The organism is Cohnella sp. 56, from assembly GCF_037963805.1.
In the GTDB taxonomy this organism is placed as follows: Bacteria; Bacillota; Bacilli; order Paenibacillales; family Paenibacillaceae; genus Cohnella.
In genome coordinates this window covers 1-115,343 of sequence record NZ_JAZDQE010000007.1, presented here as the reverse complement: position 1 = coordinate 115,343, position 115,343 = coordinate 1, and the positions used below count along the sequence as shown (strand labels likewise).

At 60.3% G+C, this 115,343-nt stretch carries 92 protein-coding genes and 4 pseudogenes (1 of these 96 running past the window's edge); 71 read left to right on the top strand and 25 right to left on the bottom strand.

The window, feature by feature from the left end; genetic code table 11:
* Both VQ071_RS14275 and VQ071_RS14270 read left to right on the top strand, forming a co-directional pair.
* Nucleotides 1–1,107: the 3' portion of a LuxR C-terminal-related transcriptional regulator gene (locus tag VQ071_RS14275; protein WP_340514714.1), read on the top strand. It extends 1,404 nt beyond the left edge of the window; the window shows 1,107 of its 2,511 coding nt (coding positions 1,405–2,511); its start codon lies beyond the left edge, outside the window; its stop codon occupies nucleotides 1,105–1,107.
* A 203-nt stretch (nucleotides 1,108–1,310) separates the two neighbouring features.
* Complete coding sequence (locus tag VQ071_RS14270) at nucleotides 1,311–5,912, top strand: S-layer homology domain-containing protein (protein ID WP_340514713.1); 4,602 nt, start codon at nucleotides 1,311–1,313, stop codon at nucleotides 5,910–5,912.
* Between the two features lie 101 nt (nucleotides 5,913–6,013).
* On the opposite strand, the pseudogene VQ071_RS14265 reads toward VQ071_RS14270, so the two are convergent.
* Nucleotides 6,014–6,217: pseudogene (locus VQ071_RS14265) on the bottom strand (SDR family oxidoreductase); the annotation flags it as partial.
* Between VQ071_RS14265 and VQ071_RS14260 the strand changes: the two are divergent.
* Nucleotides 6,144–6,671, top strand: a complete 528-nt coding sequence (locus VQ071_RS14260) for a substrate-binding domain-containing protein (RefSeq protein WP_340514712.1) — start codon at nucleotides 6,144–6,146, stop codon at nucleotides 6,669–6,671. The pseudogene VQ071_RS14265 and the gene VQ071_RS14260 sit on opposite strands and share 74 nt — an antisense overlap.
* Nucleotides 6,672–6,688: 17 nt before the next feature.
* On the opposite strand, the gene VQ071_RS14255 is transcribed toward VQ071_RS14260, so the two are convergent.
* On the bottom strand, nucleotides 6,689–7,162 hold the full coding sequence (locus VQ071_RS14255) for an SRPBCC family protein (protein ID WP_340514711.1): 474 nt from the start codon (nucleotides 7,160–7,162) through the stop codon (nucleotides 6,689–6,691).
* A 111-nt stretch (nucleotides 7,163–7,273) separates the two neighbouring features.
* Between VQ071_RS14255 and VQ071_RS14250 the strand changes: the two genes are divergently transcribed.
* From VQ071_RS14250 to VQ071_RS14240, 3 genes are all read left to right on the top strand, one after another.
* On the top strand, nucleotides 7,274–7,687 hold the full coding sequence (locus VQ071_RS14250; RefSeq protein WP_340514710.1) for a winged helix-turn-helix transcriptional regulator: 414 nt from the start codon (nucleotides 7,274–7,276) through the stop codon (nucleotides 7,685–7,687).
* Between the two features lie 227 nt (nucleotides 7,688–7,914).
* Complete coding sequence (locus VQ071_RS14245; protein WP_340514709.1) at nucleotides 7,915–8,106, top strand: hypothetical protein; 192 nt, start codon at nucleotides 7,915–7,917, stop codon at nucleotides 8,104–8,106.
* A gap of 166 nt (nucleotides 8,107–8,272) precedes the next feature.
* On the top strand, nucleotides 8,273–8,596 hold the full coding sequence (locus VQ071_RS14240) for a hypothetical protein (protein WP_340514708.1): 324 nt from the start codon (nucleotides 8,273–8,275) through the stop codon (nucleotides 8,594–8,596).
* Between the two features lie 171 nt (nucleotides 8,597–8,767).
* Here VQ071_RS14240 and VQ071_RS14235 read toward each other — a convergent pair whose 3' ends face one another.
* Nucleotides 8,768–9,490 carry a YheC/YheD family protein gene (locus VQ071_RS14235; protein ID WP_340514707.1) on the bottom strand — a complete coding sequence of 241 codons (723 nt, stop codon included), beginning with the start codon at nucleotides 9,488–9,490 and terminating at the stop codon, nucleotides 8,768–8,770.
* Nucleotides 9,491–9,707: 217 nt separating this feature from the next.
* On the opposite strand from VQ071_RS14235, the gene VQ071_RS14230 reads away from it, so the two are divergent.
* The 3 genes from VQ071_RS14230 to cydD all read left to right on the top strand — a co-directional run bounded on the left by VQ071_RS14230 (nucleotide 9,708) and on the right by cydD (nucleotide 16,101).
* Complete coding sequence (locus tag VQ071_RS14230; protein ID WP_340514706.1) at nucleotides 9,708–11,096, top strand: cytochrome ubiquinol oxidase subunit I; 1,389 nt, start codon at nucleotides 9,708–9,710, stop codon at nucleotides 11,094–11,096.
* A 63-nt stretch (nucleotides 11,097–11,159) separates the two neighbouring features.
* Nucleotides 11,160–12,170, top strand: a complete 1,011-nt coding sequence (gene cydB / locus VQ071_RS14225; RefSeq protein ID WP_340514705.1) for a cytochrome d ubiquinol oxidase subunit II — start codon at nucleotides 11,160–11,162, stop codon at nucleotides 12,168–12,170.
* Nucleotide 12,171: 1 nt separating this feature from the next.
* Nucleotides 12,172–16,101: a thiol reductant ABC exporter subunit CydD gene (cydD, locus tag VQ071_RS14220; RefSeq protein ID WP_340514704.1), complete on the top strand. Its 3,930-nt coding sequence runs from the start codon at nucleotides 12,172–12,174 to the stop codon at nucleotides 16,099–16,101.
* A 133-nt stretch (nucleotides 16,102–16,234) separates the two neighbouring features.
* Here cydD and VQ071_RS14215 read toward each other — a convergent pair whose 3' ends face one another.
* Nucleotides 16,235–17,041 (bottom strand): LuxR C-terminal-related transcriptional regulator, encoded by an 807-nt coding sequence (locus VQ071_RS14215; RefSeq protein ID WP_340514703.1) that lies wholly within the window; start codon nucleotides 17,039–17,041, stop codon nucleotides 16,235–16,237.
* Between the two features lie 429 nt (nucleotides 17,042–17,470).
* Here VQ071_RS14215 and VQ071_RS14210 point away from each other — a divergent pair, with 429 nt between their 5' ends.
* From VQ071_RS14210 to VQ071_RS14200, 3 genes are all read left to right on the top strand, one after another.
* Nucleotides 17,471–18,664, top strand: coding sequence for a copper amine oxidase N-terminal domain-containing protein (locus VQ071_RS14210; RefSeq protein WP_340514701.1), 1,194 nt, complete (start codon nucleotides 17,471–17,473; stop codon nucleotides 18,662–18,664).
* A gap of 175 nt (nucleotides 18,665–18,839) precedes the next feature.
* Nucleotides 18,840–19,187: a YciI family protein gene (locus VQ071_RS14205; protein ID WP_340514699.1), complete on the top strand. Its 348-nt coding sequence runs from the start codon at nucleotides 18,840–18,842 to the stop codon at nucleotides 19,185–19,187.
* A 7-nt stretch (nucleotides 19,188–19,194) separates the two neighbouring features.
* Nucleotides 19,195–20,424 (top strand): RNA polymerase sigma factor, encoded by a 1,230-nt coding sequence (locus tag VQ071_RS14200; RefSeq protein WP_340514698.1) that lies wholly within the window; start codon nucleotides 19,195–19,197, stop codon nucleotides 20,422–20,424.
* A gap of 57 nt (nucleotides 20,425–20,481) precedes the next feature.
* On the opposite strand, the gene VQ071_RS14195 is transcribed toward VQ071_RS14200, so the two are convergent.
* Nucleotides 20,482–21,459 carry an arsenic resistance protein gene (locus tag VQ071_RS14195; protein WP_340514696.1) on the bottom strand — a complete coding sequence of 326 codons (978 nt, stop codon included), beginning with the start codon at nucleotides 21,457–21,459 and terminating at the stop codon, nucleotides 20,482–20,484.
* Nucleotides 21,460–21,548: 89 nt separating this feature from the next.
* Nucleotides 21,549–21,917 carry a winged helix-turn-helix transcriptional regulator gene (locus tag VQ071_RS14190; RefSeq protein ID WP_340514694.1) on the bottom strand — a complete coding sequence of 123 codons (369 nt, stop codon included), beginning with the start codon at nucleotides 21,915–21,917 and terminating at the stop codon, nucleotides 21,549–21,551.
* A 124-nt stretch (nucleotides 21,918–22,041) separates the two neighbouring features.
* Here VQ071_RS14190 and VQ071_RS14185 point away from each other — a divergent pair, with 124 nt between their 5' ends.
* The 7 genes from VQ071_RS14185 (at nucleotide 22,042) to VQ071_RS14155 (ending at nucleotide 26,246) form a co-directional block, all read left to right on the top strand.
* Nucleotides 22,042–22,764, top strand: a complete 723-nt coding sequence (locus VQ071_RS14185; RefSeq protein WP_340514693.1) for an NAD(P)-dependent oxidoreductase — start codon at nucleotides 22,042–22,044, stop codon at nucleotides 22,762–22,764.
* Nucleotides 22,765–22,791: 27 nt separating this feature from the next.
* Nucleotides 22,792–23,238, top strand: a complete 447-nt coding sequence (locus tag VQ071_RS14180) for a DUF2269 family protein (RefSeq protein ID WP_340514692.1) — start codon at nucleotides 22,792–22,794, stop codon at nucleotides 23,236–23,238.
* Between the two features lie 80 nt (nucleotides 23,239–23,318).
* Nucleotides 23,319–23,711: a hypothetical protein gene (locus tag VQ071_RS14175; RefSeq protein ID WP_340514690.1), complete on the top strand. Its 393-nt coding sequence runs from the start codon at nucleotides 23,319–23,321 to the stop codon at nucleotides 23,709–23,711.
* Nucleotides 23,712–23,726: 15 nt separating this feature from the next.
* Nucleotides 23,727–24,065, top strand: a complete 339-nt coding sequence (locus VQ071_RS14170; protein ID WP_340514689.1) for a DUF1801 domain-containing protein — start codon at nucleotides 23,727–23,729, stop codon at nucleotides 24,063–24,065.
* A 312-nt stretch (nucleotides 24,066–24,377) separates the two neighbouring features.
* On the top strand, nucleotides 24,378–25,232 hold the full coding sequence (locus tag VQ071_RS14165; protein WP_340514688.1) for an ABC transporter ATP-binding protein: 855 nt from the start codon (nucleotides 24,378–24,380) through the stop codon (nucleotides 25,230–25,232).
* The gene (locus VQ071_RS14160; RefSeq protein WP_340514687.1) at nucleotides 25,225–25,881 is read left to right on the top strand and encodes an ABC-2 transporter permease; all 657 of its coding nucleotides are present in this window, start codon (nucleotides 25,225–25,227) and stop codon (nucleotides 25,879–25,881) included. Before VQ071_RS14165 ends, VQ071_RS14160 begins: the two co-directional genes overlap by 8 nt.
* Nucleotides 25,878–26,246 carry a GntR family transcriptional regulator gene (locus VQ071_RS14155; RefSeq protein WP_340514686.1) on the top strand — a complete coding sequence of 123 codons (369 nt, stop codon included), beginning with the start codon at nucleotides 25,878–25,880 and terminating at the stop codon, nucleotides 26,244–26,246. Before VQ071_RS14160 ends, VQ071_RS14155 begins: the two co-directional genes overlap by 4 nt.
* A gap of 12 nt (nucleotides 26,247–26,258) precedes the next feature.
* Here the strand turns inward: VQ071_RS14155 and VQ071_RS14150 are convergent, their stop codons facing one another.
* Nucleotides 26,259–27,623: an aminotransferase-like domain-containing protein gene (locus VQ071_RS14150; protein WP_340514685.1), complete on the bottom strand. Its 1,365-nt coding sequence runs from the start codon at nucleotides 27,621–27,623 to the stop codon at nucleotides 26,259–26,261.
* Nucleotides 27,624–27,751: 128 nt separating this feature from the next.
* Here VQ071_RS14150 and VQ071_RS14145 point away from each other — a divergent pair, with 128 nt between their 5' ends.
* The 3 genes from VQ071_RS14145 to VQ071_RS14135 all read left to right on the top strand — a co-directional run bounded on the left by VQ071_RS14145 (nucleotide 27,752) and on the right by VQ071_RS14135 (nucleotide 29,811).
* Nucleotides 27,752–28,168, top strand: coding sequence for a GNAT family N-acetyltransferase (locus VQ071_RS14145; protein ID WP_340514684.1), 417 nt, complete (start codon nucleotides 27,752–27,754; stop codon nucleotides 28,166–28,168).
* A gap of 219 nt (nucleotides 28,169–28,387) precedes the next feature.
* Entirely contained in the window at nucleotides 28,388–28,711 is a 324-nt protein-coding gene (locus VQ071_RS14140) for an ArsR/SmtB family transcription factor (RefSeq protein ID WP_340514683.1), read from the top strand.
* 98 nt (nucleotides 28,712–28,809) lie between these two features.
* Entirely contained in the window at nucleotides 28,810–29,811 is a 1,002-nt protein-coding gene (locus tag VQ071_RS14135) for an NADP-dependent oxidoreductase (protein WP_340514682.1), read from the top strand.
* Between the two features lie 88 nt (nucleotides 29,812–29,899).
* On the opposite strand, the gene VQ071_RS14130 is transcribed toward VQ071_RS14135, so the two are convergent.
* The gene (locus VQ071_RS14130) at nucleotides 29,900–31,009 is read right to left on the bottom strand and encodes a hypothetical protein (RefSeq protein ID WP_340514681.1); all 1,110 of its coding nucleotides are present in this window, start codon (nucleotides 31,007–31,009) and stop codon (nucleotides 29,900–29,902) included.
* 194 nt (nucleotides 31,010–31,203) lie between these two features.
* A complete protein-coding gene (locus tag VQ071_RS14125) occupies nucleotides 31,204–32,127 on the bottom strand; it encodes a phytanoyl-CoA dioxygenase family protein (RefSeq protein ID WP_340514680.1) in 924 nt (307 codons plus the stop codon).
* A 138-nt stretch (nucleotides 32,128–32,265) separates the two neighbouring features.
* Between VQ071_RS14125 and VQ071_RS14120 the strand changes: the two genes are divergently transcribed.
* The 3 genes and pseudogenes from VQ071_RS14120 to tnpA form a co-directional block, all read left to right on the top strand.
* Complete coding sequence (locus VQ071_RS14120; protein ID WP_340514679.1) at nucleotides 32,266–33,144, top strand: helix-turn-helix domain-containing protein; 879 nt, start codon at nucleotides 32,266–32,268, stop codon at nucleotides 33,142–33,144.
* Nucleotides 33,145–33,182: 38 nt separating this feature from the next.
* Complete coding sequence (locus VQ071_RS14115; protein ID WP_340514899.1) at nucleotides 33,183–34,031, top strand: MBL fold metallo-hydrolase; 849 nt, start codon at nucleotides 33,183–33,185, stop codon at nucleotides 34,029–34,031.
* An 858-nt stretch (nucleotides 34,032–34,889) separates the two neighbouring features.
* Nucleotides 34,890–35,144 (top strand): annotated as a pseudogene (tnpA, locus tag VQ071_RS14110) (IS200/IS605 family transposase); the annotation flags it as partial.
* Between the two features lie 247 nt (nucleotides 35,145–35,391).
* Here tnpA and VQ071_RS14105 read toward each other — a convergent pair.
* Nucleotides 35,392–36,744 (bottom strand): MATE family efflux transporter, encoded by a 1,353-nt coding sequence (locus VQ071_RS14105; RefSeq protein WP_340514678.1) that lies wholly within the window; start codon nucleotides 36,742–36,744, stop codon nucleotides 35,392–35,394.
* 137 nt (nucleotides 36,745–36,881) lie between these two features.
* On the opposite strand from VQ071_RS14105, the gene VQ071_RS14100 reads away from it, so the two are divergent.
* On the top strand, nucleotides 36,882–37,562 hold the full coding sequence (locus VQ071_RS14100; RefSeq protein WP_340514677.1) for a TetR/AcrR family transcriptional regulator: 681 nt from the start codon (nucleotides 36,882–36,884) through the stop codon (nucleotides 37,560–37,562).
* Nucleotides 37,563–37,621: 59 nt separating this feature from the next.
* Here VQ071_RS14100 and VQ071_RS14095 read toward each other — a convergent pair whose 3' ends face one another.
* A complete protein-coding gene (locus VQ071_RS14095; protein WP_340514676.1) occupies nucleotides 37,622–38,026 on the bottom strand; it encodes a MerR family transcriptional regulator in 405 nt (134 codons plus the stop codon).
* Between the two features lie 97 nt (nucleotides 38,027–38,123).
* Between VQ071_RS14095 and VQ071_RS14090 the strand changes: the two genes are divergently transcribed.
* The gene (locus VQ071_RS14090; protein WP_340514675.1) at nucleotides 38,124–38,954 is read left to right on the top strand and encodes an SDR family oxidoreductase; all 831 of its coding nucleotides are present in this window, start codon (nucleotides 38,124–38,126) and stop codon (nucleotides 38,952–38,954) included.
* A 34-nt stretch (nucleotides 38,955–38,988) separates the two neighbouring features.
* Here the strand turns inward: VQ071_RS14090 and VQ071_RS14085 are convergent, their stop codons facing one another.
* On the bottom strand, nucleotides 38,989–39,630 hold the full coding sequence (locus VQ071_RS14085) for a TetR/AcrR family transcriptional regulator (RefSeq protein ID WP_340514674.1): 642 nt from the start codon (nucleotides 39,628–39,630) through the stop codon (nucleotides 38,989–38,991).
* Nucleotides 39,631–39,778: 148 nt separating this feature from the next.
* Between VQ071_RS14085 and VQ071_RS14080 the strand changes: the two genes are divergently transcribed.
* From VQ071_RS14080 to VQ071_RS14035, 10 genes and pseudogenes are all read left to right on the top strand, one after another.
* A complete protein-coding gene (locus VQ071_RS14080; RefSeq protein WP_340514673.1) occupies nucleotides 39,779–41,218 on the top strand; it encodes an MDR family MFS transporter in 1,440 nt (479 codons plus the stop codon).
* Between the two features lie 79 nt (nucleotides 41,219–41,297).
* Nucleotides 41,298–42,335, top strand: coding sequence for a GNAT family N-acetyltransferase (locus VQ071_RS14075; protein ID WP_340514672.1), 1,038 nt, complete (start codon nucleotides 41,298–41,300; stop codon nucleotides 42,333–42,335).
* A gap of 229 nt (nucleotides 42,336–42,564) precedes the next feature.
* On the top strand, nucleotides 42,565–43,443 hold the full coding sequence (locus VQ071_RS14070) for an NAD-dependent epimerase/dehydratase family protein (protein ID WP_340514671.1): 879 nt from the start codon (nucleotides 42,565–42,567) through the stop codon (nucleotides 43,441–43,443).
* A gap of 145 nt (nucleotides 43,444–43,588) precedes the next feature.
* A complete protein-coding gene (locus VQ071_RS14065; RefSeq protein ID WP_340514670.1) occupies nucleotides 43,589–44,437 on the top strand; it encodes a GNAT family N-acetyltransferase in 849 nt (282 codons plus the stop codon).
* A 24-nt stretch (nucleotides 44,438–44,461) separates the two neighbouring features.
* Nucleotides 44,462–45,403, top strand: coding sequence for a DUF1835 domain-containing protein (locus VQ071_RS14060; protein ID WP_340514669.1), 942 nt, complete (start codon nucleotides 44,462–44,464; stop codon nucleotides 45,401–45,403).
* Between the two features lie 557 nt (nucleotides 45,404–45,960).
* Nucleotides 45,961–46,830, top strand: a complete 870-nt coding sequence (locus VQ071_RS14055) for a YitT family protein (RefSeq protein WP_340514668.1) — start codon at nucleotides 45,961–45,963, stop codon at nucleotides 46,828–46,830.
* Nucleotides 46,831–46,950: 120 nt separating this feature from the next.
* Complete coding sequence (locus VQ071_RS14050) at nucleotides 46,951–48,882, top strand: AraC family transcriptional regulator (RefSeq protein WP_340514667.1); 1,932 nt, start codon at nucleotides 46,951–46,953, stop codon at nucleotides 48,880–48,882.
* A 171-nt stretch (nucleotides 48,883–49,053) separates the two neighbouring features.
* Nucleotides 49,054–51,504: a heavy metal translocating P-type ATPase gene (locus tag VQ071_RS14045; RefSeq protein WP_340514666.1), complete on the top strand. Its 2,451-nt coding sequence runs from the start codon at nucleotides 49,054–49,056 to the stop codon at nucleotides 51,502–51,504.
* Nucleotides 51,505–51,519: 15 nt separating this feature from the next.
* Nucleotides 51,520–51,780 (top strand): annotated as a pseudogene (locus VQ071_RS14040) (carbohydrate ABC transporter permease); the annotation flags it as partial.
* Nucleotides 51,781–52,070: 290 nt separating this feature from the next.
* On the top strand, nucleotides 52,071–52,862 hold the full coding sequence (locus tag VQ071_RS14035; protein WP_340514665.1) for an endonuclease/exonuclease/phosphatase family protein: 792 nt from the start codon (nucleotides 52,071–52,073) through the stop codon (nucleotides 52,860–52,862).
* A 163-nt stretch (nucleotides 52,863–53,025) separates the two neighbouring features.
* Here VQ071_RS14035 and VQ071_RS14030 read toward each other — a convergent pair whose 3' ends face one another.
* Both VQ071_RS14030 and VQ071_RS14025 read right to left on the bottom strand, forming a co-directional pair.
* Complete coding sequence (locus VQ071_RS14030; RefSeq protein WP_340514664.1) at nucleotides 53,026–57,354, bottom strand: S-layer homology domain-containing protein; 4,329 nt, start codon at nucleotides 57,352–57,354, stop codon at nucleotides 53,026–53,028.
* A gap of 259 nt (nucleotides 57,355–57,613) precedes the next feature.
* Nucleotides 57,614–59,323, bottom strand: coding sequence for an ABC transporter substrate-binding protein (locus VQ071_RS14025; RefSeq protein WP_340514662.1), 1,710 nt, complete (start codon nucleotides 59,321–59,323; stop codon nucleotides 57,614–57,616).
* A 357-nt stretch (nucleotides 59,324–59,680) separates the two neighbouring features.
* Here VQ071_RS14025 and VQ071_RS14020 point away from each other — a divergent pair, with 357 nt between their 5' ends.
* Nucleotides 59,681–60,196 (top strand): hypothetical protein, encoded by a 516-nt coding sequence (locus VQ071_RS14020; protein ID WP_340514661.1) that lies wholly within the window; start codon nucleotides 59,681–59,683, stop codon nucleotides 60,194–60,196.
* Nucleotides 60,196–60,504, top strand: a complete 309-nt coding sequence (locus VQ071_RS14015) for a helix-turn-helix domain-containing protein (protein WP_340514660.1) — start codon at nucleotides 60,196–60,198, stop codon at nucleotides 60,502–60,504. Before VQ071_RS14020 ends, VQ071_RS14015 begins: the two co-directional genes overlap by 1 nt.
* Before the next feature lie 29 nt (nucleotides 60,505–60,533).
* Here the strand turns inward: VQ071_RS14015 and VQ071_RS14010 are convergent, their stop codons facing one another.
* A complete protein-coding gene (locus VQ071_RS14010) occupies nucleotides 60,534–62,144 on the bottom strand; it encodes a response regulator (protein WP_340514659.1) in 1,611 nt (536 codons plus the stop codon).
* Nucleotides 62,145–62,178: 34 nt separating this feature from the next.
* Complete coding sequence (locus VQ071_RS14005; protein ID WP_340514658.1) at nucleotides 62,179–63,969, bottom strand: sensor histidine kinase; 1,791 nt, start codon at nucleotides 63,967–63,969, stop codon at nucleotides 62,179–62,181.
* Between the two features lie 152 nt (nucleotides 63,970–64,121).
* Here VQ071_RS14005 and VQ071_RS14000 point away from each other — a divergent pair, with 152 nt between their 5' ends.
* The gene (locus tag VQ071_RS14000; protein WP_340514657.1) at nucleotides 64,122–65,063 is read left to right on the top strand and encodes an ABC transporter permease; all 942 of its coding nucleotides are present in this window, start codon (nucleotides 64,122–64,124) and stop codon (nucleotides 65,061–65,063) included.
* Nucleotides 65,064–65,078: 15 nt separating this feature from the next.
* Nucleotides 65,079–65,951, top strand: coding sequence for a carbohydrate ABC transporter permease (locus VQ071_RS13995; RefSeq protein WP_340514656.1), 873 nt, complete (start codon nucleotides 65,079–65,081; stop codon nucleotides 65,949–65,951).
* Between the two features lie 672 nt (nucleotides 65,952–66,623).
* On the opposite strand, the gene VQ071_RS13990 is transcribed toward VQ071_RS13995, so the two are convergent.
* Complete coding sequence (locus VQ071_RS13990) at nucleotides 66,624–68,828, bottom strand: glycoside hydrolase family 3 N-terminal domain-containing protein (RefSeq protein WP_340514655.1); 2,205 nt, start codon at nucleotides 68,826–68,828, stop codon at nucleotides 66,624–66,626.
* Between the two features lie 280 nt (nucleotides 68,829–69,108).
* Between VQ071_RS13990 and VQ071_RS13985 the strand changes: the two genes are divergently transcribed.
* The 10 genes from VQ071_RS13985 to lepB all read left to right on the top strand — a co-directional run bounded on the left by VQ071_RS13985 (nucleotide 69,109) and on the right by lepB (nucleotide 80,208).
* Nucleotides 69,109–71,910, top strand: a complete 2,802-nt coding sequence (locus tag VQ071_RS13985; RefSeq protein ID WP_340514654.1) for a glycoside hydrolase family 3 protein — start codon at nucleotides 69,109–69,111, stop codon at nucleotides 71,908–71,910.
* A gap of 166 nt (nucleotides 71,911–72,076) precedes the next feature.
* Nucleotides 72,077–73,477, top strand: coding sequence for a spore germination protein (locus VQ071_RS13980; RefSeq protein WP_340514652.1), 1,401 nt, complete (start codon nucleotides 72,077–72,079; stop codon nucleotides 73,475–73,477).
* A complete protein-coding gene (locus tag VQ071_RS13975) occupies nucleotides 73,474–74,757 on the top strand; it encodes a Ger(x)C family spore germination protein (RefSeq protein ID WP_340514651.1) in 1,284 nt (427 codons plus the stop codon). The genes VQ071_RS13980 and VQ071_RS13975 overlap by 4 nt, the downstream gene beginning before the upstream one ends.
* On the top strand, nucleotides 74,754–74,978 hold the full coding sequence (locus VQ071_RS13970) for a hypothetical protein (protein ID WP_340514650.1): 225 nt from the start codon (nucleotides 74,754–74,756) through the stop codon (nucleotides 74,976–74,978). Before VQ071_RS13975 ends, VQ071_RS13970 begins: the two co-directional genes overlap by 4 nt.
* Nucleotides 74,979–74,993: 15 nt before the next feature.
* Nucleotides 74,994–76,103 carry a GerAB/ArcD/ProY family transporter gene (locus tag VQ071_RS13965; protein WP_340514648.1) on the top strand — a complete coding sequence of 370 codons (1,110 nt, stop codon included), beginning with the start codon at nucleotides 74,994–74,996 and terminating at the stop codon, nucleotides 76,101–76,103.
* A 70-nt stretch (nucleotides 76,104–76,173) separates the two neighbouring features.
* Nucleotides 76,174–77,007 (top strand): DUF2935 domain-containing protein, encoded by an 834-nt coding sequence (locus VQ071_RS13960; RefSeq protein ID WP_340514647.1) that lies wholly within the window; start codon nucleotides 76,174–76,176, stop codon nucleotides 77,005–77,007.
* Between the two features lie 612 nt (nucleotides 77,008–77,619).
* Nucleotides 77,620–78,096, top strand: a complete 477-nt coding sequence (locus tag VQ071_RS13955) for a hypothetical protein (protein ID WP_340514646.1) — start codon at nucleotides 77,620–77,622, stop codon at nucleotides 78,094–78,096.
* 49 nt (nucleotides 78,097–78,145) lie between these two features.
* Nucleotides 78,146–78,919, top strand: a complete 774-nt coding sequence (locus VQ071_RS13950; protein ID WP_340514644.1) for a hypothetical protein — start codon at nucleotides 78,146–78,148, stop codon at nucleotides 78,917–78,919.
* 89 nt (nucleotides 78,920–79,008) lie between these two features.
* Nucleotides 79,009–79,626 (top strand): hypothetical protein, encoded by a 618-nt coding sequence (locus VQ071_RS13945; protein ID WP_340514643.1) that lies wholly within the window; start codon nucleotides 79,009–79,011, stop codon nucleotides 79,624–79,626.
* Between the two features lie 15 nt (nucleotides 79,627–79,641).
* Nucleotides 79,642–80,208 (top strand): signal peptidase I, encoded by a 567-nt coding sequence (gene lepB, locus VQ071_RS13940; protein WP_340514642.1) that lies wholly within the window; start codon nucleotides 79,642–79,644, stop codon nucleotides 80,206–80,208.
* Between the two features lie 63 nt (nucleotides 80,209–80,271).
* Here the strand turns inward: lepB and VQ071_RS13935 are convergent, their stop codons facing one another.
* The gene (locus tag VQ071_RS13935; protein WP_340514641.1) at nucleotides 80,272–80,919 is read right to left on the bottom strand and encodes a response regulator transcription factor; all 648 of its coding nucleotides are present in this window, start codon (nucleotides 80,917–80,919) and stop codon (nucleotides 80,272–80,274) included.
* 139 nt (nucleotides 80,920–81,058) lie between these two features.
* Here VQ071_RS13935 and VQ071_RS13930 point away from each other — a divergent pair, with 139 nt between their 5' ends.
* The 3 genes from VQ071_RS13930 to VQ071_RS13920 are packed head-to-tail and all read left to right on the top strand — an operon-like array spanning nucleotide 81,059 to nucleotide 84,159.
* On the top strand, nucleotides 81,059–82,618 hold the full coding sequence (locus VQ071_RS13930) for a sensor histidine kinase (RefSeq protein WP_340514897.1): 1,560 nt from the start codon (nucleotides 81,059–81,061) through the stop codon (nucleotides 82,616–82,618).
* Entirely contained in the window at nucleotides 82,611–83,036 is a 426-nt protein-coding gene (locus VQ071_RS13925; RefSeq protein WP_340514640.1) for a response regulator, read from the top strand. Before VQ071_RS13930 ends, VQ071_RS13925 begins: the two co-directional genes overlap by 8 nt.
* Nucleotides 83,023–84,159 (top strand): HD-GYP domain-containing protein, encoded by a 1,137-nt coding sequence (locus VQ071_RS13920; protein WP_340514638.1) that lies wholly within the window; start codon nucleotides 83,023–83,025, stop codon nucleotides 84,157–84,159. Before VQ071_RS13925 ends, VQ071_RS13920 begins: the two co-directional genes overlap by 14 nt.
* A gap of 354 nt (nucleotides 84,160–84,513) precedes the next feature.
* Here VQ071_RS13920 and VQ071_RS13915 read toward each other — a convergent pair whose 3' ends face one another.
* On the bottom strand, nucleotides 84,514–86,358 hold the full coding sequence (locus tag VQ071_RS13915; RefSeq protein WP_340514636.1) for a chitobiase/beta-hexosaminidase C-terminal domain-containing protein: 1,845 nt from the start codon (nucleotides 86,356–86,358) through the stop codon (nucleotides 84,514–84,516).
* A 648-nt stretch (nucleotides 86,359–87,006) separates the two neighbouring features.
* The gene (locus VQ071_RS13910; protein WP_340514896.1) at nucleotides 87,007–87,450 is read right to left on the bottom strand and encodes a MarR family winged helix-turn-helix transcriptional regulator; all 444 of its coding nucleotides are present in this window, start codon (nucleotides 87,448–87,450) and stop codon (nucleotides 87,007–87,009) included.
* Nucleotides 87,451–87,660: 210 nt separating this feature from the next.
* Here VQ071_RS13910 and VQ071_RS13905 point away from each other — a divergent pair, with 210 nt between their 5' ends.
* The gene (locus VQ071_RS13905) at nucleotides 87,661–90,225 is read left to right on the top strand and encodes an excinuclease ABC subunit UvrA (RefSeq protein ID WP_340514635.1); all 2,565 of its coding nucleotides are present in this window, start codon (nucleotides 87,661–87,663) and stop codon (nucleotides 90,223–90,225) included.
* A gap of 46 nt (nucleotides 90,226–90,271) precedes the next feature.
* Complete coding sequence (locus tag VQ071_RS13900) at nucleotides 90,272–91,792, top strand: MDR family MFS transporter (protein ID WP_340514633.1); 1,521 nt, start codon at nucleotides 90,272–90,274, stop codon at nucleotides 91,790–91,792.
* A 57-nt stretch (nucleotides 91,793–91,849) separates the two neighbouring features.
* Here VQ071_RS13900 and VQ071_RS13895 read toward each other — a convergent pair whose 3' ends face one another.
* Complete coding sequence (locus tag VQ071_RS13895) at nucleotides 91,850–92,554, bottom strand: glycosyltransferase (RefSeq protein WP_340514632.1); 705 nt, start codon at nucleotides 92,552–92,554, stop codon at nucleotides 91,850–91,852.
* Nucleotides 92,555–92,773: 219 nt separating this feature from the next.
* Here VQ071_RS13895 and VQ071_RS13890 point away from each other — a divergent pair, with 219 nt between their 5' ends.
* Nucleotides 92,774–95,023, top strand: a complete 2,250-nt coding sequence (locus tag VQ071_RS13890; protein WP_340514631.1) for a putative bifunctional diguanylate cyclase/phosphodiesterase — start codon at nucleotides 92,774–92,776, stop codon at nucleotides 95,021–95,023.
* Between the two features lie 219 nt (nucleotides 95,024–95,242).
* Here VQ071_RS13890 and VQ071_RS13885 read toward each other — a convergent pair whose 3' ends face one another.
* The gene (locus tag VQ071_RS13885; RefSeq protein ID WP_340514630.1) at nucleotides 95,243–95,599 is read right to left on the bottom strand and encodes a hypothetical protein; all 357 of its coding nucleotides are present in this window, start codon (nucleotides 95,597–95,599) and stop codon (nucleotides 95,243–95,245) included.
* 186 nt (nucleotides 95,600–95,785) lie between these two features.
* On the opposite strand from VQ071_RS13885, the gene VQ071_RS13880 reads away from it, so the two are divergent.
* The 3 genes from VQ071_RS13880 to hmpA all read left to right on the top strand — a co-directional run bounded on the left by VQ071_RS13880 (nucleotide 95,786) and on the right by hmpA (nucleotide 99,417).
* Nucleotides 95,786–96,814 (top strand): ROK family transcriptional regulator, encoded by a 1,029-nt coding sequence (locus VQ071_RS13880; RefSeq protein WP_340514629.1) that lies wholly within the window; start codon nucleotides 95,786–95,788, stop codon nucleotides 96,812–96,814.
* A gap of 28 nt (nucleotides 96,815–96,842) precedes the next feature.
* A complete protein-coding gene (locus VQ071_RS13875) occupies nucleotides 96,843–98,042 on the top strand; it encodes an MFS transporter (protein WP_340514628.1) in 1,200 nt (399 codons plus the stop codon).
* 136 nt (nucleotides 98,043–98,178) lie between these two features.
* Complete coding sequence (gene hmpA, locus VQ071_RS13870) at nucleotides 98,179–99,417, top strand: NO-inducible flavohemoprotein (protein WP_340514627.1); 1,239 nt, start codon at nucleotides 98,179–98,181, stop codon at nucleotides 99,415–99,417.
* A 306-nt stretch (nucleotides 99,418–99,723) separates the two neighbouring features.
* Here hmpA and VQ071_RS13865 read toward each other — a convergent pair whose 3' ends face one another.
* A complete protein-coding gene (locus VQ071_RS13865) occupies nucleotides 99,724–100,230 on the bottom strand; it encodes a Crp/Fnr family transcriptional regulator (protein ID WP_340514626.1) in 507 nt (168 codons plus the stop codon).
* Entirely contained in the window at nucleotides 100,227–100,697 is a 471-nt protein-coding gene (locus tag VQ071_RS13860; RefSeq protein WP_340514625.1) for a hypothetical protein, read from the bottom strand. Before VQ071_RS13860 ends, VQ071_RS13865 begins: the two co-directional genes overlap by 4 nt.
* 201 nt (nucleotides 100,698–100,898) lie before the next feature.
* On the opposite strand from VQ071_RS13860, the gene VQ071_RS13855 reads away from it, so the two are divergent.
* From VQ071_RS13855 to VQ071_RS13805, 11 genes are all read left to right on the top strand, one after another.
* A complete protein-coding gene (locus VQ071_RS13855; RefSeq protein WP_340514624.1) occupies nucleotides 100,899–101,390 on the top strand; it encodes a pyridoxamine 5'-phosphate oxidase family protein in 492 nt (163 codons plus the stop codon).
* An 842-nt stretch (nucleotides 101,391–102,232) separates the two neighbouring features.
* On the top strand, nucleotides 102,233–103,000 hold the full coding sequence (locus VQ071_RS13850; RefSeq protein ID WP_340514623.1) for a DeoR/GlpR family DNA-binding transcription regulator: 768 nt from the start codon (nucleotides 102,233–102,235) through the stop codon (nucleotides 102,998–103,000).
* A 310-nt stretch (nucleotides 103,001–103,310) separates the two neighbouring features.
* Nucleotides 103,311–104,282 (top strand): ABC transporter permease, encoded by a 972-nt coding sequence (locus tag VQ071_RS13845; RefSeq protein ID WP_340514622.1) that lies wholly within the window; start codon nucleotides 103,311–103,313, stop codon nucleotides 104,280–104,282.
* Between the two features lie 11 nt (nucleotides 104,283–104,293).
* On the top strand, nucleotides 104,294–105,190 hold the full coding sequence (locus tag VQ071_RS13840) for a carbohydrate ABC transporter permease (protein WP_340514621.1): 897 nt from the start codon (nucleotides 104,294–104,296) through the stop codon (nucleotides 105,188–105,190).
* An 83-nt stretch (nucleotides 105,191–105,273) separates the two neighbouring features.
* Nucleotides 105,274–106,941 carry an extracellular solute-binding protein gene (locus VQ071_RS13835; RefSeq protein WP_340514619.1) on the top strand — a complete coding sequence of 556 codons (1,668 nt, stop codon included), beginning with the start codon at nucleotides 105,274–105,276 and terminating at the stop codon, nucleotides 106,939–106,941.
* Between the two features lie 69 nt (nucleotides 106,942–107,010).
* Nucleotides 107,011–108,789, top strand: a complete 1,779-nt coding sequence (locus VQ071_RS13830; RefSeq protein WP_340514617.1) for a sensor histidine kinase — start codon at nucleotides 107,011–107,013, stop codon at nucleotides 108,787–108,789.
* On the top strand, nucleotides 108,789–110,387 hold the full coding sequence (locus VQ071_RS13825) for a response regulator transcription factor (RefSeq protein WP_340514616.1): 1,599 nt from the start codon (nucleotides 108,789–108,791) through the stop codon (nucleotides 110,385–110,387). Before VQ071_RS13830 ends, VQ071_RS13825 begins: the two co-directional genes overlap by 1 nt.
* Nucleotides 110,380–111,639, top strand: coding sequence for an alpha-L-fucosidase (locus VQ071_RS13820; RefSeq protein ID WP_340514615.1), 1,260 nt, complete (start codon nucleotides 110,380–110,382; stop codon nucleotides 111,637–111,639). Before VQ071_RS13825 ends, VQ071_RS13820 begins: the two co-directional genes overlap by 8 nt.
* A gap of 1 nt (nucleotide 111,640) precedes the next feature.
* Nucleotides 111,641–112,969, top strand: a complete 1,329-nt coding sequence (locus VQ071_RS13815) for an alpha-L-fucosidase (RefSeq protein ID WP_340514614.1) — start codon at nucleotides 111,641–111,643, stop codon at nucleotides 112,967–112,969.
* Between the two features lie 19 nt (nucleotides 112,970–112,988).
* Nucleotides 112,989–113,948 carry a metallophosphoesterase family protein gene (locus tag VQ071_RS13810; protein ID WP_340514613.1) on the top strand — a complete coding sequence of 320 codons (960 nt, stop codon included), beginning with the start codon at nucleotides 112,989–112,991 and terminating at the stop codon, nucleotides 113,946–113,948.
* A 149-nt stretch (nucleotides 113,949–114,097) separates the two neighbouring features.
* Nucleotides 114,098–114,949 carry a DMT family transporter gene (locus VQ071_RS13805; protein ID WP_340514612.1) on the top strand — a complete coding sequence of 284 codons (852 nt, stop codon included), beginning with the start codon at nucleotides 114,098–114,100 and terminating at the stop codon, nucleotides 114,947–114,949.
* Between the two features lie 142 nt (nucleotides 114,950–115,091).
* On the opposite strand, the pseudogene VQ071_RS13800 reads toward VQ071_RS13805, so the two are convergent.
* Nucleotides 115,092–115,343, bottom strand: a pseudogene (locus VQ071_RS13800) (IS110 family transposase); the annotation flags it as partial.

The following is a 115,343-nucleotide window of genomic DNA, read 5'->3' as shown; positions in this document are numbered from 1 at the left end:
GAGATGTTTGACCGGCATATGCCGGAAGGCAGCTACATTCAGATGATCGAAGGGAATTCATATTCAATCAATTTCGATACGCAACTGAGCTTTATCAACGATTTGCACGAGGCGGAGCGATACTTTTCGAAGTGGGTCAAGAGATGGGAGACCAGAGAAAATTACCCCTTTGTCGGCTTCTACTACGTGACGTACAGCCTGCTGTTATACGAGCAGAATCGATTGGAAGAGGCCGAAATGTATGCGGAGAGGGCGCTGCAGACAAAGTGTATACAGCCCTATGGCCTTATTTTGTTCGGCGCCGCGGCGGTTGCTGTGCGGATATATCAGGCCAGGGGAGCTTCGGCCAGCGCATTTGAACTGCTGGAGCGGCTCAAATCGAAAATCCATTCACCGGACAAAAGTATTTTCATAAGGAAGATCGAAGCAGAGAAAGCTTATTTATCGCTTGTGAACGGTTCTTTTGATGAGGGTTGGCTGCAAGCATGCGGCATCCAATATACGGATACGGCTCCGTTTGCATCGATCAGAGAATATCTTCACTTGGCACGGGCATGTATGGAATGCGGCAGGGAGAGCGATGCCTTGCAGCTGCTTGAGCAGATGTACGGCTTTGTCGCTGAGGAAGATCGGACCTGGGACAAGGTAAAGGTGACGATCCTGCAGAGCCTGGCATTGGATCTGATAGGAGATAGAGCAAACGCCGTAATGAAGCTGGAGGAGGCACTCCGGTTGGCGGAGCCGGGGAGATACACCCGCAGCTTCCTGGATGAAGGGGCCAAGATGGCCGAGCTGCTGCGTGAATATACCGGGCACAGGCCGGTCAACGCTAACCTGATGTCTGCGAGCATGCGCTACGCCAGGGAATTGCTGCTGCTGATGGCGAACCCTGCGAATGAGACGGCAAGTGCGGGCGCTCTTATTACGAAGCAGGAACTAAAAATATTGCGGATGATCGACATGGGGCTGTCGAACAAGCAGATCGCCGAACAGCTGGAGATCACGGCCGAAACGGTGAAGAGCCATCTGAAAAGCATGTACAGAAAGCTTCAGGTGAACAGCAGAGAACAGGCGCTGGAGCAGGGGAAACAATTCAAATGGTTGTAATGGACATAACGTTATCCCCCATAATTTCACCGCGTCTCCCCCTTGAATGGGGGATTTTTTTTGCGCTGAAATCATCTTATATTAGGACAAAAGTAACAATATTCGACGTTTTTCAATCCCATTACAAGCCAAGAGGTGTTCACGAATTTATGAAAAAGTCTGCATCAAAAATGAAGATATGGTCTTCCCGGGCAGGGAAAATCGTGCTGGCATGCTTGCTCGCCTTGATGTTCATCCCGTTCACAGGCGCAGGCAAGACAGTCCATGCGGCTTCTCCGACTTGGGCAACGGTGGGACAGACCGAACAACCGTCGAAGGTGCAAACCTTTCTCAAAGCGGGCGGCACTTTGTATGCGGGGACGGGGAGCTTCACCAATAACGACGTATGGGCGAACAGCGACGGCACCTGGACGCGAATGAGCGGCTCGCCGTCTTATGTGCGAACTTTGCTGATGGATGCGGCGGGTACGTTGTATGCGGGAGCCTGGGGTGACGGCAACAACGTATCGACGTATACGGCCGGCGGCGGCTGGCAGCAGATGATCGGCTCGCCGGGCAATGTGTATTCGTTGATTGACTTCAATGGCACGATTTATGCGGGAGCTTCCAATGGGCCGAGCAACGACGTATGGACGTACACGGCTGGCGGCGGCTGGTCGCAGATGAGCGGTTCGCCGGGCGATGTACAAAGTTTAACGGATATCAATGGCACGCTGTATGCGCTGACTTTAAACAACGGCGCATGGGCGTACAGCAACGGTGCATGGGAGAAGATAACCGGCTTGCCCAAATTTGTAGTTTCGTTGGTGGATGTCGACGGCACGCTGTATGCGGGGGCTTCAGCATCAGGAATCAACAGAGTTTGGACATACAATAACGGAACATGGACGCAAATGGGCGACTCGCCGGGCAGAGTGCAAACCTTGCTTAATGTGGACGGCACGTTGTACGTAGGGACGACCAACTGGGCCGACGACGTATGGACATACACCGTCAGTGGCGGTTGGAAGCATATTTACGGATCGCCTGCTATGGTATATGCCTTGTTCGATGACAACGGGACGTTGTACGCAGGGACGCAGACCGGAGACAAAGACATATGGACGTACAGCAACGGCACGTGGGCGCAGATGGGCATTGTGCCGGGCAATACCAACACCTTGTTCAGTGCCGGTGGCACGCTGTATGCCGGGACAGACGACGACACGAATGGCGTGTGGGCGTATACGGCCAGCGGCGGATGGACACGGATGAGCGGCTCGCCGGGTTATGTGTATGCCTTCATCGAAGTCGACGGCACGCTGTATGCGGGAGCTTGCAATGACGACAATGACATATGGACGTATGACACGACCGCGGCTGCGCCCGTATGGACACAGATGACGACAAGCCATGCGCCGAGCAATGTGTATGCCTTTCTCAATATCGACGGTACGCTGTATGCGGGTACCAATAACGGCGACCATGACATATGGACGTATGATACGACCGCGGATGCACCCGAATGGACGCAGATGACGGACGGCAATGTGCCGAGTTATGTGAATGCCTTGATTAATGTGAACGGCACGCTGTATGCGGGGACAGGCAGCGGCATGGGTGACTTATGGACGTATGATACGACCGAGGCAGCGCCCGAATGGACGCAGATGACGGACGGCGTCGCGTCTACTCCCGTGTATGCCTTGATCAATGTGAACGGTACGCTGTATGCCGGCACTGCCGCCTACGACAATGACGTATGGACGTATGATACGACTGCGGCGACGCCCGAATGGATACAGATGAGCGATTCGCCGGGCGGCGTGGGCGCATTGCTCTATATGAACGGTACGTTGTATGCGGGTACTGACAACAGCAGCGACGACTTATGGTCGTATAGCAACGATACATGGACGCAGGTAAGCGGTTCGCCGAGCCAACTGCATGCCCTGCTGGGAGACAATGGCAACCTGTATGCGGCAGGAACGTACGGCGTAGAGCAGCTGATCGCTCCCGGGACGCCTGCGAATCTGCAATTCGACAGCACCACGACTGAATCGACTACGCTGACCTGGGATGCGGTAGCGGGAGCGACCGGCTACTATATCTACGAGAATGGCGGCTTCACGGCGATTGACACGGTGACCGAACCGGCCTATACGGTGAGCGATCTGACGCCGAACACATCTTATACGTTTGCGGTGAGCGCGTTCAATGCAGCCGGCGAATCGGCGCAGAGCGGGGCGATCCCTGTTCGGACGCTGAGCGCGGTGAGCACGGACGCTACGTTGACCTCGACGATCGGCACGGTGAGCGCAGACGGCACTGCGGACGAGAGCATCACGGACGTTCCATACGGCACGACGTTGGACGAGCTTAAGGCAGCGATCACGCCGGCGGCGGATGCCACGTTCGAAGTGTACGATGCGGACGGGACGACCGTAGCTACCACCCTGGCGACCGGTACGAAGGTGATCGTCACTGCGCAGGATGAGACCACGCAGGTAACGTATACGGTAACGGTAAATTTGAACAAGGACGCTACGTTGACCTCGACGATCGGCACGGTGAGCGCGGGCGGCACTGCGGACGAGAGCATCACGGACGTTCCATACGGCACGACGTTGGACGAGCTTAAGGCAGCGATCACGCCGGCGGCGAATGCCACGTTCGAAGTGTACAATGCGGACGGAACGACCGTAGCTACCACCCTGGCGACCGGTACGAAGGTGATTGTCACCGCGCAGGATGAGACTACGAAGGTAACGTATACGGTAACGGTGAACTTAAGCACAGCCGCAACGTTGACCTCGACGATCGGCACGGTGAGCGCGGACGGTACTGCGGACGAGAGCATCACGGACGTTCCATACGGCACGACGTTGGACGAGCTTAAGGCAGCGATCACGCCGGCGGCGGATGCCACGTTCGAAGTGTACGATGCAGACGGGACAACCGTAGCTACAGCCCTGGCGACCGGCAAGAAAGTAATTGTCACCGCGCAGGACGGCACCACGCAGGTGACGTACACGGTAACGGTAAATTTGAACACGGACGCTACGTTGACCTCGACGATCGGCACGGTGAGCGCAGGCGGCACTGCGGACGAGAGCATCACGGGCATTCCGTACGGAACAACACTGGACGAGCTTAAGGCAGCGATCACGCCGGCAGCGGATGCCACGTTCGAAGTGTACAATGCAGACGGGACAACCGTAGCTACAGCCCTGGCGACCGGCAAGAAAGTAATTGTCACCGCGCAGGACGGCACCACGCAGGTGACGTACACGGTCACGGTAATTCCGGCGCCGACCTATACGGTGACGTATAGCGGCAACGGGGCCGCATCCGGCAGCGCACCGACCGACAGCGGTTCCTATGCGCAAGGCGCTGCCGTCTCTGTGAACGGGAACACCGGGAATCTGACGAAGACGGGTTATACGTTCGCGGGCTGGAATACGGCGGCGGACGGCGGAGGCACGAGTTATGCCGCAGGCTCGACTTACATCATGGGCACGTCCAACGTGACGTTGTATGCGATGTGGACGATCGACACGTATACGGTCAGCTTCAACAGCAACGGCGGCTCGGCGGTTGGCAGCCAGTCCGTGAATTACAATCTGTTGGTCACAAAACCGGCTGATCCGACGAGAAGCGGGTATACGTTCGGCGGATGGTACAGCGACGGAGGGTGGACGGCACAGTTCAACTTCGCCACTCCGATCACGGCAAATACGATCCTGTATGCAAAGTGGACGGCCAACGAGACGGGCGGCCCTTCCGGTGACGGTGACACTCCGTCAGTACCGCCGGCTGGCAACAACACAGTACCGCCGACCAGCAACACAGTGATCTCGACCAACGGCACGCTAACGCTGCCCATCGGTCGATCGGGAGAGGTCAGCCTGGGCGATGAAGTCAAAATTATAATTCCTGCCGATGCGTCGGCCAAAGAACTGAAAATAACGATAGAAAAATTGGCAGACACTCAAAAGCTGCTCACAAGCAAGAATGTCCCGGTCAGTTCGATATTCGAAATACTGAAAAACTTTACGGAAAACTTCAATAAAGAGATCACCATGACCTTTACCTTCGATCCGCAAAAGTTAAAGGGCGCTCAGAAGCCTTCTGTATTTTTCTACGACGAAATCAAGAAGGTATGGGTGGAAGTCGGCGGCGAGGTAAAAGGCAGCACCATCACTATCAAGGTTAACCACTTCACGAAGTATGCGGTATTCGCAGCAGGTCAAGGCGCAGACGCACCGACCGATCCGGGTCGGCCGATCAGCTTCAGCGATATTGCCGGGCACTGGGCAGAGGCGAGCATCAAGCAAGCAGTCAGCCTTGGCATCGTCAGCGGCTATCCGGACGGCACGTTTAATCCGAACCGTATCGTGACCCGCGCTGAATTTGCGGTGATGCTGATGAATGCGCTCAATCCGCAAGGGGACGGAGCCGCACTGACATTTGCCGATAAAGAAAAAATCGGCGCGTGGGCGCAGACATCGGTCGCGTTAGCGGTGCAAGCGGGCATCCTCGCAGGTTACGAGGACGGCACCTTCCGCCCGAATGCCCGAATCACGCGTTCGGAGATGGCGGTGATGATCGCCAAAGCGCTGGGACGGCCAGTTGAAGCCGCAACGGCAACAGGCTTCGCGGACGACAAGGACATTCCGGGCTGGGCGAGAGGCGCAGTCGAGGCGACAAGAAAGCTGGGCATTATCGAAGGCAAAGGCGCGAATGCATTTGCGCCGGGCGATAGAGCGACCAGAGCGGAGTCAGTCACCGTGCTGCTGAAGCTGTTGGCGCAAAAGGACAAGTAAACAAGCAAGGCTGCTTTGCATTCAATGGCAAAGCAGCCTTGTTTTTGTTCCGTGGCGCTGCATGCCTATTAAAACGATGAATGAGAGGCATTCCGCCATGCTTACAGCGCCTGTCCGCTGTCGACCATGATGATCTGGCCGGTCATCGCCTCCTGCTCCAGGGCCGCACAGATCATGGATGCGATATCTTCGGGTGTCGAGATGCGCTTCAGGAGCAGGCGGGGTGCAAGCTTGTTCATTTGCGCTTCTCTACCGTCCCACCACCTTGTAGCGACGGCGCCCGGCACGACGCAGTTCACCCGAACGGCGCCGAGCATCGGGTCGGAGTTCTACTTCGAGCCCTTGTTCAAGGAGAAGTTCGTGGTCCTGTTGCCCGAGGATCATCCGCTTGCGCGGCAAGCCGTCATTGAACCGGAGGATTTGCAGGCGTATCGTCTCCTCGTCACGGCGGCGACTTGCCCGTATCGCAGGAAGTTGGAGATGACGATGCAGGAGAAGGGCAATGTGACGCTTGATATGATGGAGATCGGGAGCATGACGGCGTTGAAGCATTATGTCGAGAACGGGCTGGGGATCGCCCTTGTCCCTGGCGTGATGGTGGAATCCGGTCTAAAAGGGACAACGGTCAGGGCGATCACCGGGAGCCTCATCGATATGACATTCGGAATGTTGTGCAAGGAATCGGCATACCCGTTCCAGCTGGCGAGTCAGCAGCTTTATCGGCATCTGAAGCAAGCCTTCGCAGTCAGCAGGATATAGGCTGCTCCGACAGGGGGCTAAGCGTTCTGGATGCCGTGCTTGCTGGCAATTTGCTCGCCCTGGTTGGGCTGACCCTTGCCTTGGACGATCAGGTCGCGGAGACTGCCTCTGATGTAGATGCCCCAGGAGTCCGTACAGACGTCGTAGCACTCGTATGCGGGAACGAGGCCGACATGGGTGAATCGAACCTCGGTCTGGCCGTCCTTCTCGGCGATCTCGAACACAATGTCGGTCCCCGTCCACTCGCTCTTGTCCTGAACGAAGTTGAAGTAGTTGTCCGCAATATGCCACACCACCTTATGACCCGGAACAAGCTCGGTAATATGGAGGGTGCAGCGGTGAATGTCTTGATGGCGGTACTTGAATTCGCCGAGCTCGTCGGTTCTGCCTTCAATTTCTTCCGACCACCACCCGCGGACATGGTTGATGGCAGTGTAGACCTGTTCAGGGCTCTGATCGACCGTAAAAGAAATACTGTAACCTTGATCCATGTGTGTAATCTCCCTTGGTTTATTGTTGACTACACACCGAGTATAAGGATTGTACTTGCAAAACACAAGTACAAACTTGCAAAATGCAAGCGCGATTTATATAATGATCTCATGAAAAAGCGATCTTCTACCGTTTGCCCAATCGTATATGCGCTCGATATATGGGGCGATCCCTGGAGCCTGATCGTCCTGCGGGACGTCCTGATTCATAACAAGCGGCATTACCGCGAATTTCTCGCTTCACGCGAACGCATCTCCACCAACATATTGAGCGCACGGCTCCAATCGCTCGTCGAGGCCGGCCTGCTCGTCAAGACCGAAGGCGATTCGAACCGCGCACAGACCATGTACCGGCCGACACAGCAGGCGCTCGATCTGTTTCCGGTCATTTTTGCCATCATGCATTGGGGTTTGAAATACAATCCGAATACCGATATGACGATTCCGATCATGCAAGAGCTGGTGACCAACGAAAAAGGGCTGGAGCAGCGGCTGCTGCAAAACTTCGGCGATGTTACCTCATAAAATAATGCGGCCAAGTACGAAAGCCGACTCTGCGGGCTGTGTCGGCTTGTTTGCTGTGCCACGACTTGCTCGCCTGGCCGTCTCGGCGATTCCGAATCCAAAGGCTCACCCAATCTCGGGGTAAATACAGGGGTACGGTGTGTGTCATTGAAGAGGGGAGAACGAGCATATGAAGCAGGCGATCCTGATTGTGAATCCTACGCCTCATCCGCACCTTTACGGCGGGCATGTCGCTGCTGCTGGGCCAATTGCACAATCACAAGGACGTCATCTACTTCACCGCCCGCAGCGTGTCGGTGAGCTCCCCGAACCCCGTCGGCACGAGTGTGGACGGCGAGGCAGGGCCGCCCTTGCCGCTTGAGCTCGACATCTTGCCGCGTTATATCGAAGTGCTCGTGCCGGAGCCTTCGGCCGTATAGCGTCACATCGCCCCACCCGCATGCAGCGTGCAGCTGCTGCGGTTTTTTTGCGATCCTGCACAACCACCGGACGAACGCACTTTTTTTTCTTGTCCACATTTATACCTTACCGTATCGATTCGGCGTGCATGTACTGAACGATACCAATGACAAGGAGGTTTTGGATGTGGGGAGCAGAAGACCGCAAGGCTACGACCCCGTTCAGATCCATAACTCAACTTCGTTTAATGCGTTCGGGAGAGTCGAATATGCCTCTCTCTTTTGCAGCGACGACAACTATTCGGTTCAGCGCGACGATACGTGGAGAGCCTCCAGTCGCGGCGCCTGCCTGCTGACCCGAATCACCGCCACGGTCCGCACGCCGAGCGGCAATATCGAAGCGACGCCCTATACGTCTTCCGGCACCTCTTACAGCAACTTCGCCATCATCCAGACAGGCGTCAATCAGTTCCAAGTGACGCGCGTCGTGAGCGGCAAAAAGCGCAGGTAAAGCCCCGAGCGGGGCACGATCAGCCTAAAGCCCCGAGCGGGGCACGATCAGCCATCGCGCAATCAGGAAAAGACGGCAGGCCTGAAGTCAAAGGCCGGCCGTCTATTTTGGCGTTGCGCGAAGGCCCCGGTTCTCGCAATTCGGCGAACGGCGGCGCCGCTCCCTGCAGACCTAATGCTGCTTATACCGCAATATTTTGCGATACATCGAGGTGTCCTGCAGACGGCGGAAAGGGCGCAAGTCCGGCTTGTAATTGCCCTCGATGATCCAGATCCGGCGGCGACTGTCGATGCCGATATCGAATCCGACCTGCCTCAGCTCGGGGTAGCGCATCCCCAGCCGTTCGGCAGCCGACAGTGCGAGCCGTTCCGCTCGGGCGAGCAGGCCGCGATCCCCGATTCGGGCCAGTCGCAGCGCCTCCGGCGCCGGAACGGTGCGGCCGGTCACATTGGTGACGAGATATCCCGGCGCCGCCACCTTCGCGTACGAGCCTGTCGCTACCCAAGTGGACGCAGCGTCTTTTTTTCTCTGTGCCATGATCCGAATATCGAACGGCTTGCGCCCGATTCGGGCGAGCTGCAGACGCCTTTGGACAATGTAGCCGCGGCCGTTGTTTTGTTTGCGGAGCCATGCGAGCAGCTTGTCGGTGTCACTGATGGCGACCGCCATGTTCTCATTCTGAATCCAATAGGCGTGCGCGCCGTTCCGGCTGATGAAGACGATGCCCCTGCCATAGCTGCCATCGCGAGGCTTCAGTACGACGCTTCGGTATTGAAGCAGCATTCTCGACAAAGCGTTCCTGCGAAGCAGCCGCGTATCCGGCAGCCGGCCGGCGAGAGCGGACGCATCGCGCAGGATGCGATATTGCAGCCATTTGTCTCTTGGGATCGACATCGGGATCACATGCCTTCTGTTGAATCGTCTACGGTAACTCTAAGCCAGATTTGCGATCGGCATAAGCGGCGATCCGCCCATATTTGGAGTCAAGCCGGGACGTCCGGGGAAAATCATTACATATAATTACAGTATTTTGCCCGATTGTGACATTGCTCACATGCTCGATTCACAGGCGTCTCTATAATGATTTTGAAGTAAGAGAGGAGGCCTATTTGTGGACGCATTGGAGCTGGCGCGATGGCAATTCGGCATTACGACGATTTATCATTTTTTGTTTGTGCCTCTATCGATCGGACTCGCGTATCTGATCGCTTTCATGAACACGCTGTACGTGGTCAAAAACGATGAAAAGTACAAGCGGCTCACGCAATTCTGGGGCAAGCTGTTCCTGCTGAACTTCGCGGTGGGGGTCGTGACGGGCATCATGCAGGAGTTTCAGTTCGGGATGAACTGGGCGGACTATTCGCGTTATGTGGGGGCCGTGTTCGGCGGTCCGCTGGCGGTGGAAGCGCTCGTGAGCTTTTTTCTGGAGTCGACGTTCCTCGGCATCTGGATATTCGGCTGGGATAAGCTGCCCAAGAAGGTGCATCTGCTGTCGATCTGGCTCGTCGCGATCGGCGCGACGCTGTCGGCGCTGTGGATTTTGGCGGCCAACTCGTTTATGCAGGAGCCGGTCGGCTATGTCATCAACAACGGGCGGGCGGAGATGTCGAACTTCTTTGCGCTGCTCGGCAACAAGCAGCTATGGGTCGAATTCCCGCATGTCATCTACGGTGCGCTGTGCACGGGCGGACTGTTCGTCGTCGGCATCAGCGCCTACAAAATATTGCGCGGGCATCAGGCCGAGGCGTTCAAGGCTTCCTTTTCGATCGGCATGGTCGTCACGCTCGTCGGCAGTATTCTGACCGCGTTCGCGGGGCATGAGCAGGCGCAGCATCTGATGGAGACGCAGCCGATGAAGATGGCGGCGGCCGAGGCGCTCTGGGAGACGACGGGCGAGCATGCGCCGTGGACGGTCGTGGCCGCGATCGATCCGGAGGCGAAGGACAACCCGGCCAAGCTGGAGGTGCCCTACCTGCTGAGCGTGCTGTCCTACAACAAGCTGAGCGGGGCTGTGCCGGGCATGAACGAGCTTCAGGCGCAGTACGAGCAGCAGTACGGACCGGGCGACTATATCCCGCCGGTGCGCACGACATTCTGGAGCTTCCGCGTCATGCTGGCGTCGGGACTGCTGATGATCGGGGTCGGCTTGCTCGGCATCTGGAAAATGTATCGGGGCAAGGTGCTGCAAAGCCGGCGCTTCCTCTGGTGGATGATGCCCGCGATGGCGCTGCCGTGGCTCGGCAATCTGTCCGGCTGGGTGATGACCGAGGTCGGGCGTCAGCCGTGGCTCGTGTTCGGCTTGCAGAAGACGGCGGACGGCGTGTCTCCGCTCGTGTCGAGCGGCATGGTGCTGACCTCGCTCATCGGCTTCACCGTCGTATACGGACTGCTGGCCGCAGCGCTCGTGTATCTGATGCTGCACTTCGTCCGCCAGGACGACATCGCGGCGGAGCAGCCGCACAAGGCGAGTGCGGGCAAGCCGGCGCTGCCGATGCTGTGACGGGCAGGCTGCGGGCGTGACGGATTTGATATCGATATCGGAAAGAGAGGCGAAAATACCGCTATGCTGGAGACGTTATGGTTTGTGCTGGTGACCGTGCTGTTCATCGGCTTCTTCTTCCTTGAGGGCTTCGACTTCGGCGTCGGCATGCTGACGAAGATTCTCGGGCGCAGCGACACGGACCGCCGGGTGATGATCAATACGATCGGGCCGGTATGGGACGGCAACGAGGTATGGCTGATTACGGCGGGCGGGGCGATCTTCGCCGCCTTCCCCAACTGGTACGCGACGCTGTTCAGCGGCTTCTATATGGCGCTGTTCCTGATGCTGATCGCGCTTATCGGACGCGGGGTGGCGTTCGAGTTCCGCAGCAAGCTGGAGAGCGCCCGCTGGCGGGCGACCTGGGACTGGATCATCTTCTTCGGCAGTCTGCTGCCGCCGCTGCTGTGGGGCGTGGCGCTGGCCAACCTGATGCGCGGCGTGCCGATCGACCAGACGACGAACTATGTCGGCTCCTTCTGGGATCTGATCTCCGTCTACTCGGTGCTGGCTGGACTGTCGATCGTGCTGCTGTTCCTGCTGCACGGCTCGCTGTTCCTGTCGCTGAAGACGACGGGCGAGCTGCGCGAGCGGGCGATTTCCTTTGCCAAAAAAATCGGCGCCTGGACGAGCGGCGCGCTGCTGCTGTTTGTCGTGCTCAGCTACTTTGAGACGGATATGTTCACGCGCCACGGGATCTTCCCCGGCATGGTGCCGATCTCCGCGGGCTTTGCGCTGCTGGCGGTGCCGCTGCTCATCAAGGCGGGCCGCGAAGGCTGGGCGTTCATCATGACGGGGCTGACGATCGTGCTGTCGACGGTGACGGTGTTCATGTCGCTGTTCCCGCGCGTCATGATCTCGTCGCTGAATCCCGACTGGTCGCTGACGATTCACAACGCTTCGTCCAACGAATATACGCTCAAGGTGATGACGATCGTCGCCTGCAGCGTACTGCCGTTCGTGCTGGCCTATCAGATCTGGACGTACTGGGTGTTCCGCAAGCGCGTGACCCCGGCCGACCACCTGGACTACTGATATGATGCGGGAACTGTTCCGTCAGGTGGCCGGCGTGCGCCGATTGTTCGCGATCAGCATCGGCCTCGGTCTCGGCGCGGGCATGCTGCTCATCCTGGAGGCGGCCTGGATCGCGGATATCGCGGACCGCGCCTTCCTCCGGGGCTCGCCGCTGGCGCCGCTGCTGCCGGCGTTCGCCGTGCTGCTGCTGTGGATCGCGCTGCGCGCCGTTCTGCAGACGGCGGGCGAGTACGCGTCCGCCCAGATGGCGCTGCGGATCAAGGGCGAGCTGCGCGTGCGCCTGGTCGCCAAGCTGGCGGAGCTGGGCCCGCGGGGGACGGGCGGCGAGCGCTCGGGCGAGCTGCTCGGCACATTCTATGAAGGCGTGGAGCAGCTTGAAGCGTATTTGTCGAAATATTTGCCGCAGGTCGCGCTGTCGATGCTCGTGCCGGCGGCCGTGTTCGTCGTCGCGCTGCGGCTCGATCTGGTGTCGGCGATCGTGCTGGCCGTGACGATGCCGCTGCTCGTGCTGTTCATGATTCTGGTCGGCGTCGCGGCCAAGGGCAAGGCGGCCAAGCAGTTCAGGACGCTCGGGCTGCTCGGCGGGCATTTTCTCGACGTCGTGCGCGGACTGCCGACGCTCAAGGTGTTCGGCCGCAGCCGCGCTCAGATCGAGATCATCGGGCGGCTCAGCGAGGACTATCGCCGCGAGACGATGGGCACGCTGCGGCTCGCCTTTTTATCGGCGCTCGTGATGGAGCTGTTCGCAACGCTGAGTACGGCGGTTGTGGCCGTATTTTTGGGGCTGCGGCTCGTGGATGGCGGGATCGGGTTCGAGCAGGCGTTTCTGGTGCTGCTGCTGACGCCGGAGTTCTACGCGCCGGTGCGCGCGGTCGGCACGCAGTTCCATGCGAGCGCGGCGGGGATGAGCGCGATCAAGCGCATCGTCGAGCTGCTCGGCATGGAGGGCCCGGGCTGGCCGGAGCGGGCGGACGCGAGGGAGCTGCCGCCGATGCGGACTGCCGGGGGCGCGGCTGCGGGAGAAGGGCAGGGCTTGGCTGCGGGGCTGGCAGGCGGAGTAGGCGCTGAGGTTGGGCCGAAGATAGGGCAGGCAGATGCGGCTGCGGGGCGAGCCGGAGGAGCGGTGTACGGGCGGACGATCGAGCTGCGCGATGTCAGCGTCCGCTATCCGGGCGCGGAGCGGGATGCGGTCAGCGGCTTGTCGCTGACGATACGTCCCGGCCAGCGCGTCGCGGTCATCGGACCGACCGGCGCCGGCAAGAGCACGCTGCTCGACCTGCTGCAGGGCTTCGTCCGGCCGACGAGCGGCGCGATCTACATCGACGGCATCGATATGGCGGAGCTGTCGATGGTGGCATGGCGGGCGGAGCTGTCGGGCGTGCCGCAGCAGCCGCGGCTGCTGCCCGGCACGATCCGCGACAATGTGGCGTACGGTCGTCCCGACGCCTCGGACGCCGATGTGCTGTGGGCGCTCGCGCTGGCGGGCGCGACGGACTTCGTGTCCGCGCTGCCGCAGGGCGCGGATACGCCGCTGGGCGAAGCGGCGCGGCTGTCGGGCGGCCAGCAGCAGCGGCTCGCCATCGCCAGGGCGCTGCTGAGAGAGGCGCCGCTGCTGCTGCTCGACGAGCCGACCACGGGGCTCGACGCGATCCGCGAGGCGGAGCTGCGCGGCACGCTGGACGCGCTGCTGCGCGGGCGCATGTCCGTCACGGTGGCGCATCGCCTCGAGACGGTGCGCGGCGCCGACGTCGTGCTCGTGCTGGCGGACGGGCGGCTCGCGGAATGCGGGTCGCCCGCGCAGCTGCTCGCAGCGGGCGGGCTGTACGCGCGGCTGGCTGCGGCCGCGCTCGGCGAGGAGCCGGCTGCGCCGGCGCTTGCCGCCGTGGCGCAGCCGATGGGGCGGAGCGGCGCTGCTGCGGCAAGCGTCGGCGGCTCGGCCGGACGCGGCGCCGTCGCAGATGCGCCAGCCGCCGCAGCGGCGGCCGGCTGCGCCGCTCCCGGCGAGCCGGGAGGCGAGGGCGGCCGGCTCGGCTCGGAGGAAAGCCGCTCACGTCGCGGCACTTTCCGCCGGCTGCTCGGCTTCATCCTGCCGCAGCGCGGCCGGCTCGCGCTGGCTGCGCTGCTCGGATTCGCCACCGTCGCCGCGAATATCGGCCTCATGGGCACCTCCGGCTATTTGATCGCCAAGGCCGCCCTGCGGCCGGAGACGGTGCTGCTGCTGTTCGTGCCGATCGTCGGCGTCCGCTTTTTCGGCATCTCGCGCGGCGTGCTGCGCTATCTCGAGCGGCTGGCCTCGCACGATCTGACCTTCCGCGTTCTCCAGCGCATCCGGGTCTGGCTGTACGGCAAGCTGGAGCGCGGCGGCGTCACCTTGCTGGAGCGCCGCAGCAGCGGCGATGTGCTCGGCGTCATGATGAGCGATGTCGAGCAGCTGCAGAACCTGTATCTGCGCGTACTCGCGCCGCCGATCGTGGCTGCGCTCACGGCGCTGCTCGGCACCGCGCTGCTTGCCTCCTTTAGCCCGGCGCTCGGCGCCATATTGGCGGGGATGCTGCTGCTCGCAGGCATTCTGCTGCCCTGGATCAGCTTCCGTGCGGGCCGGGCCGGAGGCCGCGCGCTCGCCGCGGCGCGCAGCTCGCTGTATGCGGAGACCGCCGATCTGCTGGCGGGTCTGAAGGAGGCGGCCCTGTTCGGCCGGACGCGGCAGCGGATCGACGCCGTCGCCGCGCTGCAGGCGCGCCTCGATGTCCTCCAGACGCGGCTGAACCGGCAGGGCGCCTTCACAGGCGGCGGCATGCTGGCATCGGCGCATCTGACGATGTGGCTCGTGCTGCTGTGCGCCGCCTGGCTGACGGCGACCGGCCGTCTGAACGGCCTCTACATCCCGGCGCTGGCGATGATCGCGCTGTCCTGCTTCGAGGCGGTGACGCCGCTGCCGGCGGCATGCCAGCAGCTCGGCCAGACGCTGGAATCCGCCGGGCGGCTGTTCGCGCTGGCCGACGAGGCGGAGGCTGCGGGCGCGCGCGGCGGCGAGGCGGGCCGGGTGGCCGATGCCGCTCCGGCCGCGAATGCTGCGGGCGCGCCACGCGCGGACGAGGCGGGCCAAGCGGCCGCCTCCGCTCAGGCGGCGCCACCCGCCGCCCCCGCCTGGGAGCTGCGCGTGCGCGGCCTGTCCTGCCGCTATGCGCCGGACGCGCCGCCCGCGCTCCGCGAGCTGTCGCTCACGCTGCGCCCGGGCCGCCATATCGCCGTCGTCGGACCGAGCGGCGCAGGCAAGAGCACGCTGCTGCAATGCCTGCTCGGACTGCGCCCGGTCGCTGGCGGCAGCATCGCCTTGAACGGCCGCGAGCTGTCCGCGCTGCCGGACACCGAGCTGCGCGCCGCCTTCGCCGTCGTCTCGCAGCGCGTGCAGCTGTTCAACGCCTCCGCCGCCGACAACCTCCGGCTCGGCCGCCCCGACGCGCCGGAGGCCGACATGCGCGCCGCCGCCCGCCAGGCGCTCGTCGACGATACGCTGTCGGCGCTGCCCGACGGCTACGACACCGTCATCGGCGAGTGGGGCGCCTCGCTCTCGGGCGGCGAGCGCCAGCGGCTCGCGCTGGCGCGGGCGCTGCTCATGGACGCGCCGGCGCTGCTGCTCGACGAGCCCGAGACCGGGCTCGACGCGCTGACCGCGCGCGCCTTCGAGGCGAGCATGGCGACCGCGCTTCGGGACAAGGCGGTGCTATGGGTCACGCACAGCCTGACCGGCCTCGCGCGGATGGACGAGATTATCGTGCTGGACGCAGGAGAGGTGCGCGAGCGCGGCACCCATGCAGAGCTGCTGCGGGCGCGCGGGCTGTACTGGCGGATGTGGCGTCTGGAGCGGGAAGGCGACTGGCAGGGCGGCGCTGCGCCAGCGGCTGTCGCTGACGCGAGATACGGCGCTTGACGTATGTCCATGCGCCGCGGAATGCATGGACATATGCCGCGCTGATTCATACCCAGTTCAATCCGGACGCCGCTGCGGCGTCCTTTCTTTTCGTGCATCCTGCTCTCGTCGCGGGCATGCCGGTGCGCATGCATCAGAGTACGCCCGTAAAGGTGCGGATAAATTGCCCTTTGTCATTTATTTTTGTCTTGGCGTACACCTTTTTGATCATATTTCGAACCGTGCCCTCCGTTATTTTCATTTCTTCTGCGATCCGGAGCACGCTATAGTTGCAGAGCCAGCCATAAGCGGCCTCCTTCTCGCGGGGCGTCAGTCCATGCTGGTCGAACAGCTCGAACAGGCGCAGCTTGCCGTTTTCCGAGGGAGCGCCGCTGAGACCGCCTTCAATTTTGTCGACGATCCGGAGCAGGATCGGCACTGCAAATTCGATCTCGTGCCGATGAGAAAAGGAGAGGTCAAGATAGCCTACGACCTTCCGACCGTCGCGGATTGGCACGCATAGACAGTTAAAAGGCCAGAATACTTCAAGCTCATGCTCCCGCTCCCTCACCGCGACGATCGCCTGCTGCTCCATCGCCATCGAGACGCCGTTGATCCCGAGCCGTTCCCTTGAGAAAGAGACGCCCTCCATAAGTCCGACTTGATTCAGCGCTTCGCGCAGCTCCTGCCGGGAATGTATGTAAATCGCGATACCTTCGGTATCGGTCAATAAAAACAAGTGGGGAACCGGAATCAGATTTTCCCACTTTAATATTTCGCTTAATGTACAGCGGATCAATAACCCGTTTCGATGTTGACGCTGCTGTAAACGGTGAGGAGCTTCAGGAGACGGAAGATTTTCATTTGAGGAATCTTCCGTGACAGGACCGGACCGCGTGCTGTTGGTTGCAATCCCTCTCCAGATTTTCTTTTCAAATGAACGATCGAATAAATCGAACAAAGGTCTTACCCCCGGAAGACTGTTTTTGTGATCATAATACAATAATTTTTCTATAAATTCATCCAAATTATATGTTTCCAGGAATCCGCGGCATATCCATTTTGGGATATAGAAGGATGCCCATGCGATTGATAGTATGAGTATAAAAAACTGGGGTAATCACGGGGACGGCTGCGTATGCCACGAAGTATAAAAATTGTTTTGTACGGGGTGTCTGTTCTATTTTTTGTTGCCTTCATAATATTAATTTTCGGAATTGTTCTCAGCTATTCTCGAGACGGCAATGTCCCCTTATATTTTTGGGGTATCTCTTTTCCGGCCTTTGCCGGTTCAATTCTTTTCTTTTTGGCAGCCAGAGCAAGAAAATAGATTCGGCATTCCGGATGTATATCCAAGTCAAACCTATCTGATGCAAAGGACGGTCCTACCATGAAAAAAATAGCTATGCTTGCACTGACGCTTGCGGCGGCGGTTGCCATATCTGCACCGGCGGCCTCGGCCAAGACGCTGCCGACGCGGGTGCTGCTGGACGGTAAGGCGCTGGCCGCCTCGGCGGAGCCGGTCGTCATCGGCGGACGTACGTATGTGGAGTTTCGTTCCTTGTTCGAGGCGTTAGGCTACAAGCTCTCTTATACGGCTGCCACCAAAAAAATCGTAGCCCGGTCGGCCGAGCATAGCGTCTCGCTCGTCGTCGGCGCGAAGATCGGCATCGTAGACGGAGAGACGGTAGCGACGGAACGGCAGCTGGTCGTCGTCAATGGGCGTACGATGGTCGCCGTCACATTTATCGCGGCATTGTCGGGCAAAAAGGTGAGCTACGACGCAGCCTCCAAGACGGTATCGATAACGGAGGGCGGTCCGACCGCCGAGCAGCGGGCGGCGGTGTACGCGCTGCTCGACAAGATCGCGGCCGCAGATGCGGCGGGCGACGCGGAGGCGCTCGGCGCGCTGTTCACGGACGATTCGCCGATCAAGCAAGCGGTCCTGCCCCAGATCGCCGAGCAGTATGCGACGGTCAACACGAAGACGACGTATGTGGACAAGCGGATCGAAGCCTATTCTCCGCAGGAGACCGTGCTCGTCACTACCGAGGATACGGTCAAGGTAGGCGGGAAGGGATTCGCGCCCGACACCCGGCTGAAGGTGCGATATACGCTGCATCCGGGAGCCGACGGCTCGTGGCGGATTTACGGTCTGGAGCCGGAGCTGGTCGCCTATACGAACGTGGACGCGCTGCTGGCCAGCCCGGCCGCCGCTCCCGCAGCGGAGCAGGCTGCGCTCAAGGCGGTCGTGGAGGCGCAGGTAGCGGCGACGATCAAGGAGGATCTCGACGCTTATCTGGCGACGATGTACTTCGACAGTGCCGAGGCGAAGCAGGACGTCGCCAAGCAGATCGGCCAGGTATTCGCGGCCGTCGATTCTGTGCCCCGACTCGACGAACTGGTCGTCGCCGCATATGACGATGCCGGCAAGGCGACCGTGCTGCTCCGGCTGACGACAGAGATACAGAGCGGCGGCCGTACGATCAGCATGAGCAGCGTCATCGCCAATGAGGCGGAGAAGCGGGACGGACAGTGGCTGCTCTCCCCCGCGGGTGTGCAGCTCAGGGTCCAGCAGGACTAGCAGATTCGCTCCGACAGTCCCGCCCGGCGGGCTCGCACCAGCAAATTCTAGGTGCCATCGTGAGATGGCATCTTTTTGTATTAAAATATTATTGGAATGTAGAAATCGGCACAGCTCATACGACATCATAACGAACACCAAATTCCAATGCGGTTTTGAGAAGGGAGTTTTTCGTATGAGTTACACGTTGATGTTTTACGAGAGCCAGGAGGACTTCGCGGCCCGGCAGGACCCGGTCCGGCAAGAGCAATATTTGGCAGGCTGGACGCATTATGTGCATGCGCTGCGGGAGGCCGGCGTCGTGGTGTTCGGTTCAGGACTGTATGCGCCGGACACGGCGGCCACGATGAAGCGGCGCGGCGGAGAGATTGCGGTTCAGGACGGACCTTTTGCCGAGACGAAGGAGCAGCTCGGCGGGATATTCGTGCTGGATGTGCCGGACCTGGACACCGCCTTGGAGTGGGCCGCCCGCGGGCCGGTCGACACGGTTGAGGTCAGACAGAACATTCCCGCGTTGAAGTAACCGCCCGATGGAGACGCTGCAGGTCATTGAACGCGTAGCCCGGGACGCCTACGGCCGATTGCTCTCCTACTTGGCCGTAAATTGGCGTGACCTCGGGGCCGTTGAGGATGCGCTCGGAGACGCTTTTGTCGCCGCATTGGAATCCTGGCCCGGGACCGGCGTGCCGGACAAGCCGGAAGCCTGGCTGGTGACGGCCGCCCGCAGGCGGCTGATCGACCGCGCCCGGCGCACCCGTATATCCGAGGACGCGCTGCCGACGCTCCTCGCCATGTCCGAGGATGCGCAGCGCCTCGCTGCTGCCGGCGCCGTCTTCCCGGACGAACGGCTGAGAATGCTGCTGCTGTGTACGCATCCGGCCATTGATGCTGCGATGCGCACGCCGCTGATGCTGCAGACGGTGCTGGGCATCGATGCGGCTCGAATCGCGTCCGCATTCATCGTCAAGCCCGCCACCATGAGCCAGCGTCTGACGCGGGCCAAGGCCAAGATACGCGCCGAGCGCCTTACGTTTGAGCTGCCGGATGCGGAGCAGGTCCCGGAGCGCCTCGATGCCGTGCTGGAGGCCGTGTATGCCGCCTACGGCAGCGGGTGGGAGGAGCCGGCCATCGCCGACTGTCCCCGCAGCAGCCTGGCGGAGGAGGCGATCGCGCTGGGCAGGCTGCTCCTCCGGTTCGCCCCCCGCGAACCGGAGGTATACGGGCTGCTGGCGCTCATGCTGCATTGCGAGGCGCGCCGCGGGGCCAGGCATGACGGGGAGGGGAATTATGTTCCCCTCTCCGAGCAGGCGTGCGCGCGATGGGACCGGCGCTTGATGCTGGAGGCGGAGCAATACCTGAATGCCGCTGCGCAGGCCGGCCGCATCGGCCGCTTCCAGCTCATGGCCGCGATTCAGTCGGTGCATGCGCAGCGTCTGACGACCGGGCGCACGGAGTGGGAGGCCATCGCCCATTTGTACGAGGGTCTCGTCCGCATCTCCCCCACGCTCGGCGCATACGTCGGCCGAGCCGCTGCGATCGCGGAGGCTTATGGGGCGGCACGCGGCTTGGCCTGGCTGGAGGTCATCCCAGCGGCGGATGTCGTGAGCTATCAGCCCTATTGGGCGCTTGCCGGCCATCTGTACAAGCAGCTGCATCGGCTGGCGGAGGCCCGCTCCGCATACAGCCGAGCGATCGGATTGAGCACCGACGCGGCGGTGCGGCGCTATCTTGGCCGCCAAGCTGCCGAGTTGGAGTTATAGATGGATATTCGCGAGAGCCGCCTCGGCGCGCTCTTTTTTTTGTCCCCGCCAACTCTCCTATCGCTCCTGATCGCGCAAGAGTACGTTCGGCACGAAGCGGACATAGACGAGTTCGCCTGCAAGCTCGACAATCGTCTGCGTGACAATAATCGCAGCCACCAGCGTGCTCCAGTCATCGGGCAGAGCCAGAGCAAGGGGCAGCACGACAAGCGAATTGCGCGTGCCTGCACTGAAGATAACGGCGCGACCCGATCTCGTATCGAGCCGGAACCCATGTACGATCAGGCGGGCAATGAACGGCATAACCGCCATAAAGGCGATATAGATCGGTATGACCTGGATAATGAAGTCCCGGTAAACGGATAACTTGCTGATTTGCGAGGAGACGACAATAAAGAGGGTGAGCGCCATCAGGGGGACGGGAATCCATGCAGACGCGTCCAACAGCAGCCGACCGCCGCCGACGGGTTGCCTGGACAGCAGCTGCAAACCTATGGCCAACAGGAGCGGCAGCAGGATAACGATCGCAAAAGCTTCTGCAAAAGGTCCGGGCCGGACCATATCGGACGCCTGCTTGCCCATGAAAAGCCACAGGTAGACGGGCAGCAGCAGCATTTGGGTCACAAAAAGCACGGGGGTCGCCAGCAGCATCGCTTGTTCGTTTCCGCGCCCGATCTGTGTAAATACGATGACATAATCGATGCAGGGCGCCAGCAGCACCAGATATACACCGAGCAATACAGGGGATGGCTGCGGCAGCAGCCGCGTTAATATCCATACGACGATCGGTACGGCAACATAGTTGGCAGATAGAATGGCTAGCAGGAAACGCCGGTTCCCGAGCGACGCCTTGATGGACGTAAACGGAATCTGCGCAAACATGCCGAACATGAGCACGGCGATGACGGCCGAGATCAGGAGAGGATTGTCCAGAGCGGTCATGAGACGAGGAGCCGTCAAGCCCGACCCGGCCGCCAGCACGAACACAGCTGCATATAGCCAGACCTGATGATGTTCAAGCTTCTCCCGCGTCATCGTTCATTTCCTTCTCTGTCAGTCATATGTAGCTCGCAGCGGGCCCGACAATGCTTTTTGCCGGGCCGGATTTGCGGCAGCGCGAGGGATCAGCCCGACTTTTCCGTCAGTGTATATGGCGAGCTGAATTCCGGCTTGTTATGAGTCTCGCCCCACGCGCACATCACTTCCAGAACCGGGATCAGCGTCTGCCCGTACTCGCTAAGCGCATATTCGACTTTGGGCGGCACCGACGGGAAAATCGTACGTGTCACCAGCCTGTCGTTCTCCAGCTCCCGGAGATGCTGTGCCAGCATCTTCTGGGTCGCCTCGGGAATCAGCCTCTCCAGCTCGCTGAATCTCTTGGTGCCGTCCAACAGGTTCCACAAGATGAGGGGCTTCCACTTGCCGCCGACGATTAGAATCACGGTCTCGATCGGGCATTTCCGATCACTCCCGGTCTCTGCGCGGACCAACATCATATCCCTCCCGCCCATGCTTACTTTGAAGTAAGTACCCTACCTTAAAGTGGGTTCTTACCAAGATTTTAGAGCGATGCTAAGCTTGAGTCAATCGCAAGACGCAAACGAGGAGGAACGATCGATGAAAATCATAGTGTTCGGCGCGACGGGAAATATGGGAAAAAAAGTGTTGGCGCTGGGCGTGAAGCGGGGATATGAGATGACCGCATTCGTGCGGAGTCCCGAGAAGCTCTATGAACAGCAAGGCGAGCAGCTCGCGCGGCATGTGAACGTAATCGCACAGGATATGCTGAACCCGGACAGCGTACGCGAGGCACTCTCGCATCAAGACGTCGCGATTAATGCGGCCGGCCATACCGGCCAGGGAGAAGAGTTCGTCCGGATCGTCGACAACATTGTCAGCCAATGCGAGCATCAAGCCGGCTTCTCGGGCCGGCTATGGATCATGGGAGGCGCGGGTCTGCTGGATATTCCGCATACGAATCTCATCGGCAACAACTTGCCCGGCTTCCCGCCGATGTTCCAGACGCACAACCGCAATCTTGAGCGGCTGCGGCAGACGCAGCTCGACTGGTCCGTGCTGTGTCCGGGGACGATGGTCGATACGGCGGAGCGGCAGGCGTCCGCTCGCCTGCATGTGTCGGCGGATACTTTGCCGTTGTCCATGCCGGAGTCGGTTCAGGATTATTCCGAGGCCGATCTGGCCGGTTACTTGTTCAGCCGGCTGCAGGAGCTGGATGTCGCTTATGAGGATGCCGCGAATTGCATGCTGGACCATCTCGCGCTCGCAGGGCCGTATACAAGGAAGCGGGTCGGTCTCGCCTACCGAAGCGATATGCAGTGAGCCGGGGAAAAGAAGGAGTTGATCGGCTTGTATAGCTTGCTTCTCGTGCTGCATCTCTTGAGCATGATTGCCGTGATCGGCACTACCTTTGTCGTGCCCGTCATCCGGAGATTCGCCACAACTGCCGGCCAGCTGCGCTTCGCGCTCGGCATAGCGACCAAGCTTGCCATGGTGACGAAGGTCGGCGGGTTCGTGCTCATCGGCAGCGGCGTCTGGCTGATGATATTGTCGGAGATGGGACTGTCCCAAGTGTGGCTGAACGCGTCCATCCTGCTGTCGCTGCTCATCGTGGTGACGCTCGCCGGATTGATCGAGCCTCGCATTCACAAGGCCATGCGGATCGCATCCGAGAGCCGGGAGGACAAGGCTCCCGCCGAGCTCGCACGGGTGCTGAAGAGTCTCGTGCCGTTCGAATCGGCAGCCCAGCTGCTGTTGGTGGCCGTACTCTTGCTTATGGTCGTCAAGCCTTTTTAAACAGCTGCAACCCCATCCCGGCCGCCGTCCCGACAGGGGCGGTTTTTTTTGTTAACAATTGGGGGAGCGAGGCGGTTATAATGCGAGGTGTGGGCTATAGCGGCTGGCTGGCGGGCGAGGCTATAAAGCCTGCATCCGTGCAGGCTTTGAGCAGACCGGACGAGCTGATATTGAAAAGCCTGCAAATCGGCATCTATTCAGCCGCGAAGTCCGCAATCGCGAGGAAAAAGAGGCCAAAGCCTGCAGATTTGCATCTATTATCGCGCCAGCCACGCCCATACACGGAAAAAGCTGCGGATATGCAGGTTTTTATTTTTCAAGGGATGTCGATCTGCCTGCATGCGGTTCGTTGTGTCGTCGAGCTGCTGCAGCTCCGGGACTATCCGGCCGAGATTCGGGACGCTGCTCTGGAGTATGAATTGCGCAGCCAGATCGACATGCTGAAGCGAGCGCCACGGCAATCGTCACAATAGAGGAGGCATTTATTGATGAACCCCGACATTACGAATTTTATCGAGGCGTTAAAGGAACCTTGGCAAGTGCAGCTCTGCGCCGGTCTGCGGGATATCGTGCATGAGGCGATTGCGGACATTCAGGAGCGGATGCAGTACAACAAGCCCCATTTTCTGAAAAACGGCAAATACGCCGCCGTCATCTCGACGTCCAAGGATGCGGTAAGCTTCGTGATCTTTAACGCGGCGGGACTGACGCTCCCGGACAGCTTCGAAGGGCCGCCGGAGAGGAAGACGATCAAGCTCCGGCAGGGGCAGGCGGCCGACAAGGACCTGCTGGTCGCCGCGCTCAGTCAGGCAGCATCGACGCTGTAGGAAGCGGCTCATCCGCCCCTCCGGGGGCGGTTTTTAAATTCGCCGCGAAGCTTGCTCGACAATCGGCCCCACGCTCGAGATAGCGATGCGCGACATCTTTATTTTCTCAGTACGCCGTGATCCAGATCGGGAAGTATGCGTTGCGATATTAACGCCCCTTCAACACAATAGCACCGCAGTCCTGCCTCCGTCTCCGTCTCGAGATGGAGGTTTATTTCATTTCCAAGGGGGATGAATAAGACGTTGACTTAACCGAAGCTCGGTGATACATTGTGCATATACGATATACACAATATGAGTGGGAGGTGCGGCATGCTGGCTTTGGATGTACGCAACTTGAACAAGAAATATCCCAACTTTCAGCTTAAAGATGTGTCGTTCCAGTTGGAGAAGGGCTATATTATGGGCTTCATCGGCGCGAATGGTGCGGGCAAGACGACCACCATCAAATCGATCATGAACATGCTTCATCTGGAGAGCGGAGAGGTCCGCATTCTGGGCAAGAACATGGCAGAGCACGAGATTGAATTGAAGCAGGAGATCGGATTCGCATTCGGCGATATCGACTTCTACACGCGCAGCAAGATGAGCACGCTGACCGGCATCCTGAAGAAGTTCTATCACAATTGGGACGAAGAGGCCTATCGCAGCTATCTGCGAAGATTCAAATTGGACGAAAATAAAAAAATCGTGGAGTTATCGTCGGGCATGAAGGTCAAGTACAGCCTGGCGCTTGCCTTGTCCCATGGCGCGAAGCTGCTTATTCTGGACGAACCGACGAGCGGGCTCGATCCGGTCGCACGAGACGATCTGCTGGATGTGTTCCAGGAGCTTGTCGTGGACGGCGAGATCAGCATTCTGTTCTCCACCCATATTACTTCCGACTTGGAGAAGTGCGCGGACTATATTACCTATATTGCGGACGGGCGGATTATCAACAGCTCGGAGAAGGAGCAGTTTAAAGAGACATATCGGCTATTAAGCGGCAGCGCAAGCCAGCTGGACCAAGTGAAGGATCGCCTGATTTCTTACAAAACAAGCTCATTCGGCTTCACCGGACTGATCCACGCGGCAGACTTCGATCCCGCTGCCGGCATCAAGGCGGCCACGCCGAGTCTTGAGGAGATCATGATTTATTATGCGAAAAAGGAGGCAGCGTATGTATAACCTGCTGTTGAAGGACTTGAAGCTCGGTGTGAATCCTTGGTTTATTGCCATGCCGTTTCTGATGGGCGCGCTCATGCTCGTGCCGGGCTGGATCTATTTAATCGTGTTGATGTACTTCTACTGGATCTCGGTCCCGAGCATCTTCGCCCAATATCGCGGACAGAACGATCTGCTCTTTACTTCGATGCTGCCTGTCACCAGGCGGGACATGGTGAGGGCAAGAGTGTCCGTATTCGTCATTCTGGAGCTGCTGCATATTGTCGTCGCGATGATCTACGGGCTGTTCACGGTCCGGCTGTATCCGAATATGGACTACTACTTCTTCGCGCCGCATCTGGGCTTCTGGGGATTGGGCTTCGTCATGCTGGGAATCTACAACCTGTTCTTGTTCCCCCTGTTCTACAAGACGGCGTACAAGTACGGCCCTGCGCAGATCGCAGCGATTGCAGCCGCTACAATATTTGCATTTGCCGCCCAATGGGCCGGCATCCAGAGCCCCTACCTGTCCGACCTGTTTAACGGGTCCGGTGCCGACCATACCGGGGTTCAAGCATCCATTCTGGCGGCAGGGATCGCCATTTTCATTGCCTTCACGTGGATCGCCTATCGCATATCGTTCAGACGATTCCGGCAAGTGGAGATCAAATGAACATCGCAATTTCCAGCACATCGGAAAAACCGATCTATCAGCAGCTTTTCGAGCAGATCGGCGCTCAAATTCTCAAGGGCGAGTTAGAAAACGGCTATTGCCTGCCGCCCATTCGGCAAGCGGCCCTGGAGCTTCGCGTGAGCGTCATCACCGTCAAGAAGGCGTGGGAAGAGCTTGAGCGATGCGGCCTGATCCATACCATCACGGGCAAAGGCTGCTTTGTCGCCGAATTCTCGCCTGACGAGAAGCTGCGCATACGCAACGAGATGATCCTGAAGCAGATGGCGGTCGACGCTGAGTATTACAGATCGTTCGGTCTTACCGTGGATGAAGTGATCGAGCTGATGAAAAAGGTTTATGGATGAAAAGGGGTGCCGCTACATCCAGGTCACCGCAGATCGACTAAATTTGCCGGCACTTCTCTGACTCATCAGCTCGTCTGCCGTCTCGCGGATGATCCGGATGCCGTCCTCGATCTGTTTTTCATCCGTACGGATAATGCTGAGGCGCAGACTGTTGGCGCTCTCCACACTGGGGAGGTAGCAGGGCGCCGTATGGAACACATACACGTCCTTCCTGCGCAGGGCCGCGGCCAGCTCCTCTGCCGACAGCCGATCGGGCAGCTTGAGATGGGCAAATATGCCGCCGGTCGATGGGCTTGGACGGCAATCCTCGTTCAAATATCGACTGCACGCCTCCTGCAGCATCCTCATGCGAACTCCGTATCGCTCCTTCGTCATATCGGCATGTCGCCGGAACAACCCGCTGCTCAGATGAATCTCCAGGGCGGCCTGGGACAGCGCGGCCGTGCTCGAATCGCTCGACGCCTTGTACATGCGGAACGAAGGGATGAATGCCGGCGGGAGCACTGCGGCACCGAGCCGCAGGCCGGGCAGCATGATTTTGGAGAAGCTCCGGATGTAGATGACGCGGCCCGAACGATCGTAGCTGTAGATGGGATCGGATTTGCTGTCCGTCTCCAAGTCTGCGAGATAGTCGTCCTCCACGATATACACATCGTATTTCTCCGCCAGCGCCGCGATGGCTTCCTTCTCCCGCCGCGACAGGCTGGTTCCGAGCGGGTTGTGGTACCGGGGAACCGTATAAAAAAACTTGACGGCATTGCTGCGAAAATGCCGCTCCAGCTCATCGAGATCAAGGCCCGATTCCGTTCGGGCGATACCGATGGCGGTTGCGCCGAGCAGCCTCAATATTGTCAGCATCCCGGCATAGCAGGGCTGTTCGACCAGTATCGTCGACTTCCCGTTCGGGAACGGCATCGAGGCCAGCAGGTGCAAGGCTTGCTGGGAGCCGGAGACGACGCTGATCCGCTCGGACCCGGCAAAAATCTGGGCGTCCGCCAGATGCCGGGATACCGCCTCCCGCAGAGAGGGGATGCCGAGCGGATCGCCGTATGAGAACAGGTGGTCCCCGTACAGCTCGACCGCCCGGTTCAGCCCATGCCGAATCTCTTCATAGGGAATAATGCCGGGATCGGGAGCTGCCACGGCCATGTCAATCTGCCCTGCCGGCCGGTCCGCAGACGGGGAGGGGCGAACGATGACGTAGTGTCCGCTCTTCGGTACGGCATAGATCAGATGCTCTTTTTCCAATTCATTGATCGCCCGGATGACGGTGTTGTTGCTGCAGCCCCATTGCTCGCTAAGCTCCCGGATGGACGGCAGCTTGCCGCCCGGCTTGATCGCTCCGCCGTTAATCTGCTGCTTCAGATGGTCCTTCACACGCTCGTATTTGATATGCTCCCACCCCGATCTGTATGGGTACAGCTGCGAATTAATTCGATTCTCAACCCCCGACTGTCACCATTATACTAAACTCATCACATATCGTGAATGATGGAGGTATACAGATGGAGTGGATACATCACAGCCTGCCCTACACAATCAGCGACAGGATGGAACAGCTGCAGCCGGATGTGATCGTCGGATGGTTGCAGAGCAGCTACTGGGCTGCGGAGCGGTCGGAAGACACGATTCTGAGAAGCTGGCAGGACTCGCTTTGTTTTGGCGTGTACAGCACGGCGGGACTGCAAGTCGGATTCATGCGGGTCCTGACGGATGGGGCAACCTTCTCCTGGCTGTGCGATGTGATCGTCGACCCCGGGCATCGCGGCCAAGGACTCGGCAAGTGGATGATGGCCGTATTGGTCGACCACCCTCGTATTTGCCATACGTCTATCTACCTCGGCACACGCGATGCGCACGGACTGTATGAGAAGTACGGCTTCGTACGGCAGGAGATGATGGTCCGTCGGCCGGCCCGCTAAGGCCGGCTTTACGGCTGGCGCAGCCACCGGAGCATCTCGGGGAACGGCAGGCTCCACGTGGATTGTTGCTGTGTGCCGCCGGGAATGCAGTCGAACCGCACGCGGCTCTCCGGTACGCCAGCCGCGGCGATCGCCTGTGAGAAGGGGTTGCTTTGCGGAGGAAGATGATTATAATTAGGTTTAAATGATTAAACGAATGGACGTATGGAGGGGTTCTTGATGAGCCGGCGAACCGAGCAAGTGCTGCAGCAATTCAAATCGAGCATCCCGCTGCTGGAAGTGCTGACCGACGAGAACCGTCAAGCGATCATTATGCTGCTGGCCCAGAACAAGCCGGGGCTGAATGTGAATGCGATAGCCGGCCATATCGATCTGTCCAGACCGGCGGTCTCCCATCATCTGAAGGTATTGAAGCAGTCCGGCTACATCAGCTCCGAGAAGAAAGGCGTCGAAAATTATTACGTACTGACGGTGCGCAAGCCGCTCGAGCAGCTTAAGTCGTTGATTGCCGCCGTAGAAGCCGAGTGCGATGGGCCCCGGTGACTGCCAGGAGCGTTCAGGGGCATACTGTTGTAGTGGCCTCTTTTTTGCACAATAGGTTCATATGTTTAAACCAATAATCATTATAGGAGTGACTTAATATGAAGGCAATCGTCATCGAGAAATACGGTAAAGATGTGCCGCTCGTCATGACCGAACAACCTATGCCTGCGATCGGAGAGCATGATGTGCTCGTGGAAATTCATGCAGCCAGCCTGAATCCGATCGACTTTAAAATCAAGGAAGGGAAAACAAAATTCCTGTTGAATTACAAATTCCCTCTCATCTTGGGCAATGACTTCTCCGGCGTTGTCGTACAGGTCGGCAAGCGGGTCAAAGCATTTAAGCCCGGCGATGAGGTGTATGGCAGGCCGCGCAAGAGCCGGATCGGCACATTGGCCGAATATATAGCCGTACACGAGGCCGACATTGCATTGAAGCCGCATAATCTGAGCTTTGAAGAAGCTGCCTCCATACCGCTGGTCGGGCTGACGACCTACCAGGCGTTCGCCGATATTTTGAAGCTTCAAGAGGGCCAAAAAATTCTCATTCACGCAGGCTCGGGCGGTGTGGGGACGTTTGCCATTCAGCTGGCCAAGCTGATGGGCGCGTATGTGGCCACCACGGCAAGCGATAAAGGCTATGAGCTGGTCAGATCGTTGGGGGCAGATCTCATCGTCAACTATAAAAAAGAAAATTTTGAGGAAAAGCTCGGCGGGTATGACGCTGTGTTCGATACGTTGGGCGGAGCCGCCTTGGAAAAATCGTTCCGCATCCTGAAGCCGGGCGGTCAGATCGTATCCGTCTCGGGCATGCCGAATGCCAGATTCGGGAAAGAAGTGAGGCTCGGCTGGCTGAAAACGGCGATTTTGACCGTCGTGAGCCGTAAAATCACTGCGCTTGAGAAGAAGCACCAGGCGAGATACCACTTCCTTTTTATGAAGCCGAGCGGCGCGCAGCTGCAGGTGCTCAAGGCATATATCGAGGCGGGCCGGATTAAACCCGTGATTGATAAAGTGTATCGGCTGGAGGATACGGCGCAGGCATTCCGGTACCTCGAAGGCGGAGGCGCCAAGGGGAAAGTGATCGTCAAAATCAAATGATTTTCTATTAAATGACCGTCCAACATAAAAAGCGCCCCCGATACAACCGGGGACGCCGGGCGCGTGCCGCTGCGTACAGACAGCACCCTTATATTAAAGGCTGCATGCCGCCAATCCGTTCGATCAAGGCGGTTTGCAATTCCTGTTGAAGCTGCGCTACGCGCGCATAATCCGTGGCCGCAGCATGGAGGGCCCTGATTCGAGCATCCATCGCTTCGGCTTCCGCCAAAAAGGCGGTGGCCGCTTTCATCTTGGCCGAATAGCGTTCCTTGATGGCAGCGATCTCGGCTGCATAGGCTTCATCCGTGCCGGGAGACATCGCCAGCGCATAAACATCCAGCACCTCGTCCCCGTCCCGCTCGGGGAAGTATTCGTGCGGCGCGGTGCTGTCGAAGATCGCTGTGCCGAGCTGCGGGAATATGAGCATATCCAGGCTGTTCGGGTCCAAGCCGCAATGGAAGATTTGAACGTCGATCCCTTTCTGTTCGGCAGCGGCGGCAAGCTTTTTCAGCATGGTCGATTTGCCGGAGCCGGGCCTTCCCTTGATGAAGATCCGTCGATCGAGCCGGGCGGTCAGGCCCGGAATAAAATCGAATGCGCCCTTCGGCGTAGCGGCGCCGAAAAACAGGTGTCGGCCGGCGGCCGGCGTGTCGCTGTCATGTCCCGTGTACAACGCTTGAATCAAATCGTCCGCAATCCGGTCGGCCTTTGCGAAGTCCATGCTTGCAATATAATACTTTTCCCATTCGTCATGAATCTGCAATGCGGTCGAGAACGTCTCGTACGCTTGTGAATAAGCGTCCGCCAGCTTGCCTTCCAGAGCTTCGAGCTCCCTGGCATTGTCCGATGAGATCAGGCTGGAATCGAACGCTTGCCCGAAGTCGATGAAGTCGATCTCGCGGGCCTCGAGTTCCGGGATTCCCCGATAGACGCGTCCATCGATGACACCGACCTTCAATGCCGTCACAATGAAGCCATCCAGTTCTTCGGGGCGGAGGGGGGAGTGGTAGCATTGCACATGCCGGCCCTCCTTCGTCAGGCCGTCCGCCAGGCTGCGCATGACCGTCGACTTCCCCGTACCCTGGGGACCTGTGAGCACGAACAGCTTGTTCAGGCCGCCGAATGCGGATTGATGCAGGAAATGCGCGCCGCGCGCGGTGTTGCCTCGTGCAAAGTAGTGGGAAGCGTTGTCCGCCAAGCCATAACACTCCTTTATGCCCATTCCGGTCGGAAATAAGCAGGTGTGGGATAAGTGCCTATGCATTTGTATATTCCGCATTGTAAAAAGCGGTGTTTGTTTCCCTTATGTTTTTCGCCGCCGCGCAGCAGGCGGCAAAAAAAGGCCCGGCGCATCAATCGCGATGCTGCCGAGCCGTCTGTATTCATGCTGTACTAGCCGCGCCAGTAATCGAGGTGGGGGTAACGGAACGTATCCGACGCCGTACGCGCGCCAAGCGCGAAGTCCCCGTCGGGGTCGTAGACGAACGGCTTCTCGCCTTGCGCATAGGGGGCGGCCGCCCGGCGGTCCAGGCATTCGAGCAGCATCTGCTGCTTCAGCCCGAGGTACTCGCGCGTATGCGGTCCGTAGCTCCATTCGATCTCGCCGGGGCGGAATTCGTAATAGATCGTGCGGCGCAGCGGATTGCCGTCTCCCGCAGGCGAGCCGTGCAGCACCGTAATGTCGTGGAGGATCGCGTCGCCCGCCTCCAACGGCACCGGAATTGCGTCCTCCGTGCTGAACCGATCGGCGCCGTCCTGGTCGACTCTCGCCTTGCACGCTTCCGGCGACCACTTGTTGCTGCCCGGAATGACCCACAGGCAGGTGGCGAGGTCCGCCGGGTCCAGGTAGAAGTCGACGTTAAAAATGGGGCGCGCATCCGTACAGCCCGCCGGCATCTGCGCATCGCGGTGCCAGGGGACGATGATGCCTTCTCCCGGCATTTTGAGCACCATCGAGTCCCAGGTCGGAATAAAGTTGCGGCCCTGCAGCTTCTCGACCGAGCGCAAAATAAACGGGTGGCCGAGGAGCGCCTTCATCGGATCGCTCTTGTCGATGACATATTCGATGCGCCGCAGGATGCTGCGGCCGGTCTTGCCGCCCTTGCCGTACATATAGTCCGGATCGTCCTGGACGCCGGCGACGCCAAGAGCGACCTGCTGATCCATCTCGGCCTGAACGGTCCGAAGCTCTTCTCCTTGCAGCGCGCCTTTGATGACCAGGAATCCGTTGTCCAGAAAAAATTGGGCTTGCTCCTCCGTAATGCAGCTTTGCGTACGCGCATCGGCGTAGGGCATCTCCATCTGTGATTTGCTCATCGGATCGTCTCCTCTTTTCTCCTTGTTGTACCTTCGAGACCGATTTTATCGAAAAAAACGGCGGCTGTATTTGGCTCGGATATTCTTTCTTGTTGCCAAAATCACTTTCCGGTACGATGGAGAAAAGGGGGCGCTGAGATGAGCGATGAGAACAAGGAGCGGGTGACATCCGGCGATCTGCCGCAGAGCGATAGCAGTACGGAGCTGCCGGACTTCCATTGTTCGCCCTATATCACACTAGCCCATCTGTTCGATGCGCCCAGAGGGTGGGCGATCCGTGACCGGACGATGGGGCAGTATGCCCTTCAATATGTGTTGGAAGGGCGAGCGGATTACCCGATTGGCGGGCGACCATATCCGACCGTCAAGGGCGATCTGCTGTTCCACCGCCCCGGCGAGCCGCATTCGATCCTCACCCTGGAGGGCGAGCCGTATGTGTGCCTATCGTTCGTGTTTCACTTCGGGACGAATGAGTTCCCGGTTCACCGGCTGTTCGGGGATGCGCATCTGCTCGGCAACTATGCGGGCACCGAGCTGGAGAAAAAACTGAATCGGCTCGTTCACCTGCATCGGCAGCCGGGCCTGCCCGCGCAGCTGCAGGCACAGGGCCTGCTGCTCGAGGTGCTCGGAGAGGCGGCGGCGCGGCTGAACCGGGAGCGGGCCGACTCCGCCGTGGAGGCGCGAACGAAGGCCAAGCTGCTGCTGCTGCAGAATTACATCCGCGAGCATCATGCCGACAATGTCCGGCACAGTGATCTGGAGCGGATCGCCGGGCTTAGCCGCAACTATATTATCGTGCAGTTCAAGCGGCAGTTCGGCCTGACCCCGATGCAGTATCTGACCTGGGTGCGCATCCAGCAGGCGAGGGAGCTGGCGCTGCAGACGAACCTGTCGGTCAGCGAGATTGCGGGCGCGGTCGGCTACGCCGACGTCCATACGTTCGGGAAGATGTTCAAGAAAAAAACCGGGACGAGTCTGTCCCAGTTCTGCTCGGCGCTGGTCACTTATAAAGTTTAGCCTTGAAAACAGAGGAGAGATTACCGTTGCAAACCCCGCTGCATACCATCGAACGAATCGGCAGCCGCTTCTGGTATATAACGCCCGTATCCGAGACCGATCGCCCAATACTGGGAATGGTCGTCGGCCGCAACAAAACTTTGATGATCGATGCGGGCAACTCCGCGGCTCATGCCAGATACTTTGTGGACGAGCTGCTCGCAAGAGATGTCCCCGCTCCCGATATGGTAGCTATCACGCATTGGCATTGGGATCATATTTTCGGCCTGTCCGCTTTGAAGGATGCGGTGTCTATTGCCTCCAAGGAAACGAAGCGGGAAATGGAGAAGCTCGTGCCCCTCGCCTGGTCGGATGAAGCGCTGGACGCACGCGTACAAGAGGGAACGGAAATCGAGTTTTGCGCAAATGCCATCAAAAAGGAGTTCCCCGCCCACAGAAATATTACAATCGTATTGCCGGACCTAGCATTCGACAATCGGGCGGAAATTGATCTGGGCGGAATCACCTGCATATTGCAGCGGGTGGGAGGCAATCACGCCCCGGACTCCGTTGTCGTGTACGTCAGGGAAGAGAAAATTTTATTTTTGGGAGACTGCATTTATTCGGATATTTATGCGGAGAAAAGAAATTATAAAATCGCCGACACGATGCGGCTGCTCGACGTATTAGAGACATTCGACGCGGAGACGTATGTGCTCTCCCACTGGAAGCCGATCTCGAAGCAAGAGTTCGTTCAGGAAGTCACGATGCTGAGAACGATCGCGGCCGTCACGGATCGGTGCAAAGGCGACGGGCGACAAATGCTGGAGGAATACCGGAAGTCCGTCGAGCGCGAGCTTACGGAGGACGAACTGCAAGTCATCGGAGAGTTTGCGAACGGTTACTGAGCGCGCGATGGGGAGCAGGGCGCAGGCCGGCCCGGCTTCTAAAGAATGTCTGTTGGATCAGTTCATGCAGGCAACAAGCGAGCTTCATCAACAGCTTTATCCCGAATCGTATAAATAAAGGTCAAAAAGCTGCCCGATGAGGCAGCTTTTTTTGACATCATAGAATTTATAACTTGGTGACAGTGGACAGGATGAGAAAATGAGAGGCGGGCCGTGCAATGGCATTGCATTGCATTGCATTGCATGGCATGGTATACGCTCAAGTGTACCGCGTAAAAGTGCGATATAGCCGAGCGAGGATAGATGTTGCCCGAGTGTACCGCGCAAAAGTGCAGGATGGATACCGATGATCGGACGAAATACCGCTGCTGAGGCACGCTATCCTGCACTTTTGCGAAGTAGCAGCCCGTGATCCTTCCAAACGCGGCGCTACCCTGCACTTTTGCAGGGTAGACTTCAACGTTATCATTTTCAGTACCATCTCGTCGCAGCTTGTGCGATCTGACCTCACTACCTGCAAGCGAGAAAACCACCGTTACAGGAGCGACAAGGAAGCTGGAGTATGCTGCAAGCCAGAAACGCGCGGCTACAGGAGGGGGCGCCCGCTGTAAGCGAGAAAACCACCGCTCCAGGAGCGACGAGTGAGCCGGAGTGTGCTGCAAGCGAGAAATGCGCGGCTACAGGAGGGGGCGCCCGCAGTAAGCGAGAAAACCACCGCTACAGGAGCGACGAGTGAGCCGGAGTGTGCTGCAAGCGAGAAATGCGCGGCTACAGGGGGGATCGCCCGCAGTAAGCGAAACGAAACAATCGTCAGGGCGATGTCCCCCTGACGATTGTTCTTATGTAAGTCTATTCGTTGTGTCGGAATTTATGGGATATCTAAAAGGGAAAAGCTCACTCATGATATTCGATAAATTCGCCAACATGAAGTATCGCTACGGAAGTCGCCAGTTCTGGTGTAGAGGATATTTTGTAGATACAGTAGGACGGAACAAAAAAGTGATCGAAGAATACATCCGTAACCAGCTAACAGAGGACAAAGAGTATGAACAACTCACGATGAAAGAACTGATCGACCCGTTTACGGGTGAGTCGGCGAAAAAGGGCAGGTAACGAGGCCCCTTTGCAGGGGCTCGCCCGAGGCAGGACGCGGTTGGCAGACTTTCAGTGCGCCTTATAGGCGCTTGCTTGTAACATGCCCTTATAGGGCTGATGGAAGCCACCGGCTAAGCCGGTGGTTATGACTTTGCGACGCTGTTGGGACGGATTCTTCTCTGCGGGGCGCCATTCCGTCCGGCTTGGCTGTATCCTCAAGTATTGCCGGAGCGCATACACGCGAGCCGGGCGAGCGATCCGCCCTTTACTGCACCAAAGCATCCAGATCCGGCTGCAGCTTGTTGCGCAGCAAGTACAGCATGACGGCGCCGACGAGGAAGGCGACGGCATCCGCGATGACGAGCGACCAGACGACGCCGTGGAAGCCGTGCATGCGATTGGCGATATAGAGCACCGGGATCAGCGTGATCCCTTGAATGACGGACATAACAAACGCGGCGGTCCCTTGGGCCGTGGCCTGGAAGATGCCGGTGAACAGCGAGGTCATGCCTGTGATGAACAGGGACAAGAACGTTACATGCAAAATGTAGCTGCCCATCTGAATCAACTGCGGGTCGTTCGTAAACATGCCGATCAGGTGATCGGAGATCAGATAGACGACGATGCCGAACACGACGGCCAGCGCCACGATCGTCTTGATCGTGAATGCGATCGTATGCTTCATGCGCAGTTTGTTCGCGGTAAAGGAGAAGGCGATCAGCGGCACGACGCCTTCGCACAGGCCCATCAGTATAAACTCGGGAAATTGCAGCAAGCGCGATGAGATGCCGTACCCCGCCACAGCCTGCTCCCCGTAATCCACCAGATAGTGGTTGAAAATAAGCGACATCGCACCGAGGAAAACGCTCATGATAAAGACGGGCACGCCGATCTTGAATACGTTGCTCACAATGTCCTTGCTTACCTTGAACCATTTTGCGGAGACAGTGAGGAACTGGCTCTTGAACCCCATATGCCAGGCGTAGAAGGCACTGGCGACCAGGTTGGAGACGACCGTCGCAGACGCGACGCCGATCACGCCGCCATGGAAGACAAAGATGACGAGCGCATCGAGAATAATATTGACGGCGACGCTGAGTATCATACCGACCATCGAAGTGATCGCCGCGCCCTCGGAGCGCACGATATTTTCCAGCGTGAAGAACAGGACGACGATCGGCGAGCCGATCAGCATCACCGTGACATAGTCCTTGGTAAATCCGAAGGCGCCGGCCGTCGCCCCCAGGCCGTGAACGATCGGATCGATCAGCGGGAGGCCGACGGCCAGCACGATCAGACCCAGCAGCAGGCTGCTGTAGAAGGCGAAGGAGGACACATGCTTGACATGGTCGTATTTTTTCTCGCCCAGCAGCCGGGAGATGAATGCGCCGCTGCCGATGCCGATCAGGTTGCCGAGCGCCATAATGGCCGCGAATAATGGCAAGGTGAGCGCGAGTGCCGTCAATATGGCGGTGTTGTGGAGCGTACCGAGGAAGAATGCATTCAAAATGGAATAGATGACGCTCATGGACGTGCCCAGCATCATCGGGACGGCGAAGTGGGCGACGGCTTTGGCGATCGGCGCTTTTTCAAAGTAATGAAGGTTTTGTGCTTCCATGCGGATCACTGCTTTCTATAGTTGATTTTGATTTTGTCTAACGTTGTTAGATTGAACCTTACAGTGTTAGATGATATCATGAACATATGGACCTGTAAAGCACAAACTTACACTGTTAGATAAAAGGGCGGATAACGATGAAAAAACAGCAGCCGCAGATGACGGAGGATAAAATACTGGAGGCTTCGTGGGCGCTTCTGGGTGAGGAGGATATCGAGAGGTTCAGCATGCGGCGATTGGCCGACCGGCTGGGCATTCAAGCGCCGTCTCTGTATTGGTACTTCAAGAGCAAGCAGGATATCTATCAGCGTCTGGCCAATCAAATATCGCGGATGATTGTGGAGGAATTCCATGCGGAGGGAGACTGGAAGGCGCAGCTGGAGGGGCTGGCGATCACGATACGGAACGTGCTGCGCCGGCATCCTTGCTCCACGCAGCTGATGATGATGACGCTGCCGCACGAGCCGGACATGGTCCGATTCACCAATCGTATGTTGCTCTGCGTCGAACAGACGCCGCTTCGGCGCGAGCAGAAGCTGCAAGCCGTTCTTGCGCTGACGAACTATGTGTTCAACTTCGTGCTGGACAATTATCAGCATCAGCGCAATGTCTCCGTGATGATGAAGGACCATGGAGAGCTGCCGGACGGGGAGATGATGCGCCTGCTGGACGCCATGAGCGAGAAGGATGCGGGCCTGTTCCGACAGATGTTCAAGGGCGGACTGTTCGAGCTGATGGGGTCCGACGAATCGTTCGCGTTCGGCTTGCGGCTGATTCTGCTCGGGCTCGAGCAGGTGATTCGGGAGCAGGAGCAGTAGCACCTTCGTCGCCGTCCTTGCGAATAAACGGGGGCCCTGACCGGGAATGCGCGCACAGATCAGACATCATATTGGCTTGCCAGCATAGCATTCGCCTTTTGCGGATCTGTCTCCAATAGCATTCTGTATTCCAGCATCCATCCAAGCGTATCGAGCATCTGATCGTATTCCTGCTTCTTCAGCTCGATCTCGTCGATCTTCCGGCGAATCCATGCGATCACCTGTTGATTGGTGCGCGTCCTCGCATCATGGTCCTGCAAAATTTCCTTGAGCTCGACGAGCGAGCAGCCGATGCCCTGGAATTTTTTGATGAGCTTCAGACGCTGGATCGCTTCGTCGGCATAGCTGCGGTAGTTATTTTTTTCCCGTTGGACATGGCGGCTGTCCAGCAGGCCTTCTTTTTCATAAAACCGGATGGTGTGGACCGATAAGCCGGTCTGCCCGGCCAATTCATGAATTTTCATGCGCAGCTCCTCCACGAAGGCTCTTGCCTTAGAGTTCACTCTACAGTTTACACTGAACTTGTACAGTTACTCAATGGCACTGAAGGAGGAGCTCATGATGCGTATATTTGTAACAGGAGCAACCGGTTATATTGGTTCGGACGTTGTTCGGAACTTGATCCGGGCCGGCCATGAGGTCGTCGGCTTGACGCGGTCCGGACGGGGCGCCGCAGCGCTGGAGGAAGCGGGAGCCGAGGCCCACCGCGGCACCTTGGACGATCTCGACAGCCTTCGCGCGGGCGCCGCCGCTGCCGATGGCGTCATCCACCTGGCGTTCAATCACGACTTCACGGACTTCGCGGGGGCGCTGGCGACCGATCTGCGCGCCGTACAGGCGATGGGGGAGGCGCTTCGAGGCTCGGGCAAGCCGCTTGTGATCACCGCGCACGCCAACGGGCAGGCGTCGGAGGATGCGGCGATCGCGCTGGCCGAGCAGGGCGTGCGGACCTCGATCGTATCGCTCGCCCCGTCCGTGCACGGCGATGGCGACAAAGGCTTCGTGCCGCGGCTGATCGAGATCGCCCGTGCGAAGGGGGTGTCCGCCTATATCGGCGATGGGGCCAATCGCTGGCCGGCCGTGCATCGTCTCGATGCGGCGGTCTTGTTCCGCCTGGCGGTCGAATCCGCCCCGGCGGGGTCGCGGCTGGACGGTGTCGGCGACGAGGGCATCCCGTTCCGCGACATCGCCGGCGTCATCGGCCGCCGCTTGAACCTGCCTGCGGTCAGCATCCCGCAGGCTGAGGCGGCCGCTCATTTCGGTTTTCTCGGCATGCTCGCGGCGCTCGATATCCCGAGGTCGAGCGCAGAGACGCAGGCGCTTCTGGGATGGCGGCCCGAGCATCGCGGACTGATCGAGGATCTCGAGCAGGGACAGTATTTCGACCAATGAACGAACGCCAAGAAGGATGAGCCGAATCAACGGCTCATCCTTCTTGGTTATGCTTGCGCACGAGCGGCAGGAAGACCTCGTCTACGATCTCGATCACGGCTTCGTCGGTCAGCGGCGTATGCGTCGTGAGCAGCTCGAATCGCACCAGGTCGACGGGCAGCGTGACGACGCGTTCCGGCAGCCCTTCAAGCGTGACCTCGCCCCGCCGCTCCGCGTGGCGCAATATATTCGTCATCGCGATCGCGAGCGGGTCCTCCGATCTCGGGGGCAGCGTCATGTTGGCGTGGAGCGCGTCCCCATGGAATTCGACCATCAGGCCGTGAATCGTCTCGGCGCCGATCATCTGCATCGGCTTGATGATTCTATCCAGCAAGGCGAGCACATCTTCTCTCAGATGTCCCGTGTCCGGCGCATCGAGCGAAGGCTTGGGCGTATGCTTCACCAGCGCGGCGACGATCAGCTTCGCCTTGTTCGGCCACCGTCGATAGACGGCGGCCTTATTTGTTTTGGCCCGGGCGGCGACAGCTTCCATCGTCATCCGGGCATAGCCGGTCTCTCGCAATTCCTCCCATGCGGCCGACAGGATGGCATTCTCCAGTACATCGCCGCGCCTGCGCGATCCCGCCGTTTGCCGATCTTCTTTATTTCCCGTGCGGTCCTGCGATGGTTTGGGCATATCGTATCGTTCCTTCTCCCAAGTATATGGCGTTCGGCCATTGGGCGTTTGTAAATAGTATATTGCATTTTCACGCGAAGGGTAATATGATTGTACTCAAATAAGGAACGGAACGTTCCGTTCCTTAAATATCGAGAGGTGAACAACAATGGCTAAAACGCAGGCAGAGGTCATCAGCCCCGCCACAGAGAAGCTGGACCGAGGCACTTTAAAAGTCGCACTTATTCTTGTGTTCGGCGCGATCGCATCCCAGCTGGACTCGACGATGGTCAATGTGGCGATTAACACGCTCGCATCGGACCTGCACAGCACGGTATCGGCGATTCAATGGGTGATCACAGGTTACGTGCTGACGATGGGGCTGGCGGTGCCGGTATCGGGCTGGGCAATTCAGCGGTTCGGCGGGAAGCATGTGTATATGTTCTCGCTGTGGGTGTTTCTGATTTCTTCCGTCCTATGCTCGCTGGCTTGGAATACCGGGAGTCTGGTCGCTTTCCGGTTGATTCAGGGGATCGGCGCGGGACTGCTCGTCCCGACGATGCAAAATGTGCTCGTGCAGACGGCGGGCGGCCGCGGCCTCGGCAGGCTGATCGCGATCATCAGCATTCCGGCGCTGCTCGGTCCGATTCTCGGTCCGGTCATCGGCGGGCTGATCATGGACAATATGAGCTGGCGCTGGATTTTCTACGTGAATATTCCGGTCATGACGGCAGCCCTCTGGCTGTCCTGGCGGCACATCCCGCAGGATGAGCCTTCCAAGAGCAAGCCGAGGTTCGACCTGATCGGATTCCTGCTATTGTCTCCCGCGTTTGCGGTGCTCATCTACGGCATCTCCAAGATGAGCGATCCGGGCGGGCCGTCCTCGGCAGGTGCGCTCGTCCCGCTGGCAGCCGGCGTTGTTCTGCTGGCCGGGTACATCCTGTATGCCTTGCGTTCGAGCCGGTCTCCGCTGCTCGATTTGCATTTATTCCGTTCCCGGCACTTCCTGGCGTCGAACGTGACGTTGTTCCTCTCCGGCATGGTAATGAACGGGGCGCTGCTGCTGCTCCCGCTGTATTACGAGCAGGTTCGCGGCGAGAGCGTGCTGGCGACGGGGCTGCTGTTAATCCCTCAAGGGGTGGGCATGCTGATCACCCGGAGCTGGATCGGAGGGCTGGCGGACCGGATCGGTTCGCGGCGCATCGTGCTCGTCAGCCTTGCCGTGACGCTGGCGGCCAGCATACCGTTCGCCTTCGCTGGGACGGATACGAGCCATCTGCTGCTGGGTGCGGCGCAGCTCGTGCGGGGTGCGGCGTTGAACGGCATTCTGATTCCGATCATGGTGTCCGCATACGCAGGATTGCGCAAGGAACAGATTCCGCATGCGAGCATCTCGACGCGAATCTTCCAGACGATCGGGGGCGCGTTCGGCTCGGCCGTCCTGGCGACCGTCATCAGTCAACAATTGGCGGGCGGTACGGGAGCGAGCCTCGGCTCGCTGGCCCATGCGTACCAGGCAGCCTTCTGGTGGTCGGCCGGGTTTGCGGCCGTATCGGTGCTGCCCGCGATGTTCCTGTCCAATGTCAGGAAACAAAAAGAGGGCGCCTAAGGAGACATCTGCCAGTATATATACAATATATGGTACAATAGAGGGCAGGACATGTGAGTTTTATATAAGGAGGCTGTCCATGCCCAACCCGATCGAACTGCGCCCCCTGAAGGTTCCGGATGACTACGAAGGCTTGGCGGGGCTGCTCAACACTTACTTGTCGGAGCCCATCTCCGCACAGCGTCTGCAAGAAGACGACGCGCAGCTCTACGAGGTCGGCCATACGTACAAGGACGACAACGGGCTGCTGGCCGGCTACGACCGTACACGCTATGTCGCCGTGAACGCTGACGGGAGGATCGTCGGTTATGTATGGTCCTGGCGGGCGCCCTGGACGGAACCGGGATATCTGAACAATACGGTTGTCGTAGACCAAGACTGCCGCGGACAAGGCATCGGCCGGCGGCTGGTGCGTCATCTTGTGCAATGGGGCGAGGGTCTCGGGGCGGTGAAGCTGGTATCGGAGATATGGGATGACGATGCCGGTGCCAAGCGATTCGCCCTGCGCAACGGATTCGTGGTCGAGCGCCATATGTTCGAATCGGTGCTCGAGCTGGGGGAGACGCAGCCCGACATCCCGGAGGCGCCCGAACTGCTGGAGAAGCTGGCCTCGGACGGCATCCTCATCAGATCATTCGCGGAGGAGGGCATCACCGAGGACAACGAGCGGCGGCTCTACGAGGTCTATCTGGAGACGCTTCGCGATATTCCGGGGTTCATGGGAGAGGTGCCCGATCAGAATGAGTGGCGCAAATGGCATCTGCAGGTCGAGGGGTACGCGCCGGAGCGGGTTCTGCTGGCAATAGACAGCCGGCAAGACCGATATGCGGCGGTATCGAACCTGCTGTACAAAGCGGCCACCAACGGCATGTATCATGAATATACGGGCGTCCGCCGCGAATATCGCGGCCGCAGCATCGCGCGGGCGCTCAAGGTCCGCGCCATTCAACTGGCCGGGCAGCAAGGCGCCTCCTATTTGAAAACGGACAATGACTCGTTCAACGGTCCGATTCTCAGCATTAATCAAAGCCTGGGCTATGTGCCGCTGCGAGGCTCCTACCGGATCGCCGCAGACCTCCAGACTGTTAAGACGGCAATCATAGACATCGATAGCTGACACCGCCCGGATTTTACGCAAGGAGCGAACACGCATACGGTGTTCGCTCTTTGCGCGTTTTTTCCCGTTCCTCGTGTTATGAAGCGCCGGGTCAAGGCGGCAAACCGTAATCCGGAGCAATTTGTTTACCCGACAAACAAAGTCTGCTAATCTATAAATATACCCATCGGAGGTGTATTAAACGCCCCGCGGCAGTGTCGGGCGTCCATGACAGGGAGGAACAACATCGATGACGAGCAAATCGAAAAAAGTAGTCGTGACCGGCGGCAGCGGCATGCTGGGCCGTTGGGTCGTCAAGCATATGGTCGAGCATGGATATGAGGTGCTGAACGTCGATACGCGCCAGCCGGAGGAGCCTTGGTGCCCGACGCTCATCGTAGATCTCGAAGATCTCGGCCAGACGTACGGCGCGCTCGCCGGCGCGGACGCGGTCGTGCATATGGCGGCGATCCCGAGAGCGGGCATGGTGCCGCCCGAGACGACGTTCCGCAACAATGTGATGTCGACCTACAATGTGCTGGAGGCTGCATCCGGGCTGGGCATCCGCAAGGTCGTCGTCGCCTCGAGCGAATCGTCGTACGGCATCTGCTTCGCCGTCCATCCGTTCGGCCCGCAGTACGTGCCGATGGACGAGGCGCATCCGCAGCTGCCGCAGGACAGCTACGGCCTGTCCAAGATCGTGGGCGAGCTGACCGCGGATATGTTCCACCGCCGGACCGGCATGCAGATCGTGTCGCTGCGACTGGGCAATGTGATCCCGCCGGAATGGTACGAGCGGTTCCCGTCGTGGATACACAATCCGGAGGAGCGCGAGCGGATTCTGTGGAGCTACATCGATACCCGCGACGCCGCCGAGGCTTGCCGCCTCGCCATCGAAGCGGAGAGATTGGGCTCCGTGGCGCTGAATCTCGGCTCGACCGAGACGAGCATGGCGGTCCCGAGCCGCGAGCTGATGGCCGCCCGTTATCCCGGGGTCACCGACTTCCGCGCGCCGCTCGAGGGGCACGAGGCGCTGCTCGACAGCTCCAAGGCAATGAAGCTGCTCGGGTGGGAGCCCAAGCACCATTGGCGCGAGGAGCTTCGGAAGCTCGGCCTATCCGACGAATAGGATCGCGATTCCGCATACAGAAGCAATCATGCAGAGACTTTTCCTTTCCGAACGAGAGGAAAGTCTTTTTTTATTGGTGCTCCATCTTGCATTGTCGGTATAATATTTGTAAGCATTCACCAGCGGGAAGGACAGTGTGCAGGCGATGAAGCTCTCCGGTATCCGATATGAGCCTTACAATGACAGCCAATATCAGGCCGTCCGCGCGTTGATCGGCGAAGATGCCGGGGCCGGAGAGGTGATCCTGCGGGTGCTCGCCGAAGAGCCTGCGTTGTTCATGACCGTATTCATCGAGGACCGGCTTGTTGCGTTGGCGCAAGTGAACGAGCCCGCAGCGCAGTCCTACCTGACGGTGTTCGTCTGTCCGCAGATGCGCAGGCAAGGAATCGGCACCGAAGTCGTCAAGTATGGCGAGGACAAATTGCGGGCGGGCGGGACCCGGATCGTCAGAAGCTCTTATCGTGCCGATCATCCGTCGGCGCATGCGTTCGCGTCCAGGCTCGGCTATGAACCGTATTTTTCATCTGCTTATATGGAGCGGACGGGCGATCCGTATCCGCAGGAGGAGCTTCCGGTGAGACGGTATACGGACGATGACTATATCGCCAGCCAGTCGCTGCATGCCATCGCCTTCCATGAGATGCGCGTCCGTGTCGGGCGTTTTCCCGAATCTGCCGTTGCCCGGTCCAGTGAGCAAGAACGCAGCGCCTGGGAGGCGGAAGCGGAGGACCGCCTGGTCTGCGAGATCGGCGGGGAGATCGTCGCCTGCAGCCATCTCAGCGGCAATGTGCTCAGCAGCATCTCCGTTCGCCCGGACATGCAGCGGCGCGGGATCGGGCGGAAGCTCACGATGTATGCGTGCAATGAGATTTACCGGCGCGGTCACGAGACCGTGTCGCTCTGGTGCGTCGTCGGCAACGATGCCAGATGCCTGTACGACAGCCTCGGCTTTCAAGAGAAGTATACGACGGCATTTATACGGAAGACGCTGTAGGTGCCGAATACGAGGAGGTGCAGGATGCTTCATATCGTAAACGGGGATGTTGTCGGCGATAAGCTAAGGCAGGGGAGCGTCGGCGGCGATATTCTGGTCTGGAGAGAAGTGTATCCGGTAGGCCCGCTATGGCCGGATATGGACGAGCCTGGGCAGAGGCAGCGCAGAGCGGCGTATTTGGAGCGGACGCTGGGCGTTCCGGCAGACGAATATGAGGCCCACTGCGAGTCGCAGGCGCAGATGCTGCAGCGCTTCAGCACCTACGATGAGGTTGTGTTATGGTTCGAGCATGACTTGTTCGATCAGCTTATGCTGAGCTATTTGCTGCACTGGTTTGCGAAGCGGGCGCTCGGACGTACGAAGCTGAACCTGCTGTGCATCGGGGACTATCCGGGCATCGAATCGTTCCGGGGACTGGGCCAGCTGACGATCGGACAGCTGGAGGCCTTGTCGGGCACATGGACGAGGATCGGACAGCAGGAGCTTGAGGCGGGTACCCGGATTTGGAATGCATATACGTCGCCGGATATCGAACGGCATGCTGCCCTGTTGCATGAAGACATATCGGCGCTGCCGTTCGCCCGTGCGGCGCTTGAATCGCATTTATCCCGCTTGCCCTCCGCCATGAACGGTCTGGGAATCGTAGAGCAGACAACCTTGGAGCTGATCCGGCAGGGCGCGGCAACCCCGAACGAGCTGTTCAAGGAGATCGGGGACCGGCTAAGCGTGCTTGGGATGGGCGATCTGGAATATTGGTATCGGCTGCGGGCGATGTCCGAACAACCGGATGCGCTCGTCGTGAACAGGGGCTCCGAGGTTGCATTAACGGCATTCGGGCTGGCAGTAGCCGATGGAGCCCAGGATTGGATGCAGGTGAAGGACGTCAACGAATGGTACGGCGGCCTGCATCTGCATCGCGATATCGCCTGGCGCTGGGACGCGAAGAGGGCACAGTTGGTTTGGTGAGCTGCTGCCCCGCGCTGCCTCATCACTTAAACTTGCTATTCTTTTCAATATAAATATCCAAAGCTTTAATGCCGCGGATTAAAAACTTAATCAATAGGTATAAGCAATACAAGCCGAGCAAGGTGAACAGGCCATACACGATAAGCATGATCTGGCTAAAGGCTGTAAATAAAGAAAAACTGCTTGATGTGACCATATTTATTCCTCCCGGATGCAATAATCGTCTGGCTTTCCCCTTCCAGTATACGTTTCTTTTCTAAACTTTTCCCATATTTTTCTCATCCAGGTCGGAACCACCGCGCAAAAGTGCAGATGGATGTTTTTGAGCGGATGAATTGTCGCTGATGAGGCGCCCTATCCTGCGCTTTTTCAGGTTAGCGAACAGGATCCGGTCGCACGTCCTCACTTCCCACTGTATGAACAATGCTCGTGCAGCCTTCTCCCGTCGTCTTCCTCCCTGCACACCTCATTGGGTCGGTCAAGAGCGGCGATGTGCGATTTTAATTGCAATCAGCTAAAATAAACTTTGGAAGCAAATCCGGAAATGAGGTCAAGAAATGAAGAGTGAGACGAAACAGCCTGCCTTGCTTAAAAAAGTGCTGCGGGGACTAGCCGTAATCATAGGCGCATTCATCACGGCCTATGGGCTTGAAGCCGTATTGATTCCGAACAATGTGTCGGACGGCGGCGTGACGGGTCTAAGCATCGTAGGTTCGGAGCTGTTCGGCTTGCCGCTCGGACTGTTGATCGCGATTTTGAATATCCCGTTTATATTTCTGGGCTACAAGCAGATCGGCAAAAGCTTCGCCATCAATTCCGTGCTCGGCATCGCATCGCTGGCCATCGGCACGATTACGATGCACCACATCAAGCCCATCCTCGATGGCGATACGCTGCTGGTAACCGTCGTCGGCGGTATTATTATCGGGTTCGGTATGGGTCTGGCGCTGCGGAACGGCGGCGCACTGGACGGGATCGATATGCTCGCCGTCCTGCTGTCCCGCAAGCTGCCCTTCGGCACCAGTGACCTGATCCTGTTCCTGAATGCGTTCGTCTTTATCGTCGTCTCGACCGTATTCGGCCTGCAAGGGGCGATCATGTCGGGCATCGCTTATTATATCGCCTCCAAGGTCATCCATATCGTCGAAGAAGGCTTGAGCGGCGCCAAGACGTTCAAAATCATTACCAAATATCCCGAGACGATGGTAGAAACCATTCGCGACCGCCTGGGGCGCGGAGCCACCTACAACCTCGTAGAGGGCGGCTATTCCAACGAGCAGTTCAAAGAGATTACCTGCGTCATTAACCGGCTGGAAGAAAGTAAATTGAAAGAAATCATCTACGAACTCGACCCGAATGCCTTCGTCATGGTGTACGACGTAGCCGAAGTAAAGGGCGGAAACTTCAAGAAACACGATATCCATTAGTCAAGCGGATAGCGATGCCGAGGCGGCAAGGGCTTGCGGGGGTGCCGATCGATTAATCGTCCGCACCGGGCGTTCCCTGCTCAAATCGAGCGAATACAAGCGCGGAGAGGCAAGGCCGGCATGGATATCAACGATCTGATCATTCTATGGAATCACGCGAATTGCAAAGTCATCGATGTGCGTCGCACGACGATCGGGGCCGGCGAAGCGATGCGCGCCTACTACGTGCCCTCCGGTTTGTTTGTGATGTCCGTTCGCGGCCATGCTACGGCAAGTGTCGGAGGGGAAGTTCAGAGCCTGCAGCAGTTTACGGTGCTTCATGCCGGCAGAGGGACAATGCTCGATCTGGCCGCCGGCAGCGAGGGGCTGGATTATTACAGCATTTATTATAAGGCGAGCATGAATCCCTTGTTGCCCGCGGAGCTTGTCGCGCTTTTTGAAAAGGCCAAGCCCTTCGAGTATGCGTACAGCACAACGCCGGGTCATCCGGTAGCGCTGTACCGGATCGTGAGCGAGCTGTTCAAGGCTTGGGGCAAGCAGCAACCGCTCGCGCGTCTGCACGCCCGGACTTTGCTCTATCAGTTCGTGACCGAGCTGCTGCAGCAGATGTCGGCATACGGCGTACGCCCGGCCAAGCAAGATCTGGCCGCCCAGGTCGCGGCCATCATCCATGCGCACTACGCGGACGCCATAACGCTGGAATCTCTGTCGGAGAGTCTGAACTACAGCGTCCCCCATCTCTCCTCCTACTTCAAGATCCGCACGGGACTTAGCCCGATCGACTACTTGATCAAGGTACGCATCGACAAGGCCGCGGCCCTGCTGCTGGAGACGGATGCTACATTGAAGGAGATCGCAGTCGGCGTCGGTTATCAGGACCCCGGCTATCTGGGCAGGCTGTTCAAAAAGTACAAGGGCGTCTCTCCGATCAGCTATCGAGAAATACATGCCGCCAGCCAGAAACGAGCAGATCGTCCTGTCAGGAGCATGGAATCCTCCGTTGTCGCACCTTCCTCCTTCCACTATACTGAATCTGTTGATAATCATTCTCAGTATTGTGGCGACGGAGAGGAAGATACAGGCATGTTCAAATTATCAAGGCCAACGCTGGCATCGGTGCTGCTGCTTAGTCTCATGCTGGTGCTGAGCGCATGCGGCGCGAATGAAGCCAAGGAGACGGCAGCCTCCATGCCGAGTCCAAGCGATGTGCCGGCCGCGTCGGAGGGGCCGAAGACTAAAATTGTGAAGACGGTGAACGGCGAGATAGAGGTTCCCCTTCATCCCGAGCGAATCGTCGCAGGCGAGTATTTGGGCAGCCTGATTGCGCTCGGCATCACGCCGATCGGCACGTCCGATCACCATATCAAGAATCCTTATTTTCAGTCGTATTTAAAGGGCGTCGAAAATATCGGGGAAGGCAACGGCAATGTAGAAAAGGTTCTGGCGCTGCAACCCGATCTGATCATTGTGGACGACTTCTATCCGGAGTTGAACGAGCAGCTTTCCAAAATTGCGCCTACTGTCGTCATTCCGTACGCCTCCTTAAAGACGGTGCACGACGAGGTCACTTATTTCGGGGAGCTGCTGGGCCGAGAAGAGCAGGCAGCAGCCTGGCTCGCCGAATATGACAGCCGCATCGCGAGCGCCAAGGCGCGCGTATTGAAGGCGATACCTGCGGACAGCACCTTTTCGGTCATCGAAGACAGCGGCAAAGAGCTGATGGCCGTCGGCACCGATTACGGCAAGGGCGGACAGCCGATCTACAATGGCTTCGGGTTCAAGCCGCCTGCGGATATCGCGGCCGAGATGGCCGATCCGGGCTGGGCTGCTTTCTCTGCCGAAGTATTGCCGAAGTACGCGGGGGACTACATCGTGCTTACATCCGCTTCGGCCACGATGGATAAACTCAAAGCAGATCCGATCTGGGGCGCGCTGCCGGCAGTCAAAAATGACCATGTCTTCATCTGGTCAAGCGACCGCTCCGGCTACTGGGACCCGATCGCCATCGTGAGTCAGACCGAAGAACTGGCTGCATGGCTGACAAGTCTCTAACTTGCAGACGAACAACAAGCTCTCTCGTCTCCGCCCGACAGCGGACGTTAGAGCTTTTTCTTTGCAAATATTGCGCGAGCTGGGAAGGCGGTAGTAAATGTTTGTTTACAAATATAGAGTAGGGGGGTATACTAGTAACAACAAAAGAAACGGAAAAATGAGGTGTTCGCGATGAGTACAGCCAGGCCGGAATCGGAGCAAACGTCCCTGCAATTGACCGGCATGACCTGCGCGGCTTGCGCTAACCGGATCGAGAAGGGTCTGAATAAACTCGAAGGCGTGGCGGAAGCGAACGTGAACTTCGCGCTGGAACGAGCGACTATTAAGTACGATCCGAAAAAAGTAAATGTCGCGCAAATGGAACAAAGCATCCAGAAGCTCGGCTACGGCACGGCCAAAGAAGTCGTCGACTTCAAGCTGGAGGGCATGACCTGCGCGGCTTGCGCGAACCGGATCGAGAAGGGCCTGGGCAAAATGTCCGGCGTCACGGCCGCCTCCGTCAACTTCGCGCTGGAGACGGCGCGGGTCGAATACAACCCGGCCGGCGTATCGATCGCCGACATGGAGCAGCGCGTGGCCAAGCTCGGCTACAAGGCGATACCGAAGTCGGACGAGGCCAATCCTGCGGCCCGCCGGGAGCAAGTCGTAGCGCAGCAGAGGCTGAAGCTGCTCATCTCCGCCGTGCTGTCGCTGCCGCTGCTCTGGTCGATGGTCAGCCACTTCTCGTTTTTATCATGGATCTGGATGCCTGAACTATTCATGAACCCCTGGTTCCAGTTGGCGCTGGCTACGCCGGTCCAATTCTACATCGGTAGACAGTTCTATGTAGGTGCCTTCAAGGCATTGCGCAACAAGAGCGCCAACATGGACGTGCTCGTCTCGCTCGGCACGTCGGCCGCGTACTTCTACAGCTTGTATCTGACGATCGAGTGGGCTTCGATGGGCGGCATGGCGCATGACGGGCCGTCGATGTACTACGAGACGAGCGCGGTGCTCATCACACTCGTCATCCTCGGCAAGCTGTTCGAATCGCTGGCCAAGGGCCGCACGTCCGAAGCGATCAAGACGCTGATGGGCCTGCAGGCGAAGACGGCGCTCGTGGTCCGGGACGGACAGGAGCTGACCATCCCGGTCGAGGGCGTACTCGTCGGCGATATTGTGATCGTGAAGCCGGGAGAGAAGATTCCGGTGGACGGGAAGGTGCTGGCAGGCAGCTCGTCGGTCGACGAGTCGATGCTGACGGGCGAGAGTATCCCGGTCGAGAAGCAGGCCGGGGACAGCGTGATCGGCGCTACCGTCAACAAAAACGGCAAGCTGAGCCTGCAGGCGACCAAGATCGGCAGGGATACCGCGCTCGCCCAGATCATCAAGGTCGTGGAGGAGGCGCAGGGCTCCAAGGCTCCGATTCAGCGGGTCGCGGACGCGATCTCCGGCATTTTCGTACCGATCGTCGTCGGCATTGCGGTCGCCGCATTTATCGTATGGTACTTCTGGGTCACGCCCGGCGACTTCGCGAACGCGCTGGAGAAGGCGATCGCGATTCTGGTCATCGCCTGCCCCTGCGCGCTGGGACTGGCCACGCCGACGTCGATCATGGCAGGCTCGGGCCGCGCCGCAGAGCTCGGGGTGCTGTTCAAGGGCGGCGAGCATCTGGAATCGACGCACAACATCGATACGATCATCCTCGACAAGACCGGCACGGTGACGAAGGGCAAGCCTGAGCTGACGGATGTGGACGCCGCCGCACAGATGGTTGAGCGCGATCTGCTGCGCCTGGTCGGCGCCGCCGAGAAGGATTCCGAGCATCCGCTCGCGGAAGCGATCGTCGCAGGCATCAAGGCCCGCGGCATCGAGCTGCCGGCGACGCAGCAATTCGAGGCGATCCCGGGCTACGGCATCCGCGCCGTCGTCGAAGGCAAGGAAGTGCTGGCCGGCACGCGCCAGCTGATGGCGAAGCACGACATCCCGGTAGAGCAGGCGCTCGATCGGATGACGCAGCTCGAGGAGGACGGCAAGACGGCGATGCTGATCGCGGTTGACGGCGTGTACGCCGGCCTCGTCGCGGTGGCCGATACGATCAAGGACACATCGAAGGCGGCCGTATCCCGGCTGAAGGCGATGGGCATCGAGGTCATCATGATCACGGGCGACAACGAACGCACCGCTCGGGCGATCGCGGGCCAAGTCGGCATCGATCATGTTCGCGCCGAGGTGCTGCCCGCAGGCAAGGCGGACGAAGTGAGGAAGCTGCAGGCGCAGGGTAAAAAGGTGGCGATGGTCGGCGACGGCATCAACGACGCCCCCGCGCTGGCGATGGCGGATATCGGCATGGCGATCGGCACAGGTACGGACGTGGCCATGGAGGCCGCCGACGTCACGCTGATGCGCGGCGACCTGACGAGCATCCCGGATGCGATCTACATGAGCCGCAAGACGATGGGCAACATCCGGCAGAACCTGTTCTGGGCGCTTGGCTACAATACGCTCGGCATCCCGATCGCCGCGATCGGACTGCTGGCGCCGTGGGTCGCAGGCGCGGCGATGGCGCTCAGCTCGGTATCCGTCGTCCTGAACGCCCTGCGGCTGCAGCGTGTGAAGGTGCGCAGCGGATATGAGCCGTAACGATAACCAGAGGCGATGGTCAAGCCGACGATCGCGACACTCGTCATCTTCACCTTCATGAGCAAGTGGAACGAGATTCTCGCGCCGGTCATCTACCTGACCTCCAGCGCGAAGTTCACGCTGCCGATCGGCATCCTGTCCCTGGGCGGACAGTGGGTCGGCAACGAGCAGCTCATGGTGGCTGCCGCGCTGATCAGCCTGATCCCGATCCTGGCGCTGTTCCTGTTCGCGGAGAAGTACTTCGTGCAGAATCACGCGAACTCGGGCATCAAGTAGGCAGTGGACGGGCTGTCCGCGCGGGGAGGCATGAAGTAGGCGGTGCCGGACTGTCTGTGAGCGGCACGAGCCGATCGAGACGGGTGCCGGGGGCAGACGCTCGCCCTGGATCATTCCGGACACGACGAACCGCCGCCGCCCGCTTTTCTCCGCATCTCCCGATCTCCCGGTCCCACATCAAGACGCCTTCCTCACCTCCGGCCAAGCGGGGGAAGAGGAGAGCGTCTTATGCTTGCTTCTCGCTTCCTTTATAATACGAATGATGCCAATACGATCTAGAGGTGATCACCATGCAGTGGAAAGTAATGACGTTCAACCTGCGGACAAACGTGCCCTCCGACGGGGACAACGCCTGGCCGATGCGGCCGGCAAGCGTGGCGCAGGCGATCCTGCGCCATGATGCGGATATCGTGTGCGTGCAGGAGGCGCTGCATGCGATGCTGCTGGACCTGGAGCCGCTGCTCGCGGATTATGCATGGGTAGGAGAAGGCAGGCGCGGCGGGCAGGACGACGAGTTCTGCGCGATCTGGTACAAGCGGAGCAAGGCGAGCGTGGAGGCGTACGGCAGCTTCGGGCTGTCGGAGACGCCTGAGCGGCTGGGCGTCCTGGGTTGGGGCGCGGATTATCCGCGCATGTGTACGTGGGCGAGACTGCGTGCGTCGGCGCCGGTCGGCGGGAACGACGGGGTGCTGACCGTGTTCAACACACATCTCGATCATGTCAGCGAGCCGGCGCAGGTGAACGGAATGCGGCTGGTCACAGATCGGATCGAGGATAAGAGGGCGCAGTCGGGGGCTTCCGTCGTGCTGACGGGCGACTTCAACGTCGGCCCGGCGCACGCGGTCGTGCGCGGGCTGGAGCAGGCAGGGTACGTGAACGGCTATTCGGCGCTGCCGGGAGGGGCCGGCGCGGTCGGTGCCACGTTCCACGACTTCCGGGGCGGGGAGTCCGGGGCGCCCATCGATTATATTTTCGTCACGCCCGATGTCGCCGTGGAGCGGATCGAAGTGGACCGGGGCCGGTACGAGGGACGGTATCCTTCGGATCATTATCCCGTATGCGCGGTACTGTCGGCGAATTAGCAGACGCAACCAGGACGGAGGCCGGCAGCTTGCCGACCTCCGTCTCCTTTTACTGGACCGCCCCCGCCATCGGGGCGTTCAGCCATTCGGCACATCCGAAAAAGAGCTATGCCGCCAACAGTCGAATAACTGTTAGCGGCACAGCCCTGTGCCCAAAACGAATTTAAATCAAATCGGACTTCTGAAGCAGTCTTTGCACGATCGCTGCGACCTCGGCTCTCGTGATGTAAGCTTTCGGGTCGAGTCTCGTGATGGTTCTGCCCTTGATCAGACCTGCCTGCACGTTGTCGGCGACACTGCCGATCGCCCACGCTGCAACAGCGGAGGCATCCGTAAACGGAAGCAGAGCATCCGCCGCCGTATTGAGATTGCCGCTCAGACCGGTTACCTTCATCGCTTTGGCGATGATCGTCATCGCCTGCTCCCGCGTGATCTTGGCATTCGGACGGAAGGTGCCGTCCTCGAAGCCGCTGATCAAGTGGTACGCATAAGCGGTGCTGATCGCACTGCTGTACGCGGACGACGTGCCTGCATCGGAGAAGGGCGTCGTGCCATCCTCTTGCTTGAGCCCCAGTCCACGAATGATGATCGCTACGAATTCGGCACGGGTAATGTCCCGATCCGGGCTGAACAAGCCGTCGCCCGTCCCTCCGATGACCATGCGCGAACCCATATCGTTGACGTTGTCCTTGGCCCAGTGGCCGGCAACATCGCTGAACTGAAGCGGATTCCATACGACAGTGTAGGTGCTGTTGGTCAGGCTGTTGATTACGACATAGTCCTTGCCGTCGACCGTGGTCACTTTGCTTGGTACATGTCGGATGGTCCCATCCGGATCCACGACGATGCCCGTAGTAATCTTGGTGCGGTCGACGCCTTCCGGAATCGCAATCTTGCGTTCCACATAGCTGTTGAACTTGGCAACTTCGACAGTCTTGCCTTCATAGACGAGCTTTACTGTGAAGTCGAGCGGCGGTATGACGACCGAGAACTTCCCGCGGTCCGCCGCATTCTCGACCAGCTTGGCCATGTCCGCCGCCGGAGTGGCGATCTCGATCTGGACCTTGATGTCCCGCAGATCGATATTCGCGCCGAACTGCGCGGCGACAGCGTCGAAGTTCATTTGCTTAACAGGCAAAGAATAAATGGCATTGTTCGTTCTGAACTCTACAATGTCCTGCTTCTGCTCCAGGCTCTGAATCGTCTGGCCGTCGAGCGTCACAGTGAAGCGATCCGATGCCAGCGTGACCGGAATCACGACAAGAGCGCCCGTGCCTGCAGTTGCGAGTCGTTCGGCCATCTTGGCCGGGTCCAGGGTCACGGTGGTGACCGTCTGACCGTTGAGCAGGCTGGTGCTCGCTGCACCTGCATACTCTACTTTGCCGTTCACCAGCACTTGGACGTCTGTCGAAGCGGGCCCGGTTCCCGAATTCACGATCTCCGGCGCCTTGACGACCTGCGTCACAGTGAAGGTGACGTCCGTCAAGTGATCGGCCTTGATCGTGACCGTAGCCGTGTGCGTCCCCGCTGCCAAGCCGTCTTTCGCCGTGATCGTGAAGCTGGTAGCGGGCGAACCGCTCTCCAGCGTCGAAGCGGGCTGCGTGAGGACGAAGTCCGCGGCGCCCTCGCCGCCAAGCGACACTGCGAGATTCGTCAACCGGCCGTTGCCGGTATTGGTGATCTCGACCGTCCGGGTCTGCTGCATCCCTGAAGCGTAGCTCTGGACCAGCTCGGTCGCGGTCTGATCCGGGATCGGTGCGATGCTGTAGGCAAGAACCACCTGCGTCACAGTGAACGTGACATCCGTCAGGCGGTCGGCCTTAATCGTGACCGTGGCCGTATGCGTCCCCGCTGCCAAGCCGTCTCTCGCCGTGATCGTGAAGCTGGCAGCAGGCGAGCCGCTCTCCAGCGTCGGGACAGGCTGCGTGAGGACGAAGTCCTCGGCACCCTCGCCGCCAAGCGACACTGCGAGATTCGTCAACCGGCCGTTGGCGGTATTGGTGATCTCGATCGTCCGGGTCTGCTGCGTTCCCGGGGCGTAGCCCGGGTCCAGCACGGTTGCGGTCTGATCCGGGATCGGTGCGATGCTGTAGGCAAAAACCACCTGTGTCACAGTGAACGTGACATCCGTGAAGCGATCGGCCTTGATCGTGACCGTGGCCGTGTGCGTCCCCGCGGCCAATCCATTCCTTGCCTTAATTGTGAAGCTGTCGGACGCACCGCTCTCCAGCGTCGAAGCGGGCTGAGTGAGGACGAAGTCCCCGGCGCCCTCGCCGCCAAGCGATGCTGTGAGATTCGTCAACGGGCTGTTGCCGGTATTGTTGATCCCGATCGTCCGGGTCTGCTGCGTCCCCGCGGCATAGCCTTGATCCAGTTCGGACATAGTCTGATCCGGGATCGGGGCGATGGTGTACGTCCGTGCGTCGACCTTCACCCTGGCTATGCCGCTGGTCGTCGATACGACCTTGTAGCCTAGAGCCGTAGGATCCGTATTCGTAGCCACTGCATAATAGTACGTCACTCCGACAACTGACGTGGGCGCGGTGTACGCTGCGTCGATCGCATCTGGAATGAGCGTGCCGTCCGTCGTGCTGTTCGTCGTGTTCTGGTACCATTGGTAGCTTAATGTCCCGGTGCCTTCAAATGCCCCGGTGCCTTCGATGGCTGCCTCGACGTTCAGCGTGACGCTCACGTCCTCCAGCACTGTCTTCCATTGCGGATGCGTGTGGAAGACTGGCTTCACCGCGTTCGCATTGACCGTTACTGCGATGACATCGCCGGTCGCCGAAGCGGTCTTGGCGCCGGGAACGTCGTTGTTCGTATTCGTCACTACCGGATAATAATAATAAACTTCATAGGCATCTCCGGGATTCACCGCAGAATGCGCCGGGAAGGCTGCATCCGCGGTTGCACTCCTGACTTGTACAGTATTATTTTCATTGACTATCCGGTACCACGCATAAGTGAGTGTTCCACCATCGGTAGAATGGGCTCCCACGCTTAGCGTGAGCAAATCGCCCTCATTGACCGTTTGCGTGGCGGACATCTGCGTGTCGATGATCGGCGCCGCAGCACCCGTCAGCGCATTCACCGTTACTTTGGCAACCGAGCTGGTGACCGATGCAGTAGGATTGCCCGGCAGCGTCGTATCCGTGTTGGTGACGACGACGTAATAATAATTGACGCCGGCACCAGCTGTCGGTACGGTAAACGAGCTGCCGGTCGCGGATCCCAGCTGAACGCCTCCGGAGTTACTGTTGCTATCGCTTCGGTACCATTGGTAGCTCAACTCACCGCTGTCGCCCGATTGCAAGCTTGCAGCAACGTGCAGAACGACGCTGTCGCCCTCGTCTGCCACCGTGTCGGCTGCAGGCTGACTGTCGATGCCTGGCGTCGCTGCCTCTGCATTCGGCACAGCGGTCACCGTCACCTTGGCTGCCGAGCTGGTGACCGATGCAGTAGGATTGCCCGGCAGCGTCGTATCCGTGTTGGTGACGACGACGTAATAATAATTGACGCCTGCGCCTCCAGTCGGCACGTTAAAAAACGAGTTGCCGGTCGGGGTTCCCAGCTGCACGCCGCCTGAGGTGCTGTTGCTATCGTTCCTGTACCACTGGTAGCTTAACGAACCGCTGCCGCTCAAGCTTGCCTCGACCTGCAGGACGACGCTGTCGCCTACGCTTGCCTCCGTATCGGCCTTGGGCTGCTTGTCGATGCTAGGCGTCGCTGCCGTAGTATCTGGCACAGCGGTCACCGTCACCTTCGCTATCGAGCTGGTGACCGATGCGGTTTTCTCGCCCGGCGCCGAGCTGTCCGTGTTGATGACGACGACGTAATAATAATTGACGCCTGCGCCTCCAGTCGGCACGTTAAAAAACGAGTTGCCGGTCGGGGTTCCCAACTGCACGCCTCCGGAGGTGCTGTTGCTACCGTTTCTGTACCACTGGTAGCTTAGCGAGCCGTTGACGCCCTGGTCCAGGCTCGCCGCTACGTGCAGCACGACGCTGTCGCCAACGTTCACCGTCGTATCGGGCTCAGGCTGGCTGTCGATATCGGGCGTCGCCGCCCCCGGCAGTGCGTTTACCTGGACCATGGCCTTGCGACTGGTCGCCGATTCTAACGTATCCTTATTAAGGATTACTACATAATAATAGTTGGTTCCTACGCTCGTTGTAGGCAGCGTTAATGTAGCTTCGGTCTTGCCCTGAAGTGCAAAGTTTCCAAAGTCGGGATCGCTCCTGTACCATTGGTAGCTTAACTCTCCGTCGTTGTCATCTTGTGCCACAACTTCCAGCGTGACGCTGGCGCTCTCGCCAACATTTAAAATATGATCGGTCGGCTCTGTGACGATGTTGAGCTGCGGCGAAGGTTCCGCATAAATTCTGGCACCGAAGCTTCCGGCCAGCGAGGCTACGACGACCATACATACCAGCAGAATGACGGATATGCGCAGCATGCCTTTTGAAGACCTTTTTAATGTCGAATAGCCCATAAGATCAGCATCGTCTCCCAGTTCATGATGGCCTTGACATCTACATCAACAAGCAAGTGCTTAAACCATCTGCACATCCTCTCAGCCAATGTCGTGTCTCCTGCTATGAAAATTGTGGATGCGACGCTATGATTATATTATATTTTGGAAAAATGTTATATCGATATCCGATAAAATTCGTGCATTTTCGTCTTTTTTCGAACAAAAAAGGACGGCCGCGAGATTGCTCTCGCGCCGTCCTGCTTTTTGCCGATCCTTGTTACTGCGATACCGACTTGAACCATTCGTTGACTTCCTTGGTGACTTGCTCGCCGCCGTTCGCCTTCCAGCTGGAGACGAAAGTGTCGAATGCGTCGACCGGCAGCTTGCCGTAGATGATCTTGTTGAACGTCTCCAGCTCGGATTGACGCAGGAGATTCCACTTGGTGATCATCGTCGGCGTTGCCGCGCCGGTGAAGTAGTTCTGCTTGCGTACGTCGATCTGCGACATGACGACCTTGGCCGCGTACCAGTTCTCGGGCTTGCGGGACTCGGCCTGCTGCTTCTCGTACGGCGTCTCCGGCTTGCCGCCGTCGGCGAGCTTGACGAGCGTCTTCATGTACAGATCCGGGATGCGCGCCGGGCCGGTGATGAACGGGAACTTGTCGTTGTAGTTCTTGATCTTGTCCGAGTCGCTCGTCGGCTGGCCGTCGACGATATCCCAGTCGTAGCCTTGGGCGAAGCCGTGCTCATACTTGCTGCCTGCGGCCGGGTTGGCCAGGTTATCCAGCATGTAGTTGTAGTAGAGCAGGATCGCTTCCGGATGCGCGGCGTTCTTGTTGACCATGAAGCTGCTGTTGACGCCGGAGTTCTGCCACTTGGTGCCGATCTTGCCGTCCGGACCGGCAGGTACCGGATAAGCCTTGTACTTCGCGCCCGCTACATTTTTCAGCAGGTCGGGAGCCGGCCAGTCAGGCACCCAGTTCGCGCCCGGCAGCACGCCGGCGTTGCCCTTGGTCCAGATCTCGGCGGACTTGCCTTCGTCCCACAGCGCGGTGTCGGGATGAATGTAGCCCTTCTTCATCCACTCCTGCAGCTTGGCGAGCGCCTGCTTCGCGCCAGGATTGACGGAGCCGTACTCGAGATTGCCGTCCGCGTCCTTGTTCCACTGCTCCTCGATCGTGCCGTACGCGCCGAACAGCCAGTCGAGGCCGCCCATCCACGTATTTGTGTTGTTCTTGAGCGAGATGGCGAGCGGGTAGACATCCTTGGGCGCCAGGCCGTCGGGATTCTGGTTCTTGAACTTGTCCATGATGTTCTCGAGATCCGCGATCGTCTTGGGCGCTTCGAGATTGAGCTTCTCCATCCAGTCCTGGCGCAGCCAGAGCAGCGTGTCGTCGTTGTCCGTGTACTCGAGGATCGGCAGATTCCACTTCTTGCCGTCCTTGGTGAACGGATACCACAGCTCGGGATGCTGGGCGGCGTGATCCTTCCAGATCTGATTGGCGTACTTGTCGAAAAGCTCGTCGATCGGCATGAATTCGCCGGAATCGATCAGCTGGTTGGTCAGCACCGAATCGGTCGGCACCATGATGAAGTCGGGCAGCTTCTCGCCGGACGTCAGCGCGAGCTGAAGCTGCTGCTTGTATTGGTCGCTGCCGGCCGGATACCAGGTGTCCTTGCTCAGCTTGATGCCGAGCGTGTCGAGCATCCACCGGTCGTGCACGTTGTTTTCCTTGGTGTCGCCGTTCGTGTACGTCGTCGGCATGAGAATCGTGCTGATCTCGATCGGCGGATCGTACTTGCCTGCCGCGAATGCCTTGTCGGCCACGGATTGCTCGGTCGAAGCCGATGCGGACGCGCTGGCGCCGCCGGCAGCCGCGCCGGACGGGCTCGCCGCACTGTTGCCGTTGCCGTTGCTTGCGCAGCCGGCCAGCATCGCGACCGACATCGCCGCGGGTACGAGCCAGGACTTCTTGAATTTACCCATATTTTTATCCCCCACTGTCGCATGATGACTGCATGTATTAACTGTACCAACCGTCAGGGGAAGTCATCCATATGGCGATATTAGTTTCCGTAGGACTCTGTTAGGCTGTTGGGCGAAACGTTTCGACGGAGCTTGGTTCTATTCGAACTCCTTGCCGTCTTAATCGCTTCTTTATCGAATCTGATCGAGCGTCCTATATTCCCGTGAAATTAAGTTTAACGTAATCAAGCCGCTGAATCACGTAATTCATGGATCTTAAAAATGTGGGAGGAAATGGGTTACCATAGCAACTGTTATCGGTTATCCTTGGAGGAGAATTGGAACTGGAACTCATCGTCTTGAAAGGGGGAGGCATGGATGCACAAGTTGCGCATTTATGTCGTAAAGGATATAATGAGGACTGAAATTGAATTCCTGACCGACCCCTTAACCGGCGAACAGCCGGTAATGAATTTAATCCGTCGTCTCCAAGCCGATGCTCTTCACGATGCTGGATCGATGCAGCTCTATAAGTTCGTTTTGCGCGGTTTAGAATTCCTGCACCGTTATGGCTTGCAGGAGGCATTCCGGAGATATTTTGAGACGCAACGAGAAGACGGAACTCCTTATACGATCATTCTTGTCAAAAAGCTCAAAAACCATGTTCCTCTTTTGGAATTCAGGGTGAACTGGAAAGGCACGGGCGCTTTCCGAGCGATTTTCTTTGAACATCGACTGCCCGAAGTACAAGTCCTTGCGTTTGCCCGAGCTGTAATCAAGCAGGATACGTTTGATCCGGCGTTCGAGCAAATTGCTGTCCAAGCTGAAGATGATCTTGCCGCTTTTATCGCCCATCCTGAGAAATACATTTCACTTGTGGGAGATGATTCGTGATGATCAAGAAACTGGGCCAAGACTTTGAAACGCTGATGCGGGAAGGAAATGACATTCCCGAGGTGCGCGATTACCTTAAAAGCTTTTCTGTCGTCTTGGGCGATATCGTGTATGCAAGGCGTATGCAGTTGAACTTAACCCAGCAAGTATTGGCCGACCAAGCAGGAACGACGCAGAAGCGGATTTCCTTGATTGAATCTGCGAGCGGCAACGTCGGGCAGGATGTCCTCGATCGCGTGTTCCGCGCGCTTGGGCTGCTGGACATACAAGCACACTTTAATAATGAACAAGCAGTAGCGCGGGCATAAGCTCCGCGCCTTTTTTACGTCGGCCTCATTCAATGAGACTCCCGATACTCCTGCGGCGTCACGTCGTACTGGCGCTTGAACACCTTGATGAAGTAGGCGGGGTCCAGATAGCCGATCTCGTTGCTGATCTCGTAGATCTTCTTGTCCGTCGACTTCAGCAGATGGCAGGCGCGCTCCATGCGCAGGGCGGCGACATAGTCGCTGATGCCTTCGCCGGTCTCAAGCTTGTAGATCTTGGACAGATGCGTCGGGTGCAAATTCACATGATCGGCGAGCGCGCGCAGCGAGACGTCGAGGTGCAGATGCGTGTCCACATACTCCTGAATCTTCTGTACATAGTGGGAGCGCGCGTCCTGCGCCTCGTCCGCCGTGCCCTCGCGCAGCTTGGCGAGCGTATCGAGCGACCACTTGCGCAGCTTGGCGATCGAGCCGAACGTCTCTCCCTGCGACAGCAGCTGCTCGATCTTCCCGCCGAGCAGGTCCGCGAACGTCTGGCCGCTGCGATGCGCCAGATGCATGAACGTCGACGACACCGCGAAGCCGACCTCGAGGCAGTGCTCCCACGATTCGGAGCCCTTGTCCTCGAGCTCCGCGAATATCGCGGCCAGCTTGTCCTCCGCGGCGTCCCAGCGGCCGGCCTCGAGCAGATGGAGGAGGACCGGCGGCCGGTGCAGCACCTCGAGCGCGCCGAGCGAGGCCGTGTGCGCCTCCGGGTCGACCTTCATGACGAACTCCCGCTCGTCCCCGACGATCTGGCGGAAGTAGGCGGTCGCCCGCCGGTACTGCTCCGGCAGCCGCTCGGGGAACCGGAACGGCTCGGTGACGACGACCGACAGCGAGCCCTTGAGGTACTGCTTCACCTTGGCCTGTACCTGCATCGCGAGGCTCTCGAGCAGCAGCTCCGGCCGGTCCGCCGCCTCCCCGGGCTTCGGCTGCAGCAGGAACGCCAGATACCCATGCTCCTCCTTGACGCTCCACACCTCCATATATTCGCGGAAGATCTCCTCGGCGATATTGGTCACCGCGTATTCGACCAGGTGCTGGCCGTCGTTGTCGGGGTCGCCGAACGCGTCCTCCAGCCGGACGAGCGCGAGCGCGCAGTCCCCGTCGCGGAACGGCAGACCGTACGTGTCGAGCTTGCGCGTCCACTCCGCCGCCGACATCCGCTCGCCCCGGATCGCGCCGAGCAGCAGCTGCCCGCGCAGCAGCGGGAGGTTCTCGCGCAGCGCGAACTGCGTTCGCTCGAGGGAGCTGACGCGCTCCCACTCGGCCTTCAGCTGCCCGATCGCCGCGCCGACCGCGCCCAGCAGCTCCTCGTCGGTCGGCGGCTTGAGCAGATAGTCGACCGCATGATTGCGCACGGCCTGCTGCGCATAATCGAAGTCCGCGTGGCCGGACAGGATGATGCACTTGATCCGCTTGTCGTACTCCCGGATTCGCTCGATCAGCTCGACGCCCGTCATCTCGGGCATGATGATATCCGAGATGACGATGTCGATCGGATGCGTGGCGATGATCTGCAGCGCCTCGCGCGCGGAGTACGCCTTGTGTACCTGCTCGATGCCGAGCGTATGCCAGGGCTTGTGCATGGACAGATTGTCGACCCAATGGGCCTCGTCGTCTACGATGATCATTTGCATGGGACAGACGCTCCTTGTCGTGTAAAGGATAGGATCATGGCTCAAGCCTCGGCATCTCCCAGACGATCTCCGTGCGGAAGCCGCCAAGCTCGGAGCCGGAGAAGAAGATGCCCGACCGCTTGCCGAATTGATGAAGCAGGCGCTGATTCGTGTTCCACAGGCCGCAGCCCATGTCGTCCTGGAGCGGCCCCGTCAGCTTCTGACCGAGCGCGGCCCGGCGCTCCGGGTCCATGCCCGGCCCGTCGTCGTCGACGAAGATGCGGCAGAGATCGTCCGACATCTCGCCGCGGATGCGAATCTCGCCGGAGGCGTACGACTTGCCGACGCCGTGGATGACGGCGTTCTCGACGAGCGGCTGGAGCATCAGGCGCGGCACCTGCTGCGCGAGCATCTCCTCAGGCACCTCGATCGAATAGTGGATGCGGCCGTTGCGCAGCTTCTGAATGTCCAGATAGTTCGCGATCAGCTTCAGCTCCTCGGCCAGGCTCGCCGTCTCCTTTTCCATCCGCGTGATATAGCGGTAGTATGCGCTCAAGTTGTAGCCCATCGAGACGACGGCGTCGTTCTCCTTCATCTGCGCCATATTGATCATGTAGCCAAGGCAGTTGTACAGGAAATGCGGGTTGATCTGGGCCTGCAGCTGCTTCATCGTCGCCTCCTGCGCCCGCATCCGCTCCTGCAGCAGATTGTCGATCAGGCTCTCGATCTGGCGCGACATATCGTTGAACCGGTAGAACAGGAAGGTGAATTCGCTGTTGGCCTTGGCGTCGATCCGGGCCGAGAAGTCGCCCCGCTGCACCTGCTTGAGGCCGCCGATGAGCCGCAGGATCGGGCGCTGCACGTCCCGGTAGAGCAGGACGGAGATGAACGTGCCGAACAGGAACAACAGCAGCATCGACAGATAAAAAAGGTTGCGGCTCGACGAGATCGGCCCGAGAATCTGGTCGAGCGGCACGATGTCGGCGAGATAGCCGCCGAGCAGCGGCGACCGGACGAGGGAGACCAGGTAGCGGTCGCCGTTCAGGCTGATCGTGCGCTGCATCGTCTCGCCAAGCGTCTGCCCGTCGAGATAGGCGGTCAGCTCCTGCACGAGCTTGGGCGAAGCCGTGCGGTTGGGAATCGGCGACTCGCCTTTGTAATAGAACAACGGATCGCCTTGTCCGCCTTCCTTGTACGTGTCCAGCATATTTTGAACGTTTTCCCGGCCGAAGCTCGCCTGTACGATCAGACTGCTGCCCGTGAGCTGGTTGTGCCGACCAATCGAATCGGTGTACAGCCAGCGGAACGCCTTCGAAGCCGCGTTCGCACTCGTGCCCGCGACGGCTTCGTCGTCATAGATCCATTTACCCGACATGTTGCGCCGCAGGTAGTCCTCGTCGTACGGGACGTCCAGGCTGGCGTTGGACAGCGCCTCCTTGTGCACCTGGGAGTAGACGGTGAATTCGACCGGCCAGATGTTGACGATGCCGGATTGCAGCTCCATCTTCTCCCGCAGCATGTACCGCGTCTGCATCCGGTCGTACTGGTCGTCCCATACGCCGAGCCCGTTGAACTTCTGAACGTTCGGGTCGCGGGAAAAGGTGAACACGAAGTCCATCGTCTGGTTGATCCGCGAGTCGATCTGACTGGACAGGAAGGACAGCTGCTTCATGTTCGAAGCCCGCATCTCCTTGCTGACGACATGGCTCGCGACGTTGTTGGCGTACGCGAACAAGATGCCGATCGGGATGAACAGGATGACGATCAGTCCCGTGTACTTGGCGAACATGCTCATCTGCAGCGGCCCGCCCAACTTGGACGGCGCGAATTCCCTTCTCCAGCGCATGCGTGGCGTCCCCCCCTCGAATCCAAAAGCTTAACAAAACCCTATCGATCCTAACAATGTCTTATAGTTGTAAGGCCTTCCCGATTGCTACGATAGCTGAACAAGGGTTCGCTCTGTGCCCATTGAATTCGATACGCAAACGGGGGAGAGCAATGGAAGCAAATACATCCCAGTCCGCGGCGCGCTCGCCGAAGGACAAGAAACGCGGCTACAAGCAGCCGTGGACGCTCCACCTCATGGTGCTGCCGGCCGCCGTGCTCGTGCTTATCTTTTCCTACGTCCCGATGGCGGGGAATATTATGGCGTTCCAGGACTACAAGGCCAGGCTCGGATTCGTCCACTCGCCGTGGGTCGGGTTCAAGCATTTCCACTATATGTTCACCAACGATTACTTCATCAAGATCATCGGCAACACGCTGCTGTTCGCCTGCTCGAAGGTCGTCCTGAACCTGATCGTGCCGTTTCTGTTCGCGCTGCTGCTGAACGAGGTGCGCAAGATGGGGCTCAAGCGCTCGATCCAGACGTTCGTGTACCTGCCCCACTTCCTGTCGTGGGTGACGCTGTCCGGCATTCTGATCGACCTGCTCGGGCAGACCGGCATCGTGAACCAGCTGCTGACGAACGTTTTCGGCATCAAGCCGATCTTTTTCCTCGGAGACGGCACCTGGTTCCGCGTCACGATCATCGTGAGCGACGTGTGGAAAGAGTTCGGCTTCAACACGATCATTTTCCTCGCGGCGCTGTCCGGCATCAATCCGGCACTGTACGAGGCGGCGGAGGTCGACGGCGCTTCGCGCTGGAAGCAGACGCTGAACATCACGATTCCGTCGCTGCTGCCGATCCTCATCGTCGTCGCGACGCTCGCGATGGGCAATGTGCTGAACGCCAACTTCGACCAGGTGTTCAACCTGTACAGCCCGATGATCTACCAGCAGGGCGATATTATCGACACGTTCGTCTACCGCGAAGGCCTCCTGGGCGGACAGTTCAGCTTCGCCACGGCCGTCGGATTTTTCAAGTCGGTCATCAGTCTCGTCCTGATCGTCTTCTCGTACCGGCTCGCCTACAGATTCGCGGGATACCGGATTTTCTAGAAAGGGTGAAGCCTCGTGTATCATAAAACGCTATCTTACCGCGTGTTCAGCGCATTCAACAATACGGTGCTGCTCGCGATCGCGATACTCTGTCTGCTGCCGATGTTCCACCTGCTGATGGTGTCCCTCAGCTCCAGCGCCGCGGCCAACGCGGGGCTGGTCACGCTCTGGCCCAAGGGGCTGACGTTCGACGCGTACGAGAAGACGTTCCGCAACGCCAACTTCCTCAAGTCGCTCTGGATCTCCATCGAACGGACGGTGCTCGGCACCGCGCTCGGCATGCTCGTCAACGCCATCGCCGCCTACGCGCTGTCCAAGGACACCCGGGTGTTCCGCGCGCGCAATGCGTACCTCTGGTACTTCGTCGTCACGATGCTGTTCCCCGGCGGACTCATCCCCAGCTATATTCTGATCCTGAAGCTGCATCTGATCAACAACCTGTTCGCGCTTATTCTGCCGGGACTGGTCGCCGTCTACAACATCATCCTGCTCCTGAACTTCTTCCGCTCGGTGCCCAAGGAGCTGGAGGAAGCCGCCTTCATCGACGGCGCGGGCCATGTGCGCACCTTCTGGTCCGTCTTCCTGCCGATCTCCCTGCCGTCGCTCGCCACCGTGTCGCTGTTCACGATGGTCGGCCACTGGAACGCCTACTTCGACGGCCTCATCTACATGAAGGACGCCGCCAAGCTGCCGCTCGCCAGCTTCATGCAGACGATCATCGTGCAGGCGGACATGACCAAGTTCGATCCCGCTGCGATCGTGGGCCTGTCCCAGCGCACGCTGCGGGCGTCCCAGATCTTCATCGGCGCGCTGCCGATCCTGCTCGTGTACCCGTTCCTCCAGCGCTACTTCGTCAAAGGCATCGTCATCGGCGCCGTGAAGGAGTAGCGTCAGCACAGCGAGAGGCGCGTCCGGCCTGGTGCCGGGCGCGCCTCGCTGCGTGTAGCGTGCTGCGAGGCGGCGGCTCGTGGACGTGCCCGCTGGCGTACGCGTCCGTTGCCGGGCGCGCCGTTGTGCGATAGAATCGCATAACTCCGCCGAAAATGTGACTCTGGCGCGCCGTTGTGCGGCAGAATCGCATAACTCCGCCGAAAATGTGACTCTGGCGTGCCGTTGTGCGGCAGAATCGTGTATCTCCACGGAAAATGTGACTTTGGCGCGCCGTTGCACGGTACAATCGTGTATCTCCAGGGAAAATGCGCCTCTGGTGCGCCGTTGCACGGTACAATCGTGCATCTCCAGGGAAAATGTGACTCTGGCGCGCCGTTGCACGGTACAATCGTGTATCTCCACGGAAAATGTGACTTAAGAGCGCCGTTGCACGGTACAATCGTGCATCTCCACGGAAAATGTGACTTTGGCGCGCCGTTGTACGGTACAATCGTGCATCTCCGCCGAAAATGTGACTCTGGCGCGCCGTTGTGCGATAGAATCGCATAACTCCGCCGAAAATGTGACTCTGGCGCGCCGTTGTGCGGCAGAATCGTGCTTCTCCGAGCGTAGCTCAGAACATGATCAAAGGAAAGCCCTCGGGAGCCTATTCCGAGGGCTTTCCTTTATTTACTTGACGAGCGCAAATGGCAGCGGTGTCACATCGCGGCTGTTCGGACCGACCATGGCGACGAATGCGCCCGCGTCGCTCGTATGCGAGAGGTCCGAGTGGTAGTACCGCAGCTGGCGCTCATTCAGCTCGAATGCGACCTCGGCGCTCTCGCCCGGCTGCAGCTCGAGCTGGCGGAAGGCCTTGAGCTCCTTCACCGGCCGGACGACCTCGCCCGAGACGTCGCGCACGTACAGCTGGACAGTCTCGATGCCCGCAACGGACCCCGTGTTGGTCACGCGGACAGTCACCGTCAGCGGCGCATCCGGCGTCATCGTGTCTGCGGACAGTGCGGCTTCCCCATACTCGAACGCGGCATAGCTCAGGCCGAAGCCGAACGGCAGCAGCGGCTCGTTGGGGATGTCCAGGTATTGCGAGACATAACGAACCTGCGCGTCCGGCGCGCCCTGCGGCCGCCCGGTGTTGAAGGCGTTGTAGTACACCGGCACCTGGCCCACGCTGTACGGGAACGACATCGTCAGGCGGCCCGACGGGTTCGCGTCGCCGTACAGCAGATCGGCGACCGCGACGCCGCCCTCGGAGCCGGGGAACCATGCCTCCAGCACGGCGTCCGCCTCGTCAATGACGCCGTGCAGGTCGAGCGGCCGTCCGTTGAACAGCACGGCCACGACCGGCTTGCCGGGCACGAGCGCCTTGATCCGGCGCACGAGCTCGAGCTGCGCCTGCGGCAGCCGGATGTCCGAGCGGCAGCCGGCCTCGCCGCTCATGTCGGAGTGCTCGCCGAGCGCCAGCACGATGACATCCGCGCTCTGCGCGGCCGCAGCCGCCGCAGCCCACTGCGCCTCGGCCGGCGCCGCCTCGATGCCGCAGCCGTCGGCGACGGTCACGGCGTCCGGCGCGGCCGCCTTGGCGCGGATCGCCTCGGACAGCCGCACGACCGCATCCTGCGACCCGGTCCACGACCACGGACCGAGCAGATCGCCGCTGCGCGCGAACGGGCCGATGACCGCGATCCGCTGCGCAGCCGCGAGCGGCAGCACCCCGTCGTTTTTCAGCAGCACGCATGATCTGCGCGCCAGCTCCAGCGCAGCCGCGCGGTGCGCATCGCAGAATACGACCTCCCGCTCGCGCTCCGGGTCGGCGGCACGGTACGGCTTTTCGAACAGTCCGAGCTTGTCCTTCAGCTCCAGAATGCGCAGCACGGCCTCGTCGATCAGCGCTTCGTCCACTTCGCCGGCGGCGATCAGCCCGGACAGATGCTTGGCATAGCACGAGGTCATCATCTCGATATCGACCCCGGCCTTCATCGCCTTCAAGGCCGCCTCCCGTTCGTCCGCCGCGACGCCGTGGGCGATCAGCTCCTTGACCGCGCCCCAGTCCGAGATCAGCACGCCGTCGAAGCCCCATTCCTCCCGCAGCAGCCGGCGCATGAGCGGGACGTTGCCCGTGGCGGGGATGCCGTCGACCGTGTTGAAGGACGTCATGACCATCTCGCAGCCTTCGTCGAGCGCCGCCTTGTACGCCGGGAGGTAGAACTCCCGCAGCTGCCGCTCCGACACGTCGACCGTGTTGTAGTCGCGCCCGGCCTCCGCCGCGCCGTAGGCTGCGAAGTGCTTGACGCATGCGGCGACGCGGTCCGGATTGCCCGCCAGGTCATCCCCTTGGAAGCCCCGGACGAACGCCCGCGCGAACAGCGCGTTCAGATACGGATCTTCGCCCGTCGATTCCATGACCCGGCCCCAGCGCGGATCGCGTACGAGATCGACCATCGGCGCGAAGGTGACGTGAATGCCGGAGACGGCCGCCTCCAGCGCCGCGATCTCCGCGCTTCGCTCCGCGAGCGCTAGGTCCCACGAGCAGCCGATCGCGAGCGGGACGGGGAATATCGTCTTGAAGCCGTGCACGATGTCGGCCATCGTCAGCAGCGGAATGCCGAGACGGTTGTGCGCCAGATGCATGCGCTGAACGTTGATCGTTTCCTGCGCGCCCGCCAGTCCGAGCACCGAGCCTGCGTTGCGTACCGTATGTCCATCGATGCCGAGCGAGGCCATCGGGCCCGTGATCTGGCCGTCGTCCGACGCGCCCTCGAAGAAGGGGACGGCGAGCTGGATGAGCTGAGCGATCTTCTCTTCGAGCGTCATGCGTTCCAGATATTCGCGCAGCGGGAGCTTGCCGCGGGCCGAGGCTGTATTTAACTGAGTCATAGGGGAGTACCTTCTCTCTGACAGAATCGCTGGTAACGCTTTATCGAAACGTTTCTATGCATATTATAAATCTGCTTCCGACGAGCGTCAAACGTGATTTTTTTCATTGATATCGGCGGCTGTTTCCGATAGATTTAAGGAATGGACGCGGCTGTCCGTTTCTATTGATTGGCGTTCGATGTCAGTTCACATGGGCTGAAAGAAAAATTGAAACGTTTCGAAAAATGTGCATCCGCCAGATGATGATCGCAATAGGAACGAATATGAGGGAGGAATGAGCATGAGCGAATCGAAGATCGGCGTACCGCTTGAGGGCTTCGCCGAATTCAGCAGGACGGTGGCCGCGGAGGGTGCGGTGCTGCTCAAGAACGAGGGACAAGCGCTGCCGCTGCGCGGCGGAGACCGGGTGTCGGTGTTCGGCCGGACCCAAGTGAACTACTACCGCAGCGGCACGGGCTCGGGCGGCAGCGTTCATGTGGCTTATACGACCAATCTGCTGGATGGACTGCGCGCCAAAAAGGACCGCGGCATTGCCGTCAACGAGGCGCTGGCGGGCGTCTACGAGCGGTGGATCGGGCAGCATCCGTTCGACAACGGCGGGGGCGGCTGGGCGGCGGAGCCCTGGCATCAGCAGGAGATGCCGCTGACGGACGAGCTTGTATCGGCTGCGCGGGACGCGTCGGACAAGGCGATCGTCGTCATCGGACGCACGGCCGGCGAAGACCAGGACAATGCCGGCAAGCCGGGCAGCTACTTGCTGACGGAGGACGAGCGGGCGATGCTGCGCCAGGTCACGTCGCGTTTCGAGCAGACGATCGTCGTGCTGAACGTGTCCAACATCATCGACATGAGCTGGCTTGACGACGCGTCCTGCGCGCATCCGATTCCGTGCGTGATCTACGCCTGGCACGGCGGGATGGAGGGCGGCAACGCGATTGCCGACGTGCTGGCCGGTGACGTGACGCCGAGCGGCAAGCTGACCGATACGATCGCCTACGCGCTGGACGATTACCCGTCGACCCGCAATTACGGCAATGAACACGCGAATTTGTACCAGGAAGATATCTATGTTGGCTACCGTTACTTCGAGACGTTCTGCCCGGATCGCGTGCAGTTCCCGTTCGGCTACGGCTTGTCGTACACCTCGTTCGAGGTTGCGGCGGAGGAAGCCCGGTCGGCGGGAGCGGGAGACGGCGAGACGATCGCTTTGGACGTCGTTGTCACGAATACGGGGTCCGCATATGCAGGCCAAGAGGTTGTCCAGGTCTATTACGAAGCGCCGCAGGGCAAGCTGGGGCGGCCTGTTCGGGCGCTCGCGGCGTTTGCCAAGACGCGTGTGCTGCAGCCGGGCGAGTCGCAGCGTCTGACCGTGAGCTTCCCGGTTGCCGCGATGGCGGCGTACGATGACGCCGGGGCGACCGCTCACGCATCGGCTTACGTGCTCGAAGCGGGCACGTATCGCATCTTCGCGGGGACGAGCGTGAGAGAGGCGGCTGCCGTCTCGCTTGCCGGCGAGGCGGGGTACGTCGTCGGCGAGCTCCGGGTCGTCGCGCAGCTGGAGGAGGCGATGGCGCCGACGGCTGACTTCACGCGGATGAAGCCGGGCGAGCGGCGGGCGGACGGCTCGTACGCGCTCGTCTACGAGGCGGCGCCGCAGCGCAAGACGTCGCTGGCCGAGCGCATCGAGTCCCGCCTGCCCGGGACGATCGCGCAGACCGGCGACCGCGGCTACAAGCTGCGCGACGTCCACGAGGGCCGCGTCAGCCTGTCGGCATTCGTCGCGCAGCTCGGCGACGAGGACCTGGCCGCGCTCGTACGCGGCGAAGGCATGAGCAGCCCGCTCGTCACGGAGGGCACGGCTTCGGCCTTCGGCGGCGTGAGCGACAGCCTGCTCGGCTACGGCATCCCGGTCGCCTGCACGTCGGACGGCCCGTCCGGCATCCGGATGGACAGCGGGCAGCAGGCGACGCAGGTGCCGATCGGGACGCTGCTGGCGGCGACCTGGAACACGGAGCTGATCGAGCGGCTGTACGTCATGGAAGGGCGCGAGCTCGTCCGCAACGAAGTGGACGCCCTGCTCGGCCCGGGTCTCAACATCCGGCGCAGTCCGCTGAACGGCCGCAATTTCGAATACTTTTCGGAGGACCCGCTCATCTCGGGCGCGTTCGCGGCGGCCTGTGTGCGAGGCATCATGAAGGGCGGCTCCAACGCCACGCTCAAGCACTTCGCCTGCAACAATCAGGAGCAGCACCGGAGCAAGGTGGACGCGGTCGTATCCGAGCGCGCGCTGCGCGAGATTTATCTCAAGGGCTTCGAGATCGCGGTCCGCGAAGGCGGCGCCAACTCGGTCATGACGTCCTACAATCCGGTCAACGGGCATTGGGCGGCGTCCAACTACGATCTGAATACGACGATCCTCAGAGGCGAGTGGGGCTTCGAGGGCATCGTCATGACCGACTGGTGGGCGGTGATGAACGACGCCGCGCACGGAGGCGCACCGGATCGGAAATATACGAACTGGATGGTGCGCGCGCAAAATGATCTGTACATGGTTGTGAGCAACTATGGTGCGGAGATCAACGCGTACGGCGACAATACGATCGCCTCGCTGGCGGACGGCACGCTCACCCGCGGCGAGCTGCAGCGGTCGGCGATGAACATCCTCGCCTTCATCCTCCGTGCGCCGGTGTTCGCCCGCGGCCGGACCACACTGGAGACATACGAGACATTCGAGGCGTTGGCCGCGCCGACGCCTGCGCAGGAGGCGGCGGCCCAGCCGCTCGCAGACGGCGCACGGATCGTGCCGTCCGCCGCAGGCGCGACGCTCATCCGGGCGGATCAGGCCGGCGTATACCGGCTCTTCGCGAGCATCGCATCCGCGGAGTCGGAGCTCGCGCAGAGCGCCAGCCGCCTGACGCTGAACGGCAAGCCGCTCACGACCGTCCAGACCAACGGAACCGGCGGCCAGCCGATTCTGCAGAAGCTCGCCAAGGCCGAGCTCGCAGCCGGCCTGTACGAGCTGCAGCTGGAGGCCGTCAAGCCGGGCCTCGAGATCGGCTGGCTCGAGTTCAAAAAGGCATAAAGACCGGCGGCGTCCGCGACGACCGGACGCCCATCTAAATTAAAGATAAAGTCCCCTGGGCAGTTGAGGGGACTTTTTGTTTTTGTCGCCACTGCATCTTTTTGCCAGAAACTTGCATAAAACCTGCGCCCGTGACGGAAGCTACTACCAAAAAAGGAAGGCCGTCATGGAATTGACGCAATGGCTGAACGATCGCCTTCACGGCCGCCCGGATATCGTCTCCCAGCGGATCGATCCGGGCAGCTTCGCCTGCACGATCTATTACCTGATGGACGCCGTCGACCTGGAGATGCTGCATGCCCATGTCCTGAAGCCGTTGCTGGCATCCGGTCCGGGCGGCGGCGGCGAGCGTTTGCGCGACATTACGGAGCGGCACACTTTTTTTCCGACGGCTTATTCGCTGACGTGGTCGCCCGAGGCGGCGCTGGACGGGCTGCTGAACGGGCAGGTTCTCCTGTGCATGGAAGGGCAGACCGTGTGCGTGCTGTTCCCTTTCCAACAGCAAGCCAAGCGGACTGTGAGCGTATCCGAGAACGAGAAAACGATCCGGGGACCGAAGGAGTCGTTCATCGAGGACGTATGGACGAACCTGTCGCTGATTCGGCAGCGGATGAAGAGCGACAAGCTCACCGTGGAGCAGTACGTTCTCGGCAGCGAGTCGCGCACGACCGTACTGCTGCTGTATATGAAGGGGCGCTGCGAGGAGCGCCTGGTGCAGTCGGTCCGCAGCAAGCTGCAGGCGATCCGCACGGACCGGGTGGCGGGCAGCGCCTTTCTGGAGGAGGTGCTGGACGACCGGCTCGTGTCTCCTTTTCCGACAATGCTGAATACGGAACGGCCGGATGTCATCGCATCTTCGCTGTTCGAGGGACGCTTCGCGCTGCTGACGGACGGCACGCCGAGCAATCTGGTCGCGCCTGCGACGCTGCTGTCGTTCATGCAGTCTGCCGAGGACTACTACCAGCGTTACTTTTACAGCAGCTGGGTCCGCATTCTCCGTTACGTCTTTTTTGGCCTGAGTCTGATTCTGCCGTCTGCCTATGTAGCGATCACGACGTTCCACCCGGAGATGCTGCCGTACAATCTGCTCGTCTCCATCGCTTCGAGCCGTGACATCGTGCCGTTCCCCGCCATCCTCGAAGCGCTCATCATGGAGGTCACGTTCGAGGTCATGCGCGAGGCGGGACAGCGCATCCCGACGACGATCGGACAGACGATCTCGATCGTCGGCGCGATCGTCATCGGGGATGCCGCCGTGCAGGCCGGCATCGTCAGCGCGCCGATGGTCATCATCGTAGCGCTGACGGGCATCTCCTCCTTTATTGTGCCGCATTTCTCGATGACGCTGACGGTTCGGTTCCTGCGGTTCGTGCTGCTGTTCATCTCCGCCGTGTTCGGGCTGCTGGGACTGCTCATCGGCGTATTCTTCATCTATATTCATCTGTTGTCGATGGACTCGTTCGGTACGCCTTATCTGTCGCCGTTCATTCCATTCAAGGCCAAGGAGATGAGAGATGCCGCGGGCCGATTCCCCTGGACCCGGTGGCTGGGGGGCAAGCGGTCGTGAGGAAACTGTCGATGCGCAGGAGAAGCGCGGATACTGGCCGAGATGCGATATCGCGCCCCGCGCAGCCCCACGTGCGAGGCGCCGGCTTCCGGGCGGCGCTCCGACGGTCGCTGAAGCTGGCGCTCGCCGTCTCGCTCGCGGCCGGCCTCACGGGCTGCTGGTCCAAGCAGGAGCTCAACGACCGTACTTTTGTATCGACGCTGCTCATCGATCTGAACGAACAGGGCGAGACCGAGGTGTCGACGCTGTTCATCCTGCCCAATCGCATCTCCATCGGCCTGAACGCGGCGCCCGGTAGCCAGAAGCCGTATGTTCTGATGACCGGCAAGGGGCGCGACATTGCGGAGGCGTTCCAGCGTATCCAGCGGGACTTGCCGCGGAATATCTCCTGGGGACAGATGCGGGCCATCATCATCGGAGACCGATACGCCAGGGCGGGTCTGGCGCCCATCTTCGACTATCTGATCCGCGCGACCGACTTCCGGCTTCGCGTCTATATGTTCTACTACGACGGCGTCGCGCGGGAGCTGGCCAGGCTGACGCCGATCTTCGAGCGCTTCCCGACCGAGGTGTGGCGCGAGTCGGCGCACTCCAGGCGGCTGCCGCCGGTCAGCATCCGCGACTTGCTGTACGCGCAGTGGAACAACCTGGGGGACGCCTATATTCCGGAGCTGACCCTGCGGGAGCTGCGGCTGCTGACCGAGGACAAGCTGGTCGAGTGGTCGGGCGCCGGCGGCGCGGCAATCATGCGGGACAACAAGGTAATCGGCAAGTTCACGGAGGAGGAGGCGATGGGCATCTCCTTCATGGAGGGGCGCACGGCGGAGATGGCGCTCACGTCGGCGCTGCCCGAGGGCGGCGGTCTGTTCAGCGTGAGGCTGGTCGACCTGAGACCGCGGACGACCGCCTACCGGCGCGGCAGCAAGGTCGTCGTCCGCGTCTCTATCTTCGGCAAGGCGGACATCGTCTCGATTCAGTCGAATACGGATCTCGGCAAGCTGGCCGGCATGCGGACGATCGAGCAGGCGCTGAACGCCCGGATCGCGCGCATAGGGCAATCCGCGGCCGACAAGGCGGAGGCGGTGCAGGCGGACGTCTTCCAGTGGAGCGAGTTCATGCGATACAAGTATCCGTCGCTCTGGCGTCAGGTCCGGGCGGGCCCGCGGGTTCAGCTGTTCACGCAGATGGAAACGATCGTCGATGCGCATGTGGAGCTGCGGAGCACGGGTGTCGGCCGCTCGTCCAAGCAATCGCAGCCGAAGGGGGGACTGCGCCAATGATATTGCTGATTCTGGCATTCGCTGCGATAGCAGGTCATCAGACTTATCTGATGAGGCGTCAGTCAGCGGGCCGCCGCGAGCGGATCGTCGCGTATGCCGTGACGGGCGGGGTTTTTGTCTACGGGGCGCTCTCGATGTATGTGCCCGGCTGGGTCAATCCCAACAAGGCGATCGAATTCATCTTCGGCCCGTTCCAGCGCTGGATCACGTTCGAATCATGAAGGGAGGCGCACCGCTTGAGGCAAGAGCATACGGTCACGGGAACCCAGCTGGGCGCTCTCGTCTTCGTGTTCGTCTTCTCGACGACGATCGCGTTCCTGATCGGACCGCTGGCGGAGCACGCTTCCTTCGACGGCGTCTGGTGCATCCTGCTGGGGGCTGCCGTCGGGACGGCGATCGTCGGCGGGGCGCTTCGCTTCGCGGTGCGCCAGCCCGGCAGTTATATCGGCGACTACGGCGGATCGATCGTCGGACAGGCGGTGCACCGCTTCATACTGCTCTTCTCTGCCTTTTTCTTCCTTTACTTATCCGCCTTTATTTTGCGCGAATTCACCGATTTCTTCGTGCCGCTCTACTTGCGGGAGACGCCCGCGGTCGCGGTATCCATCCTGGTCATGTCCGCGGCCGCAGCACTGGCGCATTCGGGCGTGTCCGCCGTATTCCGGTTTTGCCAGGGCGTCTTCATTTTCATCGGGGGGCTGTTCTTGATCAAGCCGCTGCTGTTCGCGACGCCGCTCGATTCGCCGATGTGGCACGGCTTCACCCGCATCCACGATGCGGGGGCGCTGTGGGAGCAGACGTACGCCCTGATTCCCTGGTACGGAGAGCTGGTCATGCTCGCTTATATCATGCCGCAGTTCAGTACCGCCCGGCATGCGCGCAGGGCAGTATGGATCGGCGCCATCGCCGGCACCTACATCCTGCTCTCCGAGTTCTTGCTGATGATGCTGTTCCTGGGGCCCAAGCTCTCCGGGGCGATCATGTATCCCGCGCTCGAGCTTAGCGGCTTCCTCCATCTGGGCGACTTCGTCTACAACCTCGACGCGCTTATCGTCTCGATCTGGTTCGCGGGCCTGTTCATCAAGCTGAGCATCGTGTTCGCCATCGGGACGCTGTTCGTCTCGCAGGCGCTCTCGGTCGGCGACAGCCGGCTGATCACCTTTCCCGTTGCCGCATTCGTCGTGGCGCTGTCGGTTGTCCTGGCCCGCAATCCGGTGGAGCTGGCGAAGTACTTCGAGGGCAGCTGGGCGACGTTCGCGCTGTTCGCCGAAGGTCTGTTCTTTCTCTACCCGCTCGTCTCCTGGGCGCGGGGCTTGCTGGGCAGGCGCGGCGGACGAAGCGGCTAGCCCGTCTATCGGACGGCCTCCGCACATACGCATAGGATGAGCATTAATTCCTGGCGGGAGGCGGTCATCGATGATGCAAGACGGAGGGGTATCAATCGGCGAGGAGCATTTGTTCTGGCTTGAGGTGCTGGAGGACCACGCGCATTTTTTGCGGGACTATCTGTCGCCGGAGGAGAAGCGCTGGTGGCAGGAGGCCGAGCGGTTTTTCCCGCTGTTCGCCGAGGCGGTCCGGCAGGCGCGGGAGCTGCCGCCGTACGAGCCCGCCCAGTCGGCGCGGATGCAGGCGTTCGCGGCATACGCCCAACCGATCGCTGCGGCGTATTGCAGGCTGGAGGAGCATATGCAGCATCTGCGTCTGCTTAATCAGGTGAATCTGAATCTGACGCCCTCTTACTTCAACGGCACGATCAGCGAGAATCGGGAGTACCTGCGGCAGCTCTCTTACTGGACCCGGGGCTTGCCGGCCCCGCCGCTGGCGCTCAACCAGCTGCTTGAGCTGTGGCTGGAGGACCAGCTCGGCCACGCCGTTCTCCTGCAAGGGCTGCTCGATCCCGTCGAGCGTGCGCTTGGGGCGGAGGCGGACAGGTTCGCCGCGATCTTCTCCTCGCATATCGTCAAAAACCACGCGATGCAGCACTATCTGCGGTCGACACCGCCCGGATTCCCGTACGAGACCCGGTTCGCGGCGGATGTGCTGGAGACGGTCCAGGGCTTCTATGCGTTCGTGCAGCGGGTGGTCGCGCAGTATATCGGCACCGAGCTGTTGTCCAAAGCGACGCTGCGGTTTTTAGATCATCATTTTCCGGAATCGTGTTACTTCATGCGCAAGCTCGCCGTGTTCGTGCCCGGCGCACCCTCGTTCGCCGATTGTCCGCTGACGCGTCCGCGCCGGGACACCCCCTGATCCGTGTCTGCACAAGCCTGCATCTATACATCCTTTTTTGCCGCAGCTTCCGGCTTTGGCGCGGATTGCTGCATCCGTACATCCTTTTCGGCGATTTAGCATAAATTAGCGCCCCGATGGCTCTAAAGCCTGTATAGATGCAGGCTTCAGGATCTTCGTATCGGAGCGGCGTCCCAAGCCTGCAAATATGCAGGCTTTTATGCATGTCCATGGCGTCATGCCGACCCGCACGCCCGCACCGCAGCCGCTCGACCGGGTGATCGCTCAGGCCGCATCGGCGCATTGCCGGACTGGACGCCCGTCGGACTGGACGCATGCCGGACTGGACGCCCGTCGGACTGGACGCCCGTCGGACTGGACGCCCGTCGGACCGGACGCCCGTCGGGCTGGACGCCCGTCGGACCGGACGCCCGTCGGACTGGACGCCCGTCGCCTCCTCCGGGCGGCGGCGATCCCTGTACAGCGACTCCTGCAGCTTCTGGTACTTAAGTCTACCATTCACCCCCTCCGATGACACTGTTCGTATCACTCTTCGGAGTGACGTGTCCGTCCCGAAGTGCTTATACAATAAATCTAGCAAGCCTGATACGCGCAAAAAAAAGGAGGTCGCCCGTGAAACGGAATCGCTTGAAATGGATCATCGCTTCCGTAGGCATCTCCGCATCGCTAGCGGCAGGCGGCATCCATGCACAGTCCGGCGAAGGCCAATGGCTGCGGCAATGGTACCAGAGCGTATCGCAGCAGCTAAAAGGCGACGTGGCGGTTACCGTCGCAGCGCAGACCGACCGGGCCGAGCGGCGCGTGATGGACACGGCGGACGAGCTGGCGGCGAATGCCGAGGAGCGTCTGTCGCAGGCGGCGGACGAAGAGCTTGCCCATGTCGGCCGGGACCTGCAAGGCGCGAGCGCAGCCTATACGCGCCAGCTCGACGAGACGGCGCAGGCGCTGGGCGGGCAAGTCGGGCAGGAGCGGTTCGAGCCGTATGTCGCGAAGGCGACGGAGGAGCGGGGCGAGGAGCTGGAACGGTACGCGGCATCCGTCATTGAAGAGCTGACGAGGGATGCGGACAAGGCCGAAGACGGGAACTAAGCAAGACCACATACAAAAAATCCAAAAACCAAAGCAGAGGAGAATAAAAATGAAAAGAATCAAGAGCAAAGTAGCGGTAGGCGTAGTCGTAGCAGGCATGGTCGCATCGATGGGCACCGCATTCGCGGCAACGGACGCAGGCGCACAGCTGAAGGGCTGGTACTCCTCGGCTTCGATAGTCGTGAAGGCTGCTGTCGCTGGAGATCTGGCGAATTATTCGGCCGGCAAAGCGCTGACGCACGCGGCTACCGTAGGCAGCATCAAGTCCGGCGCCCAGCAGGACATCCGCGACGCGGGCAACGCCAAGACGAATAGCGTCAAGCAAGCGATCAACGCGCAAGCGACGGAATATGCGGGTCAAATCTCCGGCGCCCAAGCGTCGATCGAGAGCAGCATGCCGGGCGAATACGATAGCTTCGTATCGGATACGAACGCTGTCACCAATGCAGGTGTCGACGTGATCGGCGCAGCCGACAAGAAGATCCTTGCAGATGCGGTCAAAAACCACAAGAACACCTACCTGAACCGCCTGGAGACCGGCGCTACGGATACGAAGACAGCAGCCGCCCAAGCGCTGAACACGCAAATCGCCAACACCAAAGCCAAGCTGAACGATCTGCTGGCCGCTGAAAAATCCGCAGCTACCGATGAAGTCAAAGCCAACCTGGACAGTAAGATCGCCGCACTCGAAGCCGAGCTTCGGTCGCTGACGGACGCAGGCGTGACGGATGCGAAGCAAGCGATCGACACGAAGGGCGACCAGCTGCTGAGCAGCAGCCTGAGCGAGCTGGACGTCATCGTACAAGGCATCAACAAGCGCTAAGATCGCCGATCGACAACCGGGAAGACCCTGTCTCAGGGCTTCCCGTTCTTGCGATCGCGCGTTCATCCGGCATGAAAGGAGAAAAACGAGTGAGAAGCAGAAACGAAAAGACGAGAGCGCCGCGGATGCGCGGCAAGGTCGCAGCTGTCATTGTTTCTTTAACGGTCGCCGTCTCGGCGACGACGGGCCTGGTCTATGCGGATACGGATCTCGGGGGCACGCTCCGCGCCTGGTTCGCCAAGCAGACGGATCGGTCCGTCGCGCGTCTGGGGCAAGCCGTGCAGTCCGAGACCGAAGTCCAGAAGAGCCGGTTAAAGGAAGAATTGCAGCTGCGACTGGCAGCCTCCGCGAAGGAACTCGAGGGCTATACCGACGGGCAGATCGAGCTGCGCCGGCAAGCGATCCGGCAATATGCCGACGCGCTGATCGCGGGCATGAATATCGACGACGAGCAGGACCGCAGGCAGATCGCGGATAAAATGCAGATCATCGCGGACAGCGCGATGGAAGCGATGAACGCGTTGTCGTCCAGCTACGCGCCGCCTGCGCTGCGCTACAAGACTCCCGAAGCGCCTCACACTGCTGAGGCGGATGCAGATGCCGCAGACACGATTGAGGCCCCTGAGGCGGATGCAAATGCCGCCGATACGATTGAGGCTCCTGAGGCGCCGTCCGTCGCGGACGCGGTATACGGACAATCCCATTAAGGCGGTGCACCGGGCATGACTGAAGAAGCGGCCATATTAACGCCCAGATCGAAGCGCGCGGCGCAGAAAAAAAGCGGCGTATGGAGCTGGATTCGCTTTGTGCTCGTGCTGGGCCTGGCGATGCTCGTGCTGCACAATATAGCCGGCATTATGAAGGTATCCGGCCACTCCATGAACCCGACGCTGCACAACGGCAATATTTTGCTGATTAACAAGCTGTCTCTGTTCTTCGGCACGCCGAAGTACGGGGATATCGTGATCGTAGACGACGACAGGCTCGGCTATAGCATCGTGAAGCGCGTGATTGCGGTCGAAGGGGACCGCGTGTCTATCAAGGACGGAATTACGTATGTAAACGACGTGCCGCTGGTCGAGCTCTATACGTATGGCAAAGCGGAGGATATGGCGGAGCAGGTCATCGGGATGGACGAGCTGTTCGTGGCGGGCGACAACCGCGAGCCGGGGGCCAGCCTCGACAGCAGGGACCCCGATCTGGGCCCTGTCCATATGAGCGACGTCAAAGGCTATGCGCTCGTATCGCTGTTTCCCTTGCACAAGCTCAGCAAGCCGCTGAAGCTGTAGTCGAATTGAGCCGGGCAGGCCTGCGGGCCTGGTGGGCTCTCGCGCGAAGCGCCCGGCTCCGCCTCAGACGGGGGAGAGCTCGAAGGAGACGAGTCCTCGGGATACGGCGTACAGGGCCGCTTGCGTGCGGTCGGCCAGGCCGAGCTTGCTCAGGATTTGGCTGACATGCTTTTTGACCGTGAATTCGGTGATATAGAGCGTTCGGGCGATATCCTTGTTCGAGAAGCCTCTGGCGAGCGCGGCGAGCACCTCAAGCTCCTTGGGCGTCAGCTCGGAGAAGGCAGGCTCGGTGGTCGCAGGCGTCTGATCCATCAGATCGTCCATGAAGACCGGATCGTAGTACTTGCGCCCGCGCGATACGACGTCGACCGCATACAGCAGATCCTCTGGCAGCGCTTCCTTCAGACAGATGCCGCCGACACCGAGCGATTGGGCTCTGCGCAGCTCGTCGGTGGTCGCCGAGGACGTCAGGATCAGATACTTGCAATCGATCTCGAGGGCGCCGGCTTGCTGGATGAAGTCGAGTCCGTTGACGCCCCCCAGATTCAGATCGACCAGCACCAGGTCCGGACGCGTCCGGTCCAGAATGGCGAGCGCCTCCTGCGTGCCGGATGCCTCCCCCACGATGCTCATCCTCTCGTCCGTCGATACGATCCCGCGAATGCCTTGCCGAACGAGCGGGTGGTCGTCCAGGATCATCAATGTCGGCATACCCATAACCCCCAAGCGAATTAATTGATATGCTATAATTGGATTAGTTAATTTATACTATTCATGTAGCTATTGTCATTGTACATGACCCGTGACCATTATACTATAAAAACTGGTAAAGCCGGGGGAAATTTAATTGATGTCGCCATATGGCAAGGCCTTCATATACATGCCGCTCGGTCTGAGATGGCTCCTCTTGTCGATCGGGCTCCTCCTCTATTCGCGGGCTGCGGGGGCAGGGGACGCCGGCCTCCTATGGGCGGCTGTTGGCCTGCAAGCGATCTGCGCCATCGCATGGCTAAGCAAGCGGTCCGGACGGTATGCGGCCGCCGCCATCGCGGTCGACCTGCTATTCCAGGTCTGGCTGCTGAAGTCCGCGGGAGGCCTGTCAGGCCCCCTGACGCTGTACAGTCTGTCCGGACTGGTCATGCTGAAAAGATATATGGGCCGGAGATCGTTCTATGGGGTATCGCTGGCGTATATGCTGGCGCTGCCTGCAGCGCTCGCTTGGCTCGACGGGACGGCGCCGGATACCTATATCGTGACGCATGGGAGCTATGTCGCATTCGTCGCGCTCTTCTGCGGGGCGGCTGCGGCAGCCCATGGCGTTTCCGGTCCCGTGAAGGCCCATCTGCGCAAGCTGGCCGCGCTCTATTCGTTCGGTGAGCTGGGCGCCGGGTCGGAGCCGGGGCAGGCGATCCGTTCGATAGAAGCGCTGCTGAAGCGGATTCTGGATCGGCGGGACGTATGGCTGTGCGTCGACGCATCCGGCTCCTCCATGCCGAATATCAGCTGGATGCACGACTATTATGCGAACAGCATGCAGCGGCATCCGTCTCTGCCCGCTGCCGGCAATTACCTCCGCCTGGTCTCGCCGGTCGGCGAGGCGATCTCCCTGTATGCCCGGATCTGGCGGGATTCCGCAGGCGAGGGCTGCGGATGGCTGCTGATCGAAGCGCAGCCGGGCGAGCTGTCGATGCTGCAGCGGGCCTATGTCCAGCTCGCGCTGTCGAGATTCGCGGCGTATTGCGACCTGAACCGGCAGCTTGGCGCGACGCGGGAGCTTGCGGTCTCGCTGGAGAGGGACTCGATCGCCCAGAAGATCCATGACGGCATCGCGCAGGAGCTGTTTTTCTACTCGGTGCAGCTGTATCAGATCAAGAGCACGCTACAGCGGGACGACAGCGTCCAGGCGCTGTCTCTCGTCACGGAGATGGAGAAGAAGATCAAGGACAGCCACCGGGAGATCCGCAAGTTCATCGTCGAGCTCAAAGGCGAGAAGCGAAGGTTCAACCTGCTCGATGCGATCGGGAAGATGCTCCGCCGGATTACCGAGCATACCGGCATCAGGCTGGAGTTCGAGAATATAGGCAGGACGCCCCGGGAGCGCGTCGAGTTCGAGGAGACAATCTATCACTTCATCGAAGAGGCGGCCAATAATGTCGTCAAGCATGCCGCGGCCAGCAGGCTTCAGGTGCGCCTGGAGGTGACGAGCGTGCAGTGGACGATCGTCGTCCAGGACAATGGCAGAGGCATGAGCGAAGGTTCCGAGGCCGCTTCGAAGGACAAGTTCGGCCTCCGCGGCATGGCCGGCCGGATCAAAGGATTGAGCGGGACGCTCTCGATTCAGTCCGAGGCGGAACGGGGAACGACGATCACCGCGGCGATTCCGCGCGAAAGGAGCCTGGCCCATGTATAAGGTGGTGATCGCGGACGACCGGCCGTCTGCCAGGCAGGGACTTCATACGCTGCTCGAGGGCAGCGGCGAATACTGTGTCGTCGGACAAGCGTCCGACGGCGCCGAGGCGATGGCGCGGTCCGAGGAGCTGCGGCCGGATCTCGTGATCAGCGATCTCAAGATGCCCGGCCTGTCCATCATCGAGGCAGCCAGGCAGCTCAAATCCAGACAGCCGCACCTCAAGCTGATCATTCTGACGGCCTTCGACGACTGCGAGGACATCTATCGGGCGGTGGGCGCCGGCGTCGACGGCTATCTGATGAAGGATACGGACCCGGAACAGATTCTGGCAGCGATCGGTCAGGTTATGCGGGGCAGCACCTTTTTTCAGTCCGAGACGAACGAAGGCGGCGGGAGGGATACGATTGAAGCTCCGTAAGCTGATGCTGCTGCCGGCTCACCGGTCGGTGCCGCTGCTGCTCGGGTGTATGACGCTTCTGGCGGCGCTGCTGGACATCGTCGGCGGAGGAGACGGCCGCGCCGGCTGGACCGGCCAGTCCGCCGTACCGGCGATCTCCCTCGCGATGATCGCCTGGAGTCTGATCGGCCGGGCGCCCTGGCAGGCGGAGACCTCTGCGTACGGGAGGCTGTTCACGCTGCTGCTCGTCTCGCTGTTTGTCGTCGCGGTCGCCGCGTACGATCCGCTGTCGCTCGGCTCGACGTGGCTGCCGCTGCTTTTCTTGCCTGTGGCGGGCAGCCTGCTCGCGAACGGCAAGGCGTATGCATATTACGCCTTGTTCTATCTCGCTTTTTTTAGCGTCTATCTGTACGTACCGTGGTCGGACGCCGGTCCGGCAGCGGCGGATGCCGCGCTGTCCGGGGCCTGGCGGATGCTGGCGGCCGGGGGGAGCGTGCTGCTCGGCGCGGTCGTCCTCGCGTCGCGCCGGCAGCTGGCCGCGCAGATGGAGGCGCGCGCGCTCCGGCAGCACAAGCGCCAGATCATCAACATGCTGCAGTGCTTCATCCCCGTCGGCGAGCGCAAGACGCAGACGTCCCGCCGAGAGATCAGCGAGATGAGCGCGCTGATGAAGTCGCTCTGGTCGGAGTGCGGCGGCGCCGGGACCAAAGACTGGGAGATCGAGCTGCTGTCGCTGCTCCACTTCGTCAGCCGGGTGAAGCTCCCCGACTACATGTTCGAGAAGGCGGAGAAGCTGTCGGCGTTCGAGCTCGAGGTCGTCAAGGAGCATTGCTACATGGCCAAGGAGCTATGCGAGGGTGTGCCCGGCTTCGGGGAGATCCAGGAGGCTTTTCTTTATCATCACGAAAAGGTGGACGGCACAGGGTATCCGTACCGGCTGAAGGAGGACCGGATACCGCTGCTCTCCCAGATGCTCGGGATGGCGGAGGTGTTCCTGGCGCTCACGACCGCCCGGTCCTACCGGCAGGCGATGTCCGAGGAAGCGGCCTGCGAGGAGATCCGCAAGCTGGCGGGCAAGTCCTTCCGGCAGGATCTCGTAGACGCGCTGGAGCGCGTGCTGGAGCGGGCGGCCGCGGCTTCGTGAGGCGGGAGCGAGAGCTGGCCGCGGCCCGCGTCTCGCCCTAAACGCAAACTTTGCGTCTACACGCTCGTATCGCCGCCAACGTTTCGCTCCAGGCGCAAACTTAGCGTGTACGCTCGAGGTTATCGCGCAAAAGTACGATATAGCCGAGCGAGGGCAGGTGGCGCCCTAGTGTACCGCACAAACTGCATGATGAATGTTACTGAACGGACGAGTTGTCGTTGATGAGGCGCTCTATCCTGCATTTTTGCGCGGTAGCAGCCAGCGATTCTCCCAAATTCAGGCTACCCTGCACTTTTGCAGGGTAGCCTGAATTTTTTCCGTATTACTGCCGTCCCGCAGGTGCGGGACGGACGATCAGCCGATGGCCGCAGGCGGCGCGGTAATGACGACCAGGGTCGGTGCGCTGACACGGCCTGCTGAGTCCACCAGCAGCAAATATGCGTCGTAGGTCTTCCCGTCTTCCAGCGCGATCTCCGTTTTGATCGGATACTCTTGGTTTGCCAGCACATTCCCGCCCTGTACATAGCTTACCGGGATGGAGTTTCCGGCGCCGAATCCGTTCCGGATGTTTTCGGCGGTAGGCGCAGGCGCCCCATGCGCGACGACGATCAGGTATACGAATGCGTTCTTGTTTGTTGTCAGCAGAAGCTGCGCCCGCTTGCTGCCGGGCGGCAGCGCCGGCCCCGCCTTCGGATATCCCGCTGCGAAGCCTGGCGCCTCCGTATTTTCAATCGTGTAAGCCGCCGTCGAGACGGCGCTGTCGGTGGCGCCGGAGAGCACGGCGAAGGCCTTGATCGTCGTGGCTTGCGAGATGGCGATCGGCGCGCTGTAGAGCGTGCTCGCCGCCGACGGCGCGCTGCCGTCGGTCGTGTAGTAGATCGCCGCGCCCGGCGTCGCCGAGGCGAGCGTCACGAGCGTGCCCGCGGCGACTTCGCCGGCCGCGGAGCTGAACGTCGGCGCCGCGACGACGATCTGGGCGGGCACCGTGTAAGCCGCCGTCGAGACGGCGCTGTCGGTGGCGCCGGAGAGCACGGCGATGGCCTTGATCGTCGTGGCCTGAGAGATGGCGATCGGCGCGCTGTAGAGCGTGCTCGCCGCCGACGGCGCGCTGCCGTCGGTCGTGTAGTAGATCGCCGCGCCGGGCGTCGCCGAGGCGAGCGTCACGAGCGTGCCCGCGGCGACTTCGCCGGCCGCGAGGCTGAACGTCGGCGCCGCGACGACGATCGGAGCGACGATGACCGGCGGCGCAGGCGGCTGCGGCGGGTTCGTCACGCGCACTGGCGGCAGTGCGGCATCGGGCGCCAGCGCATTGCCGAACAGGGTTTGCACGCCAGCGATCGTCGCCGTCGGACGGCTGCCGATTGCCAATCCTGCGCGCACCTTCACGACGAGCGTCTTGAAGTTTGGTGACAGCACGAAGCTGTCGAGCGCATCGCTCAGCGCGACACCGTTGACTTTTATATTTTCCAACTTGATCGATTTGGGGTCGATGGCGGTGTTGAATGTGAACTTCAGCTCTTGCCCGGCGTCCAGCACGATGTCGGTGACCTTGGGCGCGGGTTCGATGAGCTTCTTTGTCTCAAAGCCGCCCGTCGCGAGCAGCTCGCGTGTCGCATTCGTCTTCCCGCCGAATGTGGCGCCGGGCGCGGCGTCCAGCAGATTGCTCTCCAGGGCGATCATCACATATGACTGCGCCCAGACCGATACGGTAGGGTCGGGCTTGGCCGGCTGCGGCGCTTGCTCCGCCACCTCTTCCATGCCCGCGATGCGTACGAGGAACGCGGCCAGCTGCTCTCTCGTAACTTTGCCCGTCGGATTGTAGACTCCTGCGCCTACGCCGTCGGTTATGCCCGCCATTTTCAACGCTTCTATGTAGGGGAGGGCATATCCGCTGCCGGCATCGTCCGCGCTCACATCCTTGAAGCTTGACGTCTTCAGGTCCGTGTTCACATCCAGCCCCAGGATCAAGGCGGCGACCTTGGCGAACTGGGCCCGGGTCATGTCTTCCTTCAAGCCGAAGATGTCCGCAGACATCCCCTCGAAGATGCCCGCTTGCAGCAGCGCATCCAGCTTGAGCCTCAGCGTCTCGTCCTGCGAGCGCAGGTCGGAGAAGTCGTTCGACGTCAATGCGGCCGCTCCCGTAGCCCCCGTTCCCGACAGCAACAGCGCTGCCGCGACGCCTACCCACCATTTGTTCATTTTGTTAATTCCCTCCCGGTTCTCATGTCATTAAACTTTAAAAGGGCGATTCTCCTTTATTTAGTATTATAGAAGGAACTGGAATATTTTTTGAATGCGTCTACAGTCTCAGGCAGCGATTCGAAAGTATGGGAATGGACTCGGGGTCTTGAGCAGATACGGAACCTGTTCGGAGGGCGCTTCATTCCTGCAAATATGCAGGCTTTGGGGGCGGAAATCCTTGCAAGAGGCGAGATTCCTGCAAATATGCAGGCTTGCACGTATGAAATCATCAATGGAGGCCCCAAATAGAAGAAAAGCCTGCATATTTGCAGGCTTTTACGAGAGATGTGCGATTAAAAGTGGAAAGGATGCTGATTTGCAGGCTTTGAGGTCGTACGCTGGGCAGAAGCCAAGTTGCGGGATTGCGCCACACCACTCCGCGTAAGCGCACAGCTCCCTGCCTCACGCCACTCCGCGTCGGCGCGCAGCTCCCGGCCATACTACTCCGCGTAAGCGCACAGCTCCCGGCCACACTACTCCGCGTAAGCGCACAGCTCCCGGCCACACGCCACTCCGCGTAAGCGCACAGCTCCCGGCCACGCCACTCCGCGTAAGCGCGCAGCTCCCGGCCTCACGCCACTCCGCGTCGGCGCACAGCTCCCGGCCTCATGCCTCCGGCGCGGATTTCGTCCGCGCAGCCGCGCCCAGCCGCTCGATCTGGCCCTCGATGACGTCGCCCGCCTTGCCCAGGAAGCTGGAGATGAGTGCCAGCTCCTCCGCCGTGTAGGAGGCGGCCAGTTCGATCATGGCGTCGTGAAGCGGCTGATAGACGTTGGCGATCTCTTCCTTGCTCTCGTATTCCGGCACGATGATCACCCTGCGGCGATCGCCCGGGTCGCTCTGCCTGCTGACGTATCCGATCTTCTCCAGACGATCGATCAGCGCCGTCACGCTGCCCGTGGACAGGCCCGTCAGCTTGGACAGCTCCCCGGCAGTGATCGGGCCTTTCTCGCGCAGTAGGTCCACGGATATATAGTCGTTGTTGTACAAACCCAGAGCTGCGGCGACATTGTGCTGATATTGAACGGTACGGGTGCCGAGCCCGCGCATGAGCAAGGTGAATTGTTCCAGCGGGTCGGCTGCCTGATCTTGCCGATGGCTTGACAGAGGACACTCCTCCTTCTAAGATGAATATATCTTGATAAACGAGATAATTAATAAACGAGATACTTGGCGAGCCGAGCTAATAATCATCATTTTAACGAATACGGTCCGGATTTGCAAAGGGATATCAGCGATCATATGAAGAGGTGAAGGGGCATGAGAGACAGCATCGTCATCCGCGGCGCGCGGGAGAACAATCTGAAAAATATATCGCTCGCAATCCCGAAGCACAAGCTCGTCGTACTGACGGGTCCGTCGGGCTCCGGTAAATCGACGCTCGCGATGGACACGCTTCAGCGGGAATGCCAGCGGCAGTACATGGAATCTATGGGGATGTCGTCGGATGCGATCGGCAAGCCGAAGGTCGAGTCGATCGAGGGCTTGTCCCCCTCGATCGGCATCGGGCAGCATATTACCAACCGCAACCCGCGCTCGACGGTCGGCACGGTGACGGACGTCTATACGTATGTCCGGTTTATTTTTGCCAGATTGGGAGAGCGGGTGTGCCCTGCGTGCAGCGGCAGCATCCGACCGTCCTTCAATCCCGCACCCGGCACAACGCCGGAGGAAGAGGAAGAGGAAGAGAACTGGGGCGCGGCGCGGCTGTTCCCCTGCCCGCATTGCTGCACGGCGCTCGAGCAATTCGGGATGCGGCACTTTTCCTTCAATACGCCGGAGGGGGCCTGCGAGACTTGCGGCGGGCTGGGTCACGCGGCGAGCATGAACGAAGCGGCTGTATTCCTTCCGGCGCTTAGCCTGCGCGAAGGGGGCGTCGCTTCGCTGAACGGCGTGCACCGCGATATCCAGATGCGTATTCTGGTCGCGGCGGGCAAGCACTTCGGCTTCGACTTCGATCCGGACCAGCCGCTGCAGGAATATGGGCAGGTGCAGCGCGACCTGCTCTACTACGGCGTAGACAGCGAGGCTTTCAAGCGCCACTACCCGAATGTGAAGCCGGTTCAGGGCACGAAGTTCGAGGGGGTCATCCCCGGATTGTGGCGGCGCTACAAGGAGAAGGAGGGGGAAGGCGGCGCTTATGAAAAGGAAGGTTTTTTTCATGAGCGGACTTGTCCCGACTGCCGCGGCGCACGCTTGAAGCGGGAAGTGCGCCTCGTCCGTGCAGCAGGGGTCTCCCTCTCCGACGTAGCGGATTGGCCGCTCGGCGAGGTGCTCGCTTGGACGGCGCGGCTGGCGGAGGCGCTGCCCCCCGAGGGACGGCTGCTGCTGGAGCCGATCCTGCACGACCTGCCCGGACGGCTGGAGCGGATCATGGACGTCGGGCTCGGCTATCTGTCGCTGAACCGGCAGACGGTGACACTGTCCGGGGGCGAGTCGCAGCGGCTGAGGCTGGCTTCGCTGCTCGGCTCGGGGCTGACCGGCGTGCTGTATATACTCGACGAGCCGACAGCGGGCCTTCATCCCAGGGACACGGCGGGTCTGATACGGGTGCTGCGCCGGCTGCGCGATCTGGGGAACACGGTGCTCGTGATCGAGCACGATGTCGAGATGATGCGGGCCGCCGACCATGTGATCGATATCGGACCCGGCTCGGGTGCGGGCGGCGGCACCGTGACAGGCGAAGGCAGCCTGTCGGACTTGATGGCGAGCGAGGGCTCGGTCACGGGCGCTTACCTCAGAGCGCAGCTACGACGGGCGCCCCCGCGAATGCGCAGGACAGGCAGCGGCGGGCAGCTCACGCTCCGGGATGTCCGGCTGCGCAATCTGGATATCCCGTCCGTAGCCTTCCCGCTCGGCCGGCTCGTGGCCGTGACGGGCGTATCCGGCTCGGGCAAGTCTACGCTCGTGTTCGATATTCTGGCCCAGGGCAGCCCGGACGGACCGGCACCGCTCGGCTGCCGGGAGCTCGAGGGCTTGGCGGACGCCGGCAGCATCGTCATCGTCGACCAGTCCCCGGTGGGCAGAGCCCAGCGCTCCAATGTTGCGACCTATACGGATATGTTCACGGCGCTGCGGCAGCTGTACGCCGGGCTGCCGGCGTCCAAGGCGGCGAAGCTGACCGCCAAGCACTTCTCCTTCAACACGCCGGGCGGACGGTGCGAGACTTGCCAGGGACTCGGCACGGTATCCGTGGATATGAACTTCCTGCCCGACCTTGAAGTCAAGTGTCCCGATTGCCGGGGCAGAAGGTTCACCGGCGAGGTGCTGCAGGTTCGCTACAAGGGATATACGATCTCGGATCTGCTCGATCTGTCGGTGGAGGAGAGCTTGTCCGTCCTGGGCGACGAGCCCAGAACGGCGGGACTGATCGAGATGCTGTGCGAGGTCGGCCTCGGCTATCTGAAGTGGGGACAATCGGTCAAGACGCTGTCCGGGGGCGAGGGGCAGCGGATCAAGCTGGCCAAGGCGCTGGGCAAGCCGTCCAAGAGCCGTACGCTCTACCTGCTGGACGAGCCGACGGCCGGCTTGCATCCGATCGACATCGCGCGGCTGCGGGTGCTGTTGGACAAGCTGGTCGACGCGGGCAACACGGTGATCGTCGTCGAGCACAGCCTGGAGCTGATCCGGGAGTGCGACTGGGTGATCGTCGTCGAGCACAGCCTGGAGCTGATCCGGGAGTGCGACTGGGTGATCGACATCGGCCCGGAGGGAGGCGCAGCGGGAGGCAGGCTGGTCGCTGCGGGCACGCCGGAGCAAGTCGCGGAGATCGCTGCATCGCATACGGGCAAGTTTTTAAAGGAAGCGCTGGCCGAAGGCCGATAAGCCGGCGAACGGAGCGCGGCATAGAGAGAACGGAGGGAACGGATCAATGGCAAAAGGAAATCATATGGGCGTCATCCTCGCGGCATTGCTGCTGGCCATTCTGATGGCTTCGATGGACAATACGATCGTCGCCACGGCCATCGGTACGATCGTCGGAGAGTTGGGCGACTTCGATAAATTAATGTGGGTGACCTCGGCTTATATGGTGGCGGAGATGGCCGGGATGCCGATCTTCGGCAAGCTGTCGGATATGTACGGCCGCAAGCGCTTCTTTATTTTCGGCCTCATCGTGTTCATGGCCGGCTCGGCGCTGTGCGGCACGGCGGAGACGATCGTGCAGCTCAGCGTCTACCGCGCGATCCAGGGGATCGGCGGCGGCGCGCTCATGCCGATCGCATTCACGATCATGTTCGATGTCGTTCCCCCGGACAAACGGGGCAAGATGGGCGGACTATTCGGCGCCGTATTCGGCCTCTCCAGCATTTTCGGACCGCTCCTGGGCGCCTACCTGACGGATTATGTCCATTGGTCCTGGATTTTCTACATCAACCTGCCGCTGGGCCTGATCGCGTTCGTGATGATCGCCTTCTTCTACAAAGAGTCCGTCGCGCATTCCAAGCAGCGGATCGACTACTTCGGCGCGTTCACGCTGGTCGCCGCCGTCGTGTGCATGATGTTCGCGCTCGAGCTCGGCGGCAAGACGTACGCCTGGGACTCCGGCACGATCCTCGGCTTGTTCGCGGCATTCGCGGTGCTGATCGTCGCTTTTATTTTCATCGAACGCCGGATCCGGGAGCCTATCATCACGTTTGGCATGTTCAAGAACCGCCTCTACTCGACGAGCAATCTGATGGCGATCTTCAGCGGCGCCGCATTCATCACGGCCTCGATCTATATTCCGATCTTCATCCAGGGCGTGCTGGGCGGCAAGGCGACCAATTCGGGGCTCGTGCTGCTGCCGATGATGCTCGGTTCGGTCGTGACCGCGGCAGGCGGCGGCTCCTTCCTCGCGAAGTTCAGATATCGCTCCATCATGATCCCGACACTCACGCTGCTCGTGATCGGTATCGCGCTGCTGACGACACTGTCGACGGACTCCTCGCGCTTCACGATCACGATCTTCATGATTCTGGTCGGACTCGGGATCGGCTCCTCGTTCTCGGTGCTCAGCAATGCGGCGATCCACGGCTTCTCCGCCAGGCAGCGGGGCTCCGCCAGCTCGACGCTGAACTTCAACCGGGAACTGGGCATGACGCTTGGCATCACGGTGTTCGGCATTATCCAGAGCCATCTGTTCGCAGCCAAGCTGGCCGGCGTATTCGACGGCGGTCCCGTGCCCGAGGGGGTCGACCTGAGCGACCCGAGCAAGATTCTGACGCCGGGGCAGCGGAGCAATATTCCCGGTCCGGCGCTGGACAAGATTACGGCGGCGCTCTCCTCCTCGATTGTTCATACGTTCGCTTGGGCGATCATACCGGCGGCGGTCGCTCTGCTCGCGGCGTTTTTTATGAGCAGAGAGAAGTTCGATCCCGCGAGCGAGCAGGAGGCGTATGCGTCCGTTCATTAAAGCAATATTGTGCCGGGCCCGACATCATGGTGTCGGGCCTGTGTCGCATTCGGCGCGTCATGCCTTTCGAATCGCGTATTTGCGATAATGGTCCGTCACCGCTACGAGCAGGCTGCCCTTCAAGTAATAGCGGTCCGTCACCTTCCACGTATGGGTGCCCTTGTTCTGCCTGCGCACATACACGTAGTTGTACGGGGAGGCGGCATACACCTTGTGCCCCTTGCGGCGGCAGCTCCTCAAGAACCGCACATCCTCGCCCAGCGAGATATCCGCGAACCGCACATCCTGCAGCACCCGCCGCCGGAACAGGATCGTGCCGCCCTGCACGAAGTTCTGGTAGCTCCGCTGCTCCCGGGGCGACCGGATGACCAGCCGCTTGCCGGCGGCCAAGTAGACGAGACAGGCGTGCTTGCCGACGACCGAGCTGCCCGTCCGCGCGAGCGCGCCGACCTGCTCGTTCAAGTAATAAGGAGAATAGTAATCGTCGTGATCGAACTTCGCGATCAGCGGATGCCTGGCCCGGGCGATGCCGCAGTTCAGGCATTGGCCCAGCGAGATTCGCTCGGGGACCTGGTACAGGGACACGTCCGGATAGGCGGCGGCTCGGCGCCGGCAGGTCCGCAGATTCATCGAATCGTTGTTGAGGATGACGATCAATTCCTTGTGCGGATAACGCTGCCGGCTATAGTTGTCCAGAATGTTGGAGAAAAACGCCGGATGATTCGTACACACAATAATGGACACACCGGGCTTCTTCCGCATCGTACTCCCCTCCGATCGATGTCATTTAGACTATGAAGGCAGCGGGGCAGGCGTATAGGCCTTGCGCTAATAATAGGAAATTAGTTCTATGCGCCGACGTGGAAAAATGTTGGTATAAAACCAACTTCAAACAATTTAATTGGGCATTATTTTGTTTGGTTCGATAGGTATTCCCCGAATGCAATCCTACTTCAATATGAGTCATCGCGAGGGATTATGATGTCAAAAGCCGAACATTGGCCTATCGTGCTGCTGATCGGATTCGCAGGCTTGCAGGGCGGCTGGACCCTCCTCTACGGTGGGGACGAATGGATGAGGTCGCTCGGCGCGAACGGGCTGCAGATCGCGGGCGGTGTGCTCGGCATGTGCCTGTCCTGGTACGCTTCCAGGCTGCGGACGGACCAATCCCGGAGATTCTGGCGGCTGCTCAGCGCCGGGCTGTTTTTTTATGTCATTTCCAGCTTTGAGTTTTTATACGAGCAGTTCACGGAGCATCGCGTCACGTATTCCGCATTCTCCTACTTCTGCTGGCTGCTCGCCTACCTGTTCTTCCTCGTCGCGCTATTGGGCAAGGCCCGGGAGATCAACGCCGGTGTCGCCAAGGGTGCCTATATATTCAATATCGTCGTATTTATGGTGACCGCGGCCAGCGTCAGCATCCACTTTATCATTAATCCCATCCTTACGTTTTCCGATGACTCCTTGCTTGTGAATATGCTCTCGGCGTTGTATCCGTTGGCGTCGTTGAGTATTTTTCTGATCACGCTGATCTTGTATTATTCGCTGCTGCAGCTGGGGCGGCTGGTCCGGTCCATGCGCTTCGTCATCTGGGGCATGCTGCTTCAGTCAGCGGGAGACTCGGGGTACGCCTATCTTGCCCGTACGGGAGCGCATCGGCCGGGCGATCCGATCGACTTGATCTGGTTGTTGGCGCTGCTGCTCATCGGTCTTGGCGGATACTATGCGCTGAGAGGGACTGAGACATCCCGGCCGGATCGCCGCGAAGCGAAGGTCAGAGACAATTATTTTCCTTATGCGAGCATCGTCGGGCTGATCGCCATCGTGATTGTCACCAACAACTGGGACTTCAACGTGCTCAGCCTCGGGCTGCTGCTGCTGTTCCTCCTGGTCGGAGGGCGCCAGCTGCATACGATGCGGTCGATGGACAAGCTGATGGACGAGTACAGGCACCTGGCCTATCACGATCCGCTCACGGGTCTCAAGAACCGGCTGCGCTTCAAGCAGGATCTCGAGCAAGCGCTGGGCAGGACGATCGAGCGGGCAGGTCTGCTGCTGATCGATCTCGACCGGTTCAAGGCGATTAACGATACGCTCGGCCATCAGGCGGGCGACGATATTCTGGTGCAGACAGCCGGACGCCTCATCCGATCGATCGGCGCACAAGCGCCGATCTACCGGCTCGGCGGGGACGAGTTCGTGATCGTGCTGGACGAGGCGGCCGAGTCACAGTGCGCGGCGGCGGCGGAGACGATCCTGTCGTACTTCCGCGGACCGTTCCGCGTCGGCGACAGCGAGATCATCGTGACGCCGAGCATCGGCATCAGCATCTTCCCCGACAACGGCGACACGGGCGACGATCTGCTGAAGTACGCGGACTCGGCCATGTACCTGGCGAAGGAGAGCGGCAAGAACAGCTTCAGATTTTACAACACCGAGCTGCACACGATCATGGCGCGCAAGATGATGCTGGAGAACGAGCTGAGAAGGGCGATCGGGCGGCACCAGCTCTCGCTCCGCTATCAGCCGAAGGTCGAGCTGCGCACGGGACGGATCATCGGCATGGAGGCGCTGCTCCGCTGGGAGCATCCGGAGCTCGGACCGATCCCGCCGGTGGAGTTCATCCCGATCGCCGAGGAATCCGGCCAGATCGTCGCCATCGGGGAGTGGGTGCTGCAGCGGGCGTGCGCGCAAAACAAAAAATGGCAGCAGGCGGGTTATGCGCCGCTGTGCGTGTCCGTCAACGTATCGGTGCGGCAGTTCCAGCATCGCGAATTCTTGGGGACGGTCCGCAGAATATTGCAGCTCACCGGGCTCGACCCGGCCTATCTGGAGCTGGAGATCACAGAGAGCATCATGCAGAACGTCAAGGAGAGCACGGAGGTGCTGCACGGGCTCCGGGCGATGGGCATCCGCGCCTCGATCGACGACTTCGGGACGGGCTATTCGTCGCTGTATCTGATGCCCAGGCTGCCGATCGATACGATCAAGATCGACAAGTCCTTCATCGACGATATCGACAACCGCTACCAGCTGGCCATGCTGAAGACGATCATCGATCTGGGTCTCAGCCAGGGCCTCGGCGTCGTCGCGGAGGGCATCGAATCGACCGAACAGCAGCAGGTGCTCATAGCCAACGGCTGTCCGGTCGGCCAGGGCTATCTGTACTCCAAGCCGGTGGACGCGCAGGCGTTCGAACGCCTGCTTGAGCGGCCGGCATGTGAAGATTGAAGTTGATGCACAAAATTCGGTCCCGCGCTCGGAATAACGATGTGCGGTATCTTTATTTGCACAAAATTACGTCCCGCGCTCGAAATAACGATGCGCGGCATCTTTATTTGCACAAAATTCGGTCCTGCGCTCGGAATAACGATGTGCGGCATCTTTATTTGCACAAAATTCGGTCCCGCGCTCGGAATAACGATGTGAGGCATCTTTATTTGCACAAAATTACGTCCCGCGTTCGGAATAGCGATGTGCGGTATCTTTATTTGCACAAAATTCGGTCCTGCGCTCGGAATAACGATGTGCGGCATCTTTATTTGCACAAAATTCGGCGCTGTGCTCGGAATAGCGATGTGCGGTATCTTTATTTGCACAAAATTCGGTCCTGCGCTCGGAATAGCGATGTGAGGCATCTTTATTTGCACAAAATTCGGTCCCGCGCTCGGAATAACGATGTGAGGCATCTTTATTTGTACAAAATTCGGTCCCGCGCTCGGAATAGCGATGTGAGGCATCTTTATTTGCACAAAATTCGGTCCCGCGCTCGGAATAACGATGTGCGGCATCTTTATTTGCTTGCATATCGCCGTCCTATTCTGCGACGTATAACGGTTACTTCCCCGGAGGGTTTGCTTACGATCCAGGAAGGTTCTTTGTCCATTCTCCCCTGCGCGTCCCCTCTGCGCGCTATTCAAATCGCAAAGATTCTGGTACACTTACAACTTATTAAAGTTATTTAATAAGTGCCGGACGAGGCGGTGAACCTGCTTGCAAGAACAAATCGCGACGATCAAGGAGCGCAAAAAACGAATTGTCGGCGGCATACGCTCGGCGCTGTTGACGCATGGCGGCATGACCAAGGTCGAGCTCAGCCGTATGCTGGGGATCAGCTTCCCGACGATCAGCAAGTTTCTGGGCGAGATGGAGCGGGAAGGCGAGCTCGTACCGGCCAGGCTGGACGAGTCCAGCGGCGGCAGGCGGGCGCAGCGGTATGCCTACGATCCGGCGCACATGCTGGGCCTGGCTATATTTTTGGAGAAGACGGAGACGCGGTTTGTAATATTCGACTGCAAGGGAGAGGCGCTGGAGGCGGGACAGGCGCCCACGGTTCTCGGGGACGACGTCCATATTCTGACGGCGTTCATCGAGCAGCTGGTCGAACGGCATCCGAAGATCCGCTCCGTAGCCGTCGGTGTACCGGGGGCCGTCAACAACGGGCGAATCATCTATATTCCGAGCTACGAGACCTATCACGACTTCGATCTAAAAGGATGTCTGGAAGCGCGGCTCGGAATTCCCGTCGTCGTCGAGAACGATATGAATGCGGCGGTCCTGGGCTACAACGACAAAAAGGGCGGCCTGCTCTCCCCCTCGCTCGTCTATCTGTATCTCGGCCAGAACGGGCCGGGCGCCGGCATTCTGGTTGGCGGGGACATCGTGCGCGGGAGCACGTTTTTCGCGGGAGAGGTGTCTTTTCTTCCGCAGTACGACGCGCAGAACTTTGGTCAAGCCTTGAACCGCAGCGACGCGGGAGGGGCCGACCGGCTGGACGAGGCGGGGATCGATGCGGTGAGCCGCATGGTCGCGGCCTGCGCGGCGATTTTGAACCCGCATGCGGTTGTTTTCTGCCGGGACGAAGTCGGCGAGGCGATGCTGGAGCGGATTGCAGAGCGAAGCGCGGCCTATATTCCCGCAGCGCATCTGCCCAGCCTCGCGGCGAGCGACTGGCAGCAGGACTATCTGGACGGCCTCCGGTATTTGGGCCTGCAGCTGATGATCTCCGGCGCGAGCGTCTAAAAAATTACACAGGAATCGGGAGAATGAGATGGCGACTTTCTTTTTAACGATAATCTATCTGGCGTTCATCAGCCTCGGCTTGCCCGACTCGCTGCTGGGTGCGGCATGGCCCGTGATGCATGCGGACCTGGACGCGCCGCTGGGGGCGGCCGGCGTGCTGTCGATGACAATCGCATCCGGCACGATCGTATCGAGCCTGGCCAGCGGCGCTATATTGAGGCGGTTCGGCACGGGTGCGGTCGCGACGGTCAGCTGTATGATGACCGCAGGCGCACTGCTTGGCTTCTCCGTCGCGCCTTCGTTCATCTGGCTCATCCTGTTCGCGATCCCGCTCGGACTAGGCGGCGGCTCGGTGGATGCCGGGCTGAACCACTACGTGGCGGCGCATTACAAAGCCCACCATATGAGCTGGCTGCACTGCTTCTGGGGCGTCGGCGCTACGCTGGGGCCGATGATCATGGCCAGCTATATCTCGGGCCCGGGCTCGTGGAGAGACGGGTATCTCACCGTAGCCGCCATTCAAGGCGTCCTGGTCCTCATCTTGTTCTTCACGCTGCCGCTATGGAATCGTGTGGCCGCGGACAGCCGCAGCCGCCCGGGCGCGCCGGGGGCGGCCGAGGATGCTACCGAACCGGACGAGACGCCAGATGGGAAGCCGGCCAAGCCGCTGCGGGTCAAGGGCGTCAAGCTGGCTCTCGTAGCGTTTCTGTTCTACTGCGGGGTCGAGGCGACCGCCGGCCTGTGGGGCAGCAGCTTCCTCGTTGACGTCAAGGGCTTGACCGCCGGGACGGCCGCGCAGTGGGTGTCCATGTACTATGCGGGCATCACGGTCGGCAGATTGATCACCGGGTTCGTCACGTTCAAGGCGAGCAACCGTCAGCTCATCCGGGGCGGACAGCTCGTCGCGCTGGCGGGCACGGTACTGCTGCTTCTCCCGCTGCCGGACGCCGCTTCGCTGGCGGGCTTGATGATCGTGGGACTCGGCCTGGCGCCGATCTTCCCATGCATGCTGCACGAGACGCCGGTCCGATTCGGCAAGCGGCACGCCCAGACCATCATGGGCTACCAGATGGCCGTCGCCTACACCGGCAGCACGCTGATGCCGCCGCTGCTCGGACTTCTCGCCTCGCATTCGACCATCGGCATATTCCCTGCGTATCTCGTAGTTTCGGCTGCGGCCATGCTTTTATTTTCAGAAAGATTGAATGGGCTGTTGAGGCGGGCTTGAACGGTCGGACGGTAGAACGGCTCGTGGCGCGCTTCACATATCCTTGCGATTTCGTGTGATTCAGATCACACTTGGGGGTTCTCCGGCTTTTATATACTTGGTTCATCCCAAGTCGATGAAAGCGAGGAATACTTCAATGCTCAGCTCCCAAACGATACAAATCATAAAATCTACGGTGCCGGTGCTCGAAAAGCACGGCACGGATATCACGAAGCGCTTCTATCAGATGATGTTCACGGCGCATCCGGAGCTGCTGAACATCTTCAACCACGCGAACCAGAGCCGCGGCCGGCAGCAGACGGCGCTCGCCAACGTCGTGTACGCGGCTGCGCTGCACATCGACAAGCTGGAGTCGATCCTGCCGGTCGTGAAGCAGATCGCCCACAAGCATCGCAGCCTCGGCGTGACGGCGGACCAGTATCCGATCGTCGGGCAGCATCTGCTGGCGGCAATCAAGGATGTGCTCGGCGACGCAGCGACGGATGAGATTCTCGGGGCGTGGGCGGAAGCGTACGGCGTCATCGCCAATGTGTTCATCGAGGTGGAGGCCGGCATGTACGAGGAGGCGGAACGCCAGGATGGCGGATGGGCGGGGTTCCGGGCGTTCCGGGTCATGCGCAAGGTCGAGGAGAGCGCCGTGATCACATCCTTCTATCTGGCGCCGGAGGACGGCGGAGCGATCGCATCGTTCGAGCCGGGCCAATATATCAGCGTGAAGGTGGAGATACCGGGAGAGGCCAATACGCATATCCGGCAGTACAGCCTGTCCGATGCGCCTGGCAAGCCTTACTATCGGATCTCCGTCAAGCGGGAGGATGAGCTGCCGGGCAAGCCGGCGGGCAAGGTGTCGACGTATCTGCACGAGCGGATCGGGCAGGGCGACGTGCTCATGCTGTCGGCGCCGGCGGGCGAATTCATCCTGGATCGGCGGGATGACCGGCCGCTCGTCCTGCTCAGCGGCGGCGTAGGCTTGACGCCGATGGTCAGCATGCTGAAGACCGTCGTCGACGCACAGCCGGGACGTCCGGTCGCGTTCATCCACGCGGCGCACAACGGGGATGTCCATGCGCTCAAGGCGGAGGTCGAGGAGATTGCCGCCCGCAGTCCGCAGGTGTCCGTGAGCTGGTGCTACGGCCTGCCGACGCCGCGGGACCGGGAGACGAGCGCTTATCACCGGGAAGGCTTCGTCGACCTGCCCTGGCTGCAGCGCGTCATTCCTGCGAAGGAAGCGTGCTTCTACTTCTGCGGCCCCGTGCCGTTCATGAAGACGGTGTACGGCGCGCTGCGGGCGTGGGGCGTACCGGAGGCGGATGTGCGCTTCGAGTTCTTCGGACCCGCCGGGAGTCTGCAGGAGGCCGAGGCCGCACAGGTCTGACGCCGGAGGGCAGGTAGAGGCGGGCCGGACTCCGGGAGGTCTGCCTCTGGCAGGCAAAATTCTGGCGGGCCAGACCTGGCGGCTGGCCCGTGGGAGCGCAGCAGCCGGGGCCTGGCCTGCGGCATGAGAAAAGGGGGACTGTCCCAACGTCATAAAATGACGGGACAGTCCCCTTTGATTTGGCTCGACTACTCCCGCTTGCCCCGGCCATGGCCCGCTCCCGCGTACACCCGAACCGCACGATTCTGTGCGGTTTTCTTCTGCTCGGCCCGCGCTTCGCGACTACTCGCGCTTGTTCCATTTGCATCACTGGCGCTTCGCCTGCTTGCGCAGCAGCCGGTTGACCGTCTCGCGGCGCAGTCCGATGAACTGGCCGATCTCGTCTTGGGTCAGTACGTCAGTCATCGCGGCCGGCTTGATGTAGTCCTGGAACCACGCCTGGAACTTGCGCAGCTTGTCCGCCGGGGCCGTCTCGGTGAGCTGGTCGAACCGCTGCTGAAGCAGGCTGAGCTTGTCTTGGAGCTGCATCGCGATCGTTCGATAACGCTCCGGCTCCCGCTCGAGCGACTGGTACCATTCGGCGGCCGGCAGCAGCTCGACCTCGCTGGTTACGAGCGCGACAGCCGTGCCGAAGTAAGCTCTCGGGCTAATCAGCGAGTGGTGGGGGATCGTCTCGCCCGGCACGATGATGTTGACCAGATACTGCGAGCCGTCGGGATGGAGCCGGACGATCTTCAGCAGTCCGCTGTTCAGATGATACAGCGGCCCGGACTCTCCTTGCCGGAATAAAGTCTCGCCTTTGTGCAGTATCATAAGCCACCGGACTCGGCCTGCCCGGAGCTGCGAACAAGCAGCGGCAGGATGCGCTCGACATGGTGCGTAATAAACAGCAGCATCAGAAGTCCCGCGAGAGAGGCGCATACGGACAGCGGGATCATCCAAATATAAGGCGCGTGCACGAAAAAGGGGATAAGCGACACCGCCAGTATGGGCGGCGCATTCCACTTGAATCTGTTGATGAGATAGATGACGATCAGCATGTCGATCAGCAGCGTGACCGCGCCCGGATGGATGAAGACGAGCGCCGAGCCGATCAGCACGGAGATGCTGGCGCCGAACGCAACCTTGCCCAGTCTGGCCGGGGAGAAGGGATGCGCAATAAACAACAGGCTAAAGGCGCCGAGTGTAGGAAAGAATAAAGCGTGCAGCGAAGGCATTCGCGCGGATATCCAGTAGATGCCAACCGTGTACAAGCAAATGGCGATGGCTTTTAGATTCAATTCGATCGTTCCTCATTTCCTGCCAAAGAGCATCTATTCCCATTGACTTACCGCAGGTTATTTTACTCTCATTGCTCCCCGGACGTCAATGCCTCGCGAGGGCGACGGAGCCGCTCATGGAGGCTCGACATGGTTGGTCGGCGCTGTTCTTGTTTAATACTAAGGGAATGCAGTTCGATCATTATGCGAAGAGGTGAGGACATGCCACATACGTATACGGCCAGTCAGGAAGCCATCGAGAAGGTCAGAGATCTGATCAAGGGCATCGATACCGCCATGCTGACGACGGTGTCGGACGAAGGTCTGGTGTCGCGCCCGCTGAAGACCCAGGAAGTCGAGTTCGACGGGGACCTCTGGTTCCTGACGTCCAAGGAGACGGAGAAGTACGATGAGCTGCAGCACGATCCTCGCGTGAACGTCGCTTACGTCGGCAAGTCGTTCGTTTCGGTCCGCGGCGAGGCAGAACTCGTGAACGATCCGGCCAAGATCAAGGAGTTTTGGAACGTTGCCTATGAGAAGTTGCTCGACACGACCTATGACGATCCGAACCTGGTGCTGATCAAGGTCAAGGCCGAGACGGCCGAGTACTGGGAAACGGGTAGCAAGCTCAAGATGGTCACGCATCTGTTCAAGCGGCTCACGGGCAAAAATACCGTGGAATCGGACTTGAACAAAACCGTGGAGCTGGGCTGACGGCGGACGTCCAAGCGCTGAATAGATAACGAGGAGCTATCTCCAAGTCATGAAAATGACCGAGGGATAGCTCCTTTCGTGCGTGCACCCCACGACACACCATGCCTGCTCCACCCAATCGCCGCTGCCCGCTCGCACCCGCCCGTCCATGCACAATAATGGTGCACCAAGCCCCGCCAACCGCCGCCTTCTATCCGCACCTGACCCCCACATGCACAATAATGGTGCACCAAACCCCACCAACCGCCGCTGCCCGCTCGCTCCCGCCCGTCCATGCACAATAATGGTGCACCAAGCCTCACCAACCGCCGCCTTCTATCCGCACCTGACCCCCACATGCACAATAATGGTGCACCAAGCCCCGCCAACCGCCGCTGTCCGCTCGCACCCGCCCCCACATGCACAATAATGGTGCACCAAGCCCCACCAACCGCCGCCTTCTATCTGCACCTGACCCCCACATGCACAATAATGGTGCACCACGCCCCGCCAACCGCCGCCTTCTATCCGCACCTGACCCCCACATGCACAATAATGGTGCACCACGCCCCGCCAACCGCCGCTGCCCGCTCGCACCCGCCCGTCCATGCACAATAATGGTGCACCACGCCCCACCAACCGCCGCCTTCTATCTGCACCCGCCCCACATGCACAATAATGGTGCACCAAACCACGCCAACCGCCGCGGCCCGCTCGCACCAGCCCTCCCCCATTTATGACCTATGGCGCGCGGCTTCTATAGATACTGGTATCGGGATTCGTGTAGAATGAGGGGGGTTGCTTCACTTCCGACAAATCGGGAATGCGATCATGCGGAAGAAAAGCCGAAAGGAGAGGATCGGGTGTTCGCGCAACAGAGACACCAGGCCATCGTCGATAAGCTGGCTCGCGACCGGTCGGTCCGCGCCTCCGAATTGATGGACCTGTTCGGCGTGTCGTTCGAGACGATCCGGCGCGATCTGGAGTATCTTGAGGCCGAGGGCTGCTTGACACGCGTGCATGGGGGAGCGATCGCGAAGGAGCTGGATTACAGCTCGGAGATCCCGCTGCCGATCCGGGAGTCGATCTATCAGGAGGAGAAGACGGAGCTCGCGCATATCGCGGCCCGCTACGTATCGGAAGGCATGTCGATCGCCCTCGACGCCAGCACGACCAATGTGACCTTGGCGAAGGTGCTCAAGGCCAAGTTCAAGCGGCTGACGGTGCTGACCAACTCGCTGCCGATCATCCAGGAGCTCATCGCCGTCCCCGACTATACGCTCGTGCTGATCGGCGGTATCATCCGCCAGCAGGAGCAGAGCGTCGTCGGCGATCTCGCCGAAGAGTTCGCGGCCCGGTTCCATGCGGACCTGTTCTTCATGAGTCTGAGCGGCGTGACGCTGGCGGAGGGGATCACGGACAACGCCATGGGCGAGGTGCAGGTGAAGAAGATCATGTTCGCCAATGCCAAGCGCACGATCGCGCTGGGGGACAGCAGCAAGTTCGGCCAGCTCTCGCTGATCAAGGTGTGCGCCTGCTCGGAGGTCGAGCGGTTCGTGACCGATTCGCGGATCGACCGGGAACTGGCGGAGCAGTTCAGGCAGGGCGGATTGGAACTGGTATACGAATAATTGGAGGACCCTCAAGATCGCGCAGCGCGGTCTTTTTTCTTTGCTCCTTTTTCTTGCTCCTGTCAGGGAACAGCTTCTACCGCAACCCGCAACCCGCAACCCGCAACCCGCAACCCGCAACCCGCAACCCGCAACCCGCAACCCGCAACCCGCAACTCCAACCCCAACCCGCCCACGGCCCGCCTCCATGCGGCCGCCGCTTCCCTGCACTTTCGCAGGGGAGCTGAGTCGCCCTTCCGCACGATCGTTCAATATCCCCTGCCCGATAGTACAACGTGTCGGGTTGTTGGTCCGGCCCCGCCATTCCATAATGACTGTACAGGAAAAGGAGGCGGGAACCATTAACAATCAGGTCGCGACGAGAACGGTTCCGAAGTCGGCGTTCGCCAAGCTGGGCAAGCAATATCAACTCGTGCTGATGTCCGTTCCGGCCGTGCTGCTGCTCATCCTGTTCAGCTACGTGCCGCTATGGGGCTGGATTATGGCCTTCGAGCATTATACGCCCGCCAAGGGTGTGATGGGCAGCCGCTTCGCCGGCTGGGACAACTTCCGGATGCTGTTCCGGGACCCCTTGTTCTATCAGGCGCTCAGGAACACGCTGGCCATGAGCCTGCTCAGCCTGGCTGCCGGGTTCGTCGGCGCCATCGCGCTCGCGCTGCTGCTTAACGAAGTGCGATCGAGGCTGTTCAAGCGGGTCGTTCAGACGATTACGTACATCCCGCATTTTGTCTCGTGGGTCGTCATCGCCAACATTATCTTACTCGGGCTCTCGCCGGACGGCGGGATCGTCAACGAGCTGCTGCTGAAGCTGGGTCTGATCGACGAACCGATTTATTTTATGGCAAAAGGCAACTGGTTCTGGATCATCCATACGATGGCCGGGCTGTGGAAGGAGCTCGGCTGGAGCACGATCATCTACCTCGCCGTCCTCAGCGGCGTCAACCCCGAGCTGTACGAGGCGGCTGAAGTGGACGGCGCGGGCCGCTTCGGCAAGATGCTGCACATCTCGATTCCCGGCCTGATGCCGACCGCGATGATGCTGATGATCCTCAATGTAGGCTGGATCTTGTCCGCCGGCTACGAATCCCAATTTCTGCTCGGTAGCAATCTCGTCATCGACTATTCGCAGGTCCTCGATCTGTACGCCATGAATTACGCCTTCAGCATCGGAGACTATTCGCTCGGGGTTGCCATCAGCGTATTCAAGTCGGTCGTCAGCATCATCCTGGTCGTCGCCGTCAACTTCCTGGCGCGGAGACTGGGTCAGTCCAAAGTATTCTAGCGGAGGCGGCCATGTACAAAACTCGATCTGCCGGCGATATGCTGTTCGTCACCCTTAATTACGGATTGCTCCTGCTGCTCGGTTTGTTCACGCTCTATCCGTTTATGAACCTGCTGGCCATCTCGCTGAACGATTCGATCGATACCGTTCGGGGAGGCATCCACATCTGGCCGCGAATCTGGACGGCGACGAATTACGAGATCGTATTCTCGAATCCGCAGCTGCTGTCTGCCACGCTCCTCTCGCTGCTCCGTACGGTCGTCGGCACCTTGCTGTCGGTCACGGTCACGACGATGCTCGCCTACACGCTCAGCCGCAGAGATTATATGCTGCGCAGAGCGATCAACTACGTGCTCGTGATCAGCATGTATGTGAGCGGCGGTCTGATCCCGTTCTACCTGCTCGTCAAGCAGTTGCATCTGATGAACTCGTTCTGGGTGTACATCCTGCCGGGATTGATCGGCGCCTTCAACGTGCTGATCATCCGCAGCTACTTCGAGCAGCTGCCGGAGGGCTTCTCCGAGGCCGCCCGTATCGACGGGGCCAGCGACGTGCAGATCCTGTTCCGGGTGCTCGTGCCCGTCAGCATGCCGGTCATCGCGACCGTGACGCTGTTCGTATCGGTCGGTCATTGGAACTCCTGGTTCGACAACTATCTGTACAATACGTCTCCGAGTCTGTCTCTGCTGCAATACGAGCTGATGAAAATATTGCTGCAATCGGTCAGCCAGTTGACGGGCGGGGCTTCAGCGACGGGGCATGTCGATACCCAGACGCTGGCGTCCACGAGTCCCGAATCGATCCGCGCCACGATGACCGTCATCGTCACGATTCCGATTTTGTTTGTATACCCTTTCCTGCAGAAATACTTCATTAAGGGCATGACCATCGGGGCGATGAAAGAGTGACTCGGGTGGAAGCGGCGTTGATATCAAACGGGTGCCAGCGCCCGATGATATACTAAAGACTTGCATACAAGGGAGTGTTCAAGTTGAAAAAACAGATAGTTCTTGTCCTGGCGGCGACGATGGCGATGTCCATAGCGTCGGGCTGCTCCAAAAACGAGCAGTCGGGCGCCTCGTCTTCCCCGCAGGCATCCGGTGCCGCCTCCGCGTCGGCGTCCGGGTCCGGGGCCGCACCCGTCACGTACACCATCAATACGACGGAGCCCAAGCTGACGTGGGACACGCCGATCTCCAAGAGACTGACGGAGAAAACAGGGGTAACGTTCAAGTACGTGCCGGTCATCGGCGGGGCCGACGCGGCGGGGCAAAAGTACGATCTGTGGCTCGCGTCCGGCGACTACCCGGATACGCTGTATCTCCAGCCGAAGACGTTGGGCAAATACCGCGACGCCGGGGCGCTGCAGCCTTTGGAAGACCTGATCGATCAGTACGGTCCGAACATCAAGAAGCGCTTCGGTTCCTTCTACAATCTGCTCAAGGACCCGGACGGGCATATTTATTCCTTGTACAATCCGAACCTGGCCGAGGAGACGCCGGCCGACCAGCAAGCGAGCTTCGTCGTCCAATACGATGTGCTCAAGGAAGCAGGCTATCCGACGATCAAGACGCTCGACGAGCTGTACGATGTGCTCAAGGCTTATTATGATAAGCATCCGACGATCGACGGCCAGCCGACCATTCCGTTCTCCGGCGTCGGGACCGACCTGGTGTACAACAACCCCTCCGTCGCCGCGGCCGGCCAGCCCGATCACGGGCGGTTCCTCATCGATGGGGAGGGCAACGTCAATCTGAATCTGGACTCGGCCGGGAGCGAGAGATACTATCAGTTCTTGAACAAGCTGTACAACTCCGGCATGCTAGACAAAGAAATCTTCACGCTCAACTACGATACCGCGCCTTCGAAGATCGCGCAGGGCCGCATCCTCGCCGGCTTCTATCCGAAGTGGTTCCTCGACCAGCCGGAACAGTCGCTGAGGCAAGCCGGCAAGCTGGAGCGCCAGTACGCCAAGTTCCCGATCCTGTTCGACGCCGATACCGGGGATCACTCGAATGCGATCGTCGCCTCGGGCTCGGGGAACAACTGGGCGATCTCGAAGAATGCGAAACATCCGGAGCGAATCATTCAATTCATCGATTATCTGTTCACCGACGAAGGGCAGAAGCTGATCGGCTGGGGAATCGAAGGCGTGGATTACGAGCTCAAGGATGGCAAACGCTACCGTAGCGACGAAGTGGTGCAGAAGATGGCGGCGGACCCCGATTACGGGATCAAGGAAGGGCTCTCGGGCAGCTACAGCCGGTTCAGCATCGGCAACGGCGCCAAGCTGGAGGACGGCGACTATGCGACGCCGCTCACCAAGGAATACATCGTGCGCGGCTACGACAGCGCGACCAAGGAGATTCTCGCGAAGTACGGCAAGGAGACCTGGTCGGACTTCCTGCCGCAGCCGGAGTACATCCCGGCGTTCCTGTGGCAGATCCCCGAGCCGGAGGGCGCCAGCGCGATGAACAAGCGTCTGGAGCAGATCTGGAACAAGGAATCGCCGCAGATCGTGATGGCCAAAGACTTCGCTTCCAAATGGAACGGCTATAAGAAACAGATGGAGGCAAGCGGCCAGAAGCAATTGGAGGGTCTGTTCACGCAAGCGTGGAAGGCCTACGAGAGCGAGTACAACAAAGCAGTCGGCAAATAAAGATACCGCCTTACGCCTCGGTTCGGGGGCGTAAGGCCGTTTCCATAATGCCGTGGAAGGTCGGGGAAGATGCGGATCCGTACAAAATTTTTTCTGACGGTCACGATCGTGGTCGCGCTCTTCCTGGGCTGTCTCACTTATTACCTGCTGCGTACGTACACGCAGTTCGTGTTCGACAAGATACGCGAGAACTCCGTATATTCGGTCTCCCAGCTCAGCCAGAATATCGGCAGCCTGTTCCAGTCGTACGAGCAGATTACCGACTTCATCTACCTGAACGCCGAGCTGCAGGAGACGATGCTTCGCAACTATCCGGACTTCGCGGATGCCTTGACGTCCTACAACGATTACATGCAGCCCTACCTCAAATCCATTATCGGTTCGAGGCAGATTCTGCGCTTGAACTTCTACACGGACAATCCGACCTTCACGTTCCCCGACGTCAAGCTTATTGACGAGGAACTGAGGCAGAGTGCCTGGTTCAAGGCGCTCGTCGTCAGAAAGCTGAACAACTACTGGGCGTACGGGGGCATGGACGATTACTTTCATGTGAATATATTGCGGCTCACGCAGCGGCTCAACAACTTCAGGCCGGACGCCGATCTGTACGTCTCCATCGATGTGGACGGACGCTTCCTCTACGACCTGATCGCCAAGGAGAGCCAGAAGACGCAGTTCATCGCATTCCTCCCCGACGGGACGGAGATCATGAACAGCATGCAGCACGACGAGCTGGGCCGGAGCCTGCAGCAATTGCCTTACTACGGCGATATGATGGACGCCCCTTCGGGCAGCAAGATCGTCAAGCTGGACGGGAAGTCGTATCTGCTGACGTACCAGACGATCGATTCCCGCAACAGCATCAAGGGCATGAAGGTGCTGTCCTTGAGTCCGCTCGCCGAGCTGACGGCCAAGGTCAGGGAGACCAGGCAGATCGTCATCCTGCTATGCGTCCTCTTCCTGTCGGTGTTCTCCGCCGTCATCTACGCCATCTCGTACGGCCTCACCAAGCGGCTGATGGGGCTCGCGGACAAGATGAAAAAGATGAACATGGACAATCTGCAGACATTGTCCATCGTGGAGGGACGCGACGAGGCGAGCCAGCTGGCGCTTGCCTACAACCGGATGGTGACGCGGATGGAGCGGCTCATCCGCGAGGGCTACGAGCTGGCCGTCCAGCGCAAGGAGCTGGAGCTGCGGACCAAGGAGAGCGAGCTGTACGCGCTGCAGACGCAGATTCATCCGCACTACCTGTTCAACGTCCTCAATGCGGTGCGGGGCAATCTGCTCGAGAAGGGCGACAGGGAGAACGCCCAGCTCGTGAACCTGCTCGCCCGCTCGTTCCGCAATCTGCTCGGCAAGGGCGGCCAGCTGATCGCGCTGTCCGAGGAGCTGGACATCGTGGAGACGTACTTGAGCATTCAGAGCGCCCGGTTCGCGGAGCGGCTCGGCTACGAGCTGCAGGTGCCGGATTCGCTCGGCCGGATGGAGGTGCCCAAGCTGTTCCTGCAGACGATCGTCGAGAATGCCGTCATTCACGGCGTGGAGCGGAGCGAGCACCGGACGACCGTCACGATCGCGGCGCGGCTGGCGGGGGAGCGCGATGTGCAGATGACCGTGCACGACGACGGTCCCGGCATTCCCCCCGACAGGCTGGACGCGATCCGCGAATCGCTGCGGCATAGCCCGGATATGCGGGAGGAACGGCATATCGGGCTGCGCAACGTGCAGGAGCGGCTCGCCAAGCTGTACGGCGAGGCGTATGGTCTATGGATCGACAGCTCGGACGGGGCGGGTACGACCGTCACGATGAGATTGCCGCTGCGCAAGAGAGGAGAGGAAGCCTGATGCTGCATCCCGTATTGCTCGTCGACGACGAGCCGAGCGCCATCAAGTCGGTCAAGTACTTGCTTGACTGGGAACAGTACGGCTTCCGGATTGCCGGCGAAGCGGCCAGCGGGAGGCAGGCGCTGGAGGCATTGAAGTCCCAGACGTACGCGCTCGTGCTCACCGACATCCGCATGCCGGGCATGGACGGGCTGGAGCTCGTCGCCCATGTGCGGCAATTTTCCCAGGTGCCTGTCATCATCATGAGCGGCTATTCCGACTTCGGATACGTGAAGCAGAGTCTCGGGCACGGCGTGAAGGACTACTTGCTGAAGCCGGTAGAGGAGGACGATCTGGCGCGTCTGCTGCACAAGCTCAAGCTCGAGATCGAGCATCAGGCGCTTGTCGACAAGCAGCTGTATTTCGGCGTTCCCGCGCTGAGGGATCAGATGCTCAAGCGATGGGTCCAAGGCGCAGGCAGCGGAGAGGAGATCGTGGAGCACTTCCCGCTGGCGGCCCGCCTTCGGCCCGAAGGGCGGGCGCTGTGCGCGCTCACCGTCGAGATGGACTTCATGGACGCGCGCAACGACCGGATGCTCGAATCCGACATCCAGATCAAGCGGTTCGCGGTCCGCAACGTGATCGAGGACCTGATCGCCGGCGAAGGCTATGCGTTCGAGGAGGACGACGAGCATCTGGGCGTGCTGCTCGTCGGGCCGCGGGAGCGGCTGACGGAGCGGCATGCCGCGGCGCTGGCGGCGGCGATGCACGAGAATGTGGAGCGGTACGCGAAGGTTCCCGTCGCCGTCGGGACCGGGAGTATCGTCCACCGCTTCGCGGAGGCGGAGCAGTCGTTCCGCCGGGCGCGCAACCGGCTCGAGATGCGGTTCCTGTTCGGCAGCAGCGGCGTATTGACGGAGGCGCAGGAGAGCAGGGCCCCGGCGTCCGGGGACTCGGACGGCTGGCAGATCGCGCCCATCCTCGAATCGCTGAACTGGAGTCATGCCGAGGAGCTCAGCAGGCTGCTGCGGGACAAGTGGAGCCGCATGAACGACCGCTATTCCGAGGAGACGATGAAGGCGGTCGTGCTCGAGATGTTCGTAGAGCTGTACCGGCTGCTCAAGGAGCGCGGGCTCGACGGAGACGGCCTGTTCGCGTCGCCGCTGCGGGACTACCGGGCGATCATGGATGCGAAGACGATGGAGGGGCTCCTGCAGTTCGTCGAGCGCAGATGTCTCGACGTCGCGGAGGCATTGAACGTGAGACCGCAGCCGCAGCCGGCCCAGACGGTCGAGCAGGTCAAGCAGCTGGTCAAGCAGCAGTACGCGCAGTCGATATGCCTGAAGGATATCGCCGAGCAGATCTATATGAATCCCGGCTACCTGGGGAGATTGTTCAAGGCGCATGAGGGGATGCCTTTCAACGAATATCTGCTGCAAGTGCGGATGGAGAAGGCGAAGGCGCTGCTGAGGGAGACGGATATGAAAGTGTACGCGATCGCTTCGGAGGTCGGGTATGGCGATATCGATTGGTTTTATAAACGATTCAAGCAGTATGCCGGCGTGAGCGCGTCGGAATATCGAACCTGGCGATTGGGGAGCGGTGAACGAGATGAATGAGACGCGTATCAAGCCGACGGACAAGCAATTGGCTTATCAGGATTGGGAATTCGGGCTGTTCGTGCACTTCGGCCTGCGCACGTTCTATGAAGGCTACGAGGACTTCGACCGCAGGCCGATGACGCCGGAGGCGTTCCAGCCGGCGCGGCTCGACTGCGAGCAGTGGATACGCACGGCCAAGCAGGCGGGCATGCAGTATGCGGTGCTCACGGCCAAGCATCACGACGGGTTCTCCAACTGGCCGTCCGCCTATACGACCATGTCCGTCGCCCAGTCCTCCTGGCGGGACGGCAAGGGCGATGTCGTGCGCGAATTCACGGACGCCTGCCGCAAGCACGGGGTGAAGCCGGGACTGTATTATTCGCCGTACGACGGCTCCGCGGACAGCTTCCTGGCGGACGGCAAGGCGTACGACGATTACTTCGTGAACCAGATTACGGAGCTGCTGACCGGCTATGGCGATATCGACGTGCTCTGGTTCGACGGCTGCGGCTCGGAGAACCACGAATACGACTGGCCGAGAATTATCGGCGAGATCCGGCGGCTGCAGCCGAACATCCTCATATTCAACATGGGCGATCCCGACTTCAGATGGGTCGGCAACGAGGACGGCGTGGCGCCGACGCCGTGCTGGAACGTGGTGGACAGCGTCGAATTCTCGATCATGACGGAGAAGCGGGAGCAGCTCGGCAGCCGGATGTGGCTGCCGGCCGAGTGCGATGTGCAGCTGCGGTCGACGTGGTTTTACAGCGATGCGAACCTGCATACGCTCAAGAGCCTGGACGAGCTGATGGGGCTCTACGACTACTCGGTCGGCCGCGGGGCGAATCTGCTGCTGAACGTCGGGCCGGACCGTGAAGGTCTGTTCCCGCAGGAGGATGCGCAGCGGCTCGGGGAATTCGGGGCAGGCATCAGGCGCCGCTATGCCGATCCGCTCGCGACGCTGGGCGACTTCACGCACGAAGATGGTCGCCGCTGGGTGCATCGGCCGGCTGCGCCGACATTGATCGATCAGGTCGTCGTGCAGGAGGACCTGAGGGAAGGGGAGTGCGTCACCGGCTACCGCATCTTGATCGTGACCGGCAAGTCGCGCCAGCCTATCGTCGTGTGGGAGGGACGGAACATCGGGCACAAGGCGATCTGCCGCTTCCCGGCGATCCGCGCGTCGGCGGTCGTGCTCGAGGCGATCGCGTCGGACGGCGAGCCGCGTCTGCGGGACATCGCGCTCTACTACGAAGGAGGGCGGCGATAGGATGAATCGAAAAGAAGAAGCGAACGCGCCCGGCCCGGCGATCCCGCTGCCCACCGCGCGGCAGCTCGAATGGGCGGATGCGGAGATCGGCGTCATCATTCACTATGACATTCAAGTGTTCGAGCCCGGCTACGAATGGCGGGCCCAGTGGGGCTATACGCCGAGTACGCAGCTGTTCCAGCCGGAAGACCTGGACACGGACCAGTGGATCGAGGCGGCCAAGTCCGCCGGCGCGACATACGCCGTGCTCGTCGCCAAGCATTGCAGCGGGTTCTCGCTGTGGCCGACGGAAGCGCATGACTACAGCGTCCGCAGCACGCCGTGGCGGGACGGGCAGGGCGACATCGTGGGGGATTTTGTACAGTCTTGCCGCAAGTACGGGCTGCGTCCGGGTCTCTATTACAGCGTCTCGGCGAACGCCCACTACCGGGTCGACAATCCGGGGCTCGTCAAAAACGGCAGCGAAGCCGAACAGCAAGCCTACAATGAAGCGGTCATCCGGCAGGTGACGGAGCTGTGGACCCGGTACGGCCCGCTGTTCGAGATTTGGTTCGACGGGGGGACGCTGCCCGTCGAGGCGGGCGGGCCGGACGTCGCGGGCGCGCTCCGGCGGCTGCAGCCGGACGCCGTCTGCTTTCAGGGGCCGCTGGGCTTCCCCTCGCTCGTCCGCTGGAGCGGCAACGAGGACGGCTCCGCGCCCGATCCTTGCTGGAGCCGGGCGGATTATGAGCGCCGGGTCACGGAGAACGGCCTGGCGCCGAGCAGCGGCGGCGGCAATCCGGAGGGCGAGGTATGGGCGCCCGCGGAGGCCGATCTGCCGAACCGGCGGGAGCAATGGTTCTGGTACGAGGGGGAGGATCATCTGCTCATCCCCGTCGACGAGCTGGTGGAGCGGTATTATACGTCCGTAGGTCGCAATGCCAATCTGATGATCGGCATGGTCATCGACCGCCGGGGACGCGTCCCGGACGCCGACGCGGCGCAATTCGCCGCCTTCGGAGAGGCGGTCCGGCGGAAGTTCGCCCATGCGCTCGGCGAGACGGAGGGCAGGGGGTACGAGCTGACGCTGGAGCTGGAGCAGGCTCCGGCGACGCTCGTCAACCAGGTGACGGTCATGGAGCAGCTCGCGGAGGGCGAGCGCATACGTGCCTATCGCATCGAAGGGCTCGCGGCCGGCGGCGTGTGGATGCCGCTCTGCGAAGGCCGCTCGATCGGACACAAACGAATCGAGCGGTTCGAGGCCGTATCGCTCTCCGCGATCAGGCTGATCGTGGACGAAGCCGTCGATACGCCCGTCATACGCAAGCTGATCGCCTATCATGCAGAATGACCGCGGGGGGAGAAGCAGCATGAAGTTTCGGGAAGACGGCACCTTCGTGATCGTCCAGTTCTCGGATGTCGAGTTCATCGGCGAAGGGGATTGGGACCCGGAGTCCGCGCTGCTCGACCGGTTGACGCGGGAGACGATGGAGACGATCGTCTCGATTGAGCGGCCCGATCTGATCGTGTTCGCGGGCGACGTGACGGCCAGCGAGCGGAGCAGGGACCCGCTGCAGTCGTTCAGGGACGCCGTGGCGGTGGCCGTGGACAATCGCATTCCGTGGGCGGCCGTGTTCGGCAACCACGATTCGGAGGGGGATGTGCCCAGGTCGCGGATGCACGAAGAACAGTTGAAGCTGGACGACTGCGTCGCGAGCGCGGACCCGCCCGACGTGAGCGGCGCGGGCAACTACGTCGTGACGATTGCGGGAGACGGCGGCGAGCCTGCCGCCGCCCTGTACTTCCTGGACAGCGGCGATTATTCGCGGCTGGAGACGGTCGGCGGCTACGACTGGATACACCGGGATCAGATCGACTGGTACCTGTCTGAATCGAAGCGCCTTGAGGTGCAGAACGGCGGCGTCCCGCTGCCTGCGCTGGCGTTCTTCCATATTCCGCTGCCCGAGTACGAGGAGGTGCGGCGCACGGATGCATACGAAGGGCATTGCAGCGAATGGGTCAGCTCGCCCCGGCTGAACGCCGGCTTCTTCGCCGCCATGGTCGAGCGGGGCGATGTGATGGGGACGTTCGTCGGCCACGACCATGCCAACGACTACTGCGGGACGCTGCACGGCATCCGGCTGTGCTACGGCCGATCCACGAAGTACGTCAGCTACGTGGACGGCGAGCGGCGCGACGCGTTCCCGACAGGGGCCAGGGTGATCCGGCTGCGGGCCGGGGAACGGGACTTCGAGACGTGGATTCGCCAGCGCGACGGTACGATTGCCGACGGATCGGCTACGCGGAGTCGTGGGCGGACAGAGGAATAGAAGCGGATTACTTTTTTCGGCGGCCTCTTGCAGGGGGGCTGCTTTTATTATGTGCAATAGCGTGTATATGACTGTTCTTATATTTAAGTGTGTGTGTTTGTGTGTTATTATGTGTGAAAATGGAGTTGGGGAGGAGATGACTTCCAACGATGACGATCGCCTTGATATTTGTATTGTGCTCCGGGCTCGCCCATGCGCTCTGGAATCTGTTCGCCAAGCAAAGCGAGGACAAATCGGTCTTCCTGTGGGCGATCTACGCGCCGGCGACCGTGCTGCTGCTGCCGGTGCTGTTTGCGGAGCTGGCGCATGCGCGCTATACAGCGGGCGAGTGGCTGCTGCTCGGCGCGTCTCTGGGCATGCAGGCCGTATATGCGACGCTGCTGTCCATGACCTACAGGGCGGGGGATCTGTCGCAGGTGTATCCGCTCATGAGAGGACTGCCTACGCTGCTCGTCCCGCTCGCGGGCGTGCTGCTGCTGGGCGAGCGCATGCCGCCGTGGGGATGGATCGGCATCGGATGCATGCTCATCGGATTCCTGGTCATGATCGGACGCGCTCCCGGGAGCGGTGGGGGCCGCGAAGGCTGGAAGCCGGTCGTGCTGGCGGTATGCGTAGGCCTGTGCATCGTCTCGTACACGCTGATCGACAAGGTCAACCTGGAGCATATCTCTGCGCTGGCGCTGCTGGAGGTGACCAACATCGGCTTCATCCTGGGCCTGACGCCTGCCGCATGCCGGCGCGGCCGCCTTCGCCGCACGCTCAAGAGCCATTGGCGGACGATGGGACTGGGCGCAGTGCTGTCCCCGGGCTCCTATCTGCTCTTCCTCTTGGCGGCGGGGCAGGCCGACGTGTCGGCGGTCTCCCCGGTGCGCGAGGTCGGCATCGTATTCGGCACGCTGTTCGGTCTGCTCATCTTGAAGGAACGTCAAGGCGTCCGTCGAATGACGGCTTCTGCGGCGGTGGCGATGGGCATCGTCCTGGTCGCGACATCCGCGCACTGATCGTACGCGCACTGATCGTACAAGACAGGGAGGAATAAGTCTGAAATCAAGAGTGAAAGCAGGCAGTAAGGAAAAAGAGCATGACAAATAAGACGTGAAAAACACGACTTTTTTGAAAGGATGTATGAGATTTTGGTGCAGATCAGGTGGCTTCAGGCATCACATGGTAACCTTGGGCTTGTAAGAGCTGAAGCGCCTGCTCCAGTGAAATCTCGCGTTGGACAGGACGAAGATCGGATTTGCGGTATAAATCCGGATTGTAAGGCGTTTTGTTCTTCAAGATGTGGTAGATGGCCGTTAAGAGCATGCGCGCAATGGCAATAATGGCGCGTTTGTGGCCCCTACGCTTCTTGAGCTGCAAGTAGCGGTTCCGTATTTCGGGATGCTTCTCGCT

What these genes read in the sequence shown, in the direction of transcription:
- VQ071_RS14255 (WP_340514711.1), bottom strand. Translation starts at nt 7,162, where the DNA reads ATGGATCAAGGTTACAGTATTTCTTTTACGGTCGATCAGAGCCCTGAA.
- VQ071_RS14250 (WP_340514710.1), top strand. Translation starts at nt 7,274, where the DNA reads ATGAAAAAGCGATCTTCTACCGTTTGCCCAATCGTATATGCGCTCGAT.
- VQ071_RS14245 (WP_340514709.1), top strand. Translation starts at nt 7,915, where the DNA reads ATGTCGCTGCTGCTGGGCCAATTGCACAATCACAAGGACGTCATCTAC.
- VQ071_RS14235 (WP_340514707.1), bottom strand. Translation starts at nt 9,490, where the DNA reads ATGTCGATCCCAAGAGACAAATGGCTGCAATATCGCATCCTGCGCGAT.
- cydB (WP_340514705.1), top strand. Translation starts at nt 11,160, where the DNA reads ATGCTGGAGACGTTATGGTTTGTGCTGGTGACCGTGCTGTTCATCGGC.
- cydD (WP_340514704.1), top strand. Translation starts at nt 12,172, where the DNA reads ATGATGCGGGAACTGTTCCGTCAGGTGGCCGGCGTGCGCCGATTGTTC.
- VQ071_RS14210 (WP_340514701.1), top strand. Translation starts at nt 17,471, where the DNA reads ATGAAAAAAATAGCTATGCTTGCACTGACGCTTGCGGCGGCGGTTGCC.
- VQ071_RS14205 (WP_340514699.1), top strand. Translation starts at nt 18,840, where the DNA reads ATGAGTTACACGTTGATGTTTTACGAGAGCCAGGAGGACTTCGCGGCC.
- VQ071_RS14200 (WP_340514698.1), top strand. Translation starts at nt 19,195, where the DNA reads ATGGAGACGCTGCAGGTCATTGAACGCGTAGCCCGGGACGCCTACGGC.
- VQ071_RS14195 (WP_340514696.1), bottom strand. Translation starts at nt 21,459, where the DNA reads ATGACGCGGGAGAAGCTTGAACATCATCAGGTCTGGCTATATGCAGCT.
- VQ071_RS14190 (WP_340514694.1), bottom strand. Translation starts at nt 21,917, where the DNA reads ATGTTGGTCCGCGCAGAGACCGGGAGTGATCGGAAATGCCCGATCGAG.
- VQ071_RS14185 (WP_340514693.1), top strand. Translation starts at nt 22,042, where the DNA reads ATGAAAATCATAGTGTTCGGCGCGACGGGAAATATGGGAAAAAAAGTG.
- VQ071_RS14175 (WP_340514690.1), top strand. Translation starts at nt 23,319, where the DNA reads ATGCGAGGTGTGGGCTATAGCGGCTGGCTGGCGGGCGAGGCTATAAAG.
- VQ071_RS14170 (WP_340514689.1), top strand. Translation starts at nt 23,727, where the DNA reads ATGAACCCCGACATTACGAATTTTATCGAGGCGTTAAAGGAACCTTGG.
- VQ071_RS14165 (WP_340514688.1), top strand. Translation starts at nt 24,378, where the DNA reads ATGCTGGCTTTGGATGTACGCAACTTGAACAAGAAATATCCCAACTTT.
- VQ071_RS14160 (WP_340514687.1), top strand. Translation starts at nt 25,225, where the DNA reads ATGTATAACCTGCTGTTGAAGGACTTGAAGCTCGGTGTGAATCCTTGG.
- VQ071_RS14155 (WP_340514686.1), top strand. Translation starts at nt 25,878, where the DNA reads ATGAACATCGCAATTTCCAGCACATCGGAAAAACCGATCTATCAGCAG.
- VQ071_RS14145 (WP_340514684.1), top strand. Translation starts at nt 27,752, where the DNA reads ATGGAGTGGATACATCACAGCCTGCCCTACACAATCAGCGACAGGATG.
- VQ071_RS14140 (WP_340514683.1), top strand. Translation starts at nt 28,388, where the DNA reads ATGAGCCGGCGAACCGAGCAAGTGCTGCAGCAATTCAAATCGAGCATC.
- VQ071_RS14135 (WP_340514682.1), top strand. Translation starts at nt 28,810, where the DNA reads ATGAAGGCAATCGTCATCGAGAAATACGGTAAAGATGTGCCGCTCGTC.
- VQ071_RS14125 (WP_340514680.1), bottom strand. Translation starts at nt 32,127, where the DNA reads ATGAGCAAATCACAGATGGAGATGCCCTACGCCGATGCGCGTACGCAA.
- VQ071_RS14120 (WP_340514679.1), top strand. Translation starts at nt 32,266, where the DNA reads ATGAGCGATGAGAACAAGGAGCGGGTGACATCCGGCGATCTGCCGCAG.
- VQ071_RS14105 (WP_340514678.1), bottom strand. Translation starts at nt 36,744, where the DNA reads ATGGAAGCACAAAACCTTCATTACTTTGAAAAAGCGCCGATCGCCAAA.
- VQ071_RS14100 (WP_340514677.1), top strand. Translation starts at nt 36,882, where the DNA reads ATGAAAAAACAGCAGCCGCAGATGACGGAGGATAAAATACTGGAGGCT.
- VQ071_RS14095 (WP_340514676.1), bottom strand. Translation starts at nt 38,026, where the DNA reads ATGAAAATTCATGAATTGGCCGGGCAGACCGGCTTATCGGTCCACACC.
- VQ071_RS14090 (WP_340514675.1), top strand. Translation starts at nt 38,124, where the DNA reads ATGCGTATATTTGTAACAGGAGCAACCGGTTATATTGGTTCGGACGTT.
- VQ071_RS14085 (WP_340514674.1), bottom strand. Translation starts at nt 39,630, where the DNA reads ATGCCCAAACCATCGCAGGACCGCACGGGAAATAAAGAAGATCGGCAA.
- VQ071_RS14080 (WP_340514673.1), top strand. Translation starts at nt 39,779, where the DNA reads ATGGCTAAAACGCAGGCAGAGGTCATCAGCCCCGCCACAGAGAAGCTG.
- VQ071_RS14075 (WP_340514672.1), top strand. Translation starts at nt 41,298, where the DNA reads ATGCCCAACCCGATCGAACTGCGCCCCCTGAAGGTTCCGGATGACTAC.
- VQ071_RS14070 (WP_340514671.1), top strand. Translation starts at nt 42,565, where the DNA reads ATGACGAGCAAATCGAAAAAAGTAGTCGTGACCGGCGGCAGCGGCATG.
- VQ071_RS14065 (WP_340514670.1), top strand. Translation starts at nt 43,589, where the DNA reads ATGAAGCTCTCCGGTATCCGATATGAGCCTTACAATGACAGCCAATAT.
- VQ071_RS14060 (WP_340514669.1), top strand. Translation starts at nt 44,462, where the DNA reads ATGCTTCATATCGTAAACGGGGATGTTGTCGGCGATAAGCTAAGGCAG.
- VQ071_RS14055 (WP_340514668.1), top strand. Translation starts at nt 45,961, where the DNA reads ATGAAGAGTGAGACGAAACAGCCTGCCTTGCTTAAAAAAGTGCTGCGG.
- VQ071_RS14050 (WP_340514667.1), top strand. Translation starts at nt 46,951, where the DNA reads ATGGATATCAACGATCTGATCATTCTATGGAATCACGCGAATTGCAAA.
- VQ071_RS14045 (WP_340514666.1), top strand. Translation starts at nt 49,054, where the DNA reads ATGAGTACAGCCAGGCCGGAATCGGAGCAAACGTCCCTGCAATTGACC.
- VQ071_RS14035 (WP_340514665.1), top strand. Translation starts at nt 52,071, where the DNA reads ATGCAGTGGAAAGTAATGACGTTCAACCTGCGGACAAACGTGCCCTCC.
- VQ071_RS14030 (WP_340514664.1), bottom strand. Translation starts at nt 57,354, where the DNA reads ATGGGCTATTCGACATTAAAAAGGTCTTCAAAAGGCATGCTGCGCATA.
- VQ071_RS14025 (WP_340514662.1), bottom strand. Translation starts at nt 59,323, where the DNA reads ATGGGTAAATTCAAGAAGTCCTGGCTCGTACCCGCGGCGATGTCGGTC.
- VQ071_RS14020 (WP_340514661.1), top strand. Translation starts at nt 59,681, where the DNA reads ATGCACAAGTTGCGCATTTATGTCGTAAAGGATATAATGAGGACTGAA.
- VQ071_RS14015 (WP_340514660.1), top strand. Translation starts at nt 60,196, where the DNA reads ATGATCAAGAAACTGGGCCAAGACTTTGAAACGCTGATGCGGGAAGGA.
- VQ071_RS14010 (WP_340514659.1), bottom strand. Translation starts at nt 62,144, where the DNA reads ATGCAAATGATCATCGTAGACGACGAGGCCCATTGGGTCGACAATCTG.
- VQ071_RS14005 (WP_340514658.1), bottom strand. Translation starts at nt 63,969, where the DNA reads ATGCGCTGGAGAAGGGAATTCGCGCCGTCCAAGTTGGGCGGGCCGCTG.
- VQ071_RS14000 (WP_340514657.1), top strand. Translation starts at nt 64,122, where the DNA reads ATGGAAGCAAATACATCCCAGTCCGCGGCGCGCTCGCCGAAGGACAAG.
- VQ071_RS13990 (WP_340514655.1), bottom strand. Translation starts at nt 68,828, where the DNA reads ATGACTCAGTTAAATACAGCCTCGGCCCGCGGCAAGCTCCCGCTGCGC.
- VQ071_RS13985 (WP_340514654.1), top strand. Translation starts at nt 69,109, where the DNA reads ATGAGCGAATCGAAGATCGGCGTACCGCTTGAGGGCTTCGCCGAATTC.
- VQ071_RS13980 (WP_340514652.1), top strand. Translation starts at nt 72,077, where the DNA reads ATGGAATTGACGCAATGGCTGAACGATCGCCTTCACGGCCGCCCGGAT.
- VQ071_RS13970 (WP_340514650.1), top strand. Translation starts at nt 74,754, where the DNA reads ATGATATTGCTGATTCTGGCATTCGCTGCGATAGCAGGTCATCAGACT.
- VQ071_RS13960 (WP_340514647.1), top strand. Translation starts at nt 76,174, where the DNA reads ATGATGCAAGACGGAGGGGTATCAATCGGCGAGGAGCATTTGTTCTGG.
- VQ071_RS13950 (WP_340514644.1), top strand. Translation starts at nt 78,146, where the DNA reads ATGAAAAGAATCAAGAGCAAAGTAGCGGTAGGCGTAGTCGTAGCAGGC.
- lepB (WP_340514642.1), top strand. Translation starts at nt 79,642, where the DNA reads ATGACTGAAGAAGCGGCCATATTAACGCCCAGATCGAAGCGCGCGGCG.
- VQ071_RS13935 (WP_340514641.1), bottom strand. Translation starts at nt 80,919, where the DNA reads ATGCCGACATTGATGATCCTGGACGACCACCCGCTCGTTCGGCAAGGC.
- VQ071_RS13930 (WP_340514897.1), top strand. Translation starts at nt 81,059, where the DNA reads ATGTCGCCATATGGCAAGGCCTTCATATACATGCCGCTCGGTCTGAGA.
- VQ071_RS13925 (WP_340514640.1), top strand. Translation starts at nt 82,611, where the DNA reads ATGTATAAGGTGGTGATCGCGGACGACCGGCCGTCTGCCAGGCAGGGA.
- VQ071_RS13915 (WP_340514636.1), bottom strand. Translation starts at nt 86,358, where the DNA reads ATGAACAAATGGTGGGTAGGCGTCGCGGCAGCGCTGTTGCTGTCGGGA.
- VQ071_RS13910 (WP_340514896.1), bottom strand. Translation starts at nt 87,450, where the DNA reads ATGCGCGGGCTCGGCACCCGTACCGTTCAATATCAGCACAATGTCGCC.
- VQ071_RS13905 (WP_340514635.1), top strand. Translation starts at nt 87,661, where the DNA reads ATGAGAGACAGCATCGTCATCCGCGGCGCGCGGGAGAACAATCTGAAA.
- VQ071_RS13900 (WP_340514633.1), top strand. Translation starts at nt 90,272, where the DNA reads ATGGCAAAAGGAAATCATATGGGCGTCATCCTCGCGGCATTGCTGCTG.
- VQ071_RS13895 (WP_340514632.1), bottom strand. Translation starts at nt 92,554, where the DNA reads ATGCGGAAGAAGCCCGGTGTGTCCATTATTGTGTGTACGAATCATCCG.
- VQ071_RS13890 (WP_340514631.1), top strand. Translation starts at nt 92,774, where the DNA reads ATGTCAAAAGCCGAACATTGGCCTATCGTGCTGCTGATCGGATTCGCA.
- VQ071_RS13885 (WP_340514630.1), bottom strand. Translation starts at nt 95,599, where the DNA reads ATGCAAGCAAATAAAGATGCCGCACATCGTTATTCCGAGCGCGGGACC.
- VQ071_RS13875 (WP_340514628.1), top strand. Translation starts at nt 96,843, where the DNA reads ATGGCGACTTTCTTTTTAACGATAATCTATCTGGCGTTCATCAGCCTC.
- hmpA (WP_340514627.1), top strand. Translation starts at nt 98,179, where the DNA reads ATGCTCAGCTCCCAAACGATACAAATCATAAAATCTACGGTGCCGGTG.
- VQ071_RS13865 (WP_340514626.1), bottom strand. Translation starts at nt 100,230, where the DNA reads ATGATACTGCACAAAGGCGAGACTTTATTCCGGCAAGGAGAGTCCGGG.
- VQ071_RS13855 (WP_340514624.1), top strand. Translation starts at nt 100,899, where the DNA reads ATGCCACATACGTATACGGCCAGTCAGGAAGCCATCGAGAAGGTCAGA.
- VQ071_RS13845 (WP_340514622.1), top strand. Translation starts at nt 103,311, where the DNA reads ATGACTGTACAGGAAAAGGAGGCGGGAACCATTAACAATCAGGTCGCG.
- VQ071_RS13840 (WP_340514621.1), top strand. Translation starts at nt 104,294, where the DNA reads ATGTACAAAACTCGATCTGCCGGCGATATGCTGTTCGTCACCCTTAAT.
- VQ071_RS13830 (WP_340514617.1), top strand. Translation starts at nt 107,011, where the DNA reads ATGCGGATCCGTACAAAATTTTTTCTGACGGTCACGATCGTGGTCGCG.
- VQ071_RS13825 (WP_340514616.1), top strand. Translation starts at nt 108,789, where the DNA reads ATGCTGCATCCCGTATTGCTCGTCGACGACGAGCCGAGCGCCATCAAG.
- VQ071_RS13820 (WP_340514615.1), top strand. Translation starts at nt 110,380, where the DNA reads ATGAATGAGACGCGTATCAAGCCGACGGACAAGCAATTGGCTTATCAG.
- VQ071_RS13815 (WP_340514614.1), top strand. Translation starts at nt 111,641, where the DNA reads ATGAATCGAAAAGAAGAAGCGAACGCGCCCGGCCCGGCGATCCCGCTG.
- VQ071_RS13810 (WP_340514613.1), top strand. Translation starts at nt 112,989, where the DNA reads ATGAAGTTTCGGGAAGACGGCACCTTCGTGATCGTCCAGTTCTCGGAT.
- VQ071_RS13805 (WP_340514612.1), top strand. Translation starts at nt 114,098, where the DNA reads ATGACGATCGCCTTGATATTTGTATTGTGCTCCGGGCTCGCCCATGCG.